Origin of the sequence: Desulfocicer vacuolatum DSM 3385 (genome assembly GCF_900176365.1) — a bacterium.
GTDB lineage: Bacteria > Desulfobacterota > Desulfobacteria > Desulfobacterales > Desulfobacteraceae > Desulfocicer > Desulfocicer vacuolatum.
Genome location: NZ_FWXY01000003.1, coordinates 1 through 115,343, shown reverse-complemented (window position 1 = coordinate 115,343; position 115,343 = coordinate 1). Strand labels below are relative to the sequence as shown.

Below are 115,343 nucleotides of genomic sequence, written 5' to 3'. Positions count from 1 at the left end.
GTGATCTGAGACGTCCCACCATTCATAAAATATTCGGGTTGCCGGACAATACTCCTGGCCTCTCTGAATATTTGACCCAGGGTGTTCCACTTTCGCATGTTTTAAAAAAAATTATGCTGAATAAACTTACCATCCTTCCCTGCGGTGCACCTCCCCCGAATCCGTCGGAACTGATTTCATCAGAGCAGATGAAAAAAATGCTTAAAGAAGTGAAATCCAGGTACCAGGATCGATATATTATCATTGATGCACCGCCCCCCCACCTGACGGCAGAGGCCAATGCCCTGGCACGGCAAGTGGATGCTATTATTATTGTCGTGAAAATTGGATACTCAAAAAAAAATGCACTTAAAGATCTTGTGGATGCCTATGGTAAAGAAAAAATTTTGGGGGTGGTGAAAAATTATGCTGATAAAACCAATAAATATACTTATGAATAAAATATATCAAGTGAAATACTGTTGGTACAACCTCATATCCATATTGCTTGGTGTACATTGTTTAGATATTACTTCTGGCTTTGCCTGGTAGGTATAAGTTCTGGATGTGATTAAAGTGCTTAAGAAAATCACGGTAATTTGTTGTCCAAAAGGAAGCCAAGTGTGATAGATATCCTGAAACAGTATCATCCGGTGAGAAATATTCTGTTTTTTGTTTTTGAAGGGGTCATTATTTTTTCTTCGATTTTGATATCTTTCGTTTGTTTGTCTCAAAATGATGGAGGGAGCTTAGATTCTTTTTTATTTTTTCGGATTTCAGGAATCACGGTTATCTGTCAACTTGCTCTTTATTACTTTGATCTTTATGATTTAAACGTCTCTAACTCAGTCTCTGAAATTTTAATTCGTCTGCTGATGGCCCTGGGCAGCGCGGCCATTTTTCTTGGCTTGATTTACTGGTTTTTTCCAATGACAATTGTGGCGACACAGGTTTTTACCCTTGCCATTGTGTTGCTGATTTTGCTGATTCTTATGTGGAGGCTTCTATATATCCTTGTTCTTAAAAAGGGATGGTTTAATGAAAGTATTGTTGTACTGGGGTCAAGCCCCCTGGCCTTGAATATTCTGAATCATATAGATAAGAATATTGATTGTGGTTACACTGTTACAGCTGTCATTCCAGATGAAACCCATGAGATTTTTGACCAATATGTGGCAAATAGATTTTATTTTCTGGCTCAAAAATCAAAACTTTGCAATGTGGTGGCACAATTCGGGGTTCGTAAAATTGTGGTGGCCCTTAAAGATAAACGGAGACAATTTCCCACTGAGGAACTTCTGCTTTGCAAAGTGTCCGGCATTGAGGTGCTGGAGGGCAACACTTTTTATGAGGCCTTAACCGGCAAGCTTATGGTTTGTGAGATCAATCCTTCCTGGCTTATCTTTTCCCGGGGATTTTACCATTCAAGACTCACCGCTTATAGCAAGCGTTTAGGGGATTTGGTTATTTCGTCTCTGCTGCTGGTGTTGCTTTTCCCTGTGGGTGTGCTTACTGCCGTTCTTATTAAGCTGGACTCCCGGGGACCGGTCCTGTTCAGCCAGGAGCGGGTGGGAAAATATAAAAAAGTATATATTATGTATAAATTTCGATCCATGATCAACGATGCGGAGAAAAACACCGGTCCTGTATGGGCCCAGGAAAATGATTCCCGTATTACGCGTATGGGACGATTCATGCGCTGGTGTCGGCTGGATGAGCTACCCCAGTTATGGAATGTTTTTATTGGTAATATGAGCCTGGTGGGACCCCGGCCCGAGAGGCAATACTTTGTTGACCAACTTGAAAAAGAAATTCCATATTATATGGCCCGCTTTGAGGTAAAACCGGGTATAACCGGGTGGGCACAGATTTTGTATGATTACGGCGCTTCAATGGAGGACACCATGGAAAAATTGGGGTATGATCTTTTTTATATTAAAAATTTATCCTGCCTCATTGATATGGTTATTCTTATGCGAACCATCAAGACAGTTCTCTTTGGTCGGGGCGCAAGATAGTACTCAACATCTTAACCTTTACATTGCTGTTTTATTTGTGTTTTATTTCGATTAAGCCGTGGGTTGAAAGCGACTGCGTTTTTTACGACATGTGAAGACATCCTCCTAAATGGGAGGTCATGTAACTCAAAGTGCGGAGCTATGTGTCGTAATGGGGGCTGAAAAAAGGAGAAAAAATGGGAATGATAAAAAAAATTGTGTGTGGGATGGGGGTGTTGATTTTCATTACTGGATATATGGCCATGGCCAGTCCGGCGGAAAAGTCCGATAATGCCTATATCATAGGTCATGGCGATGTGTTGAGAATTTTTACCTGGAAGGAACCTGACCTTTCTGTGGAAGCTGCAACTGTGCGTCTGGATGGGAAGATTACTTTCCCATTGGTCAATGATGTTCAGGCTGCGGGATTGTCCACCATGATGCTGAAAAAAGTTCTGGAGGATCGTCTGGCAGGCTATGTGGAATCTCCCATTGTTACGGTGATTTTGGTTCATCCGGTGAGTCAGCGATACTATGTGCTGGGGGAAGTGCAACGCATCGGAGAGTATCCCATTGAAAAAAATCTTACTGTGATGCAGGCTTTTGCCGTTGCCGGAGGGTTCACTGAGTGGGCGGCCAAGGATGAGATTCGACTCATCCGGCGCGTGGATGGTAAAGATCAGATATATAGGATTAATTACAAGGGGTTTTTAAAGGGAAAAAATTTGGAAGGCAATGTTCGTATTCAAGCGGATGATACCATTATTGTTCCGTAGCTTCCGGCCAAAGGGATCAAAACTACCTTGCTGGGGGCTTATAATAACGTTCTGTTATAAGAAGAATTTTACAGCGTCAACAAGGTTGGCCTGATTTCACTTCAGAATTTATCCAATCCCAGAAAATCATTTTTGGGGGAGGCCAGCTATACTTTGATGAAGCTATGTTTGTGTCCACGAGGAACTTATTGCATGGAGAGTGGTAAATATAAATGAACATATCCAGATCGGTTAATCTGTTTTTAATTTGTCTACTGACAGGCAGTCTTCTGTTTTTTGCGAATATTAAAATGGCTGTGGGTGCATTGAAAACAGTCTTTTATCCCATTCTCTATGTGTCCGGTCATTATACTGATAATGCGGACCAGAGCGAATTCAATAAAAATGAGGAGTACTATACCACTTATGGCACAGCATTGTCTCTTCGATTTATCCAGGAAAATTCCACGGTGACCGTCACCTATAATCCCGAATACAATGACCGAAGCAGCATTGATGATGAAGAAAATTCTCTGGAACACAATGCTTCTCTCCAGGCCCATGTCCAGGCCTCCCGTCGGGTAGTGATGGATATGAGTTTTAATTATGACGGGCATGATCGCGATGTGCTCAATGAATCCTGGGAACACACGGGCCGCTTCAGCACCACTTTGTATATCACAGATAAAACCAGTGTGGTGATGGGGGGGACTTATGCGGATGCCTATGAGCGACGTCAGCTCACCGGAGAGTATCGGGAGCACACTGATTATGGTGGATCTGTGAATGTGGTCCATCGATTTAGTCAAAACAACCAGATAGGGCTTTATTTGAATTACTCCAATGTGGATTATGAGCCCCCAGTGCTGGATGATTACCAGGAATACAGTGCTGCCTCCTCTCTGGGGTACTGGTTCTCCAACCAATGGGGAATGGACAGCACTGTAGAATATGAAACAACCCAGTATGATTTTCAAGACAGTGATGTGGATACCTGGACCGCGAATCTTCGGCTTTTGCGGCGTCTTTCTCCAAGATTTCTAAGCTACATTAAATACGAGCATATTTACAGCCAGCGGGAGCTCAACGACGTCAATATGTATATTCCTTCCATGGGGGTTGAGTGGGATGTCTCCGAAGATATGGGAGTCTCTCTGGGTGCCGGTTATATTTTCCAAGAGTGGGGCACCGAGAATGACGGACGATTTTTTGCGGACGTCAATGTGTTCAAAGGCGTTGATTTGAGTCGTCATGCCCGAATACTTTTCACCGCTGCCAGTGGCATTGATCCCACCAGTGATGATTCCGCCGAGCTGGGATTCCAGATTTATTATCAGGCTGGATTTTTGTTCACTTGGCAGATGCAACAGCATCTGGCCGCCACACTCCGGGGGGCATATGTCAGGGATGAGTTTATAGAGCCAGTTGTGGACCGCATTGATACCTCCTGGCAGGGCGGAGCCGGGCTGACCTGGTCTCCCTGGGCCTGGGGTGATATCGTCTTTTCCTATGGATATGAAAATTTTACCACGGATTCTTCCCTGCGGGATGATTTTCAGGAACACCGTGGCACTGTTACCATCCAGGTACATCCCACCTATGAGATGGGCGGTCAGCGGGAAGATCTCACCCGGAATGAACTCCAGCAGAGAATTTACAATGACTGATACCATCCTGATCACCGTGGATGTGGAAGACTGGTTCCAGGTGGAAAACTTTAAACCGTGGATTGCCAGATCCTCCTGGCATAGTCGGGAACTCAGGGTGGAACAGAACTGTCATCGCCTGTTGGATTTGTTTGACGGGGTGTCTGGAGGCAAAGTTCGGGCCACTTTTTTCATACTGGGTTGGATTGCCCGGAAATGTCCAGACCTTGTGAAAGAGATCGCAAACCGGGGGCATGAAGTGGCTTCCCATGGGGTTGACCATGAATTGTGTACAAAAATGACTGACAAGGCTCTTTTCCATGATCTGGTCCGAAGCAGGAAATTGCTTGAGGATATTATTAGCCTTCCCGTGGTTGGGTATCGGGCTCCAAGTTTTGCTATTAATGATAAAATCCTTAACATTGTTGAGCAGAGTGGTTATCTCTATGATTCAAGCTATAACTCTTTTAACAGGCATGGACGTTACGGCATTATTGATACAGATCGGAAGCATGTCAATGGTATCTCCCTTAGACTTTCAGATGCCTTTCATGAACTTCCGGTGAGCAATCTTGTGCTGTCAGATCAAGTTATTCCTATGGGGGGCGGGGGATATTTCAGGCTGTTGCCTTTTTTTGCTATCAAACAAGGAGTTCGATGGATATTAAAAAAGCAGGCAGCCTATGTGTTTTATATCCATCCTTGGGAGCTGGACCCGGATCAGCCCCGGGTCAACCAGGCCCATGGGGGATTTCGGTTTAGACATTATATCAACCTTGCTGATACTCAAGAGAAACTTACGAAGTTGATAAGGTCTTTTTCATATTGTGATTTTAAAACTTGTTCTGGATTTCTGGGCCTATGATTCGAGAGCTTTGAATAATACGGGATTGATCACAAGCTGGGCCACTATACGTTAGATAAAATTTTATTGGTCGCAAAGCTACTGTAATTACAACCATTAATTGCTATCGCTAAAATTTTATCACAAAATGACCCACGTTATGACCAAGCTCACATTGCTTATCTGTGGGGATGGATTGATAGGGGAAGAGGTTATTTCCCTGATTTATGGAATAAATATGACAATAAATCTAAGCCTGTTTCAACAACAACACGCCCCATTATGGGATCGATACGTGCTTAGCCATCATGAAGCAACTTTATATCATATGTTTTTGTGGAAGGCCGTAATAGAACGTACCTATGGTCATAAGACATACTACCTGGCTGCATTTGATAAGAGTGAGGATCAGGTGAAAGGCGTGCTTCCCCTGGTACATCTCAATCATTTTGTTTTTGGGAGGGCGTTAATATCATTGCCCTTTTTTGATATGGCGGGTGTTCTGGCAAATGATGAAGAGACGGAAAAAGCTCTGCTTAGTCAAGCCGTTACACTGGGCAAGGCATTGAAAGTAAAAGATGTGGAACTTCGCCATACCTGTTCGAACTCCTGCTTTAAAGAGATTTCTTTGATAGACTCAGTGGCGTGGGATTTGGAAAAAAATAAGGTTCGCATGCTTCTTGATTTGCCTGACTCGTCCTTTGCTTTGATGAAGTCCTTTAAATCCAAACTGAGAAGTCAGATTAAGAGGCCTCTGAAGGCGGGCCTTAAAGCCCAAATCGGTGGCATCGAATTACTTGACAAATTTTATCAGGTTTTTTTAATCAACATGCGGGATCTTGGCTCTCCTGTACATGCCAGGACATTGTTTCAGAATGTCCTGGAACAATTCCATGAAAATACAAGAGTTGTTATTGTTCAAAAAGGCAACATCCCTTGCGCGGCAAGCATTATTTCTGGTTTTAAAACTACCCTGGAGAATCCTTGGGCTTCTTCTTTGCGGAAATACAGCCATTTGAGTCCCAATATGCTCTTATACTGGACTATGCTGGAATATGCCTGTGAGTGTGGATATAAGCGGTTTGATTTTGGACGATCATCCCCCGGAGAGGGAACCTATCGATTTAAACGGCAGTGGGGTGCTCAACCGAAGCTACTGTACTGGTATCGGATTCATCTCAATGACAATCGCTCTGAAATGGCGGTATCGAACAAATCTAAATTCGAAAGAGCCATTCAATACTGGCAGAAGTTACCTGTCTCAGTAACAGCCTTATTCGGGCCAATGATTAGAAAATATATCGGATTGTAACGGATGCGCATAGGACGAACGCTGCCCCCTGCGGCGGCCCCCATTAAACTTGCGGATATTATTTCCGGCGTAAGAGGGCTTGTCAGAGGTGAACGGGAGATTCGGCGATTTGAAGCAGAATTGACTGCCGACTTCAACGTGAATCACTGCTTTTTACTCTCATCAGGAAAAGCCGCTTTGACCATTGTATTAAAGGCCTTGCATAGACAGAATCCCCATAAAAATGAGGTGATTATCCCTGCATACACCTGTTATTCTGTTCCGTCGGCAATTTGCCGGGCCGGTTTAAAGATTCGATTGTGTGATATTGATCCGGCAACCCTTGATTTTGATTTTAATTGCCTGGAAGAGGTCCTTTCAGATAAAGCAAGTGCTGTCAGTGAAAATCGTGTGCTGGCGGTGATTCCCACACATCTTTTTGGTGTGCCATCGGATGTGAAGAGAACAAGAGAAATAACAGCCGAGCATGGGGTCTTAATGATAGAGGATGCAGCACAGGCCATGGGAGGAGAGCTACAGGGACAAAGATTGGGGACCTTTGGAGATGCTGGTTTTTTCAGCCTGGGGAGAGGAAAAGCCTTTTCCACCGTTGAAGGGGGAATTATTTTAACAGATAACAGCATTCTTGCAAAGCAGATTCAAGGAGCAATTGACAACATACCTGACTATCGTCTGTTTGAAATTTTAAAATTGTTTGTCTATTCTGTGGCGTTGAATGTGTTTATGCATCCGGCATTCTTCTGGCTGCCTAAATCACTTCCCTTTTTAAAATTAGGGGAAACGGTTTTTGAAATTTCCTTTCCATTGAAAAAAATGTCTTCGTTGCAGGCGGGACTTGCAAGAAACTGGCAGGTGAGGTTGAAACAGCTGGCACATGCCCGTCGCCATGGAAGTCGTCTGCTCCGGGCTGCCCTTGAAATCAATGAAACTGATGAAAAAAAAAAGGGATATAAGCTGTTTCAACAGCTTGAAGAGCAGGAAACATTGTTGCGATTTCCTGTAAGGATAGTCAATGATGAATTGCTAAGACAGATAGTGCTTAAAGGAAATCAAAAAGGTCTGGGAATAATGCGGGGATATCCGGATGCCATCCATCGTATTGATGCCTTAAAGGAATATTTTAAAAATACGTCGTATCCGGGTGCGGTCCATGTGGCAAGGACATTAATTACCTTGCCTGTTCACGTTTTTGTTTCGCTTGGAAATTTTAAAGAAATCATGGCATTGATGATAAATCCTCGTCAGTCATAAGTTTTCCAGTTTGACGCCACACAATGTGTCTCTTTGAAATTGAAAATATTCCATGCGGTATGAGAAATGAAAACTTCGGACTCATAGATAATTCCTTTAAAAAGGGCATGGATTCAGTTCTGCGCATTTGACGTCATCAAATAAAACGGGTGCTTTTTATAACCCATATGGCTGTAATCATTAACAACAATGAAAATTGGAACGAAGGGCTTTGCACAACCTTGGCTTAGTCGCGACTGATATTTGTAATACTTTGTTTTTATTGATGCTGGATTTTTTAATTTTTTATTGTTCAAAGCACTCGAAACTATCATGATTCCAAAAGAGGTTGCTTTAAAATATGTCAATGTTAAAAAAATGGGCCAATAGATTAAAGCATACTTTGTCAAATACTTTGTATCGGAGCAAACATGTTTTTAAAAGTTAGAAATATTGCTTTTGTTGTTTTTATTTGTTTTGTTTTGTTTTATTTTTTTTATGAAAAAAATAATGGAGGTGCGTCTGTGGATGACCTTAGAGAAGATGTGCCGGAATCTTGGCAGAAACTATCAAATAAAAGAATTTTTTTTGGACATCAATCTGTTGGATACAACATTATTGACGGTATTCGACAACTGCTGGATGAAAATCCCCAGATTCAGCTGGAAATTCTGGAAAAAAAAGAGGTGTTAAATATATTGCCAGGGCAGTTACGACATTTCAAGATTGGAACCAACGAAGACCCTGAATCAAAAACAAAAGATTTTGCAAAAATATTAGAGCCTGCCAACCAGAAAGGTGTCGTTGATGTTGCATTTCATAAATATTGTTATATCGACTTCAATAAGGATACCGATATCGAAAAAGTGTTTTCAAATTATAAAAAACAGATGGATTGGATGAAATCTAAATACCAGCATGTCCGTTTTGTTCATTTTACTGTTCCCTTGACTGCAATTCAGCGGGGGCCAAAGGCATGGGTAAAAAAAATATTGGGTAAACCTGTGGGTGGAATGGCCACCAACATTAAAAGAAACCAGTTTAACTTAAAACTTCTGGAGGCTTATGACGGCATTGATCCCATATTTGATCTTGCCAGAGTCCAATCAACCCGCCCAGATGGGAGTCTTGTCTATTTTACAGAAAAAAACAAAAGATATTTATCTCTGTACGATGGGTATAGCGATGATGGTGGACATTTAAACAAAAGAGGACAAAAAAATGTAGCCAGCAGGTTACTTACGTTTTTGGCAGGAGTGGAATAATATGCAGGTAAATCGTAAGATTCTTTTTTTTCAATGGCAAGAATTTTACCTGTATCTTTTTTTCTTTGTAGTGCTTTTTCTTATTAGTTATCATGATACATTGAAATGGATGCTGGATAGATATAACAGTGTTGATTCTTATTATTCCCACGGTTTTATTATCCCTTTTGTCAGCGGATATTTAGTCTGGCTAAAGCGGCATGTGTTGCATGAAATTGCCTGTGAAACTAAATGGTTTGGTTTTCTATTGGTTGTCTTAGCTGCGGCACTTCATATTTTGGGAACAGCGGTTTATATTTTCTCTATTTCAGGTTTTTCTATTTGGATTTTGATATATGGGATTGTTTTGTTCATGTGGGGTTGGGAAAGGACAAAAGTTGTTTGTTTTCCCATTTTCTATTTACTTTTCATGTTTCCAGCTCCCCTTGCTTTTATATCTACAATTTCATTTCCTTTAAAAATGTTTGTTGCTCAATATGGGGTAAAAATTATTCACTTAATGGGTTTCCCAATCTATAGAGAAGGATTTAATGTTTTTATTCCGCAGGGGGTATTGATTATAGGAAACCCCTGTAGCGGATTGAGATCTCTGATATCTTTTTTGGCCCTGGGCTCTCTAATGGCATATGTAAGTAATTTGTCTGGCATTCGAAGGTGGGTACTGTTTTTTGTTTCGATACCCATTGCACTATTGTCGAATTTGATTCGGGTTCCCATTCTAATACTTTGGGCCTACAAATTTGGACTTGCATCGGTTGCACCTGATACTTTTGTGCATACAGGGTCTGGGCTTGTCGTTTTTTTGTTGGGATTAGGACTGATGTACGCTTCAATGATTTGTCTTGGAATTGGCCATGAAAAATAATTGGATTTTAGTTGTTTTAGTCATGCTTTTTCTTGCGTATGCAATTCAATTTGTGGGTTATGATAAAAATATAACCATGGAACAGGGTGTAGATACAGTAAAACAGATTCCTTTAAAAATTGGAGAATGGACTGGAAAAGATTACAGTTTTGATCCCATTGTTATGGATATCCTTGAAACTAAAGCTATTTTACACAGGAATTATCAAAATACAGAAGGGAACCATGTCTTTTTGTCCCTTGTTTATTATGCACAGACAAAAGTGGATTTTCATGCACCAGAGGAGTGTCTGGGGGGACAAGGGATAAAAACGGAAAAATTACCAGCCAGGATTGATGTTAAAACTCAAACTGGTGATATTTTTTCCTTAAAGATTAATAAACTTATACAGATCCAGGATAAAAACAATAAACTCTTAGTGTATTATTTTTATAAAACAGGATCTTTTATGGGAAGAAATTATATCAAACTTCGTTTTAATTTGATACTGAATAAATTTAAAACAGCTGGACAAAATGGTTCGTTGGTACGATTGTCCACACCATTTTCGGTCGAGGATAATGGCCAGACTTCCCATGAATATTTAGAACGATTCATCACAGATTTGTTTCCTTATCTGGTGGCGTTTTTATGATTGAATGTTGGATAAAATTTAGACAAGGTGCAAAAATTGTGGCTTGAGCAAGGAAAGTCATGGAAGATATAATCTTTTTGATATTTTGGGTTTCAGTGGGGATGGTGGTGTATGCTTATGTGGGCTACCCTGCGTGTCTAATGGGGTTGTCGCTTTTTCGGAAGTCTGGAAGAGTAGAAACTGATTCGAAGGGTTGGGAGCTGCCGCGTGTTTCTTTTATCATTACCGCTTATAATGAAGAAAAGCAGATTGCAGAAAAACTTCAAAGAACCTTGAGTCAGGATTATCCTCAAGAGAAACTTGAGATCATCGTGGCCTCGGATTGCTCCACTGATAAAACCGATATCATTGTGGAGGGCTTTGGAAGGGGAAGAATTAAATTGGTCCGAGCGCCGGAAAGAAGGGGCAAGGAATTTGCTCAAAAATATGCTATTGAAATTGCCAAAGGAGATATTCTTATATTTTCTGATGTGGCGACTTCCCTGGATGTCCAGGGCCTTCGAACTATTATACAGAATTTTAAAGATCCCTCCATTGGGTGCGTGAGCAGTGAAGACAGATTCATTGATGCCGAGGGTAACATCAGTGGGGAGGGCATCTATGTGAAATATGAAATGTTTCTCCGAAAATTGGAGTCCCAGGTCAACTCCCTTGTGGGGTTAAGCGGATCCTTTTTTGCAGCAAGGAGATCCGTGTGCTGCCATAACTGGGCCACGGACTTGCCGAGCGATTTTAATACCCTTCTCAATACGATTCGGTCCAATATGAAAGGAGTGATAGATCCTGCCACCATCGGATATTATAAAAATATCACCGATGAAAAAAAAGAGTTCAATCGAAAGGTGAGGACGGTGCTCCGGGGAATTTCTGTTTTTATGAGGAATTTTTCCCTGCTCAATCCATGGCGGTATGGGTTGTTTTCTTGGCAACTTTTTAGCCATAAATTGTGTCGATGGATGGTTCCCTTTTTTCTGATTATTATAATGTTCACCAATATTTTGCTGGTGCAGAGAACAGGCTATCTCTTTTTACTTTTGATTCAGGGCGGGTTTTATTCTATTTCCCTTTTTTGGTATATTCTTCGGGATACAGCGTGGGCGAAGGAGGGCCACAAGATGATTTCATGGGTAAAAATTCCATTTTTTTTTATCTCGGTTAACAGCGCAATTGCTTTGGCCTGGTGGAAATATGCGATGGGGGATCGGGCGACCTTCTGGGAACCGTCCAAAAGATAAGCGAGACCATGAAAAATAATTCAATTCGTAAGTTGTGTGAACTTTTGGAAAAAGATTTGGAAGTCTATTCTTCCTTTCCTGGGCAATGTGTTGGTACTCAGAAGTGGCTTACGGCCTTGCAATCAAGGGGGTTTTGGGCCGTGGCGGTTTTTCGATACGGTTATTGGTTGAACCATGAAGCGCAGTGGGAAAAAAAGGGGCTTTGTTGGAATCTCTTAAAGCTGTTGTTTCACTTTGCTAATTATGTCATACGCAGTGCCACAAAGATTATGATCGGAGAGATGTCGGTGATTGGCCCCGGGTTATTTCTTTCCAACCGGGGAGAGATTGTGATGGGTGTCCAGAAAATGGGAAATCACTGCATTGTTGATACCCGGGTCACCATTGGTATGGGAGAAGACCAGGTACCACCGGAAATTGGAGACAATGTTTGCATTGAATCTGATACTGTGGTGTATGGAAATATTCAGATCGGAAACCGCGTTCATATCCATGCCGGTACAGTTTTGAGTAAAAATGTACCTGATGACAGGGTTGTTCGGGGAAACCCAGGACGGATTCAAAAAAATACAAGTTGAAGGGCTCGAATGTTTGAAAATATTAAAGCAGATTGGGGCAGATATCTGTCGCTTACGTCCCGGGTGCATGAAAGCACCTTTCTTCGGAAGTTCCATCTTTTCTATTATGAGTTTGGTTTTCAGACAACAGTGGTTCATCGGCTAGGCGCCTGGGCCCGCACTGAATTATCATCATTCGGGTTTATACCGCTACGGTATCTGTTTTTGGTCGTATATGAAGTGTTGCACGCGATGGTTCAGACGTTATATGGTATTGATATCCACCGCCATGCCACCATTGGAAAAGGGTTGTACATTGGTCATTTTGGCGGCATAAAAATTGGCCGATGCACCATGGGACCCGGGTGTTCGGTGCACCAGCAAGTAAAGCTGGATGATGACACTACGGTGGGTGCTCGTGTATGGATGGGTTCCCATGCTGTTATTAACCATGGGGCGGTGGTGGAGGACGATACAACCCTTGCCCCCGGGGCGGTGATACCCGCCTGCGGCATTGTCAAAAAACATACGCTGGTTATGGGGGCACCGGCCCGGGTAATCAAAAGAAATTATGATAACCGTGCACTTATAGGGCGACCCTTGGCCCATGCGGGCGGTACAAAATGATTCGAACATTGTTAAAACCACTCCGACGATACCTTCCCAATCGCTGGAAAAAAAAGGCTGTACGCTTTAAGGACAATTTGATTCAATCCGTGCGATATTATCTTCTGGACATCAATCTGTTTAAAAAAAAGAGGGTTGACGTAAAAAATATTATTTTTCTTTGTAAAGGGAATATCTGTCGCAGCGTCTTTGCTGAACATAGGGCAAGGCAGCTGGCTGGGGAGCAGAAACTCATTTTTAAATCTTATGGATTGGATGTGGACCAAGGGAGTCAATCTCCCCGGGAAGCGGTTATTGCGGCAGAACGGTTCGGATGTGATTTGAGGGATCATAGAGCTTTGAGAATCACCCAAGAAGCTTTGGATGCAGCAGATATAGTTTTTTCCATGGCTTATCCCCAGCACCTGAGGCTAAAAAAGCAATGTAAAAATAAGGAAAAAGTTGTGCTTCTAAGACCCTTTGCCCCCTTTCCTCGATCCCTGTTTTGTAATATTGATGATCCTTACGGTGGAACGGAACGTGAGTTTTATCAGGTTTTTAAGTGCATTGACCACGCCTTGACAGCGCTACTTAAAGAGATTGGAAGACAGTGATGCCGGTAATGAAATCGATGTTGGTTAGAATGCTATATGAATCCAGAGTATTGCATAAATTTTCAGGTATAATATTGAAACAGGGCGGGTTGATATTGATGTACCACCGGGTGCTGCCTGCTGGATGGAAGGGTATGCACTTGATTCAACCGGGTATGTATGTTTCCACCGACACCTTTGAAAGAGAAATGAAACTATTAAAAACAAAGTTCAATGTCATCTCTTTGGGCAGTATGCTGGATTATTTAAAAACAGAAAGAAGTCTATCACGTTGTTGTGTCATCACTTTTGATGACGGGTGGCAAGATACTTTTACCCATGCGTTTCCCATCCTGGAGCGGTACAAACTGCCAGCCACCGTTTTTCTGACCTCGGGATACATGAATACGGATCGAAGGTTCTGGCCTGACGAACTGGCCGCTTGTTTGGGAGAGTGGTTTTCCCGTGGACGTGGAGATGCATTGCTTCCAATGGGCGTTAAGAGGATACTCGAAAAAGAAGGTGTGACGTCACACCAGTCCCCCACCTTTATCATTGACAGGGCAATTGGCGGATTTAAAAAAATTTCAGAAACCTCCAGGGATACGCTTTTGTTAGAATTAAAAGAGATTTTCCCAAATCGAATTGATGATCGTGTGATGATGACTTGGCAAGAAGTGGACACAATGACGGCAACCGGGCGTATTGATTTGGGTGCCCATACGGTATCCCACTGCCTGCTGGACCAGATCCCGCCTTGGGAAGCAAAAAAAGAGATTCTACAGTCCAAACAGGAGATCGAAAGCCGACTAAATCGATCTGTGGATTATTTTGCCTATCCCAATGGGAATTTTACTCCGGAAATCTCTGACCTTGTACGTGAGGCAGGGTTTGCGGCGGCGGTGACCACCCGAAGAGGGTGGGTCCATGCCGGTCAAGATCTCTTTGAGTTACCCCGAAACGGAATTCACAATGATGTGGGAAAAACAGACGCGCTTTTCATGTGGCGTTTGCTGATAAGGTAAAAAATGAAGATTGAAAAAAAGAAAACCATTCTCATCACAGAGGGAGAGAATCGATCTTCTCTTGCGGCCACCCGCTCCCTGGGTCGGGCAGGTTACCGGGTTATGGTTACTGGAGGAAAGAGAAAAAACATATCTTCGGCATCTCGTTTTTGTTCCCTCTCGTTTCAAATGCCTTCTCCGGAAGCAGAACCGAAAAAGTTCATCCAAGCCATGGAAGAGCTCCTGGATAAAGAGAACATTGATTATGTTTTACCCATGACGGAACCTGCACTTTTTTTATTATCCCAAAAGGACAAAGGGCGGTTCGGAAAAACCCGCATCATTGATGAGTCTTCCACAAAACTTGCGGCTGTTTTTGACAAACTACATGTGTTTAAGCTTGCGATTAAAAAAAATATTGCTGTTCCAAAGACCTCGTTTATTTCTACTCCATTCGATTTTTTTGATTTGCTCGAAAAAGGGGACTTTGATTTTCCTGTGGTGATCAAACCTGGAATGTCAAAAATTTATCATGATACTGGCTTTGTTTCCACCCAGGTCTGTTATGCAGAAGATCAATCCTCCCTCATGCAGTGGTATGAACGTCATGGCACTACTGTTGGGCCTTTTATGGTCCAGGAAAAGATTGACGGACCCGGGACCGGTTTATTCACCCTTTTTGATACTGACAAACATCTGGCGCTTTTCAGTCACAGACGTTTATTGGAAAAGCCCCCTTCAGGTGGAATTAGTGTATACAGTGAAAGTGTTCCTCTGGATCCAGAGATGGTGGAAGCCTCTCGGATATTGCTTTCTGAGGTGCGCTGGCAGGGAGTGGCCATGGTGGAGTTTAAAAGGGATGCCAGAGATGGCAAGGCAAAGTTAATGGAAATCAATGGACGTTTGTGGGGATCTTTGCAGCTGGCGGTGCAGTCCGGTGTGGATTTCCCCCTGCTCCTTATGACGTATATGGAAAAGGGCCTTTTTCCCAATCGCCCCCCCAGGTATGAAATTGGAACAAGGCTTGTATGGATACTGGGGTTGTTGGATCATTTTCTTATACGGATAAAGCCGGGTAGGAAAAAAGCATCGATAGCACCGATCCGACCCAGTGCCTGGAAGGCATTTCAAAAGACTTGGTTTGATGTATTAGACCCCCGTGATCTGGGGCCTTTCTTATTTGAAATCCAAAGCTATGCTACCCAGTTGATTCATAGGCGATAGAAACAGATGAATATTTTGCATGTCATTGATACTTCAGGTCCCGGGGGGGCGGAAACGGTCTTTTTGGATATGGTTACGAGGATTGATCCGACTCGGTTTCATTCCATTCCCGTGGTTTCAAATACTGGCTGGCTCTTTGATCAATTGACTAAAAAAGGCTTCTCTCCCGTCGTAGTTAAATCCAGAGGCTCTTTTGCCCTGAGCTATCTCCGCGTACTCGTAAGACTTGTCCGGAAATACAGGATAGATTTGATCCATTCCCATTTGTTTGGGGCCAACGTGTATTGCAGTATAGCGGGAATCATCACCCGTACTCCAGTTATTGCCACATTTCACGGTTATGTTGATGTGTCCGGCCATTCTCATTTGTTAAAATTTAAATTCAAGATTATCAATTGGGGTGCCCGCAGGGTGGTGTTTGTATCACATGGGTTAAAAAACACCTATGTGGAACGGCACGGGATAAGGCCGCGTTTGACCCAGGTGATTTATAACGGGGTGAATACCCAAAAATTCAGGTATTATAAAGATTCTTTTCTGCGGGAAGCATTTTCCTTGTCACCGCGTCACATTCTCATTGGTTCCGTGGGAAATATTCGGGAACCCAAAGGGTATGATGTGTTGCTACAGGCGGCTTTTCGGTTGAAAAAAAAGATTAAGGATGTAAAATTTTTTATTGCAGGGGAGGGTTCTGGGCCATTGTACGAACGCCTTCTGGCTCTTCGAAAAGATCTGGGCTTGGAGACCTGTGTCCTGTTTATAGGGTTCCTGTCGGAGCCTGTCACATTGCTCAACGGAGTTGATATTTTTCTTTTACCTTCCCGATCCGAGGGATTTTCCATTGCAACCATAGAAGCCATGGCATGTGGAAAACCTGTGGTGGTAACGAAAAGCGGTGGCCCTGAAGAAATTATTGCTGACCGTTCCTGCGGCATATTGATAGAACCGGAAAATCCCGATGTTATGGCAGACACCCTGTTGGACTTGATAAATGGACCCGACGTAATGGATTTGCTCGGACGAAATGCTGTCCGGATCGTGGAGGCCAGATTTTCCATTGCAAAATCCGTAGAAAAATATCAGCGCATTTATCATGAATTCCATTCCTCCCCATGATAATCCATGTGAGAGAAGTATGTCTGAATTTCATTTTTGCTTGTAAAAGCAGATAAGTTGAAACTATTTGGTGCCGAACCATGCGCTATTATCTGAAACAAATTAATTTTTCATTTTTGTTAATATTAACCTATGTTGCGTATGAATATTGGAGGCTTTCTGCACAGTATCCGGTGTTGTCCAGGTTGCATATTGGCAAACTGCTGGGAATCGTATGTATTATTGTATCGTTGTCAGGCACAAATAACATCCGGTATCGTTGTGGCCGTAAGTTGCTGATCTGGCTTTTTGTATGTATGTTGTCCATCCCCTTTGCCATCTCTCCAGGTGTCGCTTGGGATGTGTTTATCACTCTTTTACTGACGGGAACGATTTATCTGTTTTTGTCCAGAACCATTGACACTGAAGGAAAACTTGTTGTTTTTATTTCGTTTTTCGTGATGGTTCATCTAAAGCTGGCCCTTTGGCAGATCCGGACATATCTGACATTGATGAGAGGAGATTTTGCTGCTTATCATATTCGTGAGGGTGTTGGTGGAGGTTCCACAGGTTTTTTGGGAAACGCTGGTGATTTTGGCGTGGCCCTGACCATCGTGGTGCCGTTAACTCTGTTGTTAATCGGATTTTTCAAGTCAACATGGATTCGCATGGGGGCGTTGATGATAGCTGCGGGGTTTGTCCTGTCGGTTATCTGCACTGGCTCTCGCGCTTCTGCTCTTGCGCTTCTGCTGGCCTTTGCTTCCATTTTATTTTTTATTGGAAGATTGAGAAAAATTTTGGCTGCGCTTCTGGCTATTGCTGTCTGCGTTTTTATTTTTTGGAGTATTGCCCCGGAGCAATATAAAATGAGATTTGAGAGTGCCAAAAACTATGAACAGGATAGCACGGCCAACCAGCGCCTGATGCTCTGGGAGGGAGGGTTTGCAATGTTTTTGGACCATCCGTTCCTGGGCGTGGGGCTTGGGAATTTCCCGGTTGCCTGGGTTGGGCAGTATGCTCCAAACAGTTATTCCCAATACGAGGATGAGACAGGAAAATATCGTGCCGCCATTGTTAGCCATAATAATTTTGTTTGTGCATTGGCGGAGACCGGGATGATGGGGCTCTCCTATTTTTTTTTGGTTTTTACTATTTTTCGGGTCAACCTTGAGACAATTAATTATTCCCGAAATCTTGCAACACCAGACAAAAAAATGGTAGCTGCGGGGTTAATGATGATTGTCTGTGTGGTTGCATTTGTGGTTTCCGGTTGTTTGATTACCACAATTTATTATCCTCATGTGTTTCTTTTGGCAGCTTTAAGTGATGCCATTGCCAACATTCGGGTGCAAAAAAGTAATAGTGAAAAAAATAGAGAAATGTTGGAGGTATAAAAATTGCAAGATTTAAGTTGTGTCGGGAAAAAATCTTTATTAATGATCAAAAGCAATTAAGGAGAAAAAAATGGCCTTTAAAAGAATAATAAAACTCATTTCAATGGTTGTGATGGGATTGTTCCTTTCCTCCTCCGGCGTTTTTTCTGAGGTCTTGGTTAAAGATGACTTTGAAGGGAGTCGACCCGAGGGCTATTCTCTCTGGTTGCAGAACACCAATTGTTGTACAGATACCACCGTTGATTTTATAACGGATGTGGTCCATTCTGGCTCAAAGTCTGTCCGGGTGAATTATGTCCTGGATGACTCACCCCGGGGAGATTGTCAACTGCATCAGGATAATAATACCAGCTTGATTTATAAGGTTTCAGGGAATGTAACCCACTATTTTTTTAGAGGTTATTTCCGGATTGAGACTGCAGAAGATCATTTTTGTAACAATCCTATAATTCAAAGGAAACTGGTTTACTTTAAGCCCCAAGGGTGGGGGAGTGGGAGTTGGGCTTTTTTCATAGTGGCTTGGCCTTGGGGAAGTAATTGCACTCAAAATGGATACAATGTGAGTGTGGCTTATGGAAATGCAGGGGGTACAGGAACAACCTTGTGGGGAGACGATGGTTCTGCTGGTTTCGATACGAAAAACAACCATGTCTATCCCAATCAGTGGTATTACTTGGAAATGGAGGCTAAATATGCTTCCTATGGCAATGATAGTCTAAAAGTCTGGATGTCCGCATCTGGCAGCGATCCTGTTTTGATCTTTGATCGAACTGGCCTTGCGTTGAGATCTCCCTCCGATGTTGAGAACAATATCGGTCTTGGGGTCGTGGAGGTGGGACGGCAAGTGGATGTATCTCGATCAGATTACAGCCTTGGGCATATTAATGAATTTCGGTATTGGGATGATATTGTGATCAGCACCGAAAAAGTTGGGCCCATTTCCAGCGTGGCAGTTCCGGGTCCACCGCAAAATTTTAAGATTAATATAACACCTTAAAGATATATTTTGAGATGTCCTGACATTGATATCCAGAAAATAGCTTGGTTTTCTTGCCCCTTTCAGTTTTTCAGAATTGTCTGGGGCACATTTTTTGTCGGGTATTTGTTCCGATTTTTTTCGTTTCCACCGGGCATTTCTCATAATGTGAGGAGGGACGACGGGCCGGGGAAAATTTACAGATTATAAAAAAGGAAGAACGATGGCTGAAAAAACAAGATGGAATTCCGCACAGGTGTATGAAAAACGCCATTGGGCAACCAAGGCTTTGACACATGAAGGTTCAGATTTAAGCTGGTATCAATGGCGTGCCCGGAAGATGCTAAAAAATATCGCGGATGCCCTTGATATGCAAAGTGTTTCTTTTGCTGGAAAAAACGTTCTTGAGGTGGGTAGTGGTCCTGTCGGCGTTGTCTCTGCACTGGGTGCCGAAAAAAAAATTGCAGTAGATCCTCTTTGTGATTTTTATTCTTCCCAGAAGGCCCTTACCCAATATCGGGGTGAAAATGTGAAGTACCTTAACGTCAGGGGGGAAGAACTTCCCTTTGAAGCTGCTTCCTTTGATCTTGTTATTGTCGAAAATGTTATTGATCATGTGGAAAATATTCACAAGGTCATGTCGGAAATTAGCCGGGTAATCCGATCCGGTGGCATTTTATATTTAACTGTGAATCTACATCCGTTTATCGGATATTTCCTGCACCGTGCTGCGTCCCGGCTCCAAATTGACCGGGGACATCCTCATACATTTACCATTGAAAAAATTCGCAAGTTTATTCAGCAGTCCGGTTTTGAAATTCAATATGATAGCTGGGAGGGTTTTAAGGAATGTTGGCGCAATGATTTTCAATCTGATTCTTTCCGAAGAAGATTAAAAGCTGCATCGGGCTTAAGTGAATTCCTTTACACCAGCGTTTCAACTGTGAATAGAAACAACCATAAAGTAGGTTAAAAATAATGATGGTCGTAAGTGTTGTTATCCCTACATACAATAGTGGTAAGTATCTTGTAAAAGCCCTTGACAGTGTATTCTCTCAAACCTTTGAGAACTATGAGATTATAGTGGTGGACGATGGTTCAACAGATAACACACGGCAGATTGTCCAAGGGTACGGTAAAAGAGTTCGTTATTTTTATCAAGCCCAGTCTGGTCCTTCTCATGCCCGGAATTTCGGTATTCGAAATGCAAAGGGGAACTTGATTGCCTTTTTGGATGCCGACGATGTGTGGATGGCTGAAAAGTTGGAAAAACAGGTTGAACTCTTTAAGAGAGATGCTGACCTTGGAATGGTTTTTACCGAGCATTCTCTTTTTGATGAAACCGGTATTTATCGCAGGGAAATAAATAAAAAAAAGCTTCTGAATGGGAACCTGGCAGCAAATATTTTGCTGCTAAGTGGGGTAGGTACCCCCACAGTGATGGTGAAAAAGTCCGTTTTTGATGAGCAGGGTATGTTTGAAGAATTTATGGTCTATGCGGAGGATGATAATTTATGGATCCGCATTGCAGCGAATTATCCGGTGCGGCTCATTGATGAACCCTTGGTCTTGGTACGGGATCATCCCTGTCGTTTGACCCGGAATAAACAGGATATTTTTCGTAATTCACTGATCAATATTCAACTGTTATGTTCTCGCTATGGTTCCCGGGTAAAAAAATGTGTTGAACCGGTGGTCCGTAAGAAAAAAGGATTGATCTATTTTGATCAAGGGTATTATCATTATGAAATGGGAAGCTACCTCTCTGCTCTGGGGGCTTTTTTCAAAGCATTGAAAAACAATTCCCACGACTACCGAATTTTTCTTTTTATTTTCCTTTGCCTTCCTCCGTTTCCTTTTTTAAAATCCAACAGCATGGTCAAAAAACTCAAGCAAGATTTTCGTTTTTTTGAAGGGAGATGGTGATTGTCTGGGAAAAATTACACTTGGGGAATATGAAAAATTATCATAAATAAAGGAGTTAGTTTGTCTGTTTACGTGGAAATGAAATCTTTAGGTAAACACTTTATGGTTTACGGAGTGGGCCGGATTTTGGGAAAACTTGCTGCCTTTTTTTTGATTCCCATTTATACCAGTTATCTTACGACTGAGGCATATGGGACCCTGGAGCTTCTGGAACTAACTACCTATGTGGTGGGTATGTTTGTGGCGGCAGGGATAGGTCAGGCGGTGATGCGGTTTTATTATGAAACCAATATTTCCTTCCAGCGAAGACAGATAGTTAGTACCTCCCTTATCTCTGTATGGATTATCTCCATTTGCGCCACTGTTATTCTGATTCTCAATGCATCTCATTTTTCAATGATGATATTCCAGGGGGTTGAAAATACTACTCTTTTTAAATTAATATTCATCAGCATGATGATTTCTATCGTCAATGAAATCCCTCTTTCATTTGTAAGGGCACAGCAAAAGTCGTTTCTTTTCACAATGCTTTCCTTGCTACAGCTTATAATAGCCTTGGGATTAAATATTTTTTTTCTGGTGATACTGGGATGGGGAGTACAAGGTATTATTTTGAGTGGTATTTTGAGCCAGGGAGGGATCGGTTGTTTTGTTTTAATTTATACGTTGAAATATTGCGGAATCCATTTTTCATGGGACTGGTTTAAAAAGATGCTTCTCTATGGCTTGCCATTTATACCAGCAGGTTTAGGGTATTTTGTTCTTAATTTCACGGACCGATTTTTTTTACAGCGTTTTGTATCGCTTTCGGATGTGGGAATTTACAGTCTGGGATATAAGTTCGGTATGATTTTAAGTCCCATGATCACAGAACCTTTTTTGTCTATTTTTCAACCTAAAATGTTCGAGTTGGCCGATGGAGAAGGTGCACAGGCGTTTGTATCCAGTGTCATGACTTATCTGGTCTTCTTGGAAGTGTTCGCCGGACTCGGCATTGCTGTGTTGATTCAGGATGTCATACACATTATGTCTGATAGGGCGTTCTGGAGTGCTGGTGGGGTGGTGCCGCTGATTTTGCTTTCTTATGTTTTTGTGGCAGGCAATGCCGTACTTCAAGTGGGGATATTGATTCGCAAAAAAACCAAGTGGATCGGCTATATGGTTGCAGGTGCTGCGGCAATGAATGTAATACTCAATTATTTTCTCATCCCATGGTATGGGTATTGGGGGGCTGCATATGCCACTGTTATCTCGACTTTTTTTCTTTTGATAATTTGTTATTTCCTTTCCAATAGGATTTTTCCGGTATCCTATGAGTGGAAGCGTTTGATAAAAATTATCCTGCTTGCTACAGCCATTTATTGGACTGCGGGCCAAATTCATCTGGGATGCTCGTATTTGTCCATGGGAGTCAAAATCGTATTGGTAATGATGTTTCCATTTTTGCTTTATCTGTGTAGATTTTATAACCATGCAGAGACAAACAAGTTGCGGGAAGTTCTGCTTCGGTTTCACGGCCGGATACCGGGGTGGAGATAAATGCGAGGTACGTCATTGAGTGTGACACGGAGGGACATGGAAAAAGTTCATGGGATTTGGATTACTTGGGAGCGTCAGAGTCGAAATCGTGGGATTGCTGCTGCGCTTGCTTGGCCTTTGGTGGAGATAGAGTGTGGGGAAAATAGATTGCAACGTTATCTGAAATCTTTGATCCGTACCCTTGAAGTTCTTTTTCGGGAGCGCCCTGCTGTGGTGGTGGTTCAAAACCCATCCATTGTGCTTGCTTCTGTTTCCATCTGGCTCAGTCGGATATTGGGATTTAAAATAGTCATAGATGCTCATAACAGCGGCATTTATCCCGCAGAAGGACAGGTGCCCCTGCTGATGAGGATTTCCCGCTGGCTTCAAAAAAAGGCCCATTTGACGGTGGTGACCAATCGCGCTCTGTTGGATGTTGTTCATGGAAACAGAGGACGGGGGTTTGTTCTTCAGGATCCAGTGCCGCTGCCTCCCTGTTTTTATTCTCAACGTTTTAAGAAAAAATCGGTGAATGGAAAAATAAATGTGTTGTACATCTGTACATTTAGTTGTGATGAACCATATCGTGAGGTGTTTGAGGCCGCCGCAAAAATTGATTCCAATATCATAATTCAGGTGACGGGACGGCATGGAGGAAACATTCCTCTTGATGACAAGCCTGCCAACCTTCAGTTTTTGGGGTTTGTACCCGACGAAATCTATTGGGAGCGACTATCTTCCGCCGATGTTATTATGGATCTGACTTTTAGAAAAAATTGTTTGTTATGTGGAGCCTATGAGGCCGTTGCCGTGGAAAAGCCCCTGGTTTTGTCAGATACCGCAGCCTTAAAAGCATATTTTGATCGTGGATGTGTCTATGTCAAGCCCTGTGCCGATGATATTGCCCGGGGAATTATCCAGGCAGTCCAGAACCGTACCCGCCTTCACCATGAAATGAAACAACAAAAGCAAATTCTTCGTTTTGATTGGGCAGCGAGGCAGGCTTTGTTTAAACGAAAATTGAGGGCATTATCCCATGGAATGGATTAAAACAAATGACAAATGTCGTTCAATTACATGAAATGAAGGAACGGGGATGACGCACCGCGTGATTCAAATTGTTTCCGGGGATTTATGGGCAGGAGCCGAAGCTATGGTATTTTCCCTTGTTCAAGAGTTATGCAAAAAGCATAATGCCTGTGAACTCGGCGTGATCCTTCTCAATTATGGGGAACTGGAGCGCCAAATTCGGATGCTGGGGGTACCTGTATGGGTTGTGGATGAAACCCAAAAATCTTTTTTTCATATTTTTTGTCGTATTCGAAGCATTATTTTGCAGTTTAAACCTCATATTCTTCATTCTCATCGGTACAAAGAGCACTTTTTGGCCTTTCTGGCTTCCAGGTCTGTCAACAACGACATATGCTTAATTGCTACCCAGCACGGAATGCCTGAAAATTATGATTCGCACATTAATATTCGGCGAAGGGTGTTAACTGACGCCAGTTTTTTGATTCTGTCTCTTTTTTTTGATAAAACAGTACTGGTTTCCAAGGATATTGCTAATTTAGTGAAAAAGCGTTTTTTTTTTGGATATAACAATACCGCAGTGATTCACAATGGTATCCGGCCTGCAACCTGTTGTCAAAAGTTATGTGTTAACCCTTTTGTCATCGGGTCTGCCGGAAGGCTGGTTCCGGTGAAAAATTACCGGTTGATGCTGAGAATTGTGGAATTGATTTCCTGCCATCGGGACAAAAATATCGTTTTCAAACTGGCAGGAGATGGTCCAGAAAAGGGGATGCTTTGTGAGTTGGCAGAAATCCATGGTTTGGGAAAAAAAATTGAGTTTTTGGGACATTTAGATAACATGGAAGCGTTTTACAAAACTATTGATCTTTATCTGAATACATCTCTTCATGAGGGTATTCCCATGACTATTCTTGAGGCTATGTCCCATGGGATACCTGTCATCGCACCAGATGTGGGTGGAATACGTGAAATCATCGATGATGGTCGTGATGGTTTTGTGATGGAGCAAAGAACCGCTCATGACTTTGCCATGAAATGCCTTTTTTTTCATAAAAATGAAGATGAGTACCATAAAATGTCCCGATTGGCGGTGCGCAAAATTATTAAAAAATTTACTGCAAAAAAAATGGCAAGTGATTACTGCCGTCTATACGATGATTTACATGTGTGAAATCTGGAAAAGGTAATATGGTATATAGTTTGCTTGAAAGTTTTTATGATGAAAAATATTTTACCTCCTAAATAGACCTTTGAAGGGAGAAACAAAAATGATAATTAAATTTCGTACAGTAATGTTTAGTTTTTTGCTGGCCATGGTTTTCAATGCTATCCTTTTTGCTGCTGAGCCATCGCTGCAATGGGATCCAGCAACAGGGGATGTGACTGGATACAAAATTTATTACGGAACTTCACCGGACGACCATTCACTGACAGTGGACGTGGGGAATGTCCTTGAGTTGCCGCTTTCAACTTTGAATTTGACCGAAGGAAATACTTATTATTTCACGTTGAAAGCGTACAATAGTGCTGGGGAAAGTCGTGAATCGAATTTGCTTATTTATACCGTACCTCTTCCCGGAGACAGTACTCCACCGCTATCTCCACAGGATTTGACTGCACAGGCCGATGGTGCAAATATCCGACTGTCGTGGAGCGATACACAGACTGATGTAATTGAATACCGAGTATATTATGGTAGCGCCAGCAGAGATTATGGGCTGCCTATTTCCACTCATGATCAAAATTATATATTTTATAATGTAGATGCTCAGAAATCTTATTATTTTTCGGTCACCTCGGTTGACGGCGCTGGTAATGAAAGTGGATATTCATCTCCTGAGGTGACTCTCACAATTCCTGAGGACACTTCAGGTGTCGGGAAAAGTGTGCTGAAATGGGATGCTGCGAGTGGCGTTGTTGACGGTTACAGAATATATTTCGGCACCTCGGTAAATCTTCTTAGCAGTAGCGTGGATGTGGGAAACGTTTTGCAATACGCTTTTGAAAACCTTAAGCTTGCAAGTGGAACAACCTACCATTTTGTAGTAAGGGCATATAATGCTGCTGGTGAAGGTACAAGCTCCAATGTGGTTCAATTCACCACCTCAGGGGATATAACTACGAATGTGGATACCCTGGCACCTGTGGTATCCATCTCGTTCCCCACTTCGGATGCATTTATGGTTGTCGATGTGCCGTCCGTTGATGTGAAAGGGTCTGCCACTGATGATGAAGGCGTTGTCTCTGTCTCTTGGATCAATAGCACCGGTGGCAGCGGCACCGCATCCGGTACAACCTCCTGGAGCACATCCGAAATTAATCTTGTGGAAGGCATCAATGTCATTACTGTCAAAGCCCAGGATGCTGCTGGCAACGAATCCACAGCCACCCTCAGCGTGACCTACACTCCCCCGGCCCCACCGGCACCTGTCCAGTGGACTGTATTGACCCAGGATAATTTTGAGTCTGGTTGGGGCAGTTATGTTGACGGTGGCGGTGATTGTAGCCGCACTTCCACAAAATATTCCCACCAGGGCTCCTATGCTGCTCAGATTCGGGACAACAGCGGCACAGTGTCTTCATTTTATTCTGCCCAGGGCGTGAACCTTGATGGCCCCGGTTATACAGAGCTTAAAATTGAATTTTGGTTCTATCCCAGGAGTATGGAATCCGGGGAGGATTTTTTTGTTGAGTATTATGACGGCACTCGGTGGCACACTGTGGCAACCTATGTGGCTGGATCAGATTTTTCCAACAATTCCTTTTACCAGGAAGAAGGTATCGTTCTCACAAAGGGGGCGCCCTATGCCTTTCCCACGGCTATGAAGTTGCGCTTCCGGTGCGATGCAAGTGGCAATTATGATTATATCTATATTGATGAAATCATCGTGTCTGCCCGCTAAAAATTATGGGCAAATAACAACTGCTCTGATCCATCCACACAATGGGTCAGAGTAATTTTTCACACCCCTGTTTATTTATTTTTCCATTGGCATTTTTAGGGAGTTGTCTCACCAGTCTGATCTCTCCAGGCAGTTTATATTTGGGTAATAGTTCTGAACAGCATGCCAGGATCTTCCGGGCAGGTGTGGTTTTATCCTTTGCCACGCCGATGGCAACAAGTCGATGGCCTAAAAATGCGTCCGCCTTCCCCAGTACCACCACCTCCATCAGCAGGCCTGTTTCCATGAGGGCATCCTCCACCTCTTGGGGACTGATGCGGTGTCCCCCCACCTTGATGAGGCTATCTTTACGACCTTCCAGGAAAATAAATCCCTCTTCATCCATATAACCCTCATCGCCGGTGTGATAGCCATGGTGGTCCAGGGCTTTTTTTGTTGTGCTCTCATCCTTCCAGTATCCCTGCATGATATTATTACCGGTGGCCACCAGTTCACCGGTTTCACCCGGGGGCACTTCCCTTCCGGCATCATCCAGAATTTTAATGCGAACACCGGGAATGGCCTTGCCAATGGAATTTATTCTGGATTCCAGGTAATGCGGGGGCAGCCAGGTTAAGCGGGCCGATGCCTCTGTGGCCCCATACATGATGCAGATGTCGGTGTGCTTAGGCAGGGCTTGCTGGAGCTGCCGTTTCATGGCTCCGGGCATGTGGCCGCCTGCCTGGGTACAGCACCGAAGGGATGTCAATTGATCCCGGGATGCTTTAAGAGGAGATCGGTGGATCAGATGGGCATAGGTAGAAGGAACTCCAGAAAAGAGAGTGACCTTCTCTTTTATCATTTCGCTGATCACCTGGGCAGGAAAGGCGAATTTGTTGTTGAGTACAACGGTACCACTTACCCTGAAAAGGGTATTTAATAAAGATTTACCCATGACATAAAAGAAAGGGAGCACCACCATTTGTACATCCCGGTGGTCAAGAGCCAGGTACTGACAGATGGATGCTGTGTTGGCGGTGATATTTTGATGGGAGAGCATGACTCCTTTTGGTTTTCCAGAACTTCCCGAGGTATAGATGATGCTGGCAAGATCCGAGGGAGCGAGCAACAGTTCCGGGTTTGTCGTTTTTTTATTCTCCAAGGCCGTTTCCCATGAGGTATACAGAGGATTGCATGGAGAGTCTGGTTTCTTTGAGTGATTAAAAATCATTACTTTAAGGTGACTTTTTTTTAGTTCACAAGCCTGGAAAAGTGGTCTGTATTTTCCAGAGGAGATGATCGCCACAGGTGTAAGTTCTTCCATGAGAAACATGATTCTGGTGGGTTTCAAATCACTGCTTAATGGGACTGCAATTGCTCCGGCCTTGAGGATGGCGTAGTAGGCCATGACATACTCGGCACAATTATCCATCAAAAGTACCACTCGATCTCCTGGTATAACGCCGGTGTGAATAAGAAAATGAGCCAGTTGGTTCGATGCTTTATTTATTTTTGAATAGGAAAGACGCCTCGTACCATGGATCAAGGCAATTTTTTTGGGAAAAAGTGTAACACTGTTCTCAAGATGGTGATGTACAAGTGTGGTCACGATGATCTCCTGTTTTCCCTGGTGGTTGGCATTTATCTCTTTTTTATAAACGGCCGCAGACGAACCGTATTCTGATCCGGACTTGCCTACAACAAAGCTTGAAATACACCTCTGGAGACCTTTGAATAATGCCCGTGACGGTTATATTGTTGATGTGATCAATTTCCATTCTAAACTCAACTTTCGGGCTTCATTTCAAAGCCAGCATTTTTAAATGTACCGATGGGGTCAGTGTGCCGACGGGGTCAGGCTTTTGGTTATTGATGTTATCAACCAAGGCCTTTGCCAACGAAAAAAGCCTCGATAATGTCAATAACGAAAGCCTGACTCCACCAAGAAATGCGAACACCGAAAGTTGAGTTCTAAATATATAAAGGGATGTAATGGTTTTGTCAAACATAAGGTGAGACGATTTGAAATAGGGGGAAAGTGCTACTGATTGAGTGGAAATTTGTGGCAGCTTACCTGTTTTGAATAATTAAAAATTTTTAATTTTTGAGGAAAATGTTTTTTCTTCCCATCACAGCCAAACCGATCAATCCGATTCCAAGAAGGCACATGCTTGCTGGTTCTGGAACGGGGTTTGCTACAATCAATTGGTCCTGGGCGCCTCCCAGATTGAGAACCTGAACCCGACCATTGTTACGCCAACCGTTGTTTACGGCTGTTTCTGCCAGTGTAAACCATGTATCCATCTGATCTTCTACTGCGGTTCCGGTTCCCCAACTGAAATAATTACTATCTTGATCCATATCTTCCCAGATGAGATTTTGAAAGGCCATTTGACTGGTACTGGAGCCATCGTACCCGGTTAGGGTATTGCTATTAAATTTCCAGTATAACCAGGCTACTTCATTGGTAAGTGAGGCGCCGGATGTGGTTGTATCTGAGATGTCGGATATGGTGTAAGGGGTGTTGGCGTATATGCGTTGGCTGGTCTCCACACAAAAGGATGACCATGAAAAGTCCGTTTTTTTTCCATCATCATCCAGCAGTGTCCACGTAAACTCTCCCCCATTTCCAACGTGATCACCCTCCCATATGATGTTGTCATTAATATTGACCCCATAGTCATAACCGCTGGCAGTGGAAACAAAACAAACTGTAAATACGATTAATAATGCATTGAATAAAAGTTTCATATGTATCCCTCGGCGTGTTTTAGTAATATTTTATTCTGTTAATTGGTTTTGAGTCTGTAAATTATCAATAAGGGACTTGGACATAACATGGGGCATTTTGTGATAAAATTTTAGTGGTAACAATTAGTGATTGTAATTACAGTAGCTTTGCTATTGATAAAATTTTATCTAACGTATAGTGGCCCAGCTTATGATCAACTCCCCAATAAGATTCAGGTGCATCTCTAAAAGAGAACATAAAATTAAGGAAATAAAAAAACTTATACTTTTAAACTAAATCAATTAAAAGGATTTGTCCATCACCCAAAAGTATTAATTCTTGTTTGTTCATATTTTAATCTCAACTTTCGGTGTTCGCATTTCGGGGTGGGGTCAGGCTTTCGTTATTGACATTATCGAGGCTTTTGTCGTTGGCAAAGGCCTTGGCCGATAACATCAATAACAAAAGCCTGACCCCGTCGGCCACTGAGCCCATCGGTACATTTAAAAATGCCGGCTTTGAAATGAAGCCCGAAAGTTGAGTTTTAATCTTCATCATGGATGAAGGTTCTCATTACTTGCACCAGATTGTTCAGTGTCGTTTCTTGACAGGCAAATACACGGATAGTTTGGAAAAATTATATTGATGTGCCATGTTGAATGTAAGGCGTTCGATAGTGAAAACAGCAAATCCCATGCACTGGTTTTGTTTAAGAGGTAAGAGGTTGTATTCGGTTTGCTCCATCTTTGGTCATTGGAATGATTTGAGGCCTCAATTGGGGGAAAGGCTTTCCAGGGACAGGGTAAGGCTATTCTGTGAGTCTAACAGGCATATAGGCATGGAAACTTTTTTATGTTTTATTTTAATTCGGTGGTATTTCTTGTGGTGTCTATGTCATAATATTTGGAAATAAGAATTAAAATCGGTTGATCTGGCTAATTGCTAATTCAGCTAATCGAGAGATGTAATATCAATCAAATTGAAGTGTGTGTAATGAATTTCCCATTATGGGAATGGTAGCACATCTTTTACATATAAATTAAGTAGTTTTTTTCATAGTATTCCTGAAGAATGAAGAGAGTGAGATTGAATGGGCATTGCTTTTGGTAAAAAAATTTAATAGATTATTCATAGAAAAGCGAGCACATTATTCAAACACTGTGATGATTTGGAAAGTTTTAGGCGGGGAGACGTTATTCTATGCCGACATACCGGTGTAAAATCGCCACCAGCGATGGTTATGTGGTTGAGCGGGTGATTGCTGCAGATACCATTGACTCCATCAAGGCACAATTGGTAAAAGATGGGACCCATTTGGTGAGTGCCCGTAAAAGCGCAGGTACTTCCTCTTTTTTTTCCTTTAAATCTCAAATTTATATAAAATCCAAAGCATTTTACGCATTTAATCAGGAGCTTTCTGTACTTCTAAAGGCTGGCTTACCTGTGGTTACGGCCTTTGACAATATTCTTTTAAAAAAAAAACAGCACCATGGCTTTTACAAGCTTCTTGGAGATATCCGGAACGATATTGCCTCTGGGGAGTCTGTTTCCGGTGCCGTTGGAAAATATTCTCATATTTTTTCTCCACTCTATGTTGCATCCCTTAAGGCTGGAGAGTCGGGGGGGGATCTTCCAGGAGCCATATTCAATTACCTTGCATACATTCGAAAAACCGATGCTCTTAAGCAAAAAGTAAAAGCCGCCTCCATTTATCCGTTGATTTTATCTGTGTGCTCTATTTTCGTGGTGGCATTTTTGATTTTTTTTGTGGTGCCTGCTGTGACAGGCTCATTTGTGGAGACAGGGAGAGACCTTCCTTTTTTTACGACGCTTTTGCTTAATATCACTGATTTTGTGAAAAGAAGATATGGTTTAATGGGCATGGGAGTCGTGTTAATTTTTTGTTTAGGATACTTTTTTTTGAGATGGGAAAGAAGTGCCCTGATTTTTGATCGTTTTCTTCTCCGTGTACCATTTGTTGGGGAGATTATTACATGTTATTTTATGGCTCGATTTTCTGCCACCCTCTCCACCATGCTCTCAAGTGGAAATCCTCTCAACCTTGCTGTTCGCATTGCCTCGGGTTTGGTGGGTAATCGTTATATGCACGGTTGTATTATGAGAGCTCTCCATGGTCTGGAGCAGGGGGTTGGTTTTGCAGATTCCCTTGAGAGTACAGGGGTTTTCCCCAATATGGCTATCAGCATGATTGCCGCAGGCGAAGAAGGGGGGAGTTTGGAATCTGTTCTCATGGATGTAGCCAAATTTTATGATACCGATATTGAAAATAAACTAACCATGATTACCTCTTCACTTGAGCCGTTACTTATGGTAATTATGGGAGTTATCATTGGTTTTATCGTCCTTGCAATGTATATGCCCATTTTCCAAATGGCTGGAACCATAGGATAAAAGATGTCTGAGTTTCCCATTGTGAAAAAGAGAAAAAAGATTGGAGAAATTGCGGTTGAACTGGGTTTTCTCACCGAAAATCAGGTGGATGTTGTGTTGTCTCGCAAGGGAATTACCGGTCGTATGGTGGGACAGCTTTTTGTGGATCAAGGTATGCTCGATGATGAGCAATTGGCCCGGATTATTGCTGTACAGCACTGTTGCAGGTATCTTCCCTTTTCCCAGGTGAAGGATCCCGAGATGTTGAAACTTCTTGACATCGAATTCATGGTTAGTAAAAACGTTGTGCCATTTCGAAAGAAAAACAGGCGTCTTGATGTTGCCGTCGCCGATCCCATGGATTTTTTTAATGTTGTTGATGAGATGGAGATGATCCTTGACTATTACATATCCTTTGTTATCGTAAGTGGAGAAAAGCTACAGACATTTTTACAGAGACTTGAGACCTCTCGGGATGTGCTGGACATTTCAGAAGAGATGCGTCTTCCCGTTGTCAGGGAGTCAGACGACGGAGAATATGAACTGTCTACAGAGCGGGTGGGAACAGTGGAGAGTCCCATTGTAAAATTGGTGGATTCCACTATTCTTGATGCCATCAACAAACAAGCCAGTGATATTCATATTGAAGGCACTGCCCGGGGGGTGCTGATTCGATATCGCATTGATGGTATGCTTCATCAAGTAACAGAGCCCCTTGATATTAAAAATCAAAATCCGGTGATTTCTCGCTTGAAGGTGATGTCCGAACTGGATATCTCTGAAAAACGGGTTCCCCAGGACGGTCGCTTTAAGCTTAAAGTCAAAGGACGATTTATTGATTTTAGGATATCGGTGTTACCCACTATTTTTGGCGAAGATGCTGTTATTAGAATTTTGGATCAGGAACGGATGGCGCCTTCTGCTGGTAATTTGGGTTTGGATGGCATGAATCTGCCCACAACAGAGCTTTTAAGGTTACGTCGTCAAGTGAAAGCTCCCTATGGTATGTTTCTGATGACGGGTCCCACGGGCAGCGGTAAAACCACCACACTTTATCGGGCGTTGTCCGAGGTCAATTCAGATGATACCAAAATTATCACCATTGAAGATCCTGTTGAGTACCAGCTTCCAGGAATTGCTCAGATTCCGGTAAATCAAAAAAAAGGCCTCACCTTTTCTAAAGGTCTTCGTTCCATCCTTCGCCATGACCCGGATAAGGTACTGGTGGGTGAAATCAGGGATGCTGAAACTGCGCAAATCGCACTTCAGTCAGCCCTGACGGGACACCAGGTTTTTACCACAGTTCATGCAAACAGCTCCTTTGAGGCGATCAATCGATTTGTTCATATGGGTATAGAGCCTTACAATCTGGTATCTGCATTGAACTGTATCGTGGCACAGCGATTAATCCGATGTCTGTGTACCTGTAAGAAACCACAAGTTATTTCTCAGGAAGAGCTGATAGATTCTGGCCTGAATCCTGAACTTCACAGTCATAAAAAATACTATAAAGCTGTTGGTTGTGATCTCTGTAATGGTACAGGTTATAATGGCAGAAAAGCCATTATTGAACATGTTGAGCTGGATGGTGATTTAAGAGAGATGATCATAAAAAAGGTATCCACTTCAATTCTTACTCGATACGCTTTGAAAAAGGGTGTTATCTTTTTACGTGCGGCAGCATTAAATGAGGTATGGCAGGGGGAAACCACCTTGGCGGAAGCCAATCGGGTGACTTTCATTGACCAGGAGATATCGCTATGAATCTTTTCAAAAAGATCAAAAGCGCTGCTGGTTTGGAGGTCTTTGACAAAGGTTTGAGAGGGGGGCTTTTTTTACAAAAAGATAATCTATGTAGCTTGGAGAGAGGCGCAAGCTTATCTTTGTCCGAGGAAATTTTAAAAACCTCGTTTAAAACAGAAAATATTTTAGATCCAGATGGGTTCAAAGATGCGGTGAAAAAAATATTGGGCACGTGCCATTTTAAGGGGGGGCGGCTGGGAGTATCTCTTCCCCATGCTACGGTGAAATTGAGACTGCACTCTTTTCAGGAATTGCCTGGGGATATTCGAGAAAGTAATGAGCTTGTGAAATGGACAGCTACACGGAATCTGGCAGTTTCTCCCCATGACATAAAAATTTCCTGGAGCCCCATGGGCAAGGATGGGCAAGGGCGTCACGTGCTGCTGGTTGCCATGATATCAAAGTCGGTGCTGACTCAGTATCGGAAAGAGATTCAAAGTATTGGTGCCATTCCTGTGGGGTTTGGCCCCACTGCATTGAATCGATTCAATTTTTATGCTTCTGCTTTGCCCATGGATGGCAGTTTTCTATATTTGGAGGTATCAAAATGGGTTGTCACCCTGGCGGGCTTTAAACAGGGAAGCCCCCTTTTTTTTAAAACATTCAGAAAAGGTTTTTTGTATGGAGGAATAGACAGGCAAACTCATGATGTCTCACTGATGCTGGATCATTGTCTTATGAATTGTGCAGAGATCCAGTTTTCCCGTATTTTTTTAGTTTTCCAGGGGGGTAAAATTGTTAATATTCAGACACTGCTTCGGGAAAAGAGCTTTTCCCATTTGACAATTTTGAATCCGCTGGATTTTATAAATCCGGGAACTGACTTCGCCGATAATAAAAAAGTGGGGCTTTTTACCGCAAGCGCTGCCACGGCACTGGCTCAAATTTAACCGTGGCCATGGGAGAAATGAGAATCCATGAAACCAGTTGAACTTAATTTTCAAACACGCCAGCCCCTTGTGGATAGATTTTTTTGGGGGACAATGATTTTTCTGGTTTTGTTGGCCGGGACACTGACATTGATGAACACCACTGTTTTTTTTTCCAATGAAGCATATCTTGATATCCTAAAAAAGCAGATTGAACAAAAAAAAATGACATCTGAAAAAAAAACAGATTTTCCTCCTTTAAAACAATACACGCCCCGGCAGATTGAATCGTTAAAATCTGAATTTCAGTATCTTAAAAATCTTTTGAAAAAAGATATGTTTCCTCTGTCACAATTTTTGGATGCCATTGAAATGGCAATTCCGAAAAGCATCATCATAAATGAGTTAGCGTTGAACAAAGGTGATTCCTCATTGCTTCTAAAAGGGGAATCACCTGATGCCGCCAGTGTGGCCGCTTTTCTTAATGGACTTAAAGCTTCCAGAAAGTTCTCCATTGATTTTAATAAAGGCTCGGTTGTCGGTGGAAGTGGATTTTCTTTTGAAATCATAGCACATTGGAAATGGGATGACGTCTAACAAAAAGAACATCATATTAATAAGTATGCTGCTGATTTTTTGCAATGGTTTGTTTTGGATGACAGTGAGCAGAAGACAGGATAGACAAATCAACGACCTGGAATGTGCCTTGGGTTCACAACGCATTGTTTCCCAGGCATTGCCCCCCCGCTCAGTGTTGAATTTTGAAAAATGGGACGCCATTAAGACTGATATGATAAGGGTTTTGAATGAAAGAGTCCCCCACGTTTTTTTGTTGCCGGAATTTGCAGATCGCATTGCTTCAAGTCTTCATAAACATGGATTGTCCATGACCGGAAAAATGATATTTCAAACTGGAGCGATGCCTGAAATACTTGGTTTGAATCGGTATAGAACCGTTATTAATGTGTCTGGAAAATATCCGCAGTTCAAGCGATTCATTGCCGAACTGCAAAATTTTCCGGAAATTCTTTTAATTGAAGATCTTACTTTTAGCCGATCTGACGACAAAAATGCTGGGATTAAGCTTTCCTTGACTATTGATCTTTTCTTTAAGGGAAATCTGGATGGATGATCGAAAACAAACTATACTACTTTGTGTTGCTTTACTGATACTTGTTTTAACCTTAGGGTATCGCTTCATGCATCCTTACACTCAGCCAAGGGTGAAAGAATTAACCTATGCTGGTAAAAAAATAATTTCAACTGATTCCTTTTATACCCTTGAAAAAAAAACGAGCGAACAAGAGGATGTTTCAAAACACAGTGATACTGTTTTTGATGATTTCTTTAATCAACCTTTCTATTCCGGTGATGTTGTTAATGATTTTTTCACCGGTGATGTTGAAAAAATAAAACCTCGCTCTGAAAAAACTCCTGAACGCTTAGATCCTGTCAAGGAAAAATTGTCTTCGGTGCCATCTTCTTTTGATCGTCTTAAAAAAACAATGGACTATCTTCTTTCATTTACATTTTGGGGGGGATTTCAAAGTGGAGAGGAAAAGGCGATTTTTTTATCAAGAAATAATCTGGTGCTGGTTGCCCGGATTGGTGATCGCATTAATGGAAAATATCTTGTAGAGGCCATTGAGGATAACTCCATTACAATTAAAGCACTTGACATAAATGAGACCCTACATATTGATATGAGGTTATTTAATAATGAACAGGAGTAAAATTTTAAAAAATGCACTTTTGGCGGTGATGGTGCTGTGGCATGTTGTACTGAATCAAGGATGTGTTGCCACAGATTTTTCTGGGGGAAAAAAACTCGGTTCCCCTGAATCCATGGATCCCGATTCCATGGTGGCATGGTACACTGAAGCCTTGGAAAAAAAACCGGATGACCCAGAATTGCTTTTTCAGCTCAAGCAATCAAGACAGAAGGCATCCATGACTCATTTACACACGGCGGAGGTGTTAATAAAGAAAAAATTTTTGCGTGAAGCCATTACCGAGTTGCAGATGGCCATCGCTTTCTATCCAGCCAATACCCGTGCGGTGGAGCTGATTTCCAGGGTAAAAAAGATGAGGGCTTCTGAGTATCACACAGACAAAGCAGAGGCTTGGGTTAAACAAGGTGAGTTTTCCAAAGCATTGGAGGCATTTAGCAGAGCTGTTGAATTGGAGCCTGACAATCAACAGGCTAAAAATGCACTTTTGCAATATAAAAAGAAAGAACGCTCCCCATCTCTATATCATTTGGATCTCAGAATAGATACACCTGTTTCCCTTAAATTTAAAAAAACCCCCTTGATGAATGTTTTTGAAATCCTGTCCAAAATTTCCGGAATTAATTTTATTTTTGATAAAGATGTAAGGGAAAATTCAGTTACACTTTTTATGACCGATGTGAAAATTGATAAGTTTATTCAAGTGCTCCTCCAAACCAGTGATCTCAAGGCCAGATCCGTTAATGGTAACACTTTGTTGATCTATCCTGATACCCTGGCCAAGGCTAAGGACTATGATGATTTATTTGTGAAAACTTTTTATTTGTCCCATCTTACATCCAAGGATGCCGTTGCCATCATTTCAAAGATTTTTAAAATCAAAGACATTGTGGCCAATGAAGCTTTGAATGCCATAACCGTGAGGGGGAAAAAAGCAGAAATTGATATGGCCTGGAAGATTATTCAGTCCAATGATTTGCCTCCTTCTGAGGTGGTTCTCAACGTTGAAATTATAGAGGTGAGTCGATCCAAGGAAAAAAATCTGGGCTTGTCTTTTTCTAACAGTATTACATTGGGGGTGAGTGAAACAAGTGATGGTATAAAATATTATGAAGAATCCAATTTTGGTTTTGCCGGGCTGGGTTCTGTTGAAGATATTGGAAACATTACCAGCAAAGAACTCTATCTGTCATTGCCCACCGCTACCTTGAATTTGTTGAAACAGGATGCAGACACTCGTATTCTTGCCAAGCCACAGATCCGTGTACAAAATCACGGTAAGGCCGCCATACTCATTGGAGAACGAATTCCCCTGAGATCTAATCGCAGGATTCAAACCGACGGTTCCACTACCTATGATTATCAGTACCAAGATGTGGGGCTCAAATTTAATGCAGAACCGATTATTACCATGAACAATGGAGTGAACTTGAAGCTGATTCTTGAGATCAGCTCACTTGGCAATAATGTTGGAGAGGTGGATGATCCTCAGTACGCCATTCGTACCAAATCTGCCAGTACGGTTTTGACCATCAATGATGGAGATACGGTTATTCTGGGTGGGTTGATTCAAGATGAAGATCGGGAAACGGTGAAAAAAATTCCTCTGTTGGGTGATATTCCGGCCATGGGTAGATTGTTTTCCAATCGTTCTAATGAGAATGTGGAAACCGATATTTTAATGACTATTACCCCTGTGGTGATTCGAAGTCAGGAGATGCCTGGAAAAGAGGTGACAAGTTTTTGGTCTGGAAGCGAAAAAAAGTCTTCTAATGTTCCCCCGTTTGGACAGAAAGATGGGGAGGGAATTGTTTCTGATGATTCTTTGAGCAGTGATATTTTCAAGGATATGCAAAATGGTGTGTTTTTGTCCCACAACCTGTCTTTTACCATCCAAGTTAATGCCTTTGAAACAAAGGCAGAAGCACAATCCCGTGCTTTGGCATTGGAAAAAAAGAATTACAGAACTTTTGTGAGAAAGGTGGATGTGGCGGGGAAAGGAACCTACTATCGGGTGTTTGTAGGAGAGTTTCCCAATTTTATGGACGCAGATCAGGCAGCCTTTGAGATGCGATCTGATGAAAATTTTGCAGGTGATATTTTTGCAGTGGACAGGGCCTATGTGTACGGGGAATAAATTTTTGGACAAACCCATGATTTATAAGGATTATGCTGATAATCGTGGTGCATATGGAGTTTTTTTTTGTAATGCATGGGGAGTTACGCTTATTGAATTGATGGCCACGCTTGCCATTATTTCTATTCTTTCCACGGGGATCATTCCTTTATCCCAGGTGGTGTATAAAAGAACCAGAGAGCTGGAATTGAGAAATGATTTGAGACTCATCCGTACCGCAATTGATGAATATAAACAATTGGTTGATGAGCAAATCATTCCCGTTGATAAAGGAAAATCAGGATATCCTGAAACTTTGGAGGTACTTGTGGAAGGGGTGGATTTGAACCAGGCTGTCAAAGTGAAAAAGAAGTTTTTACGGCGCATACCCCCAGATCCCATGACGGAGTCTGGGCAGTGGGGACTTCGATCCTATGCCGATGCACCGGACTCCAGGATCTGGGGAGGGCAGGATGTATATGATGTCTACTCATTGAGTGATAAAACGGCCTTGGATGGTTCCCTGTATCGAGATTGGTGAAATTAGAGATTGTGGGAGAAAAATGAGATGAATAAAAAGGGCTTTACACTGATTGAATTGCTCACCGTTGTGGCAATCATAGGTATTCTTGCCACCATTGCCACACCTGGTTTCCAGAAATCTGTTATAAGAGCCCGGGAAGTATCCCTGAGGCGGAGCCTTTTTGTCATGCGAGACGTTATTGATCAATATTATAGTGATCACGGCAGGTACCCGGATGCCTTGGAAGATCTGGTGGCAGAACGATATATTATGGATATTCCAAAAGATCCTTTCACCGGCAGTCGAGAGCTTTGGGTGCTTATTCCCCCCACAGGGGAAGAGGTAACCGGTATTTGGAATATTCACAGTGGAAGTGATCGAATCAGCCTTAAAGGGGATCCATACAATGAATGGTAAACTGTTGCCAGAGAAATGGTTTGGATATGTTTCTCACAGGGGTTTTACTTATCCAGCGGCTTTACTTTTGGTTGTGCTTACTTCCATAACCCTCATGGGAGTTCAAAAATACTGGAGCACCACCATGCAGCGGGAAAGGGAAAAAACTCTTTTGTTCAATGGGCTACAGATCCAAAAAGCCATTGCATCCTACTACAGACATACTCCTGGTGAGAAAAAATCCTTTCCCCGCAGTTTAAACGTGCTTATGAATGACACCAGATCCGGGGAAATTCGGCGGCATCTCAGACGTCTTTATGTTGATCCCATGACGCAGGATGGGCAATGGGGGCAGGTACTGGATGGAAAAGGGGGAATAAAAGGAGTTTTCAGCAAAAGCAATGGAAAGCCACTTAAGCAGGATCTTTTTCCCGCGGTTTTTTCCCATTTCAGGGATCAGAAGAAATACAGTGCTTGGAAGTTTGTCTTTGAACCGAAAAAGGGGGAATAGGATGCAGATATATAATTTTCAAAAAGTTACAGTGCTTTTGATACTACTGACAGCAGGAATGGTATGGAGTATTGTTGGTGAGCTGACCGCAGAGGCATCGGATATCACAGATATGTTCAATGAAAAATATATATCCTTGGTACCAGCTCCCAACAGTTCTGTGGGCTCAGACTATCTCTTTGAACAGATGGCATTGGGCAGTGAGTATACCATACGCATTTTGGATCTTATTTACGATCAGAATAAAATATTAATGGAAAAATATGATCAAATTTTGGGAAAGTATGATCGCATGGAAGCTCAGAACAATGAAATCATTTTCCTTTTAAAAAAAATAGTTGAAAAATGACCATTTAAATATTTTTACCACAAATTTGCGGTGATTGCCATGAATCCATAGAAGTTTTTATTTTTCAATTTTTTTTATCAAATTTTTTGTCTGGGCCGCCATTTTGAAGTTTTCGTCTATACTCAAGGATTTTCTAAAGACTTTCAATGCGGATTGATCATCTCCTTTACTGAGATAAGCTTCTCCTAAGTGAAATAAAACTGTGGGATTGTCTGGAAATATTCTTAAACTGTCCCGAAATTCACCAATTGCGCTGTCTATCAGGCCTTTTTTAAAATAAACCAGGCCCAGTGTATCCATGACAGCGGGATCTTCTGGAAGAATTTCTCTGGCTATTCGTGCCCATTGAAGGGCTTGGTCTAAGCTATCTGTTCTTAACGCCAACAGATAGGCAAGATTGTTGGCCGCCGGGGCATATAAAGGATCTATTTCAAGGGCTCTTCGATAATTTTTTTCTGCAAGTTCAAACTGTTTATCTGCATCGTACAGAACTCCCAGAAGCATGTGGGGCACAATTAGATTGGGATTTTTATCAACAAGAACGGTGTACTGATGAATGGCTTTGTCAATGTTGTTGGTATTCATATAAATGTTGGCTAAGGAAAAATAAGGTTTGAAGTAATCAGGATCATTTTCCAGGGCCATCTCGTAGGCTTTTATAGCCATTTTTTCATCATTGCTGGCAATAAAGATGTCAGCTTCAAGATTGTAAAGCGTGGCAAGAGTCCGGGGGGAGTTTCTGGCGTTTTTAAATTCTTTTTGGATCAAATTGTGTGCATGATCGTATCTGTTTTGCGCAATGGCATTGCGCACAAGAAGACTCAAGCTGTCCATGCGCGTGGCATCCATGGTCAAGGCTTTGGAGAGATAGGATTCTGCCTTTTTATATTTTTTTTCATAGGAATAAAAGAGCCCAAGAAGGTGATAACCTTTTGGTTTTTTCGGTGATATTTCTATGAGCTTCATAAAGCCTTGAAGTGCTTTGGCCCTATACCCAGCTTCCATGTCGCAATTGGCAAGGATTTCCGTGGCCAGGTAATCATCGGGTATTGTTTTCAGAATTGCCAGTGCCTGTTGACGGGCAAGCTCAAAGGATTTCTCTTTATAATAAAGCTTGGCCAGAAGTTTCATACTTCTGGGATCATGGGGATTGGAGTTCTGCGATTTGGACAATGCTGCGATGGCCTCTTTGTGTTTTTTCTGTTCCATGAAACAAAGAGCCCTTAGGAATTGAATTTTGGTATTTTCGGGTTTTTCTTTTCCCAGACGATTCAACAGGTCAAGGGCATCCTCGAAGGATTTCTCATGGATTTTTAGTTCGGATTTAAGTAGCAAGGTAGCAAAAAAATTTGGTCTTAATTCAAGAATGCTGGAGATAAGCTCTTCAGCTTCCGGGATTCTTCCATTTTTGAAGAAAAATTTTGCCAAGGTATTTTTTAAAGAAAGATTGTCTGGTTGAATGTCTATTGCCCGGGTGTATAATTTCAAAGCACGTTCATTTTTGTCCGTGATATCATAAAAATGTGCCGCTGCAATAAGGGGTTTTAATGTTTGAGGTGAAAGTTGTATTGCCTTCAGATATGCTTTTTCGGCCGATGATTCCTTTTGCATGCGTAAATAAACATTTCCGAGCAAAAGTTGGATGTCTGGATTTTCAGGATTGAGTTCAATTGCTTTGATCAGTTGACTTTCTGCTTTTTTAAAGGCCTGTCGGCTCACATAAAAACGAATCAGGTTTATCCGGGAAGACAGAATTTTTTCATTCATGGATAAGGCCTTTAATAAAAGAGTTTCTGCTTCATTGTATTGTTTTTGTTGGAACTTCATAGAGGCCAGCTTTTGGTACACTCTTATGTCATTGGGTGCCAGCTCAAGTATTCGGTGAAAGATGGATTCTGCCTGGGATAATTCTGTTTTTTTAATCAATATTTGGGCCTTGAGAAATAAAGCCTTTACATTATCAGGCATTTGGAGAATGATTTTATCAATTTTTTTTTCAGCGGCCTCTATTTCCTTTGATAAAAATAGCAGACTGCTTGTTTTCAAAAGAATGTCTATATTCTCTGGATCCAGAGCTTCAGCCTTGACATAAGCATTGAACGCCTCTGTTACCTTACCAAGGTGTATCATGGTTTCACCCAGGTAATACCATGCTGTGTGATTTTTTGGGTGCAATTGTGTGACGTTTAAGAATTCTATACGTGCTTTTTGATATTGTTTTTGGGAAAAAAATTTTATTCCGTTTTTGAGGTGGGATTCAATTTTTGCCTGGTCACTCTGGCATCCTATCACGATGAATACGCACATGATAATGGGAAGAAGGGTCTTTGCCTTGAAGTCCATATATTCCTCCACTTGGGGTGAATAATACGTTGAAAATAATTTTTTAATCCATTTACATTATCAATACCCTGGATGTTTGTAAACGTTGTTATACGCTTTTTGTTGTGTTTTAAAATTAAGCGTAATTTTTTAAGATAAATAAAATTTTTCCAAAGGAAATTATTTTTTATATAACCGTTACGGGCGGACCGTATTTTGAGCCGGTTCCGCCCACAACAAAGCTTGAAATACGCCTCTGATCTGTGGAGTATTTCATGTAAAATCACTACGGGTGGATTTTTATTTCTATTAATAACATACTCAACTTTCGGTGTTCGCATTTCGTGGTGGGGTCAGGCTTTCGTTATTGACATTATCGAGGCTTTTTTCGTTGGCAAAGGCCTTGGTCGATAACATCAATAACAAAAGCCTGACCCCGTCGGCACACTGACCCCATCGGTACATTTAAAAATGCTGGCTTTGAAATGAAGCCCGAAAGTTGAGTAATATATTAAGGGCTTGTTGAAAAATTAACTACCTATATATTGTATCTGTTGCCCATTGGGGGATTCCGTCAGAGATTTTTGCATAGTTTGTTTTTTAACGGCCCCTGATCTATATTTCTGGTGTAGATGGGTGCGGCAAACAAAAAAAGACCGAAAAATTATGGAAAGACGAAGTTTGGACAATTTTGAAATGATTCAAATTTTGATTTACAATGGTGAAATATTCGTATGATAGAACCTCTTGTGGGTGTCAGTAAACAAATTGTTCAAATCCGTCATTACATAAAATGTGTGGCAGATACCGGTTTGAACATATTGATTACAGGGGAAACTGGCGTGGGAAAGGAGGTTGTGGCACGAAAACTTCATCAATTCTCTCCCCGGAGAAGCAACCCTTTTGTGCAGGTGAATTGTGCTGCCTTGCCGGAAAATCTTTTGGAAAGTGAATTGTTTGGATATATTAAGGGGGCTTTTACCGGTGCCCAGGTGAATCGAAGAGGAAAATTTCAAATAGCGCATAAAGGTGTTTTATTTTTGGACGAGATTGGTGATATGCCTTTGTCCCTTCAGTCCAAAATTCTTCATGTACTTCAGGGGGGGCGTTTTTTCCCTTTGGGAGCAGAAAAGGATGTCACTTCAAATGCCTGGGTGATTGCTGCCACTAACTTTGATCTTGAAGTTCAGATCGCCTTAAAAAAATTCCGTGAGGACCTTTTTTATCGGCTTAATATTATTAAAATTCATGTGCCAGCTTTAAGGCATCGAGCAGAAGACATTCCTCTTTTAATCACTCATTTTATGAATCGTTATATTAAACGGTTTCCAAATAGAAACGTTCTTCCCCCAAATGCTGAAGTTATGTCTTTTTTATGCGATTTCCACTGGCCGGGGAATATTCGTCAATTGCAGAATACTATTAAGAAACAGTGCGTGATTAATGACTGGTCACAGGTTATTACAGAGTTAATCGACAGTAAAATTCCGGAAAAGGCGCTGCTCGATAAAAATACTTTAAAAAATTCAAAAAAAATCAATGCACCTGTGATCTCTGATTCTATTCAATCTATCCCTTTTTCTCCAATTTTATTGGAAATTTTAGATGGGGCTGACATCAATAATGAAAAAATTTCTTTGAAACAAATTCGTAAAAAAGTTGTTCAGCAAGTGGAAAAAGAGATTATTGCTTATGTGCTTGATCAGACCGGATGGAATCGAGTGAAAGCCTCAAAAATATTGAAGATTAGTTATAAGACATTGCTGACAAAAATAAATGAATTAAATCTTGTCCCACCATCTAAACAGTAGTCTAAGAGGGAAATGAGAGGGCTTTATTATGTTCGTGGTGGGGTCAGGCTTTCGTTATTGACATTATCGAAGCTTTTTTCGTTGGCAAAGGCCTTGGTCGATAACATCAATAACAAAAGCCTGACCCCGTCGGCACACTGACCCCATCGGTACATTTAAAAATGCTGGCTTTGAAATGAAGCCCGAAAGTTGAGTTATACAAGAAACAAGGTCGTTGTATTTTGTCATAAGCGGTTGATAACGATGTACTTGTTGAGTATTATCATTTGGAGTAAAGTTAATTTGCCGAATTCAATACTTCTTTCTCTCATGGAAGGATTTTCATTTGTTTCACAGGAATGAACTGGGCGATCATTGATACTTTTAAAGGGGAGTTTGCTGACATAGGCATTTGAGCTGCTTAAAAAAAGGTGATTTTCAACTTGGGCTTGGGGGGGATGTTCTGGGGCAAGGTAATTAAATAAAAGTCCTCCTCTGCTGATATTTTTTATTTGGCCTATTTTGAATGAATTGGGGCTAATGGCTGCATAGGCGCCTTGTTTTAAAGCAATCCTTTTATATTTACGACGATCTTTGCCAAAGAATGTGAATTTAGATGTTTGCATGTTTATTTTCCCACTCATACCTGCCATCAAGGTTAAAAAATGATGTGTTTGACTTTCAGCGGCCTTTACCAAAAAGTACCTCGCGGATGGTCATCAAGAGAATATGAAGATCCAGATGCCAAGATAGGTGTTTGACATAGTAAAGATCATAATTAAGTTTTTCTTTGCTATCTTCAAAATTTTCTCCATAGGGATAATTTACTTGAGCCCATCCGGTTAACCCAGGGCGGACAGCATGGCGTAAATGATAATATGGAAGTTTTTTTTCAAGCTCTTTTACAAATACTCCCCTTTCTGGTCTGGGACCCACAAGGTCCATATCTCCCTTGAAAATATTAATAAATTGAGGAATTTCATCCAAGCGAATTTTGCGTATGAAATGTCCTATTCGGGTGATCCGCGTATCATGTTTTAAAGCAAAAATTGGGCCAGATTCTTTTTCTGCCGTAACCGTCATGGATCGAAATTTAATAAGTTTAAATTTTTTGCCGTTTCTACCCACCCTTTCCTGAAAATAAAACACTGGGCCGGAAGATTCTATTTTTATCATTACGGCAGTGATAAATAAAATCGGAGACAGAAAAATAAGCAGGGAAAATGAAATGATCAGTCCCTGTATTCTTTTAAACGCAAGATGCAGGGAGGTTCGATAAAATCCATTTTCAAAAATAAACCAGCTGGGTTTGAAAAAGTCATCAATGAGGAGCTTTCTTTGGGCTGTTTCATAGAACTGAGTTCCCTCAAGAATACGGATATTTTTGAATTTACATTGGAGCAGTTCGTGCACTGGAAGTTTTCCCCGTCGATTTCTAAGTGTGACCACAATTGTGTCAATGGTATGTTTGGAGAGGATGGATTCCAGTTTGTCCATGGTATCCAGAACTGGAATATCCTGAATGCTTTGCCCAACCTGGGAGGTGATGCTGGTTGCAAACCCCATGACTTCAAAACCCACTATTTTTTTATTTAGACATTCTTTGATAATTTCAGATGCTTGAGATGTGATGCCCAGGATAAGAATTTTTTCACGGTTGTAGGGGAGGCAATAAAAGACAATACATCGAAATACAAAAATTGTTGTAAATGTGAAGGTCAAGCAAAGAATCAGATGAGCGTTACTTAAAAAAAATGTGTTTGAAAATAAAAAGAAGGTTTCCATAAAGAAAAGCGTTAAAAAAAAGCCAGGGATGGTTTTCTTTATCAGGTCAGATAAATAGATAAATTCAGTGGCCATGTAAAGGTTGCAAGTCAGAAGGACAATTATGGTTATGAACATGAATGTTAATATGACAAGGTTGCCTTCCATGCTTCCTGGATGGAGTGTGGAACTCTGGTATGATGATAAAAAGGGGGAAATGATACCAAAAGTAACGTAGACGATTGTAAGGTCCACCAACATAATACTTAGAGTTCCAAGGGGAGTGCGTGTTGAAAAAATAATGGATCATTCCTCCATGTGTTCAAACAGTTTAATTTTATTCCCCCCCATGATTTTGGCAGAAATAAGTGCAGTTTGGGCTTTTTCAATGAGAGTTTCCGGGGTGTCTGCATCCACGGGGAAAGCAGAGATTCCTCCGCTTAGAGTAATGGTATCCTTTATTTTTAAACGCATTTCAAGAGAAATTTTTTCAACAGCGCTGAGAATTCTTTTGGCAATCATCAAGGTTGATGTTTTCGATGCCTGTAACAGAATAATTCCGAATTTTTCTCCCCCTATTCTGCCCACAATATCATTGGAACGGACACAGATTACAATCTTGTCTGCTATGCATCGAAGCATTTGGTCCCCAGCATAATATCCATGAATTTGATTGATACGGTTGAACCTGTCAACATCCAGAAGCAGCAAAGCCATGTTACCTGTTTTTTCTCGGTGAATGCGGCTGAATTCTTCGTTAAGCCGTTTCCACCATAATCCGTAATTGTATGTTCCGGTCAAACTATCGGTATATGTGAAATCTCGAAAACTTTGGTTGGCATTGGAGGTGTAAATTGTTTCTGCGGCCCTGGTACAGATGTCTTTTAATAATAATTTTTGTTTTTTTTCAATGATCGGTTTTTCGTTATTGAAAAGAATAAGTTGTCCCATGGCTGCTTTTTTTTCCAGCGGGGAGAGCATTGGGAAAACCACAATAAATTTTTCTTTGAAAAACGTTGATGTTTTTAATGACAGTTCTGCTTTATTAAAAATTTCCATGAAATTTGCTGAATCCGAGACTTTGGCTTGGATCGATGGTACCACTTCTTCATAAAGGTTGTTGTAATTGAGAGCTTCAAACCCATATCCCAGTACCAGCTCAAAATAGTTTGACTCTTTGTTTTTAAGGAAAAAAACGCCTTTTTTTTGAAGACCACTCACATCTGTAATGATTTGAAAAATATAGTCAAAAACAATTCTAAGTTCCCGTAGTGTGTTGTATTCCCTGAAAATATTCATCATATAAAGCTGGGATGGCGGCGTATGATGGGACGGTTTTATTTCGGCCTGGATAAGATGTTCATAGAACTTGCTCACAATACCTTTAATCATTTTGTGTTTTTCCGCCAGTTCTGTTTGGGGGATATCCATGGCATTGACATTGATTGTTCCAATGGCGCCGTGACCCAATCGAATGGGGATAATAAAAGAATGATCACTCTTTTTTTTGATCAGGTCTTTGTCATCAATAAATGTTCTACGGTTATTGTTGACTCCATCAATGTAAAGGGGGATGTCATTTATTGCCACTTTGCCGGATACGCCTGTTCCAAGACGGACCCTGGCGGCTTCTATAATTTCTTTTTTTAGACCTTTTGCCGTTTTAATGGTTAGTTCTGGAGTGTTTCCATCGGTGAGCATGATGGACCCGCTTTTACTTTTCATTACATCCAGTATGACATTGAGTAGGAGATCCAGAATATGTTGGAAACTCTGATCGGGCAATGTGGGTTCCTTTTTTTCTGCATTGATAGTTTTGTGATTTCAAAAGACTTTCTTTTTTATAAAAGTCTAAGAATCTATTTTAGATAGGGATGTATTCCTTTGATCCAAGATGGGGTGGCATATAAATTTTTTTTAAATTCTATGTTAAAAAATTTAAAATTGCAAGTATTTCCATGTGTTCTACCATGGCTTTAGATTTGTCCCTTGATAGGAGAGTTCACGGTTTTTAGAATTTTTATTTTTGTGTTTTATGTCATTTTTGGAATTTATATTGTTTGTTTTGGGTTTCATTTGTCCGATAAAAATGCCAGCTTTGAAATGAAGCCCGAAAGTTGCTGTCTGGAGTTTGGAGATATCAAATTTCTTTGCTTGACACTTTTCAGTCTTTTAAAATACTGCTTGTTAAATTTCTGGGGTTTGGTTATGTACAAACAAGGGCAGTTTTACTAAAAATGAAGCGTTATTGAATGGGTGTTGGTTATGTACCTTTCACATTATGGGTTGAAGCGTAGTCCTTTCCAAATTACATCGGATCCCAGGTTTTTGTGGCTGGGAGAAACACATAAAGAAGCTTTGGCGACTTTTAAATATGGTATTTACGAAAATAAGAGTTTTTTGCTTTTAACAGGGGATGTGGGGTGTGGAAAGACTACTCTAATTAATTCTTTTGTTAATCGACTCAATGATACCGTGATGTTTGGAGTGTTGAGTGATCCTGGGCTTTGTCTTTTGGACTTATTTAATCATATAGCTTTTCTTTTTGGCCTGGATCATACATTTAAATCCAAAGGAGAGTTTCTCATTCAGTTTACCCGGTTTTTGAATGAGGCATATGTGGCAAAAAAACGGGTATTACTTATTATTGATGAAGCACAGAGGCTGAGCATGGATGTTCTGGAGGAAATTTGCATGCTCTCCAATATTGAAAGGCAGAATGCGAAATTAATAAATATTTTTTTTGTGGGTCAGGATGAATTTAGACTGATTGTGGCACAGCATCCCAATCGTTCCTTAAAACAAAAACTTACCTTTAGTTGTCGCATAAGTGCGCTTGATGAAAATGATTTGGAACAATATATTCAACATCGCTTGAAAATTGCCGGAACCACTGCTTCTTTGTTTGACGCTGAGGCATTTTCAATGATATATCGTTATTCTGGTGGTAATCCCAGATTGATAAATATACTTTGTGATCTTGCTCTTTTAACAGGTTTTGTCCAGGATAAAAGGATAATTGATGAGCATATTGTTTTGGAATGCGTAAAAGAGTTGCAATTATCCCCGTTTTCCACAAAAGAGGACACAACTTCCGATGAACCACTGGAACAATCTTGTGAAGCGTTGAAACAAACCGAGAAAGATGAAAGTGTCTTTTCTTCTGATGATGAACCTTTGCCTTCCCAAGAAACGGTGGATGACACTTTGCTACAAGAAGGTTCAATTATCGTAGAGGGTGCAAAAAAGTCTTGGTTTAAAGGACTTTTGATTTTTGTCGGAATATTTTTATTGCTGATGTGTGTTTTGTCTTTTTTCTACTTTCCAGGTAAAATATCAAAATTTACATTATTTTCAGGCAATGGAAATGATATGCTTCACTTTTTAACAAAAATAGATAACAAGGAAAATGAGCATGCATTGGAAAATATTGAGAATAAGATAGAAAAAGATTCCAGTGAGATAACGCCGGAAATATTTTCAATACCTTCTAATACATCCCCGTCCGAGGAAGAAACCTCAAGCCCCTCTGTTTTAGAAAAGGGATCGATTTCTCAGAAAGATAACTCATCCACATTATTTGATACACCTTTTGTTGATATTGCCCCAGTAGATACATCTCAAAATGAAATTCAAGAAATAGTAAATTTTCCCCAGAAAAAAGTAATTCATTTTAAATACAATTCCAATGATTTGTCTGATGCCCAACGTAATGAAATTTCACAATTCGTGGATATATTGTGTCATGACCAATCTCAAAAAATAAAAATCACAGGTCATTCAGATTCCATTGGAAGTCCATCATACAATCTTCAACTGTCAAAATTCAGGGCCAATATGGTTAAAATATATATGATCGGTAAAGGGGTTAAACCTGAACAGATTATTGTAGAAGCCAAAGGGGCAAATGAAAATTTTGTAAAAGATGATACGCCTGAAGGACGTTGGAAAAATAGACGCGTTGAAATGTTTTTTTTGGATGGTTTAAATTAACTCTCCAAGAAAGGAAAGAATATGCAGAAAATAGAAATAAACGGCGGACAGAAACTCCAGGGCCGGGTGGTTGTAAGTGGCGCTAAGAATGCAGCCTTACCCCTTTTGGCATCAGCCCTTCTGGTTCCAGGAAAAGTGGCATTCACCAATATTCCCGACCTCATGGATATTCAAAGTATCAAACTGCTCTTAAAAGATCTTGGTGCCGATGTTCAAGGCCATGGGCACACTGTGTCCATTGATGCCTCAGATGTTCACAAAGTGGCTGCGGAATACGATCTGGTCAGAAAAATGCGGGCATCCATTCTGGTGCTGGGCCCGCTGGTGGCCCGATTTGGAAAGGCCCGGGTATCATTGCCCGGTGGGTGTGCCATTGGAGCCCGCCCTGTTGATCTTCATTTAAAGGGGTTGGAGGCCATGGGTGCCACCATTGAGATTGATCATGGTGACATCATTGCCACGGCGGAAAGACTTAAGGGAAATGACATTTATTTTGATATTCCCACGGTCACCGGTACAGAAAATCTCATGATGGCCGCCACCTTGGCCAGGGGAACCACGGTTTTGCGAAACAGTGCCAGGGAGCCGGAGATCATGGCACTTGCCAACGCCCTTAACGACATGGGCGCTGATGTTCAGGGGGCCGGGACCGCCGTGATCAAAATTAATGGGGTGGATCATCTGAAGCCTGCAACGATTCGTGTCATACCCGACAGAATTGAAGCCGGTACTTTTCTGGTGGCTGCGGCGGCCACCCGGGGGGATGTGCTGGTTCAGGGCGCTGATCCCGAACACATGGGCGGCATTATTAACAAGTTGAGGCAGACCGGCACCCATGTGGATATCTCTTCCGAAGGAATTCGGGTGCAGGGGGTTGAAAATATCGGTTGTACTGATATTAAAACCCTTCCCTACCCAGGGTTTCCCACGGACATGCAGGCACAGTTTATGGTGCTCATGTCCCTGGCCCGGGGCAATAGCGTGGTCCATGAAACCATTTTTGAAAATCGCTTTATCCATGTCAATGAGCTACAGCGTATGGGAGCAGACATTACCCTGGCCGGGGGAAATTACGCCATGGTGCGGGGGGTGGAAGCGCTGTCAGGTGCCCAGGTGATGGCATCGGATTTAAGGGCCAGTGCATCCCTTGTTATTGCAGGACTTGCCGCCAGGGGGACCACCACCATCAACCGGGTGTATCACATTGACCGGGGATATGAAGCCATTGAGAAAAAGCTGGCATCCCTGGGGGCAGACATCCGCAGGGTATAAAGTGTCTGGCGTGCTTTGGTTTTATCCATTTTTCCTGGTCCCCTGGTATTTATATCTACGTAATCCCAACTAAGGGACTCAGACCTTATTAATTTACCATTTAATACTCGGTGGTTGTTATTTTCCGTGAATGAGACCCCGAATAAACGGTAGATTAAAAATTGCTGACTCCCTAAGTTTGTCTGGGGCACTGGTAAAAATGATACAATACCACCTTCAAAATTGACAGATGCACAGGAGTTTTTCATGGAATGACATTTAAAGAAAACAATGTGCCTCCCCTTGTTCCCCTGTGTTGTCTGCTTTGCCTTGGTATTGTCAGCGGTACGATTCTTAAAGAAGGGGCCTTTGTCTATTTTTATCTGCTCATTCCTGTGGCCATTTGGCTTTTTTTTAAAACAGTTAAAAAGAAGCCCGCCAGGTGGTCCAAGGGCTTTTTCTTTTTTTTATTGGGCGCATTGCTCATTCACAGGATTGAGTACCCATCCGTGCCGTTACATCATATTTCATCACACCAAAACCAGGGAAAGGTGTGGGTGGTGGGTAAAGTGGTGAGCTTGTTTCCTGAAAAGAGAAAGAGCATTGTTGTTACAGTGACAGCTGCGGGAAAAAGTGCAACAGCACTGTTAAAATCCACGGGACGTCTGAAAGTGACCGTCAGGGATTCAGCTTTTTTACCTGCTTACGGGGATATGGTAAGGGTTAAAGGACGCATTCGGCCCTTTCGGAACTTTGCCAATCCCGGTGGATTTGATTACGTTCGTTTCATGAAACGAAAAGGTATCATGGCCTCCCTGTATTGCCGGGGGCCCGATTTTTCCCTTGAAAAAAATCGGGAAACATATCCATGGACGACCCGCTTTATCCGTGGGATTGCCCGTGTGAGAAATGATTTTTCTTTACATATTCAATCAACGGTGAAGGATCAAGACAGTGCAGCCCTTTTAAATGCCCTGGTGCTGGGAAAAAGAAAGATGCTCACAACAGATCTTCAAAATACCTTTTCCCGATCAGGTGCTTCACATGTTCTGGCTGTCTCCGGTCTCCATCTTTCCATTGTTGCCGGGCTGTTCTTTTTTCTTTTTCAGAAATTCTTTTCCCTTTTTACGCCCTTTCTGCTCCGGGGCCTTGCCCGCAAAACAGCGGCTTTGATGACGCTTTTACCCTTGTCCGGTTATGCCCTTATTTCCGGGTTCTCCCCGGCCACCCAGCGGGCGTTGCTCATGGTGTCCGTGGTGATGTTTTCATTTGCCATGGAGCGGGAAAACAGCGTGCTCAACTCTCTTGCTGCGGCGGGTATCGCCATTTTGCTTGCCCGGCCCGGGGCGCTTTTTTCCATCTCGTTTCAACTCTCCTTTGTTGCCGTGTTTTTTATCATCGCAGGGCTTGATCTGGCCCGCCGTCATGGATTTCCTTCCTTTGCCCAACTTGTTTTCAATAAAATAGTACTGTTTTTTCTGGTTTCCCTGCTGGCCATTACCGGTACCCAGCCCCTGGTCATGCATTATTTTAATATGGCAAGCTTCATGGGGATTTTCACCAATGGGGTGACCATTCCTGTGGTGGGATTCGGTGTACTCCCCCTGGGACTTTTATCTTTGTTGCTGTTTCCCGTTTCCGATTTTTTTTGCAATGGCTGTCTTGTAATGGCAGGTGCCATGGCAACCCCCTGCATTGCCTTTCTATCACGGGTTTGTGAGTTCCCTTGGGCGTGGTCAAGAACGGTGACCCCGGATATGGTTTACCTTGGGGCCTGGTATCTGGCCATGGGGGCCATTTATCTCATGCTCCGGGGATGGAAAAAATGGGGGATGCTGGTGGGAATAACAGTTTTTTGTTTTGTTCTTGCCAAAGCGGGGCTGGATATTCGAAATCGTTTTTTTAATCCATCTCTTAAGATCACGGTACTGGATGTGGGGCAGGGCAACAGTGCTCTTGTTCATATGCCCGGGGGGCGCTGTTTTCTGGTGGACGGCGGCGGTTTTTCCAGCAATGCTGTTTTTGATCCGGGGAGGTATCTGGTGGCCCCTTATCTGTGGCGGCAACATATTCTCACCCTGGACGGTGTGGTGCTTACCCATCCCGAGGCCGATCACATGAACGGGCTTTTATACATTTTTGAAAATTTCAGGGTCAAGGTGGTGTATAAAAATAAAGACAGTCGCCAAACAAAAGGATATCAGCGCCTCATGGCGCTGGTACGCTCCAGGAACGTCACCATTCACAGGGTTGATCCCCGTGGAGAGATGATACCCATGGACAAGGGGGGGAGCCTGGAATTTTTTCCTGGATTTTCCGGTAAGACGGATGGGAGAAAAAAACAGAAAAATTACAATGACAACTCCCTGGTGATGCGGGTTGAATTCAGGGATTTTTCCATGCTTTTTCCCGGGGATATCATGACCCGGCGGGAGGTTGATGTTTCAGCTTTGCCCACCTGGGCTGAAGATTTGAGAAGCACCGTTCTTCTGGTGCCCCACCATGGCAGCTCAACCTCCAGTACCCCGACCTTTCTTGACCGGGTTAAACCGCAGATGGCCATTGTCTCCTGTGGGTGGCGCAATCGTTTTCGATTTCCCCATGCCCGGGTGGTGCAAAGATACCGGAAAAGAAAAATTCCCCTTTTACGCACCGACCGGGATGGAGCCGTATGCATTGTTTCCCACGGCACAACCTGGCATATCCAAACCACCCGGGAAAAATCAAAGTTTCCACAAATTAAATAAATATTCGGGCATCTTTCATACAACTTCAAAAGTAGTTTACACTTTTTTATCAAGTTTTTCCGGGAAATGGATATATCTGTCTGGAAAGTGTAAACTGGAAAATGAAACATGCCAATATTCGTGTGGGTTTTTTTATATGAAATACTCCGCAAATCAGGGGGGGGCTTTCAAGCTTTGTTGTGGGCAGCCAAGGCCAGAATATGGTTTGCCCATGGCAGTTATATACAATGCAGCCTCCAAGGCAAGCTAAGGCAGAGCCGCCCCCCCGACGGGCAATAGGAACCGGACAATTGAGCTGTCTACAGTTCCGGTCCGGGCCCATTGCCCGTCGGGGGGGCGGCGGTATAATACCATTTGGCTCCGCGTCTACGACCCTATATTTGTTGTGGGCAGACCGAGGCCAGAACAAGGTCTGCCCCAGTTATATTCGGTAAATTAAACCATGGGAGACCGGCTGCTTACATTGATACCCTTTGACCCTCTGGGCTTCCATTTTTTCCGGCGTATTTCAAAAATGGAATAATAACTCGGTTGGGATTGCCCCCCAGCCCGTCATAGGTGATGCTCACCATGGGAACCCCGCTGTGTTTTTCAATGGATGAAGCCATGGCTTCGGTGACAAGGCCGGGACAGCAGAAGGCCGGGCTTGTCTGGACAAATAAAGCCAGATCCGGGTGGGCCTTTAAGGTGTAATGGATTTTTAATATGTTATCCATGGATTCTCCGGTGTGTTCCGGTAAAATACCGTATTGGGCCAGAATTTTATCAAAGGGATCATCATAGGCGGTATCCGGGGCGTTGAACAGAGGTTCAAAATATCGATAATATTTGCTTTCCATGAGATTCATGGCCGTGAGCAGGGTTTTGCCGGAAATAAGACTTTTATATTTTCCTTCCTTAAACCATTTTCTAAAATAAGAACTGGCAATCATTTTTGCAAATCGGTAGTAGGGGGTGGTCACCACTTCACCGCCATGGGCTTCAATAAAATGAATCAAGTCATGGCTCATGACATCATTGTCCCGGACATAGAAATCCCCGAAAATACCCACCTTGGGACGTCCCGGTTCCACATGGGTGTTGATGTGCTTAAAGGGTTCAAGGGCATGGGCCAAGGCTTTTTCTTTGGATTGGTTGTCTTCAAAGACCTTGGTCAGTATGTCCACGGCCCGGGCAATGGCGGCATCGGTCTTTCCTTTTTGGATTTCATAGGGTCGAATGGTGCATCCAAGACTTCGGATTAATCCACCGAACATATAAGCAAAATAGGCATTCAAGGCTGCTTTCATGGAAATATCACTAAAGGAAAGCTCGCCTTTATACACCCCTGCCTTACCAAAATCAGCCCCCATGTCCGTTAATATGGTTTTGATGTGATGGGGGTACAGTTTGATATTGCAGGCAATGTCGGATTTGCTCATCCACAATACGGTGCGCCCGGGGTCCAGGTCATGGTTCTTTATGGTCTGGGCATAGCCTGCGGCAATGGCATTTAAGGGAATACATTGGCCGGTGTTGGTTTTAAGGCTTTTTTTAATGGTATCTGTGGTTTCCTCCATGAGAATGGCGTTGTATCCCTCCCCCCGGAGTACGGCTGCCAGAAATTTACCGGTGATGGGATCCCAGTTGGGCATGACAATGGTTTTGTCCGACATGTTGTCATCCAATTTGGGATTGACATGGGAAAGGGACACCGGCGGTGGTGAATCCATGGTTTGCCTGTGGTTGCGAAAGGCCCGGACAGCCGCTTCAATGCGGGTTTCATACCCCACGCTGGAGTCATGTTCGTCCAGCTCCAGTACCAGATAGGGTTTGTTATGGGCCTCCATGATTTTTTTAAAATATCCCACTGCAAAGGCATCCGGGGAGCATTTAAAAGAGGTTATATACACGGGGAAAAGATTGTCTGTCCGGGCCGCCACCAGGGTGGCCTTGAGGATGGTGGCGGCATGTTTCCAATGGATTTCCCGGAGCAGGGGCTCAATGGCATCAAAATTATGCTGTTCCATATCCAGCATATCCTGGAAAAAGGCATTGACCTTCATGGAGGCAAAAATATCCAGGATGCCTGCATTAAGGGTTTCAGATAAAATGGTGTAGGGTCTTCCCACCAGAAGAACATCAATGTCAGTTGATCGATTCTGCTGGCGGATCATCATGGCTTTCAACTGCTGTGCACTTCCCTTTTTCCATGCCAGGGCTTTTTCATGGGCCGATGCCACATCAAAAAAACTAAAATGGGCATTGGGGATCTTTTTCAGGGCCCGGTACAATTCCATTTTGGTATGAAAGGCGGTGTGAAGATATTTCACCACCGGAGAGATGAGGCGTTTTTCATCAATGTCACCCAGGGAGGCAATCACTGAGGGCATATACTGGGTGTAATAGCAGTATTGTCGTCGTATTTTTTTGTCTGGAATTCTTTGTTCAAAGTAATAGGGAAGAAAAACTTGATCCGCCTTTTCAAGGAGGTATGACACATGGCCGTGAAGGGCCGCCACTGGGGTGCAGAACTCTGCCGTTGCAATGGCCCGTCCCTGGGTCACCGGTGATTTCATTTTTTCACTGGTGATGGTTTTAATGCCCAGATAATTAAAAAATATTTTCCAGAAGTTGAGATCTTCCACCAGATAAAGGGCCGCAGGAATACCCAGGGTAAAGGCGGATGTCTCCGGGGTGGGGTGGGGCAGGGTCACCCCTTTTTTTCTGTTTCGCAATAGATGAAAATGGTTTTTGGGAGGCACAAAATGATCGGTGTTGTAGTCCCGGCCGCAGAGAAACCCAAAGGCCACAGTCTCTTTTTCAATGGTGACAATGGTAAGCTTGCAATGGTTGGTGCACAGTTGACAGGTTTCCCGGCGCACGGGAAGGGATTGCTTCCAGAGATTAAATCCACGGAAATAACTTTTTTGCGGGGGCTGATCTTTGAGTGTCAGGGCCACCCCCAGTGCACCGGTGAGGTGGCAATAGGGGGAAACATGGATGGGTTTTTCCAATAACTGCTCAAAGGCGGCCACCAGGGCTCTGTTTTTGGCGGTGGCTCCCTGGAAAAGAACGGTGTCACCGATTCTGGCCTGGGTGGCCACCTTGCTCATATAATTGTCCCGCACCGAATGCAGGGCCGATGCCAGCACTTCGTCCACACTGTATCCTTCGGATAGAAAATGGTTCATGTCCCGTTCCATGAACACAGTGCAGCGGTCGCTTGAGATGGGGGAACAAACAGATTCGGCCCGGCGGGAGTAATCTTCCAGGGGGCAGCCCAGTTTTAACGCCTGCTCTTCAATAAAGCTGCCGGTGCCGGCGGCACACACGGTGTTCATGAAAGAGGAAGTGACCACTCCGTTTTTCATGGTGGTGAATTTAGCGTCCTGTCCACCGATTTCAATGATGGTGTCCACTTCCGGGGTGAGCTCAAAGGCAGCCCTGGAATGGGCCGTGATTTCATCCAGTACCAGGTCGGCTCCCATGATGGCAGAGGATAGTTTTCGTCCTGATCCGGTGGTGCCGCATCCCATGATTTCCATGGTCAGTTCATGGGTGGAGATAAAGGCGTCAATGGATTTAAAAATGGCCTGCACCGCCTGCACCGGTCTTGATGCGGTGCGTGTGTAAAAACCGGCCATCACTTCCCCTTCTTTGGTGACAATGACAGCTTTGGTGCTGGTGGAACCCACATCCATACCCAGAAAACAGTGGCAGGTGTTCATACGGGCAGGGTCCATGTAGATGTCATTTTCCACCCCGTTTTCCACAAAATGGGTGTGGGCACTGAAATCCGGGTAGGTGGAAAGGGTTAGATTCAGTTGTGGAAAAAAGTGTTTTTGCAGCTGTTGGCTCCTTTTAACCAACATATCTTCCATGGTATTGTATCCATGGCTGTTCAGAGGGGTAAAAATACCCTGTTGAATATCATCTGCCAGGCACAGGGCTGCCCCCAGTGCCCCGAAAAGATGGCTGTTTTCATCGCTGATAAGGGGGGCCTCAATAATCTGTTCAAGGTGTTTTTTCACCGAAAGATTCCGGGAAACCCCGCCACAAAAAATAATGGGTTCCCGGATTTTTTTTTCCGTAAAAAGGGTGTTGGCAATGTTTCTGGCAAGCCCCCGGCACAGGCCGTCACAAATCTGGGGCACAGAAAAACCTTCCTGCTGGGCATGGATAAGATCGGTTTTGGCAAAAACAGCGCACCGGGTGGCAATATCTGGAATCTCCCGGGTGTTTTCAAAGGCGGCCCGGCTCAACGCTTCGGGGCCTGACAGACCCAGCCGGGTGGATTGCTGATCCAGAAAACTGCCGGTACCGGCAGCGCAGGAGGTGTTGTTCCGGGAGCCTGCATATCTGCCTGTGGGGTCAAACAGGCTTAGACTGAATTTTTCCCCGCCCACGTTGAGGATGGCGCCCGGTGCGCCATGACGTTTTTTTGCGGCACGGATGATGGCAACCTGCTCGTCATAGGCGGCATCCCTTTTGATAATGTCCGGGGTGGCGGCGGTGGCGGCGATGGCTGAAAATGGGTGGACCGCCATGGAACCAAGGGCTGTTTTCAACCCTTGCACAACGTCTCCTTGATGGGCCACAGCCTTTTTAAGAAAAATATTTCCTTTATTGTCTATACCGACAACGGATACGGACACAGATCCAATGTCAATGCCAAGAATATTAAATGCGTATTCCATGGTTAAATTTTCTCCTTTATTTCATTCCAGAATTCCACTACCCCTCTGTGCCAGCCTTCAATAAAGAGCTTGGTGTATTTGTTGATTCCTTCCGGGGTGATTTCCATCAGGGGGTCTTTTGTAATAATGGGTGAAAAATACGCATCCAGCCTGGGATCGGTTACCATTGAAGAAAGGGGGAAAAAATCAAGGACGTATAACAGATCGTCATAATGGGCCTTTTTCACCCATTCAATGCCCTCGATTCTCCCGTTTTCCGAATAATTCCCCTCGGACTGCATTTTCTCATATCTGAGTCTTTCAATGATGTCGACTAAGTCATGATCTTCCTGTAACCGTTTTTGAAACGCTTCTTTTTTTTGAATGGCCTCGGTGAGTGCTTCTTGAAACATTTTGGAAAGATTAAAAGATTTTCGCCATTCTTCCATTTTTTCATGGAGCATGTCCGGAATGCTGAGGGTTATTTTACGTGTCATTGACTGCTCCTTTGGTTTTTTTGTGATTTGTTGTACGCCCGGGATGAACTTGTATGACGATTGAATGTATGTGTCTTTTTTATTAATACGTATTATTAAAAAAAGGTGGTGTCAAGATCTATTTCAACAATTGCCACGGGCGGATTTTATTCTGACCCGGCTCCGCCCATAACAAAGCCTGAAATACGCCCCGGGTTTGCGGAGTATTTCATATAAAAAAAATAAGCATCTCCCAACTCCATGCGGTGTGAGTTTGTGGGGAGCCGTAAAAAATCAAATGGACATCTTCTCCATGGATGGTTATAGTCCATCATTGAGTTTGGGTTCTGTAAAGCATTATCAAAGCGGAAGGTGTGTTGTTTGATCATACCCTGGGTCATCAGGGTGAGAATCAGCCGCCGGGAACACAGCTTTGATTTTGTTGCGCCATCCATTGTTAAGTGCTTGTTGGAAGGACTCCCGGGCTCGCCTTCCAATCAAAAGTTGCAACAGACACGCTTCGCATGCTGATGAACTTTGGGTTTAAAAATTAAGGGATCAAAGTAAAATCCCATGAGATTGCAGTGGGTTCACCCATTTTTTAACCGGCTCTAAGGCGCTGGGAAACATGGAGATCTGCTTTTTTACCTGCTTGAGGACTTTAAAATGATAGCTGAATATATTGAATATTTGGGACATAAAACCCTGGGCATTGTGGGGGGAATCGGTAGGACTTTTCTGTTCATGCTCATGGGTGTTTTTCACATATTCACCCTTCCCTGGCAAATATATAAGGTGGTGGAGCATACCTGGTTCATCGGTATGAAGTCCATGGGGGTGATCATCCTCACGGGCATATTCACGGGGATGGTTCTGGGGCTCCAAGGATACTACACCCTGGTGAAATTCGGGTCCGAAGGGATGTTGGGCTCTGCTGTGGCCCTGACGTTGATCCGGGAACTGGGGCCTGTGCTCACCGCCATTATGGTGACAGCCCGGGCCGGTTCCTCCATGGCAGCTGAACTGGGTGTCATGCGCATATCCCAGCAGATTGATGCCCTGGAAACCATGGACATTGATCCTGTGCGTTTTTTGTTCAGTCCGCGCATCGCCGCTGCTGTTATCAGTTTTCCTCTTCTCACGGCATTGTTTGATGTGGTGGGGATCTTCGGGGGCTATATCACCGGTTCCCTTATGTTGGGAATTAACCCCGGCATTTACCTTTACCGTGTCACAGAAAGTGTGATAATGGCAGATGTCACCGGCGGTTTTGTGAAATCCCTTGTGTTTTCTCTGGTGGTGACCACAGTGTGCTGTTCCCGGGGATTTTTTACCCATCTCCAGGAAGGGGGAGGGTATGGTGCCAAAGGGGTCAGTTCCTCCACCACCAATGCCGTTGTGACCTCCTCTGTGCTGATTCTTTTTTTTGATTATCTTATTACCTGGCTATTGCTTTAAAAACAAGGAGGGGGCCTTATGACAACACCTCTGATTGAATTTGTGAATGTCAAAAAGAGATTTGGTAATATCCGGGTCATGGATGGGCTGAACCTTTCCATTCACAGGGGGCAGATCACTGCTGTCATCGGTAAGAGCGGCAGTGGTAAAAGTGTATTGCTTAAACATATCATCGGACTGGAAGAGCAGGATTCTGGAAGCATTTTTTATGATGGCCGGGACATGGCACAAATGGACAGGACGGCCCGGAGGAAATTTAAAAAAAGGGTGAGTTATATGTTCCAGGATAATGCCCTTTTTGATGCCATGACGGTGTTTGAAAACATTGCTTTGCCCATTGTGGAAAAATCAACCCTTTCCAGGGAAGAGATCAAGGAACGGGTGCTCACCCGTGTGAATCAGCTGGACATCACCGGCACTGAAGAGAAATATCCGGCCCAGCTTTCCGGGGGTATGCGAAAAAGGGTGGCCTTGGCCCGGGCGTTGATCACCGATCCCGAGGTGGTGCTGTTTGATGAGCCCACCACCGGGCTGGACCCCGTTCGAAAGCAGGGGGTCCATGGCATGATCAAAGAATATCAGGCACAATTCGGGTTTACAGCGCTGGTGGTCAGCCATGAAATACCCGAAATTTTTGATATTGCCCAGCAGGTGGCCATGCTGGACCAAGGAAAAATCATACTTCAGGACAATACGGAACAATTTTTGCGTACCAACCTGGATGTTGTCCGATGTTTTATTCATGGAAAGGAAAAAACCGGTGAAAAAATCTAAAAAAAAGTGGGTTGAATTTTATGTGGGGCTGTTTGTGATCGTTGGGGTATTGTGCTCGGGGTACCTGTTGATTTCCCTGGGTGACCTTGATATCGGCGGGAATAAAACCTACCGCATTAATGCTTATTTCAGCAATGTTGCAGGGCTTAAAAACGGTGCCACAGTGGAGATGGCAGGGGTGGAGATCGGACGGGTTATCTCTGTAAATCTGGATACGAAAAAATTGCTGGCACGGGTGATCATGGGGATTCACAAGGAGGTTGTGCTTGCCGAAGATGCCATCGCATCTGTGAAAACATCGGGTATTATCGGGGATAAGTACATCAGCCTTTCCCCGGGGGGATCTGATATGATCCTTGAAGATGGGGATATTTTGTTTAACACAGAATCGGCCATTGACATTGAATCTCTGGTCAGCAAATATATTTTTAATAAAGACCCGGAGTAACCGGCGTGGGGGAGGCGTAACAATGAAAAAATATATGATAATAATGGTGATGATTGCAGGGTTTATTATGTGGGCCTTTCCTGCCCCGGCATCGGAGACGGAACCGCGCCGGGTGGTGGAAAACGGCATTGATGATGTCCTTGCCATCTTGAATAAGCCTGAATATCAAGGGGGGATGAACATAACAGCGCGCGATGAGCTTCTTTTTGAAAAGGCCAAGGAGCTGTTTGATTTTTACTCCTTTGCCATGGGAGCTCTGGGGCGTAGCTGGCGCGGTTTTTCCCCGGCCCAGCGCGACGCGTTTATTTCTTATTTTTCACGCCTCATCGCCCAGACCTATTTTGCCAAAATTGAAGGAGAACAACTTTCTGACCTCTCTGTGCGATACGTGGCACAGGAATTACTTGCCCCCACAAAGTCTGGACGGCAGCGGGCCGATATTTTTACGGAGGTATCCCACGCAGGGGTGGTGACACCGGTGGATTATCGCATGCTTAAACCCCCCGGTGGCGTGTGGAAAATTTATGATGTTAAAATAGAAGGTGTCAGTCTTCTGGGTAATTACAGAGAGCAGTATCGGGAACGCTTTATGGAGAGCCCGGATGAGCTTATTAAAGAGGTAAGGGAAAAGGTGGAAAATGGAAATTAAAGGATTGTGCCTGATGGAAAGACAACAGAAAATGCTTTGTTGCACAGGGGTTGGGATTGTGGTGAGTCTGCTGGTGCTCATCTGCTCACTTCCGGCCATGGCCGATGAGAGACAGTTGTCTTATTCGGAAGCAGACGATCTTTTTGCCGAATATGAGGCAGATGACCGGCAACCGGCTGTGCCCGATCCCCTTTACTGGTTCAATTACAGCATGTATCATTTCAATGATAAACTGTATTTCTGGGGGCTCAAACCCCTGGCACAGGGCTATAAAATTGTGGCTCCCCCGGTGTTGCGCCGGGGAATTCATAACTTTTTTTACAACGCCCTTTTTCCCGTACGGTTTGTGAATAATCTCCTCCAGGGGAAAATAACATCCACAGGCAATGAGTTTTCTATTTTTATGATAAACACCATGGGAAGTCTTGGGTTTGCACGTATTGCCCAGGATGAACACGGATTTAAAGATTCCCGGGAAGATCTGGGGCAAACCCTTGGCTCCTATGGCGTGGGACAAGGGTTTTACCTGGTATTGCCGTTTCTGGGGCCCTGCACTTTACGCGATGTTGCAGGTAAGGCAGGGGATTACTTTTTAAATCCCACGGGCTATATCGATTCCACCGAGGTGAGGATGGGTGTAACAGCTCTGGACGTGGTAAATGGTACCTCATTGAGAATAGGAGATTACGAGGCATTAAAAGAAGCTTCTTTTGATCCTTATATTGCATTAAAAGATGCTTATGTGCAGTTGAGACAGAACCAGGTGGAACAATAATTTAATGGTTTTTCCGGGGGCCGGGGAGACCTGGCCGTTGTTTATATTGATTATACTTTGAAATTGGCGCTGATTTTAAAAAGGTCTGTGGCAGGCAGATTAAGTATGTCATTGACCCCCGTATCCCTGGCAATGGTTTCCAGATTTTGCTCAATGATCTCTCTGGAAGCGGCGATAAAGGTAAACCATATATTGTAACGGTGCTCCCGCATGTAATTGTGGGTCACCCCGGTGTATGCGTTCACTGTTTCTGTAAAAAGATCAATTTTGTCTTCAGGGACGCTGGCCGCGCAAAGGGTGCTGAAAAAACCCAGTTTGTAAGGACCGAAATTGCCGCCGATTCTTCGGATGATGCCGTTTTCTTTCAGGGTTTTCACCCGAAGGATCACTTCATCCTCGGTGAGGTTGAGTTCCCGGCCGATTTTTCGGTAGGGTCTGGGATCAATGGGAAAGTGGGTTTGTATTCGGTTGATTATTTTTCTGTCAGTGGAATCCATGCCCGTGGCTGTGCTCCATTTGCTTGGGAAAAAATAATAAAAAAAAGGCTCTGCATGGAAATGCAGAGCCTTTATGGATGATCAAGAAACGATCAAAAATCAGGAACTATACACATCCGGTAGGTTTGGGAAGGCCAGCCATTTTACATGCGCCCTTTCCAGGTCCTGAGGGGAACAGCTCATAGATGTGTTTGAGTTTGTATTTGGTCAGCTTGGAAAGTACACGTACCATGGGAGCGATACCATTTTTTTCATAGTAGTCTTGAAGAACGTTAACAACTTTCCAGTGTTCGTCGTTGAGCTCATCAATACCTTCCTGCTGTCTTACATATTCAACCCAGTCATTGGTGAAGCTTTTGTAATCAAGCAGGAATCCGTCTTCATCCACTTCAAAACTTGTACCGTTCATCTCTACTGTTGCCATTTAAAAATACCTCCTGTAAAAAATAATTTGTTTTCTATAAGTAAGCTTGCCGTCTTATCTTTAGAATTTACATTTGGCAACAATATCCCAGTCGGTTTCTCTTGTCAATATATAGATGCGGGCATTTGTTAAAAAAAAACAAATTTATTTCAACGGACTGATTCCCCTGTCTTTTTTGTGAGGACAGGGGAAATGATCAATACTCCCTGGGCGTTTTGTTCAGGTCTTCCAGGGTGAAGACGGGACCGTCTTTGCACACCAGCTCTTTGCCGATATTGCAACGACCGCACATGCCGATACCGCACTTCATGCGGTTTTCCAGGGACATGATAATCTGGTTGTCGCCATAGCCCAATGACTGTAACGCCGGCTGGGTGAACTTGATCATGATGGGAGGCCCGCACACAATGGCAAAGGTGTCTTCATCGGCTTTGGGGGCCTTTTGCTCCACAATGGTGGGGACAAATCCCACATTGTATGCCCAAGAAGGGTCATCACAGCCATCAACGGTGATGTGCATGTTGATGTCATCTCGTTTTTCCCATTCAAAGAGCTCTTCTCTGTACAACAGCATGCCCGGGGAGCGGGCACCGTATACCACATCAATGTTGCCAAAGTTGTCTCGGTTGGCCGGGTCCAGCATGTACACAATGGAGGCCCTTAAGGTGGTAAAGGCAAAACCGCCGCCGATGATGACCAGGTTTTTGCCCTTGAGGGTTTCCCAAGGGTACCAGTTGCCCATGGGCCCCCGGATACCCATGATGTCGCCCACAGCCATGTTGTGCAGGGCCGTTGTTACCACGCCGGTGCGAAATACGGTGAATTTCACAAATCCTTTTTCCGTGGGAGAAGAGGCAATGCCAATGGGAATCTCCCCTTTTCCGGGGATGGAAAGCATGGCAAACTGTCCGGCTTTATGGTCAAATGCAGCCTCGTCCTCGGGGTTTAAAAAAGTGAAGGTAAAGGTCTTTAAAGATCTGTCCTCGGTTGCAACCTCAATGTCATCAATGCGAACCGGGTAGGGCATATAGGGATTATTCATTTTATCTCCTCTATTTTTGCGGCTCGTAGGCGTTCATGACATTGCACACTTCCCGGATATCAATATTCACCGGACAGGATTTGACGCATCTGCCGCATCCCACACACATGGTTCCCTGGTCGTACTTGTCCAGGAAATACTTTAATTTGTGCATGAATCGCTGTCTCACCCGCTGGGTTTTCTCCCCCCGGGGATTGTGGCCGGAGCCGTGGAGGGTAAAAAGCGGAGACATGCATGAATCCCAGTTGCGGAATCGGGTGGTATTGTTTCCCTTTGTTTCATCCTGAATGTCAAAACACCAGCAGGTGGGGCATACAAAGGTGCAGGTTCCGCAGTTGATGCAGGAGAAGGCCACATCATCCCAGAAAGGGGCCTGGTGAAGATCCAACAGGGACTTTTCCCTGAGGTTATCTGTCTCCACCTGGGTGGTGATGGCCTGTTCTGCCGCTTTTTTTAATTCTTCCATTTTCTGGAGATCACCGGCGGTTGCTTCCCGGTTAAATCCGGCACACGCCATGAAGGCCTCTCCCTTGGGGGTGAGTATCTTGGCAAGATATCCGGTGTCCATGTCCACCAGAAGCACATCCAGTCCTTTTTCATCAAAGGGACCGGAGTCCATGGATGTGCTGAAATCAAACTGAGACGGGGTGTTCACGGCAAGCCCCACAAAGGTGGTGGCGTCATGGGCGTCGCACCAATAGGGGTCCCGGTGATCTTTGGTGTCAAAATTGAGCTTCACCAGATCAATGGCCCGGGCATCAAAGGGCCGGATGCCGATGACAGCCCGGGGGGAATAATCGGTGTCGGCCCGTTCCATGAGATGGTGGTTTGGTTTTGAGGTGTCCAATGTGGCAGTCATCAGTTTTTCCGTCTGGGGAAACACCGTTGACTTGGGGGATAACACCGTATCCACAACGGTCATATCCGGTTGCTGATCCCTTTTAAGGGGGGCAAAACAGTGGTTTTCTTTTATTTTTACAGGACCAAAGAGCTGGTAGCTCTCCCGGGCAGTATCAAGGCCCTTTGTCCATTTGTTTTTATCTATTTTTATCACTTTCATGGGGGTCCCCTTGTGGTTATTTTATAAAATCGTTGGGGTCATCAGGGGCAAATGTGTCCAGGGGTGGACGTTTGCTGATATCCATCCCGGCTTCCCATCCGAACAGCTCTTTGGAGTCTTTGATCAATTTCCGGGTGAAGGCCCTGACATGGATGTCCATGGGACAGGCTGCTTCACAGGCACCGCAGTCGGTGCAGCGTCCGGCACAGTGAAAGGCCCGGAGGAAATGAAAGGTTTTGATGTCTGTATCATTCTGGCCTTTGCCCACCCACTGGGGGTCAGATTCGTCCACAAAACAGGTGGGGCAATAGCACAGAGGACAGGCATTGCGGCAGGCATAGCAGCGAATGCATCCGTCCAGCAGGTCATCAAAGTAATTCCATTTTTCATCAGCGTCCATGGCTTCAATGGCGTTGACATCCTTAAAGGGATCATCCAATACCGGTTCTTCCACAGCTTCTCCCACCAGATCATCATAAATCACCGGGTTTCGGTGGGTGCAAAGGGAGCAGTTGTTCCGGAGATGATCTTCCCGCTCGATTTTGATTTCCGCCTGGCTTGAAGCAATGGTAAGGGTGCTTCCGGTCTCTGCACAGGAAATAATTTCATCATCCAGAAGGGTCTGGAGTTCCTTGGGATTCACCATGCCTTTGCAGGGAACCCCGATGATGTGGAGTTGGTCCCGGTTGATCTTGTTTTCCACGATGTGATTGACAATGTTTCTGCTGTCACACCCCTTGGCAATGATGCCGATTTTTTCCTGGCGGTTGGTGAGATAATTGGCCAGGTTCAGGGTGCAGTGGCTGTCCCATGTCAATTGTTTTGCCTGTTCCGGCGTTCTTGCCATAAAGGGAACCGTTGCCATGGGCACGGAGCCCCGGCGGTATCCAATGACCACGTCCACCTTTCCTGATTTCAGGAGGTCAACGGCAAGCGTTCTGATCTGTTCTATGTAACTTTCCATTTAATTCTCCTAATCAGACCCTTTCACAAATTTTGTGTTGGGACCCAGTGCTTCAACGGACTGGGCCACTTCCCTGGCCACAGTGGCAAATTTCGTGGCCTCGGCAGAGGATATCCATGAAAATTGAACCCGATCTTTTTCCATGCCCATGTGTTCCAGGAGATTGGCCATCATGGCAAATTTTCGACGTGCATAGTAATTACCTTCCAGGTAATGGCATTCACCGGGATGTCAGCCGGACACCCACACGCCGTCGGCACCCTCCCGGAAAGCGGAAAGGACAAATTTAGGACTCATACGACCGGTGCAGGGAATGCGGATAACGCGTATGTTTTCCGGGTACTGCATGCGGCTTACCCCGGCAAGATCTGCTGCACCGTAACTGCACCAGTTACACAGGAAGCTGACCACCTTTGTTTGTTTTGTTTCTGACATGTTTTTTTTATTCTCCTTTACCCGGCGTTTTTCAAGGTATAATCAAACAACTTGTGTTGTACCCCCTGTCCGTTCGTTCATGACAGGGGGCATCATCCAAGCGCCGGGATGGGTTTATTAAATCGCTTCGTCCAGGGCAAATATCTGGGCAAATATCTGGTTGTTGTCAAATCCCTTGAGGTGCAGGGCACCGGATCTACAGGAGGCCACACACAATCCGCACCCCTTGCACAGCACCGGGTTGATCTCGGCCTTGCCGCTGAACCGTCCCTCGACAACAAAGGAGGGGGCAGAATAGGGGCAGATGGAGACACACACACCACAGGAACTACAGTTCATGGAGTTCACCTGGGCCACTGTGCCACTGGTGTGAACGGTTTCCCTGGCCAGCAGTGTCACGGCCCGGGAGGCGGCTGCCTGGCCATGGGCCACAGCTTCGTCAATGGGTTTGGGGTAGTGGGCAAGGCCGCACAGGAAAACCCCGTCCGTTGCAAACTCAGAGGGACCGAGCTTGGCATGCTTTTCCACAAAGAACCCGTCTTCGTTCAGGGGGACTTTAAAGAAATTGGCCAGGGTTTCATCCTTATTGGGCACAATGGCCGATGCCAGGGTCAAGAGATCCACCTGGATTTCCAGGGGTCTTTGCAGTATGTGATCTCTCACCGTCACCGTTATTCCTGTATCACCGGGGGTTACCTCAGGTTTGGTATCCGGGGTGTAGCGGATGAAGATAACCCCCTGTTTCCGGGCCTGCTGGTATAGGTATTCCCGTTCTCCATAGGTTCGGATATCCCGGTAAAGGATATAAACAGCCATGTCTGGATTTTTTTTCTTTAATTCCAGGGCACTGTCAATGGAGTGGGTGCAGCACACCCGGGAGCAATAGGGACGATGGGGTTCCCTTGAGCCCACACACTGAATGAACATGGCAGCGTTGATTTTACCAAGTTCGGGATCATTGTCTTTGAATTTCTTGTCCAGTTCCAGGCTGGTCAGAATTCTATTATCTTCTCCATAATGGTACTCTTCAGGTTTGCTTTCATGGGCACCTGTGGCCAGGATGGCAACGCCGTGTTCCAGTTCCCGGGTATCTTCACCGGACCCCAGTGTGGAGGTGAAATTGCCCACAAATCCTGAAACGTCCCTGAGCTCGGTGTTCATGTGCAGGTGAATCTTCTGATTTTGTTCAATGCCCTGGATCATATTGTCCAGGGCATTTTTCACAGATTCCCCCTGGGATGTCTTAAAAAGATGGTTGGCCTGGCCACCCAGCGCACCTTCTTTTTCCAGCAGATGAACCTCATACCCCTGGTCGGCAAGGTTGCTGGCAGCGGTCATGCCGGAAATGCCGCCCCCCACCACCATGGCGGTCTGGTGAACATTGAGTTCTGCCTCTTCCAGGGGCTCCATAAGGGCCACCCGGGTGACGGACATGCGCACGAGATCCTTGGCTTTTTCCGTTGCCAGGTCCGGGTTGTTTTTGTGCACCCAGGAGTCCTGGTTTCTGATGTTGGTCATCTCAAACAGATACTTGTTAAGCCCTGCACTGATCATGGTCTCCTGGAACAGGGGCTCATGGGTTTTGGGGGTACAGGCAGCCACAACAATTCTGTTGAGTTTTTCATCCCGGATCACCTGGGCCATGGTGTCCTGGGTGTCCTGGGAGCAGGTGTAAAGATTGTCTGTACAATAGGCCACATAGGGAAGAGTGGCGGCATAGTCCCGCACAGCCTTTACATCCACAACCCCTGCGATGTTGGAACCGCAGTTACACACAAACACACCGATGCGGGGACGTTCTCCCACCACATTGGTTTCAGGGACTTCTTCCGGGGTGAGGGTTTCGGTGTTTCTGGCTTCTGCCAGAAGCGCACCTGCGGCCCCGGCAGCGGCACTGGAATCCACCACAGACTGGGGGATGTCCTTGGGACCCTGGAAGGCACCGCACACAAAAATGCCCTCTCGGCTGGTGGCCACGGGGGTAAAACTTGATGTTTTTGAAAAATTCCCCGGGGTGAGTTCAATGTCCAGCATTTTGGCCATTTCCACCACTTCCGGGGCGGTTTCCAACCCCACGGAAAGGACCACAATGTCAAACTGCTCTGTTTCCAGCATGCCGTCATCATTGACATATCGAAGGCTTAGTGCATCGGAATCCTGGAGGGTGTCCACCGAATGGATGCGGCTTTTCAGGAAACGAACCCCTTGATTCTTTGCCTGGTCATAGTAGCGCTCAAATCCTTTGCCATGGGTTCGAATGTCCATGTTAAAAATGGTGCACTCCAGTTCCGGACCTGCATGTTCTCTGGCAATGACAGCCTCTTTGATGGCATACATGCAGCACACTGAAGAACAATAGGGGTTATCACAGCGATTCTGGTCCCGGGAGCCCACGCACTGGAGCCAGGCAATTTTCTTTGGTTCCTGATGATCCGAGGGTCTTACCAGATGTCCCTGGGTGGGACCTGATGCGGACAGCAGCCGTTCAAACTGCATGGCTGTGACCACATTGGCTGATCGGTCATACCCGTAATAATCAAGGCCGGAAGGGTCGTAGGGCTCAAATCCCGGGGAAAGCACAATGGCTCCCACATCCAGAGATTTTTCTTCCTGTTGCTGACAATGGGTCTCCAGGGTCAGAGCACCGGCACCACACGCTTTGACACACTCAAGGCATTCGCAGCACACCATACAGTCAAGGCATCGCTTGGCTTCGGTGACAGCTACTTCTTCGGTGAATCCAAGCTCCACTTCTGTGAACCCTTTAAGGCGTTGCTCCATGGGGATACGATCCATCTTTTGCCGGGGGGTGCTTTGAAGATTGTCTGGAATTTTATTGTAATCTTTCTGGGCATATTCAATGGGGGCCCGACCCTGTTTCAGATCTTCTCCGTTGAGGTAGCGAATCATGGAGACTGCAGCCTCTTTACCGGCTGCCACGGCATTGATGGCAATGGATGCCCCGGTCTGGGCATCGCCCCCGGCAAATACGCCGGGACGGCTGGTTTCAAAGGTAATTTCATCGGTTTCAATGTTGGCCCAGCGGTTGAGATTCACGCCGGAGGCGGTTTCCAGGCAGGAGGTGTCGGTGCGCTGGCCAATGGCAGGAATAACAAAGGAGACATCCAGTGTGAAATCACTGTTTTCCACGGGCACCGGGCGTCTTCTGCCGCTGTCATCGGGTTCGCCCAGCTCCATTTTAAAGCAGGTGATGCCCACTGTTTTGCCATTTTCTTCCACCACGGCCCTGGGGGCGGTGAGAAATTGAATATCCACACCTTCTTCCAGGGCGTCTTCAATCTCTTCGTCCCGGGCTGGCATTTCCGCTTCGGTTCTTCTGTAAAGGATGGAAACTTTTTCGGCACCTATTCTCAAGGCGGTACGGGCTGCATCAATGGCCACGTCCCCGCCGCCGATGATGGCCACGTGGCCGTGGAGTTGATCAAATTCTCCCAGGGCCACCTCTTTTAAGAGTTTGACACCGGGAATAACCCCTTCAAGCTCTTCACCGGGGATGCCAAGCTGCATGCCCTGGTGACACCCAATGGCCAGGAACACTGATTTATACCCTTCTTCCATGAGGGAGTCCACGGTGACATCTCGGCCCAGGGCTGTGTTGTATTTGATTTCAATGCCGGGGTGCCTGGTGATGAAATTGACTTCATTTTCCAGGATATCCGGTGGCAGGCGGTAGTCGGGGATGCCCACCTTGAGCATGCCGCCGGCAGCGGGCAATGCTTCCAGGATGGTGACCTGAACCCCTTCATTGGCCAGAAACCAGGCAGCAGTCAAACCGGCAGGTCCTGCACCCACAATGGCCACTTTTTCATTTCTGGGGGAGACTTCAGGAATATCAAGGGTGTTAAGATCCACCTGATCGGCAATGAATCGTTTTAATGAGCAGATGGAAAGAGGACTTTCCACTTCCTGACGTCGGCAGGCATCTTCACAGGGGTGGGGGCAGATGCGGCCGATGGAGCCGGGCATGGGAAGATTTCGGGTGATAACTTCCAGGGCTTCTTTGTATTTTTTTTCCCGGACCAGGGCCACATATCCATGGGCATTGACTTCGTTGGGGCAGGCATTGGTGCAGGGGGAACGATCTTTTTTGGTGATGGAAAATGCGCCGGGAACAGCCTGGGAGTAGGGTCTCCAGGTGGCTTTTCGGTTTCCCATGCCCTGTTCAAACAGACTGGGAAGGGTGACAGGACAAGCTTCGGCGCACTCACCGCAACCTGTACATTTGTCGGTGTCTATGTATCGGGGGGTCTGGTTAAGGGTCAGCTGAAAATTGCCAGCTGATCCTGAGATTTGTTCAATCTGTGATAATGTGACTAACTCAATGTTAAGATGCCGGCCGACCTCGACCAGTGTGGGTGAGATAATTCACATGGCACAGTCATTGGTGGGAAAGGTTTTGTCCAACTGGGCCATGGCCCCGCCGATGGAAGGACCCTTTTCCACAAGATATACGTAATAGCCTGAGTTGGCAAGATCGAGGGCGGAAAGCATTCCAGAAATGCCACCCCCCACCACTGCTACAGAACCAGTTGCCTTGTTGGTCATGCTTTAAATCTCCTGATTTGGGTTTTTGATGATAACAAATTCCCTGTTTTTCATGGATGTGTTGAATCTTGATATTTAAAAATGGAATAAACCTAAAAAATATTTTGGTAATGGGTGTTTGGGTCTGACATGAAAGCGCTGCGCCTTGGAAACAAAACAGCTCCCCAAAGTTCTGGTTAAATGCCAAGTGTTTTTGAGTTTAAACGCTGAAATAAAGGTTGTCAATAAAATTGCAATAAAAAAAGTGAATTAAATTCAGTAGTTTCCGTTCAGAAATTTGTCCCATGGAAATACATGGAAATGTAAGGGAACCTTAATTTTGTATTCAAGATGAATTTTTCCACGCACGCCGGGGCAGTGTAAAGGAAACAAAGAAGGTGCCTGAAAAATACAGGGTGTTTTTTATATGAAATACTCCGCAACCCCGGGGAGTATTTCTAACTTTGTTGTGGGTAAAACTGGATCAAAATAAACCTTGCCTGTGGCTTTTCTATATTATTTCAGAAAGTTCGTCTGTGTTTTCTGTTTTATTCATAATCCCGGAGGAGTTTTTAAAAATATCCTCATTTTGTGAATGCAATTGAGAGGCCACTTTGTTCTTCCAGGTCTGTGAATATGGGAAATGTTTCTTGTTGAATACCATAGGAACTTGATTTTAAAGCCAAAAAAATATCCGCATGGAGGGAAAAATCAAAGGGCCGTTCCTGTGTGCATGGTGTGTTTTATCAATGTGAGTCAAAATAACCCGTTACCGCTGTGTGCATTGAGTCATTGTGGCTTTAAAGAATTTTTCTGTCTCCATGGAAACCTGACATTTCCCCGGGAGCAAGATGTTCCCATGGAAGGGCGATGTTGTCACGCCATATTTTTTATTTTGAAAGATCATCATCATGGTGATATGAAAGATGGATGGAAAAAAAAATAATTGTGATATGTGGCCCCACAGGAGTGGGAAAAACCGGATTTGCCATTGCTCTTTCCACTGTTTTTAAAGGGGAAATTGTGGGGGCGGATTCCATGCAGATTTATCAGTATCTTGACATTGGAACGGCAAAGCCCGATCAGGAGGAGCAACGGCAGGCCCCCCATCATCTCATTGATTTTGTTGATCCAGCCCATGATTTTGATGCGGTGAAATATGTGGCCCTTGCAGATCGGGCCATTGGGGATATTGTCCAGCGCGGTAAATTGCCCATTGTGGCCGGAGGAACAGGTTTTTATATTAAAGCATTGCTCCATGGGTTGTTTAAAGGCCGCACAGCCGATGAAAAAATCATCGCCCGTCTGGAGGCTGAGGCAATTCGCAGGGGCTCTTTGGCATTGCATGAGCGACTGGCAGCGACAGACCCCGTTGCCAGCGCCCGGATACACCCTAATGACAGATTCCGGGTGGTGAGGGCACTGGAAGTTCTGGAGAGCACAGGTAAACCCATTTCCCATTTTCATGAAACCCATCAATTTGCCCCACAGCGCTATAACGCCCTGAAACTGGGGCTGACCATGGATCGTGAACGTCTATATGATCGTATTAACCGGCGGGTGGACCTGATGTTGGACATGGGGCTGGTGAAGGAAGTGATGCATCTCAGGGAGAAGGGGTATTCATGTGATCTTAAATCCATGCAGTCCATTGGCTATCGTCATGTGTGTGACTATCTGAACGGCGTAACCTCCCATGAAGAGATGGTGACATTGCTCAAAAGGGACACCCGTCGCTATGCCAAACGCCAGTTTACATGGTTTCGCAAAGACAAAGAGATGATCTGGGTTGAGCCAAGTGATCTTAAAAAGGCCGGTGAGCTGGTGGCTCAATTCATGGCATGATAGCTGTCACGGGCGGATCTTATTTTGATCCAGTCCTGCCCACAAAAAAGCTTGAAATACACCCCTGATCTGCGAAGTATTTCATATAAACGGGCATGTCCTGTGGGACACAACAAATATAGGGTCGTAGACGCGGAGCCAAATGGTATTATACCGCCGCCCCCCGATGGGCAATGGGCCCGGACCGGAACTGTAGACAGCTCAATTGTCCGGTTCCTATTACCCATCGGGGGGGGCGGCTCTGCTGAGGTTGCCTTGGAGGCTGCCTTTTCATATAACCCACATGGCTGTAAGTACCAGCCACAACGAATAATGAAAAAGTAGTTGCTGTGAGCACCCAGAACCTAATACCCAGTACCGAGCACCCACTTTTTCATATAACTGCCAAGGGCAGACCGTATTCTGATCCGGTTCCGCCCACAACAAAGCTTGAAATACACCCTTGGTTTGCGGAGTATTTCTTATAAAAAAATATGGAAGGAATGATGAATAAAAAAAAATGTGCATGGGTGACGGTATTGTGGATACTGCTTGTTCTGTCAGGATGTGCCAAAAAAACAATATCCCCAGATCCTTCATTGCCCCCTGCCGGGGGGCAGGCCGCAACCGTTCCTGGAAACAATGGCCCTACCGCTGCCGGGAATGCTGCTGAAATCCCAAGTGTGGCAAGCCTTGTGCAGCGGGGGGGGCAACTTGCCGGGGTGGGAAACTATAGGGCGGCCCTGGATCTTTATGGGGTGGCATTGCCCAGGGCTGTGGGAAATGATAAAAACGTGATCCTTGACTCAATGGAGTCTGTGCTGCTCAGATGTGATGTGGACTTGCTCCGGGGGATTAAGACCGGTACAGATTCACAGATTCCCCCTTCATTTGTTCTTTATGCCTTAGGGTATCGATATGCGGCCCGGGGAGAAAAGGAGATTTCCCGGGATCTGTTGCAGTCTTATCTTCGGCAATACCCCCATGGCAGGCGTGTGGACGATGCCCGTCAACTTTTGGAAATTATCACGGTGAAAAAAAGTGAGGGGATTAAAATAGGTTGCCTTTTACCCCTTTCTGGAAAATATGCGGTGTTTGGAAAACGGGCGCTTAAGGGGGTGCAGGTGGCCATGGCAAGGCTGATTCCCCGATATGGGGACAAGGTTCGTCTTATTATCCGGGATACGGCATCGGACAGAGACATTGCGTTGCAGCGCATGCAGGAGTTGGTGGATGACCGGGTTATGGGCATTGTGGGTCCCATGGTCACGGCCCAGGATGTTGCCGGTGTGGCCCAGTCCCATGGTATTCCCATGATTGCCATGACCCAGAAAGATACCGTGGTCCAGACCGGAGACTATGTTTTTTCCAATTTTATCACCCCGGCCATGCAGGTGGAGGCTCTGGTTTCCCATGCCATGGGGTACCTGGGGGTGACGCACTTTGCGGTCCTCCATCCCCGGGATAAATATGGCCGGAAGTTAACGGACTTTTTTTGTGACAAGGTCATGGAGAGGGGAGGACAGGTTCGAAAGGTGGTGGCTTATGATGGAAAAAAAACTGATTTTTCCAAAGAGATAAAGCGGGTCGCCGGATTTGATGATCCTGGAATACAGGCATCACTCCGGCGTTCCGGTGGTGTGGGGGGCACCCGGGGGGCAGGTGGGTACATTGTGAATTTTGAAGCCCTTTTTATTCCAGATGCCCCCTCTCGCCTGGCTTTGATTCTCCCCCAGCTCATATATAATGATGTCACAGGAGTTGTGCTTTTGGGGACCAATATCTGGCATCACCCTTCATTGGTGCAGCAGGCAGGACCCTATGTGAGAAATGCGGTGATCACCGAAGGGTACTTTGCACACAGTGACAGACAAGGTGCCCGGCAATTTAAAAATGCCTTTGCAGGTATGTTTGAAACCCCTCCCAAATTCATTGAGGCCATTGCCCATGACACGGTTTCCATGCTGCTGGAGACGGTGATGGACCCCGGGGTCACCTCGGCTGCCGCCCTTAGGGATGCCCTCTCCGGCACACGGATTTTTGATGGCGCCACGGGTAAAACCATGTTTGACCGGGAGGGAGAGCTGCATAAAGAACTTTTTTTTCTCACCGTTAAAAACGGCGCCTTTGTGGAGATTACCCATTAACCAGAGAACCTTGTCCTGTGGCTTCCAGCACCGATTGCCATAGCCTGCCGTGGGGGTCCACCTGCTTTCTTTTACCGGCTGAGGCCTCCATGGGAATGTGCACGTAGTGATTGTTCCAGTGGCTGATGAGAAGTCCTGTCTTGCCTGCCATGCCTGCGTGGACGGCGTTTCTGCCCAGAAACCCGCAATAAACGCTGTCGTTGGCGTTGGCTGGCAGGCTGCGGATCATATAACTTGGATCAATATATTTGAGGGTGACCGGGATCTGTTTCTCATTGAACCACTGGGTGATTTCGTTTTTAATAAATACACCGATGTCTTTGAGTCTGATGTTCCCGGATGGGTCATATTCCGTGGCCTGGTCCGTGAAAAATTTCTGTCCTGCCCCTTCGGCAACCACGATGACAGCGTGCTTTCGCTGGGTAATACGGGTCTCAAGGGCTGTTAGAAACCCCGATGGGCCGTAAAGATCAATGTCAATTTCAGGAATAAGGACAAAATTGGCATCCTGCTGGGCCAGAGCGGCTGTGGCAGCAAGAAAACCTGAATGACGGCCCATGAGTTTAATCAGGCCAATGCCAAAGGGGTATCCGGCGGCCTCGTTGTGTGCCCCTTTAATGGCATTGGTGGAAATGTCCACGGCGGTGTCAAATCCAAAGGATCTGGATACCAGAAAAATATCATTGTCAATGGTTTTTGGAATGACAATGACGCTTATTTTAAGATTTCTTTCCTTGATTTTGTCTGTTATTTTTTTGGCTGCCATGAGGGTGCCGTCCCCCCCCACCATGAAAAGAATTCCAATGCTCATGCGCTCCAGACAATCCAGGATGTCGTCCATGTCCTGGGTGCCCCGGGAGGAACCAAGCACTGTTCCCCCCATGTCCATTATCTGGGACACATAGTCCGGGGTCAGGTCAACGGTGTCATGACCGTATTGGGGAATGAAGCCCTGGAGTCCGTATTTCATGCCGTAGATGTGTCGCACCCCGTAGCAATGGTGAAGCTCCAGAGCCACCGAGCGTATGATATCGTTGAGCCCGGGGCAGAGGCCGCCGCAGGTGACAATGGCACACTTGAGTTTACTGGGGTCAAAGTAGATTTTTTTCCGGGGACCAGCTGATTCAAATCCGGGGACGGTGCCGTGGGTCTTAAGGTCAGCGGCCAGTTTCTCGGGGTCCACATTGTATGCAATTCTACGGTCATCGGATACAAAATTCTGGGTGTATCCTCCCTGGCTGCGGCTTGCCAGGGGGGAGTCAATGGCAGCATCTCCCAATGTCTGGATCCGGGTGATTATATCCGTTGTTTTCATGGTGTGTATCCTTTACTTTGGGGTGGTGTGCCATGATGGGCTGTGGCACATAAATCAACTCAACTTTCGGCCTTCATTTCAAAGCCGGCATTTTTAAATGTACCGATGGGCTCAGTGTGCCGACGGGTCAGGCTTTTGTTATTGATGTTATCGACCAAGGCCTTTGCCAACGAAAAAAGTCTCGATAATGTTAATAACGAAAGCCTGACCCTACCACGAAATGCGAACACCGAAAGTTGAGTAAATCAACTGGAAAAGGTGAATGCGCCTTTTCCAAGGATGTCATGGAGATGCAGGATGCCCACCACCCGGCGGGCTGCATCGGTGACCGGCAAAATGGTGATCTGGCGTTTTTCCATGATATTTAATGCCTGGTAAAGGGGGGCGTCTGCGGTGATGACACAGGGATTTTCGGTCATCACCTCTTTTGTATAAAGCTGGGTGAATGTGTCGGGATTCATGGCAATTAGATGACGGATATCTCCGTCGGTGAGGATGCCTTCCAGGGCATTTTGGTGATCAAGGACAAACACGGCCCCCAGGCGAAATTTATCCATTTGAGCCACTGCCCGGGGCAGGGGTGCTTCCGGTGGCACCCGGGGGATATCCCGGCTGGTGTACATGATTTCCCCCACGGGAAAAGAAAGGCGCTTTCCCAGTGCCCCACCGGGGTGGGAGCGTTTAAAATCACTTTTCCTGAACTGTTTTTTGTGGATTAATACCACAGCCAGAGCATCGCCCATGGCCAATTGAGCCGTGGTGCTGCAGGTGGGGGCAAGCCCCAGGGGACACGCCTCTTTTTCCACTCCGGTATCAATGATAAGGCTGCAGAACCCGGCCATGGTGGAGTTGGGATTGCCTGTGAAGGCAATCATGATACATCCAAGATCCCGGATGGAGGGCAGCAGCAGATTGAGTTCTCCGGTTTCTCCGGAGTTTGAAATGGCAATGAACACATCCTTGGGTGATACCATGCCAAGATCCCCGTGCATGGCCTCCACAGGGTGCAGGAACATGGCGTTGGTGCCCGTGCTGGAAAGGGTGGCCACAATTTTTCTGCCGATGAGGCCTGACTTTCCAATGCCGGAGATAATTACCCGTCCCGATGCATTACATATTTCATCCACCATTTGGTCAAAATCTTCCCCGATTTTATGGGTGAGGTTCAGGATGCTTTTGGCTTCAAGCTCCAGCACTTCCACTGCCTTTTCTGTGGCCATGGTCTGTTTTGGTTTCATTTTGTTCCGTTTCGTTGTGAACCCGGTGTCCGTCCCTGCGTCGTGGTGATGCAGGGCAGTTTTCTGGGATTTCCCGGGTGTCTGATTTAAATCTGACAGTACTTCCATGCACTGATGTGGACAAACCGATGCGCAATACATGTTTGTCCATGGCAATTTTATTAGTCTCATTTTAACCTTTAAAAATCAAGGATTCTTAAAAGGAACGATGGAGGCCCTGATTTTTTAAAGCCTCTCTGAGGCCAAACACAATTCCCCATGGATCTGTTGACATATTTTTAAATTATGTTATATTGATTTGCTTAAAAAATATTGAGTGTTTAATTACAGGGCGGAAATCCAGTTGGATTTCCATTGTTTTTTTTTGCCATAATGATATGGGGTTGATACAAATGATTTGTGATACTGTACGAAAGGGTGATGAATGTATTTTCATGGCCAAAGGCGGCTGTAAATATAATGGCGGGGCATGCCTGCCCGTGGTGGAACAGTGTGAAGGATGCCAGCGGATTTCCGAGTATGAAACCGGTAAATACTGCACAGCAGCACCGGAACCTGCCTTAAAATGGAAAAATGGAAACTGCAACATGGCCACCCATGTGAAAACTGTTGTGGAAACCAAAAAACAGAAGATTAACCCCATCAAGGCCTCCAAAAGAAGGTAGGCTCCATGGCGGTACCCCATTGGTGCATGACAGCCGGCAAGACAGTTTTGTTCCGGGCTGTCGTGGCCAATGGAGATGTTCCTTCCCCTTTTTACGCCATATCCCCTCTTTGATATGCGCATTAACCTTGGATCGTATATAACTGCCACGGGCAAATCTTATTCTGATCCATTTCTGCCCACAACTAAAGATAGAAAATTTTCCCATATTTGCGGGGAGTTTCTTATAAAAAATCAGGATTGATGTGATACCATGAACGTGCTGGCCGAAGAGTCCAATGCTGTGATCAAACAGTTGAATCCATATGTTTATGATATGTTGTCCCGCATGGGAAAAGAACTTTTTTTTCCCCGGGGAATATTGACCCAAAGCGCTGAAGCAAAGCAGAAAGCCCATAAAATAAATGCCACCATCGGCATTGCCAAAGAAAAGGGTAAGGTAATGAGCCTTTCTTCCATCACCTCACCGGTGGGCGGATTGGAACCCGATGCATTCCTTCCCTATGCCCCTTCATTTGGTCTGCCCACCCTGAGGGAACAATGGCAGAAATCGTTGTTTGAAAAAAATTCGTCCCTGGAAGGGAAATGCGTCAGTCTTCCTGTGGTAACCTCGGGTATCACCCATGCCGTCAGTACCTTTGCCGACATGTGGATGGATCCCGGTGATGTTGTTATTTTACCTGATATGATGTGGGGAAATTACAACATGACCTTTGGTGTCAGAAACCAGGCCCGGGTGGTCACCTACAACACATTTAATGCCGATCTCACCGGTCTGGATATAGAAGCCTTTGAAAAGGCCGTGAGGGATCGGGCCGCCACCGGTAAAAAAATTATCACCATTCTCAATTTTCCCAACAATCCCAGTGGATATTCCCCCACCGTTGCCGAAGCTGAAAAAATCACCGCCATCCTTGTGGATATTGCCCAAAAAGGCAGCAACGTTGTGGTGGGCTGTGATGATGCTTATTTTGGTCTTTTCTTTGAAGAAGAGACCATGAAGGAATCGATTTTTTCCCTTTTGGCCGGTAGCCATGAACGCATTGCTGCGGTTAAACTGGACGGAGCCACAAAGGAAGATTATGTCTGGGGGCTTCGCACCGGTTTTGTGACCTATGGTTTTTGTGCGTCACAGGCGTCCCAAGACCTTGGCCCCCTTTATGCCGCCATGGAACAGAAAACAGCCGGTTGTATCAGGGGCAATAGTTCCAATGTCTCCCATCTGAGCCAGTCCATTCTCTTAAAGGGTATGGAAGCTGCGGGATATGGTGATGAGAAAAAAGAGAAATTTGATATCCTCAAATCCCGGGCCCAGGCCATTAAATCGGTATTAAAGGATCCCGTCTACCGGGATGCCTGGGATGTGTATCCCTTTAATTCCGGTTATTTTATGTGTGTTCGCCTTAAGGACGTGGATGCTGAAACCCTTCGGCTGCATCTGCTGGATACCTATGGGGTGGGACTCATCGCCATTGGTCAGCGAAATATCAGGGTTGCCTTTTCCTGCATGGAAGAAGATGAGGTAAAGGTGTTATTTGACATTCTTTTGAAGGGAATTAAAGATCTGAAATAAGACTCATGGATAAAAAAGGGACGTATCTGACACGGTTGACAGACTGGTTCTCCTCTGGAGAGATTGCCCATGCCGGGCGGTGGCTTTTTCGCTTTGTTCTCATTGGGATCATTGCCGGACTTGGCTCGATTTTGTTCCATTATCTCTGCGAGCTGGGCGTGCATTTTTTTCTGGATGCCCTGGCCGGATATCGTCCGGGTACCCCGGCGGGGGAACATCACCTGTTTTCTCCCACAGATACCCCTTTTAATCGATGGATTCTTTTATTTCTTCCTGCGGCAGGGGGCCTTATCAGTGGCTGGCTGGTGTACACCTTTGCCCCGGAGGCGGAAGGGCACGGCACAGATGCAGCCATTGAGGCGTATCACCAGAAGGGCGGTTATATCCGTGGCAGGGTGCCCATCATCAAGACCATTACCTCTGCCATCACCTTAACCACCGGGGGGTCCGGCGGAAGAGAAGGCCCCATTGCACAGATTGGTGCCGGATTTGGTTCTTTTCTGGCCACAAAAATGAATTTGTCCGACCGGGAGCGCCGTATCATGATGGCCGCCGGGGTGGGGGCGGGTGTGGGAAGTATTTTCCGGGCCCCCCTGGCCGGGGCATTGTTTGCCGCAGAGGTGCTGTACCGGGATCCGGAATTTGAATCTGATGTGATTATTCCCGCAGGTATTTCCTCTGTGGTGGCCTATTGCATATTTTGCCTGGTGTTTGGCTGGGGATCGCTGTTTGATTCCCCGGGTTTTAAATTTCAAAATCCCCTGGAACTTGGACCCTATGTGGTACTGGCTGTGGTCCTTGTTCTCACGTCCATTTTCTATGTCAAGACCTTTTATGGGGTCACCCGTCTTTTCCGGCGATTTCGCATTCCCAATCACATTAAGCCCGCCATTGGCGGCCTCATAACCGGTATCATCGGTTTTTTTCTTCCCTATACCCTGGCCTTTGGATATGGGCTTGCCCAGAAGGCCATCTTTAATGAAGTCTCCATTTCCATTTTGTTTGCCCTGGCCGTGGGTAAGATTTTGACCACTTCTTTTTCCATCGGTTCCGGTGGCAGCGGGGGGGTGTTTGGTCCATCGGTTGTCATTGGCGGTGCCATGGGCGGAGTGGTGGGGAAATTGTTTCACATGATCATTCCAGGGGTGGTGACAGCGCCTGGAACCTTTGTGATTGTGGGAATGGCAGGCTTTTTCACCGCCGTGTCCAATACGCCCATTTCCACCATTATTTTTGTCAGTGAAATGACCAACTCCTACCACTTGCTGCTGCCAAGTCTTTTGGTTTGCTCCATCTGCTATCTCATTGCCCAGCGCTGGACCATCTATGAAAAGCAGGTGAAAAACCGGGTGGATTCACCGGCCCATGCCGGGGAGTTCATGATGGATATTCTCCAGACCATGAAGGTGGGCGATCTCATGCATCTGGTGAAAAATGTTTCCCATGTCCGCGAAGACATGGCCTTTTCTCAATTTAAAAAGATCTTTTCCGCCACTAAACAGCATTATTTTCCGGTGATGAACCGTGAGAACCGTTTTTGCGGTATCTTTTCCAGCACTGATATCCGGGAGGTGATTTTCACCATCCATCTGGAGGATCTGGTGGTGATGCGTGATATCATGGTGTCTGACATCATTGTCACCACTCCTTTGGAGGATCTTAACACCGTGCTTTTAAAATTGACCCGGAAAAACATTGATGCCCTGCCTGTGGTGGAGGTGGATGACCATGGTGTGTTTGTGGGGCTTTTATACCGCCGGGACGTGATCAATCACTACAATCGGGTGGTTCAAAAAATGCGGGAACCAAAGGATAGTCCACCCTCATGAGAAAAAGTCCCCGGGCCGGCGCTGTTGCTGCGGCCCTTTGTCGATCCCGGGCCAGTAAAATGGTGTGAAACTCCTTTGGTGTCAGTTTTGACAGTCCGGCCTGGACCAGGGTCCCCACGATATTTCTCACCATGAATCTTAGAAAACCATTTCCTTTTACCTTAAAAACAAGCCTTTCCATGTTCTGATTTTCCAGGGGTTCCACCACTGCATCATAGATATGTCTGACCGTGTGGGATCTGGGGCTTCCTGCCCCTTCAAAGGATTTAAAATCATGTTCACCCCGGATCAGGCTGCAGCAGTGGTTCATGGCAGTTACGTCCAGGGGAAGGGGGATGTGCCATCGGTAGTTTCTGCCCACGGCACAGGGTTCCGGGCGGTTCAATATATGGTAATGATATTCCTTGGATATGGCATGGTATCTGGCATGGAAATGGTCCGGCACCTCCTCAATTTCCCGGATGACTATGGGGCCCTTGAGCATACTGTTCATTCCCCGCTTCAAGGGGGGGCAGGTCATGGACGTTGCGGCATGAAAATTGGCGGTTTGTCCCATGGCATGGACCCCGGCATCGGTGCGGCCCGATCCTGTGAGGGTGACGGGTTGGTTTAAAATGATGGAAAGAACTTTTTCTATTTCCCCCTGGATGGTTGATTGCCGGGGTTGGATCTGCCATCCTGCATAGGGGGTACCGTCATATTCAATGGTGATTTTGAAATTTTTCCGGGAGTGTGTCATGGGATTTTGATGTAATGCTGTTTGTGCCAACAGCCCGGCATGGAAGGATTATAGTCTGTTGCAGGGCACATTGGCCAGCATGGCTTCAAAATAGTCATCCATGAGCGTTTTATATTTTTCCTGGGGATACTCTTTGCCGCAGGACCTGCAGCATAAATAAACCCGTGTTCAGGTGCGTCTCAAGATCAGTCCACCGTCGCAATGGGGGCAGTTCACTGTAAAATGTTCCATATTTCCATATTTCCTTATGGCTGTTTTTCTGTTAAAAGGGGTCTAAAATTACCATGGGCTGAATAAACAGACTCACCGAATTACGATAATACGCCGTCCATAAAAGTCAAACAGGGGGATTAAAATACAATGAAGGGATTTCAATTTAACGGTATTGCTGCGGGCATAAAAACCAACGGAAACAAGGATCTTGGCATCATTTATTCACAAAGGCCTGCTTCTGCTGCGGCACTTTTTACCACCAACAAGGTGGTGGCAGCGCCGGTGATTCTGGGACGGGAGCGCATTGTTCCCGGTATTTGTCAGGCGGTGGTGGTAAATTCGGGCAATGCCAACTGCTTCACCGGAGAGCAGGGATATAAAGATGCGGTGGAAACCGCCTGTGTGGCTGCAGAAGCACTCAATATTCCCGAGGACCTGGTGCTGGTATCTTCCACCGGAGTAATTGGTGCCCCCCTTCCCATGGAAAAAATACACACGGGAATCCCCCTTGTGGTGGGGGACATGGCATGGGACAAGGCCGATGATTTTGCCCAGGCCATTCTCACCACAGATCTTGCAAAAAAAATAGTGAGTAAAACCTGCACCGTCAAAGGTAAAACTTTTTCCGTGTGCGGTTTTGCCAAGGGATCGGGCATGATCCGCCCCAACATGGCAACCATGTTGGCCTTTGTGTGCACTGATCTGGATATCTCTTCCACCCTTTTAAAAACCGCCCTTCAAAAGGCGTGTGATACCTCTTTTAACCGTATTTCCGTGGATGGGGATACCAGCACCAATGACATGGTCATTGCCATGGCCAACGGTATGTCCGGGGCGGTTCTGGAGGATAGTGATGATGCCCTGGAGTTTCAGCAGGTGATGGATGAAATTTTGCTTGAGCTTTCAAAAATGATTGTCCGGGACGGTGAAGGGGCCACCAAGATTGCCCGCATTACGGTCCGGGGAGCGGCTTCTGCCCATGACGCATTCTTAGCAGCCGAGGCCATTGCCCATTCCAATCTTGTGAAGACCGCCCTTTACGGTGAAGACCCCAACTGGGGACGCATCACCGCAGCTGCCGGCCGTTCCGGGGCCATGGTGGACCCTGATAAGATGGATCTATATTTTGGGGAGGTTGCCTTGGTAATGAAGGGGGAGTGGCAGGGCGTGGATGCTGAAAAAGAGGCGGCCCGGGAAATGAAAGCCGATGAACTTGAGATCATTCTGGATCTTAATCTGGGAGATCACAGTGATTTTTTCATGTTTTGTGATTTTTCTGAAAACTACGTTAAGATCAATGCGGACTATCGTTCATGATGAGGCTTCAGAAATTTTTGTCCCAGGCCGGGGTTTGTTCCCGGCGACAGGGGGAGGTTTTTATCTCCCAGGGCCGGGTAACGGTCAATGGAATTGTGGTGACAACCCCGGGAACCAAGGTGGTGCCGGGGGTGGACCTTGTCTCTTTTGATGGAACGGCCGTGGAGATGGCACAGGATAAAGCCTTGACTTATATTGCCTTGAATAAGCCTGTGGGGGTGGTCTCCTCCTGTGTCCGCCAGGGCAGGGAATCCATTATCCTTGATCTGGTCAATGTTCCCCAGCGCATTTATCCTGTGGGACGCCTGGATAAGGATTCCTGCGGACTGCTTCTTCTCACCGATGATGGTGAACTCCATAACCGATTGTCCCATCCCTCATTTAACCATGAAAAGGAGTATGCTGTCACAACGGTTAAACCTGTGAGCCGGGGGGCCCTGGAAAAAATGGCCCGGGGCATTGTCCTTGATGGAAAAAGAACCAGAAAGGCCAGGGTGTGGCGCACCGGTTCCCACGATTTTGGCATTGTGCTAAAGCAGGGTCTTAATCGACAGATCCGGCGCATGGTGACTAAAACCGGCAATGGGGTGAGCCACCTTAAACGGGTGCGCATGGGCCGGGTGACATTGGGGAATCTTGACCTTGGCAAATGGCGCCATCTGACCCCGGGGGAGGTTAAATCCCTTCAATCCTCCCCGGGGAAATCCCATACCTGAAATACCATCCCCGACGATTGAGTTTCTCCCAACGTTGGAGGGATCGCAGTCCCCATGGATTACAGGGCCTGTATGCCAATGGCTTTTTTAATTTTATCCAGCATGGGTACAGAATATTCCCGGGCACGGATGGCACCCTTTTTCAGCACGGCATCAATGTCTCCCGGGGATTTAATCAGTTCGTTGTACATCTCTCTTGGGCCTTTTAACACTTCGTTGAGGTATTCAAACAGTTCCTGTTTCATGGTACCCCAGCCGATACCTTCCCGGTACCTGGCTGCCATGGCCGCAGTTTCTTCCCGGGTGGCAAAGGCTTTATAAATGGCAAACAGGGTACAGGTCTCCGGGTCCTTTGGTTCTTCCGGTGCAAGGGAGTTGGTTTTGATCTTCATGATCAGTTTTCTTAATTTTTTTTCCGTTTCAAACAAGGGGATGGTGTTGTTATAGCTTTTACTCATCTTTCTGCCGTCAAGACCGGCCAGTACAGCGGTGGTTTCATCCACCACAGCCTCGGGCAGGATAAAGTGCTCCCCAAACTGGTGGTTGAACCGTCCGGCAATGTCCCGGGTCATCTCCAGGTGCTGGATCTGATCCCGACCCACAGGCACTTTCCGGGCATTGAACATGAGGATATCTGCTGCCATGAGAATGGGATAGCTGAAAAGGCCCATGGTGATCTCTTTGTCCAGATCCTTTCGGCCGGCCGCTTCATTGTCTGCCACGGCTGCCTTGTATGCATGGGCACGGTTCATGAGGCCCTTGGCGGTCATGCAGGTGAGAATCCAGGTCAGTTCCGGAATTTCAGGAATATCTGTCTGTCGATAAAAAATGGAGGTGTCAGTGTCAAGTCCCAGGGCAATCCAGGTGGCTGCCACCTCCAGGGCGGATTGCCGGATGCGTGCCGGATCCTGGCACTTGATAATGGCGTGGTAGTCGGCAAGGAAGTAATAGCATTGGCGGTTGGCTTCCCGGCTGGACTCAATGGCGGGGCGGATGGCCCCCACGTAGTTACCCAGATGGGGGGTTCCGGTGGTGGTAATACCGGTGAGATGGTCTGCATTTTTCATGGATATCTGTTTCCGTTTTTTTTATATGAAACCCCGTCCAAAAGTCTGGAATTATGAGGGTTTCAATTTTCGTTGTAGCCGGTTTTTACAGCCGTGCATGTGAAAAACTTCACCATCGACTATCAGAAACAGGGCGGTTAATCAACTGATTTGTCCATGGAATCTGGATTCACGGGCATGTGGTGTTTTTGAACAAATGCAATTTCTTCTTTTTTATTTTTCAGCTTTCCATCCAGCTTTGCATCCAGCACAGATTGAAGGATGGCTTGAAAGGTCCGCCCCGGCTTAAGATTCAATGCAATGAGGTCCCGGCCCTGGATGGTGGGCTTTATATCTTTGAGCCGGGTGTAATAAAAAGAGACCGCTTTTCTCACCCGGTCAATCCGGGTGCATGCCATGATGTAGAGCAGATGCTCGGGTTTGAAAATATTGAGCAATGCATAGAGTCCGCTGTTGGTGGGGGGAAATCGTCTCTCCAGTATGTACAACCGTTCTTCAGCCTTGAGTCGATCCCTTAAAATCAGCTTTGTCTGGGAAGGAGACAATCTCAGATGACTGCAAATCTCCTTTACCACCTGATATGGACATTTTTTAAGGATCACCATGAAGTAGATGGACCAGTTCATACATGGTGTGTTCAAATAAAGAAGATCATGCCATGACACGGCCTTTTGGGCAGCGCCAAGGGTTTCTATGATGCTGTCATCCATGATCAGATCTGGATGAATCACTTTTTCCAGGTGGTAGTTTCTCAGACTTTCAATGGCGGGGATGGGGTTTTCTTCCTCAAGGATCTGTTTCAGCTCTGAAAAGAGCCGCCTTCCACTGAGTTTTCTGAAAAAATCAAATTTTACGGCATTGCGGATGAGGCTCAGGGTGAGTTTCCCAATGGTGAAATCAAAGCGGTTGGCAAATTTAATGGCCCTGAATACCCGGGTGGGGTCCTCCACAAAGCTTAAATTATGCAGGGTTCGGATGGTTTTGTCCTTAAGATCCCGCTGGGCACCGAAAAAATCAATGAGGGTGCCGAAATTTTTTTTGTTGAGTCCCACGGCAAGGGTGTTGATGGTGAAATCCCGGCGGAAGAGGTCCCGCTGGATGGAACTCATTTCCACAGTGGGCAGTGCCGCAGGTGCCGTGTAATATTCCATTCGGGCAGATGCCACATCAATTTTAAAACCGTTGGGAAGCACCATGACCGCTGTGCAAAATTCCCGGTGGGTGTTGCATCGTCCACCTTTTTTAAGTATAAAGCGCCTCGCAAAGTCAATACCGTCCCCCTCCACCACCACATCAATGTCATCGCTTTTACGGCAAAGCAGCAGATCCCGTACAAATCCCCCCACCACAAACAGATTGACCCCCAATTCATCGCCGGCCCGGCCGATTTCCCGGAGCAGGTCTGCCATGGCCGGAGTCAGTCGTTCTGTGATGAGGTGGCCGATATTTCGCTGTTTGGCGTGCTGTGGGGTGATGTTTTGACCATGGTGTGAACCCGTGCCATTTTTGTTGCGGTGCACCAGATAATTTAAAAGATCGGTGCGTGTGATGACGCCGATGACCCTGGAATCTGCCTTTACAGGTAAAAGCCGCTGTTTTTCTCCCATGATGCGGGATTCAATTTCCATGAGTCCGGCATTCTGGGAAATGGTTGTAATTTCCGTTGACATATATTCACTGACGGGGAGATGACCCAGCTGGTGATAGCCTGTTTTTTCAATGACATGACGGGTGATGTATCCCGTGATTTCATGGGGATCATCCGATGAAACCAAAAGCGCATTGACATTGCAGCGGGTCATCATCATGCCTGCATCACGGCAGGTGACACTTTCCTTGATGGTGAAAGCCGGTGTGGACATCAACTCCTGGGCAATGCGGGTGGGCATCACATGGCTTTTCAACAGTTCAATGAGTTCTTGTTCCACCTGGGCCAATGTTTTTCCGGGTATTCCGGCAGAGGCGGCACTGGCATGACCGCCACCGCCCAAGGCAGATAAAATTTCCCCCACATTTACTTCAATGATGCGGCTTCTGGCAATGACATTTACCTTGGCTTCCATGAGGACAATGGCAAAGAAAACATCCAGATTGTCAATTTTCATCACCATTTGTACAATGGCGGCAAGGTCGGGTATGTATTCTGGAGAGGATATGGTGGAAATATGAATTTCCACCCCGTTAATGGTGTGGGAAACTTTTTCATTGATCAGTTCATTGAGCCAGGCCACCTGGTCCGTGCGGATTTCTTTGGAAATAAAATCGGAGATGGTGTTGAGGTTGGCCCCGCAGGAGAGGAGAAACGCGGTTGCCTGTAGATCTGCTTCGGTGGTGGAAGTATAGGTGAATGAGCCTGTGTCTTCATAGATGCCAAGGGCCATGACCGTGGCTTCCTCTGGAGAAATAGCAATGGATTTTTCCCGGATCAGCTGTGTCAATATGGTGACCGTGGCACCGGTGGGCTGGACAACGCTGATATCTGCCTTGATATCCCCTTCCTTATCCGGGTGATGATCATAGATATGGATTTCCAGTTCCTCTTTTTCCAGGAGCTTGGCAACGGCGGGAATGCGAAGGGGCCGGCGGGTATCCACAACGATCAATTTCCGGATGAGGGAAAAGTCTATGTTTTTTGGATTTTCCATGTTAAAAAGGTAGCTCATGGTGCTGACAAAAAAATCCCTGAGATTTTTTTCCTGGGATCCCGGGAAAATGACCACCGCTTCCGGATATAGTTTTTGGGCTGCCAGCATACTGGAGATGGCGTCAAAGTCTGCATTGATATGGCTGGTAATGATGGCTTCCGGCTGGATTTTTTTTTCTTTTTTCAATCAGTCCATGCTCCTGGCAATGACAAAGGGAAATTTAATTGTAATTTTAAGATCCATTTTGTTGGCGTCGGTTCCCAATGTGGCTGATCTGGAGTGGGGCTTGACGCCAATGCCCATGAATACTCCATGATTGTGTGCTTCTTATCATTTATAATCGGGAAAACCAAGGAGATCCTTACCCCACCACGAAATGCGAACACCGAAAGTTAAGTTATTAATATGCGGTGCAGTCCCGATTAGGCAGATGTGGGGCGTTGGTCATACTGCTGCAGTACCAAATCGAACATTCACCCTGTGGAATAATTATTTTATAACTGCCACGGGCGGGCCGTATTTTGATCCGGCTCTGCCCACAACAAAGCTTGAAATACATCCCCGGTTTGCGGAGTATTTCATATAAAAATATCAAAGGAGATATGGAAACAGCATGATTGTTTATCTCTGGAAGGGTAAAAATCCAAAAAACAGAACCATTAAAGGGGAGATGGAAGCAAAAAGTGTTGAGGAGGTTCGTGCAAACCTTTTGCGCAGAAAAATAACCGCCACCTCCATCAAGAAAAAACCCAAGGATTTGTTTGAAAATATTGAGTTTTTGCAGCCCAAGGTGACAGATAAAGATGTGATTATTTTTTCACGGCAGTTTTCCACCATGATTGATGCAGGGCTTCCCCTTCTTCAATGCCTTGATATCCTCCAGACCCAGCAGGAAAACCCCACTTTTAAAAGAATATTAAAAGAGATTAAAACCTCCGTTGAAACAGGTGAAACTTTTGCCGATTCCCTTGGTAAATTTCCCAAGGTGTTCAATGAGCTATATGTTAACATGGTGGCCGCCGGTGAGGCCGGCGGTATTCTGGATATTATTCTTAGAAGGCTGTCCGCCTACATGGAAAAAATGGCAAAATTAAAAAAACAGGTAAAGGGTGCCATGACCTATCCCGGTATCACCATGGCTGTGGCCGTGGTGGTGGTGGGAATTATTCTTGTGTTTGTCATCCCTGTTTTTTCCCAGATGTTTGAAGGGTTTGGGTCTGCCCTTCCGGCCCCCACTCTTATGGTGGTGGGATTGAGTGAATTTGTCATCGCGCGGATCTGGTATATACTGGGAGGCATTTTTTTTACCATGTTTGCCATTAAAAGAATTTATGCCACCCAAAAGGGGCAGATCCTCATGGATGATCTTTTTTTAAAACTGCCTGTGTTTGGCCTTCTCATCCGCAAGGTGGCAGTGGCCAAATTTACACGGACCATGGGGACCATGATGTCAAGTGGGGTGTCAATACTTGAAGCCCTTGAAATTGTCGCCAAGACAGCGGGTAACAAAACAGTTGAATTTGCCGTTCTGGACGTTAAATCGGGTATTTCCGAAGGGCGATCCATGGCAGATCCTTTGCTTGAAAGCGGGGTGTTTCCCTCCATGGTTTGTTCCATGATTGCCGTGGGGGAATCCACCGGTGCTCTGGATACCATGCTGGAGAAAATTGCAGATTTTTATGATGATGAGGTGGACCAGGCCGTGAGCAATCTCACAGATATGATCGAGCCCTTTCTCATGGTTTTTCTGGGGGTGGTCATTGGTGGGCTGGTCATTGCCATGTATCTTCCCATTTTTAAAATGGCTGCAGCCATCGGGTAAGATTTCATGGAAATTCACCCTCCAGGCCCGGATGATTTAAAGGGGCGGATAAAGTGGCTCATTGCTTTCCGGCTGGTATTTGCCGGGGTGCTTCTGGGGGCCACTCTAATTTTTTGTGCCAGTGAATCCATCCCTTTCACGGCCCGGCCCTTTATTTTTTTAGTTGGTATTTCCCTGGTGCTTTTTTTTCTTTCTGTGCTTTATTTTTTATTGTTGAATATCTGGGGTGAGACCCGCGGGTTTGTCTATGGGCAGGTTTTTCTTGATACGGTGACGGTGACCGTTATACTGTTTTTAACCGGTGGGTTTGCCAGTGTGTTCACCTTTCTTTACCTGCTGGTCATCATCGGGGTGAGCATGATTCTCCATCGGGCAGGCAGTCTGGTGGTGGCCGCCTTGAGCAGTGTACAGTATGGATTGATGATAGATCTGGAGTATTATGGGGTATTGGTCCCCTTGGGTACCACAGGGGATCTTGCATCGGCCTATGCCTGGACCCATATCATATACCGCATGGTCATTATCATGTCTGCCTGTTTTGCCGTGGCCTTTCTCACGGGGATACTGGCGGTTCAAACCCGGCGGGCCCGGCATGATCTGGCTGTGATGGAAAGACATCTTAAGCGGGTGGAAAAAATGGCGGCCATTGGAGAATTGGCTGCCGGCATTGCCCATGAAATTAAAAATCCCCTGGCATCCATTTCCGGCTCCATTCAATTGCTAAGGGAAGATCTTTCCCCGGGAATGCCCAATTATCAACTCATGCAGATTGTGCTGCGGGAAACAGATCGATTGAGTAAACTGGTGACCGATTTTCTACTTTTTGCCAATCCCCATCACATGGGGGCAAAACGGATTTTTTTGGATAGAGCCATTATTGACACTGTGGCATTGTTTCGTCAAGATCCTGTGTGTGGTGATGGTATTGTGTTTGATATGAATGTGGCCCGTGATGTGCACATCCATATGGATGCGGGGCATCTGCGTCAGGTTTTGTTTAATCTTTTAAAAAATGCCGCTGAATCCATGGATGGCGGCGGGACTATTGCCATTGATCTTTCAGTGCCGCTCCAGGGAAAGGTAAAACTTTGCATCAAGGATGACGGGTGTGGCATTGAACCTGAGGTGCTTTCCATGATGTTTGATCCTTTTTATACTACCAAAAACAATGGCACCGGGCTTGGTCTTGCCATTACCCACAGAATCATGGAGAGCTATGGAGGAATGGTGGATGTCACCAGCGTACCCGGGGAAGGAACCTCCTTTGTTCTAATTTTCAGGTTGAAGCGTCCCAAACAAAATCTTGACACTGTATTGTAAAATGGAGTAAATAATGAAGATTTTTCACAGTTAACCTATTATGAATTGAAGATGGGAAATATAATACAACATGGAAGAATCAAGTACACTGCTCAAGGTAAGAAAAGAGAAAAATCAGGAGCTGGCAGATGCCGGGATTCCTTTATATCCCAATGATTTCAGGGTTTCTGATACCATTGAGGCCCTCAAGGCTATAACAGAAACCGCACCGGAAACACTGGGTGAAGATGGCCGACAGTTTGCCGTGGCCGGGCGAATGATGGCGGTGAACAGTTTTGGAAAATCAGCATTTATCCGCTTTAAAGACAGAACCGGCCAGCTCCAGGCCTATGTTCAGAAAAATAAAGTTGGGAATGATACATATTCTTTGTTTAAAAAACTGGACATCGGTGATTTTGTGGGACTTAAAGGCGTTCTTTTCCAGACCCGAACCGGGGAATGGACCCTGCTTGCCCAGGAACTTCGACTGTTGTCAAAATCTGTTCGCCCCCTTCCTGAAAAATTCCACGGCATTAAAGATCCTGAAAAACGCTATCGCCAGCGTTATCTTGATCTGATTATGAACAATGAAGCCAGGGATATTTTTGTAAAGCGCAGTAAAACCGTGAGTATCATGCGTCGATTTTTTGAAAAAAGGGATTTCATGGAAGTGGAAACCCCCATGATGCAACCCCTTCCCGGCGGTGCGGAAGCCACCCCTTTTAAGACCTGGCACAACGCCCTTGGCATGGAACTTTACCTTCGCATCGCCCCGGAGCTTTATTTGAAACGGCTGGTGGTGGGGGGCTTTGAAAAGGTTTTTGAGATTAATCGTAATTTTCGCAATGAAGGCGTTTCCACCCGGCACAACCCCGAATTCACCATGGTGGAATTTTACCAGGCCTATGCCAATTATGAAGACCTGATGGATCTCACCGAAGAGATGTTCAGTCACATTGCAAGGGAAGTCACCGGCTCTGACACCATTACCTACCAGGGGGAAACCATTACCTTTGGCGGCAAGTGGAAACGGATCAGCATGATGGATTCCCTGGTGGAAATCGGCGGGCTTGACCGAGCCATTCTTGATGATCCCCAGGCCATGCTGACCTATGCGGAAGAAAACGGTATCAAGGTGACAAAGAAAGAACGTACCGGTAAGATTTTAACCAAACTTTTTGATACCCTGGTGGAGCCCAAACTCATTCAACCCACCTTTATCACCGGATATCCCGTGGAGGTTTCTCCCTTGTCCAGGAAAAGTGAAATTGATCCGGAACTCACCGATCGATTTGAGTTGTTCATTGCGGGCAGGGAAATTGCTAACGGCTTTTCCGAGATCAATGACCCTGTTGATCAATATGAACGTTTTCTGGGGCAGGTATCCCAGCGGGAAGACGGAGACAGTGAAGCCCACATCATGGATGCCGATTATGTGGAGGCCCTGGAGTACGGGATGCCCCCCACAGCGGGGCAGGGCATCGGCATTGACCGCCTGGTGATGCTCCTGACCGATTCTCCTTCCATCCGTGAGGTGATTTTGTTCCCCCACATGAAAAAGAACGCCTGATCCATAATGTCCCTTGAAACCTTTATCGCCAGGCGGTATCTCAAAGCAAAACGCAAGGAAGGTTTTATCTCCTTGATCACCCTTTTGTCCATTGCCGGGGTCACCCTTGGTGTGATGGCTCTGGTTATTGTCATTGCGGTGATGAGTGGCGCAGAGACTGAGTTTCGTAACCGGATACTGGGGGTGGAGCCCCATCTCCTTGTCATGGATGCCTCGGGTCAATACCGGGGAATTGATGACATTGAAAAAAGTATCCGGGGCACCCAAGGCGTGACATCGGTGTCGTCCATGGTGTTTACCCAGACCATGATTAAAACATCTGTGGGGCTTTCCGGTGCCGTGATCCGGGGTGTTGACCCCCATGGTCAGGTGAGCCCCATCAAGGGATATTCCCGGGCACAGATGGAAAACAGGCTCACGGTGTCCCAGCCCAATGGGGTGTTGCCGGGCATTGTAGTGGGCCGGGAACTGGCAAAAAACATTGGCACATCTGTGGGGGATACTCTGATTCTGATGTCTCCGGGGGGGATGATATCTCCTGTGGGATATATGCCTTCTCTTAAACGGTTTCAGGTCACAGGCGTATTTGAATCGGGGATGTATGAATATGACAGCTCCCTTGCCTGGGTTCACCTTGATGAGGCACGTAAGCTTTTGGGCTCAAAAAATCGTATCTCTGCCCTGGGGGTGTGGGTGGCGGATGTGTTTTCCGCAGGGCGCATTAAAGGTGATATTATGAAAAATCTGGGCACATCCTATTATGCCCGGGACTGGATGGAGATGAACCAGAGCCTTTTTTCTGCCCTTAAACTTGAAAAAACCGCCATGTTCATTATTTTGACCCTCATTGTTCTTGTGGCGGCATTTAACATCACCAGTGCATTGATTATGATGGTCATGGAGAAGACCCGGGACATTGCCATTTTAAAAGCAATGGGAGCCACCAGTGCCATGATTCGGAAAATATTTATTTTCCAGGGAATGATCGTAGGAGTAACCGGCACAGCCCTTGGCACCTTTCTGGGGGTTTTTATCTGTGTGGTGCTGAAAAAATATCAATTTATAACCCTGCCCTCGGCCTATCCTTTTTCCACCCTGCCCGTACAGCTGGAGTACCTTGATGTGATGATGATCGCCATCTCCTCCATGCTGCTGTGTCTGCTTTCCACCCTGTACCCCTGCCGCAGGGCAGCGGCCATGGACCCTGTGGAGGCCCTTCGATATGGGTGAGATCAAGGACAATATCCTGGTTTCCCTTCAAGGGATGTCAAAGGCATTTAAAACCGCCGATGCCACCATTGATATTTTAAAGGATGTTGATTTTGACATCTGCCAGGGGGAGAGTATGGCCGTTGTGGGGGCTTCCGGAATCGGAAAATCCACCTTGCTTCACCTTGTGGGGACCCTTGATCGCCCTGACACCGGCAGTATCCGTTTTTGGGGGAACGATGTATTGACACTGGATGAAAGAGCCCTTGCCAGGTTTCGAAATCGAACCATTGGTTTTGTTTTCCAGTTCCACCATTTACTCCAGGGGTTTACAACCTTGGAAAATGTGATGATTCCCTGCCTCATTGACGAAAAATCTTCTGAAAAAGCCACTTCCATGGCCACGGAGATGTTAGATCGGGTGGGGTTGGGCCATCGCCTGGCCCATCGGGTGGAGGATTTGTCCGGAGGAGAACAGCAACGGGTGGCCATTGCCCGGGCACTGGTGACAAGCCCTTCTCTTCTGCTGGCAGACGAACCCACCGGAAACCTGGATAAAAAAAACTCAAGGGCGGTGCATCAACTGCTTCTGGAGTTAAATAAAGAGCTTGGCATGACCCTGATTGTTGTCACCCACAATCCGGAACTTGCAGATATAATGCAACGGCAGGTGACACTGCGGCAGTGCCGGGTGGTGCCTGCCTGAAAAAAATATTGTGACAGTGACCGGGATCGGAGTATTTCATATAAACCGCCACGGGCGGACCGTATTCTGGCCTCGTTCCGCCCACAACAAAGGTAGAAATATTCCCCGGGTTTGCGGGGTATTTCATATAACTGCCATGAGCAGACCTTATTCTGCCCCGGTTCTGCCCACAACAAAGCTTGAAATACACCCCTCATTTACGGAGTATTTCATATAAAAAAAAAGAATGGATGTGACATCATGAAGACATGGATATCAAAAGCGGTCGTTGGGATGATATTGATTGCAGTGGCACTGTTACCGGTCAATACCATGGGGGCTGAAAAAAAGAGTGTCGGAATGTTTCCCTTGAAAATGCTGGCAGCCGGGGATACCGGTCCGCTTGGACACCGTATTTTTTCAATGATTTCAGACAATCTCATTGCTGAAGGAGCCATGGTGACTTCCATGGAGCTCCAGGATGATGTGACTTTGATGGCACTTTCTTCCCTGCAAGCCATGGGCGTCAGCCATGGAATGGATTATCTGTTGTGGGGAACGGTGTTTATTGCCGGTGAAAAAATAAGCATGGATATGAAGGTAAAGGATATCATTGCCGGTACCGACCCTGTGCCTTTTTTTGCCGAAGCCCAGGGGGTGGAAAATCTTTTTTCCGCTGTAAATGCATTGAGCACTGAAATTTCCGGGGAGATTTTTAACCGAAAGCTCATTGAGAAAATCAGTGTCAAAGGCAATATTCGCATAGAATCAGATGCCATTTTGAAAATGATACACTCTGCCAAAGGGGATATCTACAGCCCGGAACGCCTGAACAGTGATCTTAAGGCCATTTACGGCATGGGGTATTTCAATGACGTCCGCATTGAACGACAGGATTATGACAACGGCCTTGAAATTATCTACTCCGTTGAGGAAAAACCCAGTGTCCGTAAGGTTAAATTCCAGGGAAATAGAATCTATGAGGAGCAGGAGCTTTTTGATGTAATCTCCACCAGCACCGGCTCCATTTTAAATATTTATAAACTAAAGGCTGATGTGGCAGCCATTGAGACTCTGTATACGGATAAAAATTATCACAATTGTGAAATCAAGTATGAGCCAAAGTTGCTTGAAAACAATCAGGCAGATGTCATCTTTACCATCAAAGAGGGAAAGAAACTTCGCATTGAAACCCTGGTGCTGGAAGGGAATGAATTTTTCAGCCGTAAAGAAATTTTAAAGCATATTAAAACCAGTGAAAGGGGCTTCTGGTCCTGGATCACCTCCTCGGGGGATTTGGACAGAAATGAGCTGGGCCAGGATGTGTACCGTATGGAAGCCTTTTATAAAAACAACGGCTTTATCGATGCCCGGGTGTCTGATCCTGAAATTACCTTTGAAAAAGAGGGGATTACAGTTAAATTTAAAATCCAGGAAGGGGCTCAGTTTCACATTGGTGAAGTGGCCTTTAAGGGGGATTTGATTTTTTCCCAGGATGAGCTCGTGGACGGACTTACCCTTGAAACCGATGATTTATATTCCAGGGATACCCTTCGTGCCAACATGCTTTCCCTGGCAGATCGTTATGCAGATAAAGGCTTTGCCAATGCCGATGTCCGCCCCTCCATTGCCAGGGACATTGAAACAAAAAAGGTCAATATCCTTTTTGATATACAAAAAGGAGACCCTGTTTACTTTGAACGGATTCAAATCAGCGGGAATACCAAAACCCGGGATAAGGTGATCCGGCGTCAAATCACTGTCCATGAGCAGGATCTTTACTCTTTGTCAGGAATCCAGAGAAGCACCGCAAATTTAAGACGCATTGATTATTTTGAAAATGTGGAGATTAAACCCACCCGGGGAAGTGCCGAAGACAAGGTAAACCTCAATGTGGATATCACAGAAAAATCAACCGGAGCCTTCAGCTTTGGTGGTGGATACAGCAGTGAAGATAAAATTTTTGGGATGATTTCTGTGTCCGAACGTAATTTTCTGGGCAAGGGGCAGATCACATCCCTGAAGGCTGAAGTGTCTGCTTCTTCCACAAAATATACCTTCAGTTTCACCGAACCCTGGCTGTTTGATATTCCTTTATCTGCGGGAATTGATCTCTATAAATGGGATTATGAGTACGATTATTATGACAAGGAGAGCACCGGAGGGGCATTGCGCTTTGGATACAAAATTTTTGATTACACCTCCCTGGGGATTAAGTACGGATATGAAGATTTTACCATTGAAAATGTGGATGAGGATTACACCGATGTGGATGCCGGTAACTATGTGACCAGCAGTATCACTACTTCCTTGCGCTATGATTCCAGAAACAAGGCCTTTAACCCCACAAAGGGATCAGAACACAGCATTTCCGTTGAATATGCCGGAGACTGGCTTGGGGGAGAAATTGATTTCACAAAGTACATTGTTGAAACCGGCTGGTATTATCCTCTGTTCTGGAAGTTCACCGGATTTCTCCATGGCCGGGGAGGATTTCTGGATGACCGTTCCGATGCTGATATTGACATTGATTATGAACGGTTTTATCTGGGCGGAATCAATTCTGTCCGGGGGTATGACTGGCAGGACATCAATGCCACCCCAAAGGGCGAGACCGAAGAGCGGGGCGGAGAAAAATTTCTTCAGTTCAATGCCGAGGTTACTTTTCCCATCATTGAGGAAATGAAGCTTGTGGGGGTCTTCTTTTACGATGCAGGGGATGTCTATGAAAAAAGTGAGGATATCAAGATAGAAGATCTTTATACCAGTTTTGGCGGGGGGATCAGGTGGTATTCTCCCATGGGACCCATTCGCATTGAATACGGCAGCATTCTCAATGGTAATGAGTACAGTGGGGGACGTTGGGAGTTTTCCATGGGTGGAACTTTTTAAATTTATAACCGAGATGCTTGTTTTTATATGAAATACTCCTCAAATCAGAGGTGTATTTCAAGCTTTGTTGTGGGCAGAGCCGGATCAGAATAGGGCCTGCCCGTGGCGGTTATATGAAATAACAATTTAATAGTGGAGATTTTTTTATATGAAAAAGATCAGTGTAGTGATTTTTATGGCAATGCTTTTTATTGTGGGATCTATTGGTACATCCATGGCTGCCGGAGTGAAAATAGGGGTGGTTAATTTCCAAAAAGTATTGTCCACCTCAAGCCCGGGAAAAATGGCCAGTGCGGAGATGAATAAAAAGGGCAAAGAGATGGAGGCCACTGTAAAGCAGAAGGAAGAAGAACTCATGGCCCTGCAAAAGACCCTTGAGCGGGAGGCCCTGGTCATGGGCAAGGATAAGAGCGAACAGAAACAAAGAGAATTTCGCATTAAGGCCAATGACTATAAAACCCTGAAAGCCGGTTACCTCAAGGAGTTTAAACAGATCCAGGCCCGCCATTTTAATAAAATCAAAACAGAGGTGCTGACCCTTGCAGCAGAATTGGGCAAGAAAAAGGGATATGATCTCATTCTTGAAACCAATGAGGGCGGCGTGATGTATTACAACGATGCCATTGATATTACGGATGAGTTGATAAAGGCGTATAACAAAAAGGCTGCATCTGCAAAATGATGGCCATTTCAGTTCAAAATATCGCTGACAGATTCAATGCCGTTGTGGTGGGGGACCCCACCCGGCTGATACACGCAGTGGCCCCCTTTGACCAGGCAGGTCCCCGGGATCTTGCCTTTGCCGTGGATGCTTCATGGATTAAACAATTGAAAACCGCAGGGGCCGGGGCCGTAATGGTTCCGGAAACCCTTGATATCTCTTTTCTGGAATCAATGGAAGCCACCTTTATTGTGTGTGAGCACCCGAAACAGTTTTTTTTTAAGATGCTTTCATGGTTTTATCCGGAAAAAAGACCGTTATCCGGTTGTTCTTCCCTGGCGGTTACAGGCCAGAATTTTAACTGTGGAAAAGATCCGGTGATATCTTCCCATGTTTTCATCGGTGATGATGTCACCCTGGGACACCGGGTGTGGATCATGCCGGGGGTGTTCATCGGAGATGGGGTGTGCATTGGGGATGATACGGTTATCAAACCCAATGTCACCATCATGGAACGCTCCTGCATTGGCAAAAATGTGCTCATTCATTCCGGCACAGTGATCGGAAGTGACGGGTTTGGATTTACCACGGACGGTCAAGGGCATGAAAAAATTGTCCATGCCGGATTTGTCCAGATTGATGACAATGTGGAGATCGGAGCCTGTAATACCATTGACAGGGGTACCATGGGGCGCACCTGGGTGGGGCAGGGAGTAAAGACAGATAATCAGGTGCACATTGCCCACAATGTCACCATTGGACCCCATACCCTGCTGGTGGCCCAGACAGGTATTGCAGGAAGCAGTACCCTTGGCCGTAATGTCATCATAGCCGGAAAAGCAGGTGTTTCCGGCCATCTTAATGTGGGTGACGGTGCCATTGTGGGGCCAGGTGCCGGTGTAACAAGAGATGTTCCTCCGGGTGAAATTGTGTCCGGCATGCCGGAGATGCCCCACAAAAACTGGTTAAAGGTGGGACGCATTCTTCCCCGTCTCCCTGAAATGAGAAAATTGCTGCTTTCCCTGGAACGAAAAATAAAAGCCATTGAAAAGCGTATTGAAACGGAGTAATTCATGATTCATCCCACGGCCATCATTGATGCCGACGCTGAAATCGGTCCGGATGTGACCATCGGTCCCTATGCCATTGTCAAGGGAAATGTTACCATTGGGGCCGGCACTGAAATCGGTCCCTACACCATCATTGACGAATATGTTCAAGTGGGGCCGGAGTGTCGTATTTTCCAGTATGCCTCCATTGGGGCTGCCCCCCAGGATTTAAAATATCATGGGGAAAAAACCTATCTTAAAATCGGTCGGGGCACCATTATCAGAGAGTTTGCCACCATTAACCGGGGAACCGCCTTTGGCGGGGGCTACACCGAGGTGGGAGAAGAAAATTATTTAATGGCTTATACCCATATCGCCCATGACTGTAAAACCGGAAAACAAGTGATTTTGGCCAATAATGCCACCCTGGCAGGCCACATTGAACTGGGGGATAATGTTACTGTCGGGGGGCTTGTTGCCATCCATCAGTTTGTGAAAATCGGGGACCATGCCTACATTGGCGGTAAATCCGCAGTGGTAAAGGATATCCCCCCCTATGTTATTGCCGCCGGGGATCGGGCCACTCTCCATGGGTTGAATAACGTTGGCCTTAAGCGCAAAGCGTTTTCCAAATCCACCTTGAGAAGTCTGAAAAAAGCCTATCGCATTGTGTTTCGCATTGGTCTCACTGTAAAACAGGCTTCAGAAAGGGTGCGGGCCGAAGTGGAACAGGTGCCGGAGGTGGTTAATTTTATTCAGTTCATTGAAAGTTCCAGCCGGGGTGTGACACGATAAATGGAATCCATCGGTCTCATTGCAGGTGGAGGGCAGTTTCCCATGTTGTTTGCCCGGCGGGCAAAGGAAAAGGGGATTGCTGTGCATGCCGCAGCCTATATAAATGAGGCATCTTTATCCCTTGAGGAGCATGTAGATTCCATTCAATGGCTTCATCTGGGCCAGGTAACCAAGCTATTGAAATTTTTTCAACGCAGGGGGGTTACCCGGGCCGTTATGTTGGGAACTGTAAAAAAAACACGAATATTCACCGATATCAAGCCGGATCTCAAGGCCCTGGCTTTTATTGCCACCATGGGACACACCCACGACGACGGGATCATGAGAGCCTTTGCCGATCTTTTGGGAAAAGAGGGCATCACCATTTGTCCTTCCACCATGCTGCTGCCGGATCTTATTTCGCCCAAAGGATGCTGGACCCGGAAAAAACCGGGACGGGCCGCTAAAAAGGATATTGAGACCGGGTGGCACATTGCAGGGGAAATTGGTCGTCTGGACATTGGGCAATGTGTGGTGGTATCCAACGGCACAGTGCTTGCCGTGGAGGCCGCAGACGGCACAGATGCCACCATTGGCCGGGGAGGTTCTCTAAGCCGGGGGGGGGCTGTGGTGGTGAAACGATGCAAACCCGGGCAGGATTTGAGATTTGATCTTCCTTCGTCCGGGGTTCGAACCATTTTGGCCATGGTGAAGTCCGGTGTTGATGTTTTGGTGCTGGAGGCGGGAAAAAGCCTCTCCTTTGACCGCCGGGAAATGATTGATCTGGCCGATGAAAAAGGCATTTCCATTGTGGCCATGGGTGAAGAGGACTTTTAAACATGATGAATATCCCCGGAAATTACCTTTCCCATGGGCAGGGCCAACCTGGAAAAATCATGATTATTGCCGGAGAACCTTCGGGGGATCTCCATGGGGCCAACCTTGTCAAGGCTTTGAAACAAAGGGCGCCAAAAACAGAGATTCTCGGTATTGGCGGGGATACCATGGCCCGGGCCGGTATGAAATTGCTGTTTCATATTCGGGATCTGTCTGTCATGGGCGTCACCGAGGTGCTGCTGAAGATGCAGACCATTGCCAGGGTGTTTCGGGGCATGAAAGATCAGCTGGCGCGATGTTCACCGGATTTGCTGATTCTCATTGATTATCCGGGATTTAATTTGAAAATGGCTGCCGCAGCCAGGCCCATGGGGATACCTGTTCTTTACTATATCTCCCCCAAGGTATGGGCCTGGAAAATGTCCCGTCTTAAAAAGATAAAAAAATACGTGGACCATGTGGCATTGATTTTCCCCTTTGAAGCTCCCCTTTATCGGAAATGGAAAATTCCCCACACCTTTGTGGGGCATCCCCTTCTGGATTGCCATGATCCCGGACTTCTCCCTGCTTTGAAGTCCGGGGATGAGGTTTTTACCATAGCGCTATTGCCCGGATCGAGAAACAGCGAAATTGATGCGCTTCTTGAAATCCTTCTTAATGCTTCCTTGAAAATAAAACAGCGTATACCCGGGGTTCGATTTTTAATTTCCTGTGCCACCAATGTTGATATGGATCGGTTTAATTCCATTTTAAACCACTATAACAGCCACGGTCAGATCTCCCATTGCTCTTTGGCTTGCCCGCAACAAAACTTGAAAACCTGTCCGGGTTGCCGGAATTTTCATATAAATACCAAGGATCTGTTCCAGGTTTTCCACGGAAATGTCTCTGCCATACTTTCCTCGGCCCATGTTGTCATTGCGGCATCGGGGACAGTTTCTCTGGAGGCGGCTCTTTTCCGGGTGCCCACTATTATCGTATATAAAATGTCCTGGATGAGTTATTTTCTTGCCCGATTGTTCGTCAAAATAGAGTATGTTGGACTTGCCAATATTATTTTTGGTCAACAAGTCATGCCCGAGCTGCTCCAGGGGGATGCCACTCCGGAAAAAATCAGTGAGAAGGTCATATCTATTTTGAATGACTCTGTACGCGGTGCCATGGAAAAGCGTCTGGAGATGCTTCCCGCTTTGCTGGGGGGGAAAGGGGCTTCCCAGCGGGTGGCGGCCCTTGCCTTTGATATGGTAAAACAACATTGCAATTGTAAATAACCGCTACGGGCGGGCCGTATTCTGATTCGGCTCAAAATAAGGTCCGCCTGTGGCGGTTATATACGCGATACTCAATCCCGTACAGTAAGCATTGGAATTTCTGTAAAGCCTTGACAGGCTTAAAGAGAATTGACATAAATAAATAACGTTTGATTAATCCATTATTTCCATTACTCGATATCGCATGTTCTGGGCGGAGCTGCTCCCAGAATGATGTCCGCCCGTGGCGGTTTTATATGAAATACTCCGCAAACCAGATGTGTATTTCAAGCTTTGTTGTGGGCGGAGCGAGGTCAGAATGCGGTCCGCCCGTGGCGGTTATATGAAAATCCAGGTAAAACAAGAAACATTTTTAAGTTGTGGCTAACCATAGGTGTAATACGAAAACTGCCCATGGCAGTTCTTTTAAGTTAAACCCATAGGGAGGAAGCATCAATGAAATTGTTTAAAATCTGTTTGACCCTCATTCTCACATTTATCTTTATCTCATCTGCCACTGTAATGGCAGGAACCCTTGACGATGTAAAGGCCAAGGGCTATATCCAGGCAGGGGTCAATGGCGACCTGTTTGGATTTGGCAAGCCCGATGAAAAAGGAGAGTGGAAGGGCTTGGATGTGGATACTGCAAGGGCTGTTGCCGCGGCTGTATTTGGAGATGCCTCCAAAGTCAAGTTTACCCCGCTCACTGCCAAAACACGTTTTACTGCGCTTCAATCCGGCGAAATTGATGTCCTCACCCGGAACTGCACCCAGACCCTGAGTCGAGATACGGCCCTGGGGCTTGATTTTTGCCAGGTTAACTACTATGACGGCCAGGGATTTCTTATCCATAAAAAACTGGGAGTCAAAAGCGCCAAAGAACTTGACGGTGCATCGGTTTGTGTACTTCCCGGAACCACCACTGAACAGAATGTGGCTGATTTTTTCCGGGCCAACGGCATGAAAATGAACCCTGTGGTCATTGAAAATACGGCAGAACTTGCCAAGGCTTTTTTTGCCGGTCGCTGTGACTGTCTGACTTCTGACGCATCCCAGCTTGCCGGTACCCGGGCTGTGGCTCCCAACCCCGGTGACTATATTATCCTTCCCGAAGTCATTTCCAAAGAACCCCTTGCCCCTGCCGTGCGTCATGGGGACAATCAGTGGAAAGACATTGTTAACTATTCTGTACTGGCCATGATAAATGCCGAAGAGCTTGGGATTACGTCTAAGAATGTGGACGAAAAATTAAAAAGTACGGATCCCAAGGTAAAACGGTTTCTCGGTGTATCTCCGGGAAATGGAAAAGCCCTGGGGCTGGACGAAAAATTTGCCTATAATATCGTCAAACAGCTGGGAAATTACGGTGAAGTATTTGAGCGAAATGTGGGAACCGATACCCCGCTCATGATTGAACGGGGCCTCAATGCCCTGTGGACCAACGGTGGCCTGCTCTATTCTGCTCCTTTTAAATAGCCGTTGACGAAAACTAAATCCACCGATTAATTTTATTATGGGTGGTGCGGAAGATATTGTTGTGATGTGTGATGGTTTTATTTCACGGTTTAATTTTCCGCAGGCTTTGGGTGAGGCTATTTCCGTCTTGATCATTTGAGATGTCATGGTCTCATCCAATGCAACATCCCTTTAGAAATTGTTTTTTTGCAAAAGGTAGCCATGGACAACGTCTCCTCTGAAAAAACTTCCTTTTTTCGTGATCCTGATAAACTGGCACTTTTTTATCAATTTGTGGTCATGGTGGGGGTGGGCCTGCTGGCTTTTTATCTTGTCAGCAACACACTTGCCAACCTTGAAAGGCAATCCATTGCCACGGGATTGGGCTTTATTGATAAGGAAGCCTCCTTTGAAATCGGAGAATCTCTGATTCCGTATTCAGCCGCAGACTCCTATGGTAAAGCATTGCTGGTGGGGGTGTTAAATACCCTTATTGTCTCTTTTATCGGCATTGTGCTCACAGTGATTCTGGGTACCATACTGGGGGTGGCACGTCTTTCATCCAACTGGTTGGTGTCCAGACTGTCTGCTGTTTACATTGAAGTGTTCCAGGATATTCCGGTTTTGCTTCAACTTTTTTTCTGGTATGCTTTTTTCTATGAGATGCTGCCATCCCCCCGACAGGCCTTGAATCCCTTTACCGGACTTTTTTTATGCAATCGCGGAATGATTTTTGGGGTTCCCAAGTGGCATTCTGCCCATGGATATATGATCGTGGCATTTCTGGTGGCCTGTGTTATTGTATTTTTTCTTAAAAGATGGGCAAAGAAGCGGCAGGAAGCCACCGGAAATATATTTCCGGTGTTCAGGGTCGCCTTACTGCTGTTTTTGGGATTACCCCTTGCTGCATGGTTGTTGGGAGGCGCTCCCACAGAAATGAATGCGCCCAGACTTTCCGGTTTTAATTTCAAGGGTGGGGTAAGTGTCAGCCCGGAGTTTGCCGCCCTGTTGTTAGGACTTGTTCTTTACACCGCAGCCTTTGTGGCAGAGGTGGTTCGGGCCGGAATTCAGGCCGTGAGCAAAGGGCAGACCGAGGCCGCTCTTTCCATTGGGCTCAAACCGGGCCAGGTGCTTAATCTGGTGATTCTTCCCCAGTCACTGCGGGTGATCATTCCTCCGTTGACAAGCCAGATGCTCAATCTTACCAAAAACAGTTCCCTTGCCGTGGCCATTGGCTATCCGGACTTTGTTTCCGTGGCCGGTACCACCATTAATCAGACGGGTCAGGCCATTGAAGGGGTTGCCATGATCATGATTGTTTACCTTTTTTTCAGCCTGTCCACATCTGCATTCATGAACTGGTATAATAAGAAAATTAAACTTGTGGAAAGATAAGAATCATGGAAGATAACTCCCAACAGCAAGATACCTCCACGGTGAAACCCCCGGTGACCAGTGTGGGCGCCATTGGGTGGGTACGCACCAATCTTTTCAACGGTCCATTTAATTCTCTTTTAACCCTTGGGGTTCTATATCTTCTATGGATCAGCGTTCCCCCTTTTGTTAGATGGGCCTTTGTGGACAGCGTCTGGATGACTGATTACATGGCCTGTCGTAATATTGACGGTGCGTGCTGGTCCGTGATTCCAGCCAATTTGCGATTTATTATTTTTGGATTTTACCCCCATGATCTCCAGTGGCGTCCCCTTTTGGCCATGATTATTCTGGTGGTCATGCTTTTTTACAGTCAGGATCGTAAACGTTGGAAAAAATCACTTCTTTATCTCTGGGGTGTGGCGCTTGTCATCATGGGGCTTCTCATGAAAGGAGGGGTTCCGGGACTTACCCCTGTGGAGAGTTCCCAATGGGGTGGCTTGCCCTTGACACTTCTGTTATCCGTGTTCGGTCTTGCATCTGCATATCCTGTGGGTATTATTCTGGCCCTGGGACGACAGTCCAAAATGCCGGTGATCAAGTCCCTTTGCGTGGTGTACATTGAATTGATACGCGGGGTACCTTTGATCAGTCTTTTGTTCATGTCCTCGGTGGTGTTTCCCCTTTTTTTGCCGGAAGGGGTTACGGTAAATGCCATTTTACGGGCCCAGGTGGCCATTATTATGTTCACCGCCGCTTACATTGCAGAGGTTGTTCGTGGGGGACTCCAGGGAATGAACAAAGGCCAGTACGAGGCAGCCGATGCGCTGGGGCTTAATTATTTCCAGACCATGCGCTTGATTATTTTACCCCAGGCCCTGAAAATTGTCATTCCCCCTTCGGTGAGTATTTTAATTTCAGCATTTAAAGACACCTCCCTTGTGGTCATCATTGCCTTATACGATCTGTTAAAAACCACCCAGTCCACCCTGTCTGATCCCAAATGGATGGGATTTTCCGCCGAGGCTTATATCTTTGTGGCATTAATTTATTTTGTATGCTGTTTTTTTATGTCCAACTACAGTCGCAGACTGGAGCAGGAACTTAACACAGACTTATGATCCAGACGGTGGAGCCGGGTATGTTTTTTTACCCTGCCCATAACAGAATTAGCAAAAAATGTGGCTCTTTGTGTTTTTTAAAAAACGCCTATCAAGTTAAATTAATTTCAAAAAAATGATAACCATAGACATTGGATAAATCCCATGAACGAAAATACCCAGACAGCAAATATTGAAGTCGAGCAGAACTCTGATATCATACAGATCACGGACATGCATAAATGGTATGGGGACTTTCATGTACTGAAAAATATCACGCTCCAGGTTAAAAAGCAGGAACGAATTGTTATTTGCGGCCCTTCTGGATCTGGAAAATCCACATTGATCCGGTGCATTAATCGCCTTGAGGAACATCAGAAGGGTAAAATTGTTGTGGACGGCATTGAACTTACCAATGATTTGAAAAATATTGAGAAAATTCGAGCGGAAGTGGGGATGGTGTTCCAGCATTTTAATCTTTTTCCTCACTTGACCATCCTTGATAATTTAACCCTGGGGCCCATCTGGGTGAGAAAGACCCCCCGGGCCGAGGCTGAAGATACTGCCATGTACTACCTTGAAAAGGTGCGCATTGCCGAACAGGCAAAAAAATATCCAGGACAGCTTTCCGGGGGCCAGCAGCAGCGGGTGGCCATTGCCAGAAGCCTTTGCATGAAGCCCAATGTGATGCTTTTTGATGAGCCCACTTCAGCTCTGGATCCTGAAATGGTTAAAGAGGTTCTGGATGTGATGATCAGTCTGGCCAATGACGGCATGACCATGATCGTGGTGAGCCATGAGATGGGATTTGCCAGAAGTGTGGCCCATCGGGTTTTGTTCATGGATTATGGCGAGATTGTGGAGGGAAATACCCCCCAGGCCTTTTTTGATAATCCCCAGCATGATCGGACCAAACTTTTCTTAAGTCAGATACTTGATTAAATGGTGTATTGCCTTATTCTTAATAGGAGTTTAATTTGCAGGTTGATTTTTTGTGCTGTTTGTAAGAACTTTTGGCATATAAATTTTTGTCATTTGTTGACGTTTTATATGAAATACTCCGTTAACCAGGGGAGTATTTCTAACTTTGTTGTGGGCGGAGCGAGGTCAGAATGCGGTCCGCCCGTGGCGGTTTATATGAAAAAGCAGATACTGGGTACTCACAGTGACGGCTTTTTTATGCTTCGCTGTGGGCGGAACCGGATTTGCCCATGGCAGTTATATGACCGGCGAGTTTAAAAAGGCAATATTAATTAATATGAAACCCCTGATCAGGATGGTATGACCAGCCAGCTAACACTTTTGCTTATCTGCATAATCTTTTCAGCTTTTTTTTCCTCGGCCGAAACCGCTTTATTTTCCATCAGCAGGATAAGAGCCCTTCATCTTGCCAAAGCGGGAAAGCGGGTGGACCAGGTCATCGTTAAGATGAAACAAGATTCACATAAGCTTCTTTCCACCATTCTCATTGGAAATAACCTTGTAAATATTGGTGCATCTTCCCTGGCAACGGCCATTGCCATGGACTATTTCCAATCCAATGCCGTTGGCATTTCTACAGGTATTATGACCTTGATTATTCTGGTGGTGGGGGAAATTTTTCCAAAATCCTTTGCCACCCGGAATAATATTTTTGTTTCCCGCATTGTTATCTTTCCCTTGTACTGGATGTCAAAGGTGTTTTATCCTTTGATCTTGGTGTTGAATTTTATTCCCAGACTTCTTCGCAGCGTGGATGGTGCCCCTGCTGTCACCGAAGATGAGTTAATGACCATGGTGGAGGTGGTGGAAGAAGAGGGAGAGATCAAAGAGGAAGAAAAAGAATTTATTTCCAATATTTTTGAATTTGACGACACCAGTGCTTCGGAAATCATGACCCCCCGGGCTGACATGTATGCCATTGACGTCAATGATCCCCTGGACATCAAAGCCATTTTAAAATCAGGCTTCACCCGTATTCCGGTGATGGATGGGCACATTGATAATATTATAGGGGTATTGAACATCAAGGACCTTTTTGCAAGTTATCATGATACCTGTGAAAACTCCATGAGTGCTTTGGATATCCGGGAAGTCATGAGGGACGCCTATTTTATACCCGTTTCAAAGAAACTTGATTCACTTTTGCATGTCTTTAAACGAATTAAAATTCACATCGGTATTGTTGTGGATGAGCACGGCGGGGTGTGTGGTATTGTCACCATGGAAGATGTGCTGGAGGAAATCGTGGGGGAAATCAGTGATGAAACAGACCGCATTGATCCTCACATTGTCACTCTTAAGGGACAAAAATGGATTGTGCTGGGAAAGACAGAAATTGATGAAATAAATAAAGAACTGGAACTTACCATTCCTGAATCCAGTGACTATGATACTTTTTCCGGATTTGTTCTGGATAAACTGGGTCGGATTCCCAAGGTGGGAGAAAGTGTTAAAATCGGAAAATACACTGCCACGGTTAAGGATCGGGAGGGCAATCGTATTCGGAAGTTTGTTCTCAAAGAGTTATAACCGCCACAGGCCACCCGTATTTTGACCTCTCCCGCCCACAACGAAGCTTGAAATCCCCCCTGATTTGTGGAGTGTTTCATATAACGGGCATGTCCTGCCGAACACAACGAATATAGGGTCGTAGACGCGGAGCCAAATGGTATTATGCCGCCCCCCCGAGGGGTAATGGTCCCGGCCGGAACTGTAGATAGCTCGATTGGCCGATTCCTACTACCCCCCCGGGGGGGCTCTGCCTTAGGTGAACTTGAAGGCGACCTTTTCATATAAAAAAAGATCTTGACATAGCTGTCCTGGGTGTATATCTATATTCAATATATACCTGCCATGGGCAGACCTTTTTATGATGAAAACAGCACTACACCGGGAGATTGATCCACGATGTTTGGTTTTTTTGCAGACAGATATTTTTTTTATTTCTGGTTTTATTTTAGAACCGGTCTGCAGGCGGTGTGCTGAAGAGTAACATAACAAAATAACAACTAAAAGCCGCAGCAGACCTTAAAAGGTCTCTGCGGCTTTTTTAATTTTAAAGGGGTGTGCGGAGATCTGGTTTCGTACAGCCCTTTTTTATTTTACAACGGGAAATCGGGTGGGGCATGGCGGCCGGGGAGAATTAACCCACAAAAGGAGTTATGCCATGGATGTAATAAAGAAAGATGTTGAAGATCGCCTTTCATCACTAAGAGCCGGTATTGACAGCATTGATGCTCAGATTTTGCACCTGATTAACAAGCGGTTGCAGATTGGAAAGGAGATAGGTCTTATTAAAGATGAAAAAGGGGCGGGTGTGCTGGACCAGGGGCGGGAAAAAAGACTGCTGGAACGTCTGGCCCGTCTCAATGGGGGACCGGCCACTGAAGATCTGGTGCGTTACCTGTTCAATGTGATCATGACAGCCACCCGGGAAATCCAGAAAGCCAACCGAATTTCTTTTTTAGGGCCTGTGGCCAGTTATACCCACATTGCGGCCCTGAATCTGTTCAGCCATTCCGGTCGATTCATTGAGCAGGGAAGCATCAGAGATATTTTCATGGAGATTGAAAAAAAGAATTGTAATTATGGGGTGGTCCCGGTGGAAAATTCCATGGAAGGGGCGGTGAACCATACCCTGGACCTTTTTTCTGAATTTGATGTCTCCATCACTGCGGAGCACTATCAGCGAATTTCCCATGACTTGTTGTCTCTTTCCGGGGATATCGCTTCCATTAAGACTATCTATTCTCATCCCCAGGCCCTGGCCCAGTGCCGGGGATGGCTGAGAAAAAATATGCCGGGCATTGAAACCCGGGAGGTGAGTAGCACTTCCCGGGCAGCAGCTCTGGTGGCGGACAATCCCCAGGGGGCAGCCGTTGCCAGCCGCAGGGCCGCTCACATTTACGGACTTAAGGTGGTGGCATCCCGCATTGAAGATCATGTGAGTAATATTACACGGTTTTTGTCCATTGGCGGGGAGAAAAAACAACCCACGGGCAATGACAAAACTTCTATCATGTTTGCCACTTCCCACGTTCCAGGGGCGCTTTTCATGGCCCTGGAACCGGTGAAACTGGCCGGGTTAAACATGGTTAAACTGGAGTCACGGCCCACCAGACATCAGAACTGGAGTTACTATTTTTTCATGGACTTTGAAGGTCACATGGCGGATAAAAACGTTTTTGACACCGTGGCCAAGATGAAGCCCCACTGCCTCTACCTTAAAAACCTGGGCTCCTACCCTGCGGGGCAACCGGCTGTGGAGGATTATGAAAAATGATACCTGATACTGCCACCGACCTTTATGCTGTATTTGGCAATCCCGTGGCCCACTCCATGGGGCCGTTGATGCACAACACCTGGTTTAACACCTGCCGTGTCAATGCCGTGTATATGGCCTTTGGCATTGATGATATCCGGCAGGGCATGGCAGCCATGAGAACTTTGAATATAAAGGGCGCATCCATCACCATTCCCTTTAAAGAGAAAATTTTGGATTACCTTGATGGGGTGGACCCCGTTGCCGGGGAGATTGGGGCGGTGAATACGGTTGTGAATCGCAATGGTGAGCTATGGGGATACAACACCGATTGTGCCGGCGCTGTGGATCCATTAAAACAGATCATCTCTCTTTCCGGAAAGACCGTTTATATTCTGGGGGCCGGGGGAGCGGCCAGAGCCGTGGCCTTTGGTATTGCAAGGGAAAAGGGCCGTGTTGTGATTGTTAACAGAAATGAAAAAAGGGGCAATGCCCTTGCCGATCACGTAAAGGGAAGCTTTGTGCCCTGGGAGGAATTCACAGGTACCCATGGAGATATTATCATCAACACCACCCCCCTTGGCATGGTGCCTGCTATCCATTTAAGTCCGGTGAAAGGAACGGCACTTCACATGGATACCATTGTAATGGATATTGTTTACAATCCCCTTGACACCCGGCTGCTTTGTGATGCCAGGGCCGCGGGCTGCAAAACCGTTGACGGGCTTTCCATGTTTATCCATCAGGGTGTCCGTCAATTTTGTCTTTTTACTGGGGAGGAACCCCCATTGGAATTAATGAGAAACACTATAATAGAGGCTTTGGTACATCAATGAAATCCATAAATAAACGCATTCTATCCCATGGCACCGTAACCATCCCGGGGTCCAAAAGTATTTCTCACCGCATGATGATATGTGCGGCCCTGGCCCATGGCAGATCCACGGTAAAGAATTTATTGGACAGTGAAGATCTGTCCCTCACACGAAGTGCCCTTATCCACATGGGAGCCGCCATGGACCTGGCCCCTGACGGTACTGTTACTGTGCAGGGGGTTAATGGGGTACCATCTCCCCATGGAGAGCCCATTTATCTTGGAAATTCAGGAACCTCCATGCGCCTTTTGGCAGGAATTGCTGCCTTGGGGCAAACACCCTATGTGCTCACCGGAGATCAGCGCATGCAACAACGTCCCATGGGAGATCTTCTGGCTGCCTTGGAGATGATTGATGTGCGTGCCGTGTCAGAAAAGGGAAATGGCTGCCCACCGGTTCGTATCCAGGGAGGCAACAGAACCGGTGGGAGCATGACCATTGACTGTTCCCAGAGCAGCCAGTACCTTTCTTCTTTGCTCATGATGGGTGCGGTTTTGGAGCAGGGAGTGTGTATTTCCCTGCCAACTCCTGCAGTGTCAGCACCCTATATTGATTTAACCATGGATATCATGGCAAAGTTCAATGTTAAAGCCCGGCGTGTGGATGAAATGCTCTATGAGGTTCCGGGGGGGCAATCCTATGTGCCTGGAGAATTTGTGGTGGAACCGGATCTTTCCAATGCCAGTTATTTCTGGGCCATGGGGGCCGTGTCAGGTAAGAAGATCAGCGTGGCCCATATTAATCAATCCTCCCTCCAGGGGGATATTCGATTGCTGGATATTTTGGAACAGATGGGCTGTGAGGTGATATATGATGCCCATGGCATCACTGTTTCAGGAAAAGACCTTTGTGCCGTGGAAGTGGATATGGCTGACATTCCCGATGTGGTTCCCACCTTGGCTGTAGTGGCCTGTTTTGCCAAAGGTACCACAAAGATAAACAACATTTCCCATCTGCGGCAAAAGGAGTGTGATCGCATATCTGTTGTGGTGTCCCAATTAAAAAAAATGGGTGTGGATGCCCGGGAGGGTGATGACTGGTTATCTGTGACAGGCACCCCCTCCATGAAAGGCGGCCTCATTGAGACCTTTAACGACCACCGCATTGCCATGGCCTTTTCCGTCATCGGTCTTATGGTGGAGGGGGTTTTAATTGAGAATGAAGGGTGTGTTGCCAAGTCCTTTCCCGGCTTCTGGGAAATTTTTGATCAATTATAAGTAACAGGAGAAGAATATGGCAGGAAGCAGTTTTGGAAAAGTATTTCAAGTGTCCACCTGGGGAGAATCCCATGGTCCCGGCCTGGGTGTGGTGGTGCAGGGGTGTCCTCCGGGCATCACATTGAATGAAGCCGTTCTTCAAAAAGCCCTGGATAAAAGAAAACCGGGTAAAGGCAGCACCAGCACCCGAAGAAAAGAACCGGACAGGGCGGAAATCCTTTCCGGTGTTTTTGAAGGGGTTACCACTGGAACCCCCATCAGCATCATGATCCGTAACCGGGACGCGAGATCCAGAGATTATCATAAGAATGCAGCAGTCTTTCGTCCCGGGCACGGGGATATAACCTATCAGGCAAAATATGGCGTCCGGGACTGGCGGGGAGGGGGCAGGGCCTCTGCCAGGGAGACAGCGGCAAGGGTGGCTGCCGGTGCGGTGGCCCAGGCGATATTGGATACCCATGGGATTATCATTAAAAGTATGACCCTGGCCCTGGGTGGGGTGGCCATTGATAAAATGGATACAGATCCTGTTACCAATCGTTTGGAGTGCCCGGACAGCGTTGCCCTTGAAAAAATGGAAACCAGGATTTCATATGTAAAAAAACAGGGGGATTCCCTGGGCGGTGTGGTGGGGGTGACAGCCATTAATGCACCTGCAGGGCTGGGTGATCCGGTGTTTGATAAACTGGATGCTGACATTGCAAAGGCTTTGATGAGTATTGGTGCGGTGAAAGCTGTGGAAATTGGTGCCGGGTGTCGGGCTGCAACCCTGACAGGGTATGAAAATAATGATCCCATTACTGTAGGTGGGTTTGCCTCTAACAACAGTGGCGGCATACTTGCCGGTATTTCCAATGGCGACCCCATTGTGGCAAGGGTGCATGTAAAACCCATTCCTTCCATTAGTAAACCTCAACAAACAGTGGATCAAGATGGGGGAGAAACCACTCTTTCCACCACCGGCAGGCATGATATTTCTGCCATTCCAAGAATAAATCCGGTGTGCCGGGCCATGCTGGCCCTGGTCATTGCCGATCACTTATTAAGGCAGAGGTGCGTGTAAGAAGAGATGCTGCAATTTTTTATTTGCCGTGTCATTCATTAACCCTTTTTTTATAACTGCCACGGGCAGACCGTATTTTGATCCGGCTTTGCCCACAACAAAGCTTGAACTACACCCTTGTTTTACGGAGTATTGCTATCGGCGGGCATTTCCTGTGGGACACAACAAATATAGGGTCGTAGACGCGGAGCTAAATGGTATTATACCGCCGCCCCCCCGACGGGCAATGGTCCCGGACCGGAACTGTAGACAGCTCAATTGTCCGGTTCCTATTGCCCGTCGGGGGAGCGGCTCTGCTGAGGTTGCCTTGGAGGCTGCATTGTATATAAAAAACTCATGAGTCCGAAGTTCTCATTTTTCATACCACATGGGATATGTTCAATTTCAAAGAAACACATTGTGTGGCGTCAAACTGGAGAACTTATGACTGACGAGTCATAAAAAAAGATAGTCCGCAAATCAAGGGCGTATTTTAAGCTTCGTTGTGGGCAGGTCGAGGCCGGAATACGGTTCGTCCGTGTGGGTTCGGGTCAACCCCTTTTTTATGGAGAGTTTTATCTCGTAGTTTTTTATTTATTTTTACTCCAAGTTTGAATTGTTGAAAGCACAAAATTGTTCATT

At 45.6% G+C, this 115,343-nt stretch carries 94 protein-coding genes and 1 pseudogene (1 of these 95 running past the window's edge); 73 read left to right on the top strand and 22 right to left on the bottom strand.

Going from position 1 to position 115,343, the window contains the following annotated elements:
- From B9A32_RS03875 to B9A32_RS21040, 25 genes are all read left to right on the top strand, one after another.
- Positions 1-440: the 3' end of a polysaccharide biosynthesis tyrosine autokinase gene (locus B9A32_RS03875; RefSeq protein ID WP_232367031.1), read on the top strand. Its footprint begins 508 nt before the window's first position; 440 of the gene's 948 nt are visible here — the last part of the coding sequence; its start codon lies off the left edge, out of view; its stop codon occupies positions 438-440.
- A 162-nt stretch (positions 441-602) separates the two neighbouring features.
- The gene (locus B9A32_RS03870) at positions 603-1,997 is read left to right on the top strand and encodes a TIGR03013 family XrtA/PEP-CTERM system glycosyltransferase (RefSeq protein ID WP_084067072.1); all 1,395 of its coding nucleotides are present in this window, start codon (positions 603-605) and stop codon (positions 1,995-1,997) included.
- A gap of 182 nt (positions 1,998-2,179) precedes the next feature.
- Complete coding sequence (locus tag B9A32_RS03865) at positions 2,180-2,752, top strand: polysaccharide biosynthesis/export family protein (protein ID WP_084067225.1); 573 nt, start codon at positions 2,180-2,182, stop codon at positions 2,750-2,752.
- 212 nt (positions 2,753-2,964) lie between these two features.
- A complete protein-coding gene (locus tag B9A32_RS03860; protein ID WP_084067071.1) occupies positions 2,965-4,398 on the top strand; it encodes a porin family protein in 1,434 nt (477 codons plus the stop codon).
- Positions 4,391-5,242, top strand: a complete 852-nt coding sequence (locus tag B9A32_RS03855; RefSeq protein WP_232367030.1) for an XrtA system polysaccharide deacetylase — start codon at positions 4,391-4,393, stop codon at positions 5,240-5,242. Before B9A32_RS03860 ends, B9A32_RS03855 begins: the two co-directional genes overlap by 8 nt.
- Positions 5,243-5,381: 139 nt before the next feature.
- Positions 5,382-6,533, top strand: coding sequence for a FemAB family XrtA/PEP-CTERM system-associated protein (locus B9A32_RS03850; RefSeq protein WP_232367029.1), 1,152 nt, complete (start codon positions 5,382-5,384; stop codon positions 6,531-6,533).
- A 3-nt stretch (positions 6,534-6,536) separates the two neighbouring features.
- Positions 6,537-7,784, top strand: a complete 1,248-nt coding sequence (locus B9A32_RS03845; protein WP_084067068.1) for a DegT/DnrJ/EryC1/StrS family aminotransferase — start codon at positions 6,537-6,539, stop codon at positions 7,782-7,784.
- 410 nt (positions 7,785-8,194) lie between these two features.
- The gene (locus B9A32_RS03840; RefSeq protein ID WP_084067067.1) at positions 8,195-9,028 is read left to right on the top strand and encodes a hypothetical protein; all 834 of its coding nucleotides are present in this window, start codon (positions 8,195-8,197) and stop codon (positions 9,026-9,028) included.
- A 1-nt stretch (position 9,029) separates the two neighbouring features.
- Positions 9,030-9,893 carry an exosortase/archaeosortase family protein gene (locus B9A32_RS03835; RefSeq protein ID WP_084067066.1) on the top strand — a complete coding sequence of 288 codons (864 nt, stop codon included), beginning with the start codon at positions 9,030-9,032 and terminating at the stop codon, positions 9,891-9,893.
- The gene (locus B9A32_RS03830; RefSeq protein ID WP_084067065.1) at positions 9,883-10,527 is read left to right on the top strand and encodes an exosortase C-terminal domain/associated protein EpsI; all 645 of its coding nucleotides are present in this window, start codon (positions 9,883-9,885) and stop codon (positions 10,525-10,527) included. The genes B9A32_RS03835 and B9A32_RS03830 overlap by 11 nt, the downstream gene beginning before the upstream one ends.
- A gap of 59 nt (positions 10,528-10,586) precedes the next feature.
- Positions 10,587-11,762: a glycosyltransferase family 2 protein gene (locus B9A32_RS03825; protein WP_084067064.1), complete on the top strand. Its 1,176-nt coding sequence runs from the start codon at positions 10,587-10,589 to the stop codon at positions 11,760-11,762.
- Positions 11,763-11,770: 8 nt separating this feature from the next.
- Positions 11,771-12,340 carry a hypothetical protein gene (locus tag B9A32_RS03820; RefSeq protein WP_084067063.1) on the top strand — a complete coding sequence of 190 codons (570 nt, stop codon included), beginning with the start codon at positions 11,771-11,773 and terminating at the stop codon, positions 12,338-12,340.
- Positions 12,341-12,571: 231 nt separating this feature from the next.
- Positions 12,572-12,946, top strand: coding sequence for an LbetaH domain-containing protein (locus tag B9A32_RS21290; protein ID WP_170923694.1), 375 nt, complete (start codon positions 12,572-12,574; stop codon positions 12,944-12,946).
- Complete coding sequence (locus tag B9A32_RS03810) at positions 12,943-13,539, top strand: arsenate reductase/protein-tyrosine-phosphatase family protein (RefSeq protein WP_084067061.1); 597 nt, start codon at positions 12,943-12,945, stop codon at positions 13,537-13,539. The genes B9A32_RS21290 and B9A32_RS03810 overlap by 4 nt, the downstream gene beginning before the upstream one ends.
- Positions 13,540-13,613: 74 nt before the next feature.
- Complete coding sequence (locus tag B9A32_RS03805) at positions 13,614-14,543, top strand: polysaccharide deacetylase family protein (protein ID WP_170923693.1); 930 nt, start codon at positions 13,614-13,616, stop codon at positions 14,541-14,543.
- Positions 14,544-14,546: 3 nt separating this feature from the next.
- Complete coding sequence (locus B9A32_RS03800) at positions 14,547-15,746, top strand: carboxylate--amine ligase (protein WP_084067059.1); 1,200 nt, start codon at positions 14,547-14,549, stop codon at positions 15,744-15,746.
- A gap of 6 nt (positions 15,747-15,752) precedes the next feature.
- On the top strand, positions 15,753-16,862 hold the full coding sequence (locus B9A32_RS03795) for a glycosyltransferase (RefSeq protein ID WP_084067058.1): 1,110 nt from the start codon (positions 15,753-15,755) through the stop codon (positions 16,860-16,862).
- An 80-nt stretch (positions 16,863-16,942) separates the two neighbouring features.
- Positions 16,943-18,235, top strand: coding sequence for an O-antigen ligase family protein (locus B9A32_RS03790; protein ID WP_084067057.1), 1,293 nt, complete (start codon positions 16,943-16,945; stop codon positions 18,233-18,235).
- Between the two features lie 70 nt (positions 18,236-18,305).
- A complete protein-coding gene (locus B9A32_RS03785) occupies positions 18,306-19,232 on the top strand; it encodes a polysaccharide lyase family protein (protein WP_084067056.1) in 927 nt (308 codons plus the stop codon).
- 202 nt (positions 19,233-19,434) lie between these two features.
- Positions 19,435-20,184 carry a class I SAM-dependent methyltransferase gene (locus B9A32_RS03780; RefSeq protein WP_084067055.1) on the top strand — a complete coding sequence of 250 codons (750 nt, stop codon included), beginning with the start codon at positions 19,435-19,437 and terminating at the stop codon, positions 20,182-20,184.
- A gap of 5 nt (positions 20,185-20,189) precedes the next feature.
- Entirely contained in the window at positions 20,190-21,137 is a 948-nt protein-coding gene (locus B9A32_RS03775; RefSeq protein WP_084067054.1) for a glycosyltransferase family 2 protein, read from the top strand.
- 78 nt (positions 21,138-21,215) lie between these two features.
- Entirely contained in the window at positions 21,216-22,676 is a 1,461-nt protein-coding gene (locus tag B9A32_RS03770; protein WP_212637701.1) for a lipopolysaccharide biosynthesis protein, read from the top strand.
- Positions 22,677-22,823: 147 nt separating this feature from the next.
- Positions 22,824-23,705 (top strand): glycosyltransferase family protein, encoded by an 882-nt coding sequence (locus B9A32_RS03765; RefSeq protein ID WP_084067052.1) that lies wholly within the window; start codon positions 22,824-22,826, stop codon positions 23,703-23,705.
- Positions 23,706-23,751: 46 nt separating this feature from the next.
- Complete coding sequence (locus B9A32_RS22275) at positions 23,752-24,858, top strand: glycosyltransferase family 4 protein (RefSeq protein ID WP_084067051.1); 1,107 nt, start codon at positions 23,752-23,754, stop codon at positions 24,856-24,858.
- 97 nt (positions 24,859-24,955) lie between these two features.
- Positions 24,956-26,590 carry a fibronectin type III domain-containing protein gene (locus B9A32_RS21040; RefSeq protein WP_139795699.1) on the top strand — a complete coding sequence of 545 codons (1,635 nt, stop codon included), beginning with the start codon at positions 24,956-24,958 and terminating at the stop codon, positions 26,588-26,590.
- Between the two features lie 46 nt (positions 26,591-26,636).
- Here the strand turns inward: B9A32_RS21040 and B9A32_RS03750 are convergent, their stop codons facing one another.
- From B9A32_RS03750 to B9A32_RS21035, 3 genes are all read right to left on the bottom strand, one after another.
- A complete protein-coding gene (locus B9A32_RS03750; protein ID WP_084067049.1) occupies positions 26,637-28,178 on the bottom strand; it encodes a class I adenylate-forming enzyme family protein in 1,542 nt (513 codons plus the stop codon).
- 488 nt (positions 28,179-28,666) lie between these two features.
- Positions 28,667-29,320 carry a PEP-CTERM sorting domain-containing protein gene (locus B9A32_RS03745; protein WP_084067048.1) on the bottom strand — a complete coding sequence of 218 codons (654 nt, stop codon included), beginning with the start codon at positions 29,318-29,320 and terminating at the stop codon, positions 28,667-28,669.
- A gap of 340 nt (positions 29,321-29,660) precedes the next feature.
- On the bottom strand, positions 29,661-29,858 hold the full coding sequence (locus B9A32_RS21035; RefSeq protein ID WP_139795698.1) for a hypothetical protein: 198 nt from the start codon (positions 29,856-29,858) through the stop codon (positions 29,661-29,663).
- Positions 29,859-30,500: 642 nt separating this feature from the next.
- On the opposite strand from B9A32_RS21035, the gene B9A32_RS03740 reads away from it, so the two are divergent.
- From B9A32_RS03740 to B9A32_RS03690, 11 genes are all read left to right on the top strand, one after another.
- Positions 30,501-31,712 carry a type II secretion system F family protein gene (locus B9A32_RS03740; RefSeq protein ID WP_084067047.1) on the top strand — a complete coding sequence of 404 codons (1,212 nt, stop codon included), beginning with the start codon at positions 30,501-30,503 and terminating at the stop codon, positions 31,710-31,712.
- 3 nt (positions 31,713-31,715) lie between these two features.
- Positions 31,716-33,455, top strand: a complete 1,740-nt coding sequence (locus B9A32_RS03735; RefSeq protein WP_084067046.1) for a GspE/PulE family protein — start codon at positions 31,716-31,718, stop codon at positions 33,453-33,455.
- The gene (locus B9A32_RS03730; protein ID WP_084067045.1) at positions 33,452-34,384 is read left to right on the top strand and encodes a type IV pilus biogenesis protein PilM; all 933 of its coding nucleotides are present in this window, start codon (positions 33,452-33,454) and stop codon (positions 34,382-34,384) included. The genes B9A32_RS03735 and B9A32_RS03730 overlap by 4 nt, the downstream gene beginning before the upstream one ends.
- Before the next feature lie 27 nt (positions 34,385-34,411).
- The gene (locus B9A32_RS03725) at positions 34,412-34,960 is read left to right on the top strand and encodes a PilN domain-containing protein (RefSeq protein ID WP_084067044.1); all 549 of its coding nucleotides are present in this window, start codon (positions 34,412-34,414) and stop codon (positions 34,958-34,960) included.
- A 64-nt stretch (positions 34,961-35,024) separates the two neighbouring features.
- On the top strand, positions 35,025-35,495 hold the full coding sequence (locus B9A32_RS03720; RefSeq protein ID WP_139795697.1) for a hypothetical protein: 471 nt from the start codon (positions 35,025-35,027) through the stop codon (positions 35,493-35,495).
- On the top strand, positions 35,488-36,096 hold the full coding sequence (locus B9A32_RS03715; protein WP_139795696.1) for a hypothetical protein: 609 nt from the start codon (positions 35,488-35,490) through the stop codon (positions 36,094-36,096). The genes B9A32_RS03720 and B9A32_RS03715 overlap by 8 nt, the downstream gene beginning before the upstream one ends.
- On the top strand, positions 36,083-38,230 hold the full coding sequence (locus B9A32_RS03710) for an SPOR domain-containing protein (protein WP_084067041.1): 2,148 nt from the start codon (positions 36,083-36,085) through the stop codon (positions 38,228-38,230). The genes B9A32_RS03715 and B9A32_RS03710 overlap by 14 nt, the downstream gene beginning before the upstream one ends.
- A 16-nt stretch (positions 38,231-38,246) precedes the next feature.
- Complete coding sequence (locus B9A32_RS03705; protein ID WP_084067224.1) at positions 38,247-38,750, top strand: type II secretion system protein; 504 nt, start codon at positions 38,247-38,249, stop codon at positions 38,748-38,750.
- 27 nt (positions 38,751-38,777) lie between these two features.
- Entirely contained in the window at positions 38,778-39,149 is a 372-nt protein-coding gene (locus tag B9A32_RS22270) for a type IV pilin protein (protein WP_084067040.1), read from the top strand.
- Entirely contained in the window at positions 39,139-39,639 is a 501-nt protein-coding gene (locus B9A32_RS03695; RefSeq protein WP_084067039.1) for a type II secretion system protein, read from the top strand. Before B9A32_RS22270 ends, B9A32_RS03695 begins: the two co-directional genes overlap by 11 nt.
- 1 nt (position 39,640) lies before the next feature.
- Positions 39,641-39,988 (top strand): hypothetical protein, encoded by a 348-nt coding sequence (locus B9A32_RS03690; protein WP_084067038.1) that lies wholly within the window; start codon positions 39,641-39,643, stop codon positions 39,986-39,988.
- Between the two features lie 57 nt (positions 39,989-40,045).
- On the opposite strand, the gene B9A32_RS03685 is transcribed toward B9A32_RS03690, so the two are convergent.
- Positions 40,046-42,331 carry a tetratricopeptide repeat protein gene (locus B9A32_RS03685; protein WP_084067037.1) on the bottom strand — a complete coding sequence of 762 codons (2,286 nt, stop codon included), beginning with the start codon at positions 42,329-42,331 and terminating at the stop codon, positions 40,046-40,048.
- Positions 42,332-43,044: 713 nt separating this feature from the next.
- Between B9A32_RS03685 and B9A32_RS03680 the strand changes: the two genes are divergently transcribed.
- Positions 43,045-44,121: a sigma-54 interaction domain-containing protein gene (locus B9A32_RS03680; RefSeq protein ID WP_084067036.1), complete on the top strand. Its 1,077-nt coding sequence runs from the start codon at positions 43,045-43,047 to the stop codon at positions 44,119-44,121.
- A gap of 224 nt (positions 44,122-44,345) precedes the next feature.
- Here the strand turns inward: B9A32_RS03680 and B9A32_RS03675 are convergent, their stop codons facing one another.
- Genes B9A32_RS03675 through B9A32_RS03665 form a run of 3 tightly spaced genes read right to left on the bottom strand, consistent with a single transcriptional unit; the run spans position 44,346 to position 47,649 of the window.
- Positions 44,346-44,798, bottom strand: coding sequence for a PilZ domain-containing protein (locus tag B9A32_RS03675; RefSeq protein WP_084067035.1), 453 nt, complete (start codon positions 44,796-44,798; stop codon positions 44,346-44,348).
- Positions 44,782-46,125, bottom strand: coding sequence for a TIGR03013 family XrtA/PEP-CTERM system glycosyltransferase (locus B9A32_RS03670; RefSeq protein WP_084067034.1), 1,344 nt, complete (start codon positions 46,123-46,125; stop codon positions 44,782-44,784). Before B9A32_RS03670 ends, B9A32_RS03675 begins: the two co-directional genes overlap by 17 nt.
- A gap of 45 nt (positions 46,126-46,170) precedes the next feature.
- Complete coding sequence (locus B9A32_RS03665) at positions 46,171-47,649, bottom strand: sensor domain-containing diguanylate cyclase (RefSeq protein WP_084067033.1); 1,479 nt, start codon at positions 47,647-47,649, stop codon at positions 46,171-46,173.
- A 480-nt stretch (positions 47,650-48,129) separates the two neighbouring features.
- Here B9A32_RS03665 and B9A32_RS03655 point away from each other — a divergent pair, with 480 nt between their 5' ends.
- The 3 genes from B9A32_RS03655 (at position 48,130) to B9A32_RS03645 (ending at position 53,855) form a co-directional block, all read left to right on the top strand.
- Complete coding sequence (locus tag B9A32_RS03655; RefSeq protein ID WP_084067031.1) at positions 48,130-49,857, top strand: AAA family ATPase; 1,728 nt, start codon at positions 48,130-48,132, stop codon at positions 49,855-49,857.
- 21 nt (positions 49,858-49,878) lie between these two features.
- On the top strand, positions 49,879-51,129 hold the full coding sequence (murA, locus tag B9A32_RS03650; protein WP_084067030.1) for a UDP-N-acetylglucosamine 1-carboxyvinyltransferase: 1,251 nt from the start codon (positions 49,879-49,881) through the stop codon (positions 51,127-51,129).
- A 251-nt stretch (positions 51,130-51,380) separates the two neighbouring features.
- Positions 51,381-53,855 (top strand): DNA internalization-related competence protein ComEC/Rec2, encoded by a 2,475-nt coding sequence (locus B9A32_RS03645; protein ID WP_084067029.1) that lies wholly within the window; start codon positions 51,381-51,383, stop codon positions 53,853-53,855.
- 458 nt (positions 53,856-54,313) lie between these two features.
- Here the strand turns inward: B9A32_RS03645 and B9A32_RS03640 are convergent, their stop codons facing one another.
- Positions 54,314-58,534 carry an acyl-CoA dehydratase activase gene (locus tag B9A32_RS03640; protein ID WP_084067028.1) on the bottom strand — a complete coding sequence of 1,407 codons (4,221 nt, stop codon included), beginning with the start codon at positions 58,532-58,534 and terminating at the stop codon, positions 54,314-54,316.
- A gap of 2 nt (positions 58,535-58,536) precedes the next feature.
- Positions 58,537-59,010, bottom strand: a complete 474-nt coding sequence (locus B9A32_RS03635; protein ID WP_084067027.1) for a hypothetical protein — start codon at positions 59,008-59,010, stop codon at positions 58,537-58,539.
- Positions 59,011-59,655: 645 nt separating this feature from the next.
- Between B9A32_RS03635 and B9A32_RS03625 the strand changes: the two genes are divergently transcribed.
- The 5 genes from B9A32_RS03625 to B9A32_RS03605 are packed head-to-tail and all read left to right on the top strand — an operon-like array spanning position 59,656 to position 63,093.
- Complete coding sequence (locus tag B9A32_RS03625) at positions 59,656-60,447, top strand: MlaE family ABC transporter permease (protein WP_084067025.1); 792 nt, start codon at positions 59,656-59,658, stop codon at positions 60,445-60,447.
- 18 nt (positions 60,448-60,465) lie between these two features.
- Positions 60,466-61,221 (top strand): ABC transporter ATP-binding protein, encoded by a 756-nt coding sequence (locus B9A32_RS03620; RefSeq protein WP_084067024.1) that lies wholly within the window; start codon positions 60,466-60,468, stop codon positions 61,219-61,221.
- A complete protein-coding gene (gene mlaD / locus B9A32_RS03615) occupies positions 61,190-61,669 on the top strand; it encodes an outer membrane lipid asymmetry maintenance protein MlaD (RefSeq protein WP_084067023.1) in 480 nt (159 codons plus the stop codon). The genes B9A32_RS03620 and mlaD overlap by 32 nt, the downstream gene beginning before the upstream one ends.
- A gap of 22 nt (positions 61,670-61,691) precedes the next feature.
- Positions 61,692-62,318, top strand: coding sequence for a Tgt2/MlaC family protein (locus tag B9A32_RS03610; RefSeq protein WP_170923691.1), 627 nt, complete (start codon positions 61,692-61,694; stop codon positions 62,316-62,318).
- Complete coding sequence (locus B9A32_RS03605) at positions 62,308-63,093, top strand: MlaA family lipoprotein (protein WP_084067021.1); 786 nt, start codon at positions 62,308-62,310, stop codon at positions 63,091-63,093. Before B9A32_RS03610 ends, B9A32_RS03605 begins: the two co-directional genes overlap by 11 nt.
- Positions 63,094-63,143: 50 nt before the next feature.
- Here the strand turns inward: B9A32_RS03605 and ahbA are convergent, their stop codons facing one another.
- From ahbA to B9A32_RS03570, 7 genes are all read right to left on the bottom strand, one after another.
- Positions 63,144-63,590, bottom strand: coding sequence for a siroheme decarboxylase subunit alpha (gene ahbA / locus B9A32_RS03600; RefSeq protein WP_084067020.1), 447 nt, complete (start codon positions 63,588-63,590; stop codon positions 63,144-63,146).
- Between the two features lie 106 nt (positions 63,591-63,696).
- Entirely contained in the window at positions 63,697-64,014 is a 318-nt protein-coding gene (locus B9A32_RS03595) for a TusE/DsrC/DsvC family sulfur relay protein (protein WP_084067019.1), read from the bottom strand.
- A gap of 196 nt (positions 64,015-64,210) precedes the next feature.
- Complete coding sequence (locus B9A32_RS03590; protein WP_084067018.1) at positions 64,211-65,056, bottom strand: FAD/NAD(P)-binding protein; 846 nt, start codon at positions 65,054-65,056, stop codon at positions 64,211-64,213.
- A gap of 10 nt (positions 65,057-65,066) precedes the next feature.
- Positions 65,067-66,116 carry a 4Fe-4S dicluster domain-containing protein gene (locus B9A32_RS03585; RefSeq protein WP_084067017.1) on the bottom strand — a complete coding sequence of 350 codons (1,050 nt, stop codon included), beginning with the start codon at positions 66,114-66,116 and terminating at the stop codon, positions 65,067-65,069.
- A 16-nt stretch (positions 66,117-66,132) separates the two neighbouring features.
- Entirely contained in the window at positions 66,133-67,080 is a 948-nt protein-coding gene (locus B9A32_RS03580) for a coenzyme F420 hydrogenase/dehydrogenase beta subunit N-terminal domain-containing protein (RefSeq protein WP_084067016.1), read from the bottom strand.
- Between the two features lie 9 nt (positions 67,081-67,089).
- Complete coding sequence (locus B9A32_RS21530; protein ID WP_212637685.1) at positions 67,090-67,515, bottom strand: hydrogenase iron-sulfur subunit; 426 nt, start codon at positions 67,513-67,515, stop codon at positions 67,090-67,092.
- Positions 67,516-67,632: 117 nt separating this feature from the next.
- Positions 67,633-72,081: an FAD-dependent oxidoreductase gene (locus B9A32_RS03570; protein WP_170923689.1), complete on the bottom strand. Its 4,449-nt coding sequence runs from the start codon at positions 72,079-72,081 to the stop codon at positions 67,633-67,635.
- Between the two features lie 909 nt (positions 72,082-72,990).
- On the opposite strand from B9A32_RS03570, the gene miaA reads away from it, so the two are divergent.
- Complete coding sequence (gene miaA / locus B9A32_RS03555) at positions 72,991-73,905, top strand: tRNA (adenosine(37)-N6)-dimethylallyltransferase MiaA (RefSeq protein WP_084067012.1); 915 nt, start codon at positions 72,991-72,993, stop codon at positions 73,903-73,905.
- A gap of 482 nt (positions 73,906-74,387) precedes the next feature.
- Positions 74,388-76,031 (top strand): penicillin-binding protein activator, encoded by a 1,644-nt coding sequence (locus B9A32_RS03550; protein WP_170923688.1) that lies wholly within the window; start codon positions 74,388-74,390, stop codon positions 76,029-76,031.
- On the opposite strand, the gene B9A32_RS03545 is transcribed toward B9A32_RS03550, so the two are convergent.
- Positions 76,021-77,346, bottom strand: a complete 1,326-nt coding sequence (locus tag B9A32_RS03545) for an ATP-dependent 6-phosphofructokinase (protein ID WP_084067010.1) — start codon at positions 77,344-77,346, stop codon at positions 76,021-76,023. The genes B9A32_RS03550 and B9A32_RS03545 overlap by 11 nt on opposite strands.
- A 245-nt stretch (positions 77,347-77,591) precedes the next feature.
- A complete protein-coding gene (locus tag B9A32_RS03540) occupies positions 77,592-78,584 on the bottom strand; it encodes a KpsF/GutQ family sugar-phosphate isomerase (RefSeq protein WP_232367027.1) in 993 nt (330 codons plus the stop codon).
- A gap of 392 nt (positions 78,585-78,976) precedes the next feature.
- Between B9A32_RS03540 and B9A32_RS03535 the strand changes: the two genes are divergently transcribed.
- The 3 genes from B9A32_RS03535 to B9A32_RS03525 all read left to right on the top strand — a co-directional run bounded on the left by B9A32_RS03535 (position 78,977) and on the right by B9A32_RS03525 (position 82,650).
- Positions 78,977-79,249 (top strand): PxxKW family cysteine-rich protein, encoded by a 273-nt coding sequence (locus B9A32_RS03535; RefSeq protein WP_084067222.1) that lies wholly within the window; start codon positions 78,977-78,979, stop codon positions 79,247-79,249.
- A 252-nt stretch (positions 79,250-79,501) separates the two neighbouring features.
- Positions 79,502-80,821, top strand: a complete 1,320-nt coding sequence (locus B9A32_RS03530) for an aminotransferase class I/II-fold pyridoxal phosphate-dependent enzyme (protein WP_084067009.1) — start codon at positions 79,502-79,504, stop codon at positions 80,819-80,821.
- Between the two features lie 5 nt (positions 80,822-80,826).
- Positions 80,827-82,650 carry a chloride channel protein gene (locus tag B9A32_RS03525; protein WP_084067008.1) on the top strand — a complete coding sequence of 608 codons (1,824 nt, stop codon included), beginning with the start codon at positions 80,827-80,829 and terminating at the stop codon, positions 82,648-82,650.
- Here B9A32_RS03525 and truA read toward each other — a convergent pair.
- Together truA and B9A32_RS22495 are read right to left on the bottom strand one after the other, a co-directional pair.
- Positions 82,589-83,389 (bottom strand): tRNA pseudouridine(38-40) synthase TruA, encoded by an 801-nt coding sequence (gene truA / locus B9A32_RS03520; RefSeq protein ID WP_084067007.1) that lies wholly within the window; start codon positions 83,387-83,389, stop codon positions 82,589-82,591. The two genes, B9A32_RS03525 and truA, sit on opposite strands and share 62 nt — an antisense overlap.
- Before the next feature lie 48 nt (positions 83,390-83,437).
- Positions 83,438-83,545, bottom strand: a pseudogene (locus tag B9A32_RS22495) (dual CXXC motif small (seleno)protein); the annotation flags it as partial.
- Positions 83,546-83,749: 204 nt separating this feature from the next.
- Here B9A32_RS22495 and argJ point away from each other — a divergent pair.
- Positions 83,750-84,919 carry a bifunctional glutamate N-acetyltransferase/amino-acid acetyltransferase ArgJ gene (gene argJ, locus B9A32_RS03515; RefSeq protein WP_084067006.1) on the top strand — a complete coding sequence of 390 codons (1,170 nt, stop codon included), beginning with the start codon at positions 83,750-83,752 and terminating at the stop codon, positions 84,917-84,919.
- Entirely contained in the window at positions 84,916-85,635 is a 720-nt protein-coding gene (locus B9A32_RS03510; protein ID WP_332308490.1) for a pseudouridine synthase, read from the top strand. The genes argJ and B9A32_RS03510 overlap by 4 nt, the downstream gene beginning before the upstream one ends.
- 59 nt (positions 85,636-85,694) lie before the next feature.
- Here B9A32_RS03510 and B9A32_RS03505 read toward each other — a convergent pair whose 3' ends face one another.
- On the bottom strand, positions 85,695-86,702 hold the full coding sequence (locus tag B9A32_RS03505) for a tryptophan--tRNA ligase (protein WP_084067005.1): 1,008 nt from the start codon (positions 86,700-86,702) through the stop codon (positions 85,695-85,697).
- Between the two features lie 137 nt (positions 86,703-86,839).
- Complete coding sequence (locus B9A32_RS03500) at positions 86,840-89,533, bottom strand: CBS domain-containing protein (protein ID WP_232367026.1); 2,694 nt, start codon at positions 89,531-89,533, stop codon at positions 86,840-86,842.
- Between the two features lie 427 nt (positions 89,534-89,960).
- On the opposite strand from B9A32_RS03500, the gene B9A32_RS03490 reads away from it, so the two are divergent.
- The 21 genes from B9A32_RS03490 to aroC all read left to right on the top strand — a co-directional run bounded on the left by B9A32_RS03490 (position 89,961) and on the right by aroC (position 114,722).
- A complete protein-coding gene (locus B9A32_RS03490; RefSeq protein WP_084067003.1) occupies positions 89,961-91,169 on the top strand; it encodes a type II secretion system F family protein in 1,209 nt (402 codons plus the stop codon).
- A 6-nt stretch (positions 91,170-91,175) separates the two neighbouring features.
- Positions 91,176-92,489, top strand: coding sequence for a two-component system sensor histidine kinase NtrB (locus B9A32_RS03485; protein WP_084067002.1), 1,314 nt, complete (start codon positions 91,176-91,178; stop codon positions 92,487-92,489).
- 70 nt (positions 92,490-92,559) lie between these two features.
- Positions 92,560-94,038 (top strand): lysine--tRNA ligase, encoded by a 1,479-nt coding sequence (lysS, locus tag B9A32_RS03480; RefSeq protein ID WP_084067001.1) that lies wholly within the window; start codon positions 92,560-92,562, stop codon positions 94,036-94,038.
- 6 nt (positions 94,039-94,044) lie between these two features.
- Positions 94,045-95,268, top strand: a complete 1,224-nt coding sequence (locus B9A32_RS03475) for a lipoprotein-releasing ABC transporter permease subunit (protein WP_084067000.1) — start codon at positions 94,045-94,047, stop codon at positions 95,266-95,268.
- A complete protein-coding gene (locus B9A32_RS03470) occupies positions 95,261-95,953 on the top strand; it encodes an ABC transporter ATP-binding protein (RefSeq protein WP_084066999.1) in 693 nt (230 codons plus the stop codon). Before B9A32_RS03475 ends, B9A32_RS03470 begins: the two co-directional genes overlap by 8 nt.
- A 240-nt stretch (positions 95,954-96,193) precedes the next feature.
- A complete protein-coding gene (bamA, locus tag B9A32_RS03465; protein WP_084066998.1) occupies positions 96,194-98,824 on the top strand; it encodes an outer membrane protein assembly factor BamA in 2,631 nt (876 codons plus the stop codon).
- A gap of 148 nt (positions 98,825-98,972) precedes the next feature.
- Complete coding sequence (locus tag B9A32_RS03460; RefSeq protein ID WP_084066997.1) at positions 98,973-99,506, top strand: OmpH/Skp family outer membrane protein; 534 nt, start codon at positions 98,973-98,975, stop codon at positions 99,504-99,506.
- Positions 99,503-100,555 carry a UDP-3-O-(3-hydroxymyristoyl)glucosamine N-acyltransferase gene (lpxD, locus tag B9A32_RS03455; protein WP_232367025.1) on the top strand — a complete coding sequence of 351 codons (1,053 nt, stop codon included), beginning with the start codon at positions 99,503-99,505 and terminating at the stop codon, positions 100,553-100,555. Before B9A32_RS03460 ends, lpxD begins: the two co-directional genes overlap by 4 nt.
- 3 nt (positions 100,556-100,558) lie before the next feature.
- Positions 100,559-101,329: an acyl-ACP--UDP-N-acetylglucosamine O-acyltransferase gene (gene lpxA, locus B9A32_RS03450; protein ID WP_084066996.1), complete on the top strand. Its 771-nt coding sequence runs from the start codon at positions 100,559-100,561 to the stop codon at positions 101,327-101,329.
- Positions 101,330-102,145 (top strand): LpxI family protein, encoded by an 816-nt coding sequence (locus B9A32_RS03445; RefSeq protein ID WP_084066995.1) that lies wholly within the window; start codon positions 101,330-101,332, stop codon positions 102,143-102,145. It begins immediately after the preceding gene.
- A 59-nt stretch (positions 102,146-102,204) separates the two neighbouring features.
- Positions 102,205-103,416, top strand: coding sequence for a lipid-A-disaccharide synthase (locus tag B9A32_RS03440; RefSeq protein WP_212637683.1), 1,212 nt, complete (start codon positions 102,205-102,207; stop codon positions 103,414-103,416).
- 435 nt (positions 103,417-103,851) lie between these two features.
- Positions 103,852-104,871 carry an amino acid ABC transporter substrate-binding protein gene (locus tag B9A32_RS03435; RefSeq protein WP_084066993.1) on the top strand — a complete coding sequence of 340 codons (1,020 nt, stop codon included), beginning with the start codon at positions 103,852-103,854 and terminating at the stop codon, positions 104,869-104,871.
- 201 nt (positions 104,872-105,072) lie between these two features.
- Positions 105,073-106,245 (top strand): amino acid ABC transporter permease, encoded by a 1,173-nt coding sequence (locus B9A32_RS03430; protein WP_084066992.1) that lies wholly within the window; start codon positions 105,073-105,075, stop codon positions 106,243-106,245.
- 5 nt (positions 106,246-106,250) lie between these two features.
- Complete coding sequence (locus B9A32_RS03425; RefSeq protein WP_084066991.1) at positions 106,251-107,345, top strand: amino acid ABC transporter permease; 1,095 nt, start codon at positions 106,251-106,253, stop codon at positions 107,343-107,345.
- Positions 107,346-107,489: 144 nt separating this feature from the next.
- The gene (locus B9A32_RS03420) at positions 107,490-108,266 is read left to right on the top strand and encodes an amino acid ABC transporter ATP-binding protein (protein WP_084066990.1); all 777 of its coding nucleotides are present in this window, start codon (positions 107,490-107,492) and stop codon (positions 108,264-108,266) included.
- A gap of 108 nt (positions 108,267-108,374) precedes the next feature.
- The gene (locus tag B9A32_RS21525) at positions 108,375-108,563 is read left to right on the top strand and encodes a hypothetical protein (protein WP_212637681.1); all 189 of its coding nucleotides are present in this window, start codon (positions 108,375-108,377) and stop codon (positions 108,561-108,563) included.
- Positions 108,564-108,605: 42 nt separating this feature from the next.
- Entirely contained in the window at positions 108,606-109,835 is a 1,230-nt protein-coding gene (locus B9A32_RS03415; protein WP_084066989.1) for a hemolysin family protein, read from the top strand.
- Positions 109,836-110,472: 637 nt separating this feature from the next.
- Positions 110,473-111,588, top strand: a complete 1,116-nt coding sequence (pheA, locus tag B9A32_RS03410; protein ID WP_084066988.1) for a prephenate dehydratase — start codon at positions 110,473-110,475, stop codon at positions 111,586-111,588.
- Complete coding sequence (gene aroE / locus B9A32_RS03405) at positions 111,585-112,403, top strand: shikimate dehydrogenase (protein WP_232367024.1); 819 nt, start codon at positions 111,585-111,587, stop codon at positions 112,401-112,403. The genes pheA and aroE overlap by 4 nt, the downstream gene beginning before the upstream one ends.
- Positions 112,400-113,659: a 3-phosphoshikimate 1-carboxyvinyltransferase gene (gene aroA, locus B9A32_RS03400; RefSeq protein ID WP_084066987.1), complete on the top strand. Its 1,260-nt coding sequence runs from the start codon at positions 112,400-112,402 to the stop codon at positions 113,657-113,659. Before aroE ends, aroA begins: the two co-directional genes overlap by 4 nt.
- 16 nt (positions 113,660-113,675) lie before the next feature.
- Positions 113,676-114,722 carry a chorismate synthase gene (aroC, locus tag B9A32_RS03395; protein WP_084066986.1) on the top strand — a complete coding sequence of 349 codons (1,047 nt, stop codon included), beginning with the start codon at positions 113,676-113,678 and terminating at the stop codon, positions 114,720-114,722.
- The last annotated feature ends 621 nt before the right edge of the window (positions 114,723-115,343 follow it).

Excerpts from the sequence above, each read along its gene's own strand:
- B9A32_RS03835 (WP_084067066.1), top strand. The coding sequence starts at position 9,030 with ATGCAGGTAAATCGTAAGATTCTTTTTTTTCAATGGCAAGAATTTTAC.
- B9A32_RS03475 (WP_084067000.1), top strand. The coding sequence starts at position 94,045 with ATGTCCCTTGAAACCTTTATCGCCAGGCGGTATCTCAAAGCAAAACGC.
- B9A32_RS03745 (WP_084067048.1), bottom strand. The coding sequence starts at position 29,320 with ATGAAACTTTTATTCAATGCATTATTAATCGTATTTACAGTTTGTTTT.
- B9A32_RS03845 (WP_084067068.1), top strand. The coding sequence starts at position 6,537 with ATGCGCATAGGACGAACGCTGCCCCCTGCGGCGGCCCCCATTAAACTT.
- B9A32_RS21040 (WP_139795699.1), top strand. The coding sequence starts at position 24,956 with ATGATAATTAAATTTCGTACAGTAATGTTTAGTTTTTTGCTGGCCATG.
- B9A32_RS03580 (WP_084067016.1), bottom strand. The coding sequence starts at position 67,080 with ATGGAAAGTTACATAGAACAGATCAGAACGCTTGCCGTTGACCTCCTG.
- B9A32_RS03535 (WP_084067222.1), top strand. The coding sequence starts at position 78,977 with ATGATTTGTGATACTGTACGAAAGGGTGATGAATGTATTTTCATGGCC.
- B9A32_RS03785 (WP_084067056.1), top strand. The coding sequence starts at position 18,306 with ATGGCCTTTAAAAGAATAATAAAACTCATTTCAATGGTTGTGATGGGA.
- B9A32_RS22270 (WP_084067040.1), top strand. The coding sequence starts at position 38,778 with ATGAATAAAAAGGGCTTTACACTGATTGAATTGCTCACCGTTGTGGCA.
- B9A32_RS03510 (WP_332308490.1), top strand. The coding sequence starts at position 84,916 with ATGATGAGGCTTCAGAAATTTTTGTCCCAGGCCGGGGTTTGTTCCCGG.
- B9A32_RS03435 (WP_084066993.1), top strand. The coding sequence starts at position 103,852 with ATGAAATTGTTTAAAATCTGTTTGACCCTCATTCTCACATTTATCTTT.
- B9A32_RS03840 (WP_084067067.1), top strand. The coding sequence starts at position 8,195 with ATGTTTTTAAAAGTTAGAAATATTGCTTTTGTTGTTTTTATTTGTTTT.
- B9A32_RS03540 (WP_232367027.1), bottom strand. The coding sequence starts at position 78,584 with ATGAAACCAAAACAGACCATGGCCACAGAAAAGGCAGTGGAAGTGCTG.
- truA (WP_084067007.1), bottom strand. The coding sequence starts at position 83,389 with ATGACACACTCCCGGAAAAATTTCAAAATCACCATTGAATATGACGGT.
- B9A32_RS03865 (WP_084067225.1), top strand. The coding sequence starts at position 2,180 with ATGATAAAAAAAATTGTGTGTGGGATGGGGGTGTTGATTTTCATTACT.
- B9A32_RS03780 (WP_084067055.1), top strand. The coding sequence starts at position 19,435 with ATGGCTGAAAAAACAAGATGGAATTCCGCACAGGTGTATGAAAAACGC.
- B9A32_RS03530 (WP_084067009.1), top strand. The coding sequence starts at position 79,502 with ATGAACGTGCTGGCCGAAGAGTCCAATGCTGTGATCAAACAGTTGAAT.
- B9A32_RS03635 (WP_084067027.1), bottom strand. The coding sequence starts at position 59,010 with ATGACACGTAAAATAACCCTCAGCATTCCGGACATGCTCCATGAAAAA.
- B9A32_RS03825 (WP_084067064.1), top strand. The coding sequence starts at position 10,587 with ATGGAAGATATAATCTTTTTGATATTTTGGGTTTCAGTGGGGATGGTG.
- B9A32_RS21290 (WP_170923694.1), top strand. The coding sequence starts at position 12,572 with ATGGTTCAGACGTTATATGGTATTGATATCCACCGCCATGCCACCATT.
- B9A32_RS03550 (WP_170923688.1), top strand. The coding sequence starts at position 74,388 with ATGATGAATAAAAAAAAATGTGCATGGGTGACGGTATTGTGGATACTG.
- B9A32_RS03670 (WP_084067034.1), bottom strand. The coding sequence starts at position 46,125 with ATGTTGGTGGACCTTACAATCGTCTACGTTACTTTTGGTATCATTTCC.
- B9A32_RS03605 (WP_084067021.1), top strand. The coding sequence starts at position 62,308 with ATGGAAATTAAAGGATTGTGCCTGATGGAAAGACAACAGAAAATGCTT.
- B9A32_RS03595 (WP_084067019.1), bottom strand. The coding sequence starts at position 64,014 with ATGGCAACAGTAGAGATGAACGGTACAAGTTTTGAAGTGGATGAAGAC.
- B9A32_RS03810 (WP_084067061.1), top strand. The coding sequence starts at position 12,943 with ATGATTCGAACATTGTTAAAACCACTCCGACGATACCTTCCCAATCGC.
- B9A32_RS03640 (WP_084067028.1), bottom strand. The coding sequence starts at position 58,534 with ATGGAATACGCATTTAATATTCTTGGCATTGACATTGGATCTGTGTCC.
- B9A32_RS03770 (WP_212637701.1), top strand. The coding sequence starts at position 21,216 with ATGAAATCTTTAGGTAAACACTTTATGGTTTACGGAGTGGGCCGGATT.
- miaA (WP_084067012.1), top strand. The coding sequence starts at position 72,991 with ATGGAAAAAAAAATAATTGTGATATGTGGCCCCACAGGAGTGGGAAAA.
- B9A32_RS03820 (WP_084067063.1), top strand. The coding sequence starts at position 11,771 with ATGAAAAATAATTCAATTCGTAAGTTGTGTGAACTTTTGGAAAAAGAT.
- B9A32_RS03795 (WP_084067058.1), top strand. The coding sequence starts at position 15,753 with ATGAATATTTTGCATGTCATTGATACTTCAGGTCCCGGGGGGGCGGAA.
- aroE (WP_232367024.1), top strand. The coding sequence starts at position 111,585 with ATGATACCTGATACTGCCACCGACCTTTATGCTGTATTTGGCAATCCC.
- B9A32_RS03420 (WP_084066990.1), top strand. The coding sequence starts at position 107,490 with ATGAACGAAAATACCCAGACAGCAAATATTGAAGTCGAGCAGAACTCT.
- aroC (WP_084066986.1), top strand. The coding sequence starts at position 113,676 with ATGGCAGGAAGCAGTTTTGGAAAAGTATTTCAAGTGTCCACCTGGGGA.
- B9A32_RS03800 (WP_084067059.1), top strand. The coding sequence starts at position 14,547 with ATGAAGATTGAAAAAAAGAAAACCATTCTCATCACAGAGGGAGAGAAT.
- B9A32_RS03415 (WP_084066989.1), top strand. The coding sequence starts at position 108,606 with ATGACCAGCCAGCTAACACTTTTGCTTATCTGCATAATCTTTTCAGCT.
- B9A32_RS03710 (WP_084067041.1), top strand. The coding sequence starts at position 36,083 with ATGAACAGGAGTAAAATTTTAAAAAATGCACTTTTGGCGGTGATGGTG.
- B9A32_RS03610 (WP_170923691.1), top strand. The coding sequence starts at position 61,692 with ATGAAAAAATATATGATAATAATGGTGATGATTGCAGGGTTTATTATG.
- B9A32_RS03590 (WP_084067018.1), bottom strand. The coding sequence starts at position 65,056 with ATGAATAATCCCTATATGCCCTACCCGGTTCGCATTGATGACATTGAG.
- argJ (WP_084067006.1), top strand. The coding sequence starts at position 83,750 with ATGAAGGGATTTCAATTTAACGGTATTGCTGCGGGCATAAAAACCAAC.
- aroA (WP_084066987.1), top strand. The coding sequence starts at position 112,400 with ATGAAATCCATAAATAAACGCATTCTATCCCATGGCACCGTAACCATC.
- B9A32_RS03690 (WP_084067038.1), top strand. The coding sequence starts at position 39,641 with ATGCAGATATATAATTTTCAAAAAGTTACAGTGCTTTTGATACTACTG.
- B9A32_RS03860 (WP_084067071.1), top strand. The coding sequence starts at position 2,965 with ATGAACATATCCAGATCGGTTAATCTGTTTTTAATTTGTCTACTGACA.
- B9A32_RS03445 (WP_084066995.1), top strand. The coding sequence starts at position 101,330 with ATGGAATCCATCGGTCTCATTGCAGGTGGAGGGCAGTTTCCCATGTTG.
- B9A32_RS21035 (WP_139795698.1), bottom strand. The coding sequence starts at position 29,858 with ATGATGAAGATTAAAACTCAACTTTCGGGCTTCATTTCAAAGCCGGCA.
- B9A32_RS03645 (WP_084067029.1), top strand. The coding sequence starts at position 51,381 with ATGACATTTAAAGAAAACAATGTGCCTCCCCTTGTTCCCCTGTGTTGT.
- B9A32_RS03545 (WP_084067010.1), bottom strand. The coding sequence starts at position 77,346 with ATGAAAACAACGGATATAATCACCCGGATCCAGACATTGGGAGATGCT.
- lpxD (WP_232367025.1), top strand. The coding sequence starts at position 99,503 with ATGATGGCCATTTCAGTTCAAAATATCGCTGACAGATTCAATGCCGTT.
- ahbA (WP_084067020.1), bottom strand. The coding sequence starts at position 63,590 with ATGGATTCCACTGACAGAAAAATAATCAACCGAATACAAACCCACTTT.
- B9A32_RS21525 (WP_212637681.1), top strand. The coding sequence starts at position 108,375 with ATGAAATACTCCGTTAACCAGGGGAGTATTTCTAACTTTGTTGTGGGC.
- lysS (WP_084067001.1), top strand. The coding sequence starts at position 92,560 with ATGGAAGAATCAAGTACACTGCTCAAGGTAAGAAAAGAGAAAAATCAG.
- B9A32_RS03740 (WP_084067047.1), top strand. The coding sequence starts at position 30,501 with ATGCCGACATACCGGTGTAAAATCGCCACCAGCGATGGTTATGTGGTT.
- B9A32_RS03585 (WP_084067017.1), bottom strand. The coding sequence starts at position 66,116 with ATGAAAGTGATAAAAATAGATAAAAACAAATGGACAAAGGGCCTTGAT.
- B9A32_RS03620 (WP_084067024.1), top strand. The coding sequence starts at position 60,466 with ATGACAACACCTCTGATTGAATTTGTGAATGTCAAAAAGAGATTTGGT.
- B9A32_RS03685 (WP_084067037.1), bottom strand. The coding sequence starts at position 42,331 with ATGGACTTCAAGGCAAAGACCCTTCTTCCCATTATCATGTGCGTATTC.
- mlaD (WP_084067023.1), top strand. The coding sequence starts at position 61,190 with ATGGAAAGGAAAAAACCGGTGAAAAAATCTAAAAAAAAGTGGGTTGAA.
- murA (WP_084067030.1), top strand. The coding sequence starts at position 49,879 with ATGCAGAAAATAGAAATAAACGGCGGACAGAAACTCCAGGGCCGGGTG.
- B9A32_RS03680 (WP_084067036.1), top strand. The coding sequence starts at position 43,045 with ATGATAGAACCTCTTGTGGGTGTCAGTAAACAAATTGTTCAAATCCGT.
- B9A32_RS03705 (WP_084067224.1), top strand. The coding sequence starts at position 38,247 with ATGATTTATAAGGATTATGCTGATAATCGTGGTGCATATGGAGTTTTT.
- B9A32_RS03430 (WP_084066992.1), top strand. The coding sequence starts at position 105,073 with ATGGACAACGTCTCCTCTGAAAAAACTTCCTTTTTTCGTGATCCTGAT.
- B9A32_RS03695 (WP_084067039.1), top strand. The coding sequence starts at position 39,139 with ATGAATGGTAAACTGTTGCCAGAGAAATGGTTTGGATATGTTTCTCAC.
- B9A32_RS03460 (WP_084066997.1), top strand. The coding sequence starts at position 98,973 with ATGAAAAAGATCAGTGTAGTGATTTTTATGGCAATGCTTTTTATTGTG.
- B9A32_RS03425 (WP_084066991.1), top strand. The coding sequence starts at position 106,251 with ATGGAAGATAACTCCCAACAGCAAGATACCTCCACGGTGAAACCCCCG.
- B9A32_RS03490 (WP_084067003.1), top strand. The coding sequence starts at position 89,961 with ATGATTGTTTATCTCTGGAAGGGTAAAAATCCAAAAAACAGAACCATT.
- B9A32_RS22275 (WP_084067051.1), top strand. The coding sequence starts at position 23,752 with ATGACGCACCGCGTGATTCAAATTGTTTCCGGGGATTTATGGGCAGGA.
- B9A32_RS03850 (WP_232367029.1), top strand. The coding sequence starts at position 5,382 with ATGACCAAGCTCACATTGCTTATCTGTGGGGATGGATTGATAGGGGAA.
- lpxA (WP_084066996.1), top strand. The coding sequence starts at position 100,559 with ATGATTCATCCCACGGCCATCATTGATGCCGACGCTGAAATCGGTCCG.
- B9A32_RS03655 (WP_084067031.1), top strand. The coding sequence starts at position 48,130 with ATGTACCTTTCACATTATGGGTTGAAGCGTAGTCCTTTCCAAATTACA.
- B9A32_RS03735 (WP_084067046.1), top strand. The coding sequence starts at position 31,716 with ATGTCTGAGTTTCCCATTGTGAAAAAGAGAAAAAAGATTGGAGAAATT.
- B9A32_RS03505 (WP_084067005.1), bottom strand. The coding sequence starts at position 86,702 with ATGAAAAATGCAGACCATCTCACCGGTATTACCACCACCGGAACCCCC.
- pheA (WP_084066988.1), top strand. The coding sequence starts at position 110,473 with ATGGATGTAATAAAGAAAGATGTTGAAGATCGCCTTTCATCACTAAGA.
- B9A32_RS03790 (WP_084067057.1), top strand. The coding sequence starts at position 16,943 with ATGCGCTATTATCTGAAACAAATTAATTTTTCATTTTTGTTAATATTA.
- B9A32_RS03715 (WP_139795696.1), top strand. The coding sequence starts at position 35,488 with ATGGATGATCGAAAACAAACTATACTACTTTGTGTTGCTTTACTGATA.
- B9A32_RS03730 (WP_084067045.1), top strand. The coding sequence starts at position 33,452 with ATGAATCTTTTCAAAAAGATCAAAAGCGCTGCTGGTTTGGAGGTCTTT.
- B9A32_RS03625 (WP_084067025.1), top strand. The coding sequence starts at position 59,656 with ATGATAGCTGAATATATTGAATATTTGGGACATAAAACCCTGGGCATT.
- B9A32_RS03470 (WP_084066999.1), top strand. The coding sequence starts at position 95,261 with ATGGGTGAGATCAAGGACAATATCCTGGTTTCCCTTCAAGGGATGTCA.
- B9A32_RS03725 (WP_084067044.1), top strand. The coding sequence starts at position 34,412 with ATGAAACCAGTTGAACTTAATTTTCAAACACGCCAGCCCCTTGTGGAT.
- B9A32_RS03830 (WP_084067065.1), top strand. The coding sequence starts at position 9,883 with ATGAAAAATAATTGGATTTTAGTTGTTTTAGTCATGCTTTTTCTTGCG.
- B9A32_RS03440 (WP_212637683.1), top strand. The coding sequence starts at position 102,205 with ATGATTATTGCCGGAGAACCTTCGGGGGATCTCCATGGGGCCAACCTT.
- B9A32_RS03855 (WP_232367030.1), top strand. The coding sequence starts at position 4,391 with ATGACTGATACCATCCTGATCACCGTGGATGTGGAAGACTGGTTCCAG.
- B9A32_RS03775 (WP_084067054.1), top strand. The coding sequence starts at position 20,190 with ATGATGGTCGTAAGTGTTGTTATCCCTACATACAATAGTGGTAAGTAT.
- B9A32_RS03525 (WP_084067008.1), top strand. The coding sequence starts at position 80,827 with ATGGATAAAAAAGGGACGTATCTGACACGGTTGACAGACTGGTTCTCC.
- bamA (WP_084066998.1), top strand. The coding sequence starts at position 96,194 with ATGAAGACATGGATATCAAAAGCGGTCGTTGGGATGATATTGATTGCA.
- B9A32_RS03485 (WP_084067002.1), top strand. The coding sequence starts at position 91,176 with ATGGAAATTCACCCTCCAGGCCCGGATGATTTAAAGGGGCGGATAAAG.